At 70.3% G+C, this 110,261-nt stretch carries 88 protein-coding genes and 9 pseudogenes; 42 read left to right on the top strand and 55 right to left on the bottom strand.

Translation table 11 applies throughout. The annotated features are described in order from the left end of the window. Positions 1–159 precede the first annotated feature (159 nt). Entirely contained in the window at positions 160–1,629 is a 1,470-nt protein-coding gene (locus ACZ42A_RS28785; RefSeq protein ID WP_468530196.1) for a non-reducing end alpha-L-arabinofuranosidase family hydrolase, read from the bottom strand. Positions 1,630–2,394: 765 nt separating this feature from the next. Between ACZ42A_RS28785 and ACZ42A_RS28780 the strand changes: the two genes are divergently transcribed. Continuing rightward, positions 2,395–3,825, top strand: coding sequence for an endo-1,4-beta-xylanase (locus ACZ42A_RS28780; protein WP_468530195.1), 1,431 nt, complete (start codon positions 2,395–2,397; stop codon positions 3,823–3,825). Positions 3,826–3,856: 31 nt separating this feature from the next. Beyond that, positions 3,857–5,227: an RICIN domain-containing protein gene (locus ACZ42A_RS28775; protein WP_468530194.1), complete on the top strand. Its 1,371-nt coding sequence runs from the start codon at positions 3,857–3,859 to the stop codon at positions 5,225–5,227. Between the two features lie 309 nt (positions 5,228–5,536). Here ACZ42A_RS28775 and ACZ42A_RS28770 read toward each other — a convergent pair whose 3' ends face one another. Beyond that, the gene (locus tag ACZ42A_RS28770) at positions 5,537–5,878 is read right to left on the bottom strand and encodes an alpha-amylase family protein (protein ID WP_468530193.1); all 342 of its coding nucleotides are present in this window, start codon (positions 5,876–5,878) and stop codon (positions 5,537–5,539) included. A gap of 189 nt (positions 5,879–6,067) precedes the next feature. After that, positions 6,068–7,459, bottom strand: a complete 1,392-nt coding sequence (locus ACZ42A_RS28765) for a glycoside hydrolase family 43 protein (protein ID WP_468530192.1) — start codon at positions 7,457–7,459, stop codon at positions 6,068–6,070. Between the two features lie 437 nt (positions 7,460–7,896). On the opposite strand from ACZ42A_RS28765, the gene ACZ42A_RS28760 reads away from it, so the two are divergent. Both ACZ42A_RS28760 and ACZ42A_RS28755 read left to right on the top strand, forming a co-directional pair. Continuing rightward, positions 7,897–8,874, top strand: coding sequence for an intradiol ring-cleavage dioxygenase (locus ACZ42A_RS28760; protein WP_468530191.1), 978 nt, complete (start codon positions 7,897–7,899; stop codon positions 8,872–8,874). Between the two features lie 11 nt (positions 8,875–8,885). After that, positions 8,886–9,720: pseudogene (locus ACZ42A_RS28755) on the top strand (triphosphoribosyl-dephospho-CoA synthase). 207 nt (positions 9,721–9,927) lie between these two features. Here ACZ42A_RS28755 and ACZ42A_RS28750 read toward each other — a convergent pair. The 3 genes and pseudogenes from ACZ42A_RS28750 to ACZ42A_RS28740 all read right to left on the bottom strand — a co-directional run. Then, a pseudogene (locus ACZ42A_RS28750) lies at positions 9,928–10,594 on the bottom strand (non-reducing end alpha-L-arabinofuranosidase family hydrolase); the annotation flags it as partial. Between the two features lie 115 nt (positions 10,595–10,709). Beyond that, positions 10,710–10,907, bottom strand: a pseudogene (locus ACZ42A_RS28745) (hypothetical protein); the annotation flags it as partial. Then, positions 10,897–11,688, bottom strand: coding sequence for an AraC family transcriptional regulator (locus ACZ42A_RS28740; RefSeq protein WP_468530190.1), 792 nt, complete (start codon positions 11,686–11,688; stop codon positions 10,897–10,899). The gene ACZ42A_RS28740 and the pseudogene ACZ42A_RS28745, both read right to left, overlap by 11 nt. A 73-nt stretch (positions 11,689–11,761) precedes the next feature. On the opposite strand from ACZ42A_RS28740, the gene ACZ42A_RS28735 reads away from it, so the two are divergent. After that, positions 11,762–12,580, top strand: a complete 819-nt coding sequence (locus ACZ42A_RS28735; protein ID WP_468530189.1) for a phytanoyl-CoA dioxygenase family protein — start codon at positions 11,762–11,764, stop codon at positions 12,578–12,580. Next, on the top strand, positions 12,577–12,852 hold the full coding sequence (locus tag ACZ42A_RS28730; RefSeq protein ID WP_468530188.1) for a hypothetical protein: 276 nt from the start codon (positions 12,577–12,579) through the stop codon (positions 12,850–12,852). The genes ACZ42A_RS28735 and ACZ42A_RS28730 overlap by 4 nt, the downstream gene beginning before the upstream one ends. Before the next feature lie 53 nt (positions 12,853–12,905). Here the strand turns inward: ACZ42A_RS28730 and ACZ42A_RS28725 are convergent, their stop codons facing one another. Together ACZ42A_RS28725 and ACZ42A_RS28720 are read right to left on the bottom strand one after the other, a co-directional pair. After that, complete coding sequence (locus ACZ42A_RS28725; RefSeq protein ID WP_468530187.1) at positions 12,906–14,174, bottom strand: glycoside hydrolase family 6 protein; 1,269 nt, start codon at positions 14,172–14,174, stop codon at positions 12,906–12,908. Between the two features lie 152 nt (positions 14,175–14,326). Next, the gene (locus tag ACZ42A_RS28720) at positions 14,327–15,292 is read right to left on the bottom strand and encodes a glycoside hydrolase family 6 protein (protein WP_468530186.1); all 966 of its coding nucleotides are present in this window, start codon (positions 15,290–15,292) and stop codon (positions 14,327–14,329) included. A 332-nt stretch (positions 15,293–15,624) separates the two neighbouring features. On the opposite strand from ACZ42A_RS28720, the gene ACZ42A_RS28715 reads away from it, so the two are divergent. Beyond that, positions 15,625–16,638, top strand: a complete 1,014-nt coding sequence (locus ACZ42A_RS28715; RefSeq protein WP_468530185.1) for a LacI family DNA-binding transcriptional regulator — start codon at positions 15,625–15,627, stop codon at positions 16,636–16,638. 44 nt (positions 16,639–16,682) lie between these two features. Here ACZ42A_RS28715 and ACZ42A_RS28710 read toward each other — a convergent pair whose 3' ends face one another. Both ACZ42A_RS28710 and ACZ42A_RS28705 read right to left on the bottom strand, forming a co-directional pair. Then, the gene (locus tag ACZ42A_RS28710) at positions 16,683–18,692 is read right to left on the bottom strand and encodes a glycoside hydrolase (RefSeq protein ID WP_468530184.1); all 2,010 of its coding nucleotides are present in this window, start codon (positions 18,690–18,692) and stop codon (positions 16,683–16,685) included. Between the two features lie 50 nt (positions 18,693–18,742). Then, positions 18,743–20,356, bottom strand: coding sequence for a glycoside hydrolase family 43 protein (locus ACZ42A_RS28705; RefSeq protein ID WP_468530183.1), 1,614 nt, complete (start codon positions 20,354–20,356; stop codon positions 18,743–18,745). A 304-nt stretch (positions 20,357–20,660) separates the two neighbouring features. On the opposite strand from ACZ42A_RS28705, the gene ACZ42A_RS28700 reads away from it, so the two are divergent. Then, a complete protein-coding gene (locus ACZ42A_RS28700; protein ID WP_468530182.1) occupies positions 20,661–22,304 on the top strand; it encodes a glycoside hydrolase family 27 protein in 1,644 nt (547 codons plus the stop codon). 177 nt (positions 22,305–22,481) lie between these two features. On the opposite strand, the gene ACZ42A_RS28695 is transcribed toward ACZ42A_RS28700, so the two are convergent. From ACZ42A_RS28695 to ACZ42A_RS28685, 3 genes and pseudogenes are all read right to left on the bottom strand, one after another. Further along, positions 22,482–23,336, bottom strand: coding sequence for a X2-like carbohydrate binding domain-containing protein (locus ACZ42A_RS28695; RefSeq protein ID WP_468530181.1), 855 nt, complete (start codon positions 23,334–23,336; stop codon positions 22,482–22,484). A gap of 53 nt (positions 23,337–23,389) precedes the next feature. Further along, positions 23,390–23,689, bottom strand: a pseudogene (locus tag ACZ42A_RS28690) (acetylxylan esterase); the annotation flags it as partial. 80 nt (positions 23,690–23,769) lie between these two features. After that, the gene (locus tag ACZ42A_RS28685) at positions 23,770–24,162 is read right to left on the bottom strand and encodes an acetylxylan esterase (RefSeq protein WP_468530180.1); all 393 of its coding nucleotides are present in this window, start codon (positions 24,160–24,162) and stop codon (positions 23,770–23,772) included. A gap of 188 nt (positions 24,163–24,350) precedes the next feature. Between ACZ42A_RS28685 and ACZ42A_RS28680 the strand changes: the two genes are divergently transcribed. Continuing rightward, entirely contained in the window at positions 24,351–25,331 is a 981-nt protein-coding gene (locus ACZ42A_RS28680; protein ID WP_468530179.1) for a LacI family DNA-binding transcriptional regulator, read from the top strand. Between the two features lie 58 nt (positions 25,332–25,389). On the opposite strand, the gene ACZ42A_RS28675 is transcribed toward ACZ42A_RS28680, so the two are convergent. The 4 genes from ACZ42A_RS28675 to ACZ42A_RS28660 are packed head-to-tail and all read right to left on the bottom strand — an operon-like array spanning position 25,390 to position 30,937. Beyond that, positions 25,390–27,093, bottom strand: coding sequence for a cellulase family glycosylhydrolase (locus tag ACZ42A_RS28675; protein ID WP_468530178.1), 1,704 nt, complete (start codon positions 27,091–27,093; stop codon positions 25,390–25,392). A gap of 44 nt (positions 27,094–27,137) precedes the next feature. Next, complete coding sequence (locus ACZ42A_RS28670) at positions 27,138–28,685, bottom strand: glycoside hydrolase family 43 protein (protein WP_468530177.1); 1,548 nt, start codon at positions 28,683–28,685, stop codon at positions 27,138–27,140. Between the two features lie 41 nt (positions 28,686–28,726). Next, positions 28,727–28,915 carry a hypothetical protein gene (locus ACZ42A_RS28665; RefSeq protein WP_468530176.1) on the bottom strand — a complete coding sequence of 63 codons (189 nt, stop codon included), beginning with the start codon at positions 28,913–28,915 and terminating at the stop codon, positions 28,727–28,729. A 36-nt stretch (positions 28,916–28,951) separates the two neighbouring features. Beyond that, positions 28,952–30,937, bottom strand: a complete 1,986-nt coding sequence (locus ACZ42A_RS28660; RefSeq protein ID WP_468530175.1) for a beta-galactosidase — start codon at positions 30,935–30,937, stop codon at positions 28,952–28,954. A 467-nt stretch (positions 30,938–31,404) separates the two neighbouring features. Between ACZ42A_RS28660 and ACZ42A_RS28655 the strand changes: the two are divergent. After that, a pseudogene (locus ACZ42A_RS28655) lies at positions 31,405–31,737 on the top strand (family 1 glycosylhydrolase); the annotation flags it as partial. Between the two features lie 286 nt (positions 31,738–32,023). Then, a complete protein-coding gene (locus ACZ42A_RS28650; protein WP_468530174.1) occupies positions 32,024–33,577 on the top strand; it encodes an RICIN domain-containing protein in 1,554 nt (517 codons plus the stop codon). Between the two features lie 95 nt (positions 33,578–33,672). Here ACZ42A_RS28650 and ACZ42A_RS28645 read toward each other — a convergent pair whose 3' ends face one another. Then, entirely contained in the window at positions 33,673–34,590 is a 918-nt protein-coding gene (locus ACZ42A_RS28645) for an RNA polymerase sigma-70 factor (RefSeq protein ID WP_468530173.1), read from the bottom strand. Positions 34,591–34,784: 194 nt separating this feature from the next. Here ACZ42A_RS28645 and ACZ42A_RS28640 point away from each other — a divergent pair, with 194 nt between their 5' ends. Beyond that, on the top strand, positions 34,785–35,264 hold the full coding sequence (locus ACZ42A_RS28640) for a carboxymuconolactone decarboxylase family protein (RefSeq protein WP_468530172.1): 480 nt from the start codon (positions 34,785–34,787) through the stop codon (positions 35,262–35,264). A gap of 151 nt (positions 35,265–35,415) precedes the next feature. Here the strand turns inward: ACZ42A_RS28640 and ACZ42A_RS28635 are convergent, their stop codons facing one another. Next, a complete protein-coding gene (locus ACZ42A_RS28635; RefSeq protein ID WP_468530171.1) occupies positions 35,416–36,624 on the bottom strand; it encodes a lipase family protein in 1,209 nt (402 codons plus the stop codon). Positions 36,625–36,788: 164 nt separating this feature from the next. Here ACZ42A_RS28635 and ACZ42A_RS28630 point away from each other — a divergent pair, with 164 nt between their 5' ends. Further along, positions 36,789–37,982: a PucR family transcriptional regulator gene (locus ACZ42A_RS28630; RefSeq protein WP_468530170.1), complete on the top strand. Its 1,194-nt coding sequence runs from the start codon at positions 36,789–36,791 to the stop codon at positions 37,980–37,982. Positions 37,983–38,103: 121 nt separating this feature from the next. After that, positions 38,104–38,439, top strand: coding sequence for a hypothetical protein (locus ACZ42A_RS28625; protein ID WP_468530169.1), 336 nt, complete (start codon positions 38,104–38,106; stop codon positions 38,437–38,439). Positions 38,440–38,591: 152 nt separating this feature from the next. Here ACZ42A_RS28625 and ACZ42A_RS28620 read toward each other — a convergent pair whose 3' ends face one another. After that, positions 38,592–39,485: a helix-turn-helix transcriptional regulator gene (locus tag ACZ42A_RS28620; protein ID WP_468530168.1), complete on the bottom strand. Its 894-nt coding sequence runs from the start codon at positions 39,483–39,485 to the stop codon at positions 38,592–38,594. A 191-nt stretch (positions 39,486–39,676) separates the two neighbouring features. On the opposite strand from ACZ42A_RS28620, the pseudogene ACZ42A_RS28615 reads away from it, so the two are divergent. The 3 genes and pseudogenes from ACZ42A_RS28615 to ACZ42A_RS28605 form a co-directional block, all read left to right on the top strand. Continuing rightward, positions 39,677–40,113, top strand: a pseudogene (locus tag ACZ42A_RS28615) (MDR/zinc-dependent alcohol dehydrogenase-like family protein); the annotation flags it as partial. Between the two features lie 13 nt (positions 40,114–40,126). Continuing rightward, positions 40,127–40,243: pseudogene (locus ACZ42A_RS28610) on the top strand (SDR family NAD(P)-dependent oxidoreductase); the annotation flags it as partial. A gap of 241 nt (positions 40,244–40,484) precedes the next feature. Next, on the top strand, positions 40,485–40,832 hold the full coding sequence (locus ACZ42A_RS28605; protein WP_468530167.1) for a cyclophilin-like fold protein: 348 nt from the start codon (positions 40,485–40,487) through the stop codon (positions 40,830–40,832). Positions 40,833–41,099: 267 nt separating this feature from the next. Here the strand turns inward: ACZ42A_RS28605 and ACZ42A_RS28600 are convergent, their stop codons facing one another. The 8 genes and pseudogenes from ACZ42A_RS28600 to ACZ42A_RS28565 all read right to left on the bottom strand — a co-directional run bounded on the left by ACZ42A_RS28600 (position 41,100) and on the right by ACZ42A_RS28565 (position 49,045). Then, positions 41,100–41,384, bottom strand: a complete 285-nt coding sequence (locus ACZ42A_RS28600; RefSeq protein WP_468530166.1) for an alkaline phosphatase PhoX — start codon at positions 41,382–41,384, stop codon at positions 41,100–41,102. Positions 41,385–41,545: 161 nt separating this feature from the next. After that, positions 41,546–42,463 (bottom strand): annotated as a pseudogene (locus ACZ42A_RS28595) (alkaline phosphatase PhoX); the annotation flags it as partial. A 127-nt stretch (positions 42,464–42,590) separates the two neighbouring features. Next, a complete protein-coding gene (locus ACZ42A_RS28590) occupies positions 42,591–43,280 on the bottom strand; it encodes a response regulator transcription factor (protein ID WP_468530165.1) in 690 nt (229 codons plus the stop codon). Then, entirely contained in the window at positions 43,277–44,758 is a 1,482-nt protein-coding gene (locus ACZ42A_RS28585) for a sensor histidine kinase (RefSeq protein WP_468530164.1), read from the bottom strand. The genes ACZ42A_RS28590 and ACZ42A_RS28585 overlap by 4 nt, the downstream gene beginning before the upstream one ends. After that, positions 44,745–45,230, bottom strand: a complete 486-nt coding sequence (locus tag ACZ42A_RS28580) for a hypothetical protein (RefSeq protein WP_468530163.1) — start codon at positions 45,228–45,230, stop codon at positions 44,745–44,747. The genes ACZ42A_RS28585 and ACZ42A_RS28580 overlap by 14 nt, the downstream gene beginning before the upstream one ends. Positions 45,231–45,441: 211 nt before the next feature. Next, on the bottom strand, positions 45,442–46,896 hold the full coding sequence (locus tag ACZ42A_RS28575; protein WP_468530162.1) for a SulP family inorganic anion transporter: 1,455 nt from the start codon (positions 46,894–46,896) through the stop codon (positions 45,442–45,444). 8 nt (positions 46,897–46,904) lie between these two features. Next, positions 46,905–47,483 (bottom strand): carbonic anhydrase, encoded by a 579-nt coding sequence (locus ACZ42A_RS28570; protein WP_468530161.1) that lies wholly within the window; start codon positions 47,481–47,483, stop codon positions 46,905–46,907. A 122-nt stretch (positions 47,484–47,605) separates the two neighbouring features. Next, positions 47,606–49,045, bottom strand: coding sequence for an alkaline phosphatase PhoX (locus tag ACZ42A_RS28565; RefSeq protein WP_468530160.1), 1,440 nt, complete (start codon positions 49,043–49,045; stop codon positions 47,606–47,608). Positions 49,046–49,256: 211 nt separating this feature from the next. Here ACZ42A_RS28565 and ACZ42A_RS28560 point away from each other — a divergent pair, with 211 nt between their 5' ends. After that, positions 49,257–49,847 (top strand): TetR/AcrR family transcriptional regulator, encoded by a 591-nt coding sequence (locus tag ACZ42A_RS28560; RefSeq protein WP_468530159.1) that lies wholly within the window; start codon positions 49,257–49,259, stop codon positions 49,845–49,847. Positions 49,848–49,856: 9 nt separating this feature from the next. Here ACZ42A_RS28560 and ACZ42A_RS28555 read toward each other — a convergent pair whose 3' ends face one another. Beyond that, positions 49,857–50,882, bottom strand: a complete 1,026-nt coding sequence (locus ACZ42A_RS28555) for an SMP-30/gluconolactonase/LRE family protein (RefSeq protein ID WP_468530158.1) — start codon at positions 50,880–50,882, stop codon at positions 49,857–49,859. Positions 50,883–51,072: 190 nt separating this feature from the next. Here ACZ42A_RS28555 and ACZ42A_RS28550 point away from each other — a divergent pair, with 190 nt between their 5' ends. Next, complete coding sequence (locus ACZ42A_RS28550; protein WP_468530157.1) at positions 51,073–52,881, top strand: flavin-containing monooxygenase; 1,809 nt, start codon at positions 51,073–51,075, stop codon at positions 52,879–52,881. Positions 52,882–52,892: 11 nt separating this feature from the next. On the opposite strand, the gene ACZ42A_RS28545 is transcribed toward ACZ42A_RS28550, so the two are convergent. From ACZ42A_RS28545 to ACZ42A_RS28525, 5 genes are all read right to left on the bottom strand, one after another. Then, positions 52,893–54,599 carry a glycoside hydrolase family 13 protein gene (locus ACZ42A_RS28545; protein WP_468530156.1) on the bottom strand — a complete coding sequence of 569 codons (1,707 nt, stop codon included), beginning with the start codon at positions 54,597–54,599 and terminating at the stop codon, positions 52,893–52,895. After that, complete coding sequence (locus ACZ42A_RS28540; protein WP_468530155.1) at positions 54,596–55,456, bottom strand: carbohydrate ABC transporter permease; 861 nt, start codon at positions 55,454–55,456, stop codon at positions 54,596–54,598. Before ACZ42A_RS28540 ends, ACZ42A_RS28545 begins: the two co-directional genes overlap by 4 nt. Further along, positions 55,456–56,388: a carbohydrate ABC transporter permease gene (locus ACZ42A_RS28535; protein ID WP_468530154.1), complete on the bottom strand. Its 933-nt coding sequence runs from the start codon at positions 56,386–56,388 to the stop codon at positions 55,456–55,458. Before ACZ42A_RS28535 ends, ACZ42A_RS28540 begins: the two co-directional genes overlap by 1 nt. A gap of 23 nt (positions 56,389–56,411) precedes the next feature. Then, positions 56,412–57,656, bottom strand: coding sequence for an ABC transporter substrate-binding protein (locus ACZ42A_RS28530; protein WP_468530153.1), 1,245 nt, complete (start codon positions 57,654–57,656; stop codon positions 56,412–56,414). A 77-nt stretch (positions 57,657–57,733) separates the two neighbouring features. Then, entirely contained in the window at positions 57,734–59,893 is a 2,160-nt protein-coding gene (locus tag ACZ42A_RS28525; protein WP_468530152.1) for an alpha-galactosidase, read from the bottom strand. 288 nt (positions 59,894–60,181) lie between these two features. Here ACZ42A_RS28525 and ACZ42A_RS28520 point away from each other — a divergent pair, with 288 nt between their 5' ends. From ACZ42A_RS28520 to ACZ42A_RS28500, 5 genes are all read left to right on the top strand, one after another. Then, a complete protein-coding gene (locus tag ACZ42A_RS28520; protein WP_468530151.1) occupies positions 60,182–61,318 on the top strand; it encodes an ROK family transcriptional regulator in 1,137 nt (378 codons plus the stop codon). Positions 61,319–61,517: 199 nt separating this feature from the next. Continuing rightward, complete coding sequence (locus tag ACZ42A_RS28515) at positions 61,518–62,171, top strand: (2Fe-2S)-binding protein (RefSeq protein WP_468530150.1); 654 nt, start codon at positions 61,518–61,520, stop codon at positions 62,169–62,171. Between the two features lie 7 nt (positions 62,172–62,178). Next, positions 62,179–63,159, top strand: coding sequence for an FAD binding domain-containing protein (locus ACZ42A_RS28510; protein WP_468530149.1), 981 nt, complete (start codon positions 62,179–62,181; stop codon positions 63,157–63,159). Next, complete coding sequence (locus tag ACZ42A_RS28505; protein ID WP_468530148.1) at positions 63,156–65,348, top strand: xanthine dehydrogenase family protein molybdopterin-binding subunit; 2,193 nt, start codon at positions 63,156–63,158, stop codon at positions 65,346–65,348. Before ACZ42A_RS28510 ends, ACZ42A_RS28505 begins: the two co-directional genes overlap by 4 nt. Before the next feature lie 141 nt (positions 65,349–65,489). Continuing rightward, entirely contained in the window at positions 65,490–66,635 is a 1,146-nt protein-coding gene (locus ACZ42A_RS28500) for an XdhC family protein (RefSeq protein WP_468530147.1), read from the top strand. Between the two features lie 102 nt (positions 66,636–66,737). On the opposite strand, the gene ACZ42A_RS28495 is transcribed toward ACZ42A_RS28500, so the two are convergent. Both ACZ42A_RS28495 and ACZ42A_RS28490 read right to left on the bottom strand, forming a co-directional pair. Continuing rightward, positions 66,738–67,463 carry an SDR family NAD(P)-dependent oxidoreductase gene (locus tag ACZ42A_RS28495; RefSeq protein ID WP_468530146.1) on the bottom strand — a complete coding sequence of 242 codons (726 nt, stop codon included), beginning with the start codon at positions 67,461–67,463 and terminating at the stop codon, positions 66,738–66,740. A 53-nt stretch (positions 67,464–67,516) separates the two neighbouring features. Beyond that, positions 67,517–68,407 (bottom strand): helix-turn-helix transcriptional regulator, encoded by an 891-nt coding sequence (locus tag ACZ42A_RS28490; RefSeq protein WP_468530145.1) that lies wholly within the window; start codon positions 68,405–68,407, stop codon positions 67,517–67,519. A gap of 260 nt (positions 68,408–68,667) precedes the next feature. Here ACZ42A_RS28490 and ACZ42A_RS28485 point away from each other — a divergent pair, with 260 nt between their 5' ends. From ACZ42A_RS28485 to ACZ42A_RS28460, 6 genes are all read left to right on the top strand, one after another. After that, complete coding sequence (locus ACZ42A_RS28485; protein WP_468530144.1) at positions 68,668–69,684, top strand: zinc-dependent alcohol dehydrogenase family protein; 1,017 nt, start codon at positions 68,668–68,670, stop codon at positions 69,682–69,684. 104 nt (positions 69,685–69,788) lie between these two features. After that, positions 69,789–70,199 (top strand): (R)-mandelonitrile lyase, encoded by a 411-nt coding sequence (locus ACZ42A_RS28480; RefSeq protein ID WP_468530143.1) that lies wholly within the window; start codon positions 69,789–69,791, stop codon positions 70,197–70,199. A 46-nt stretch (positions 70,200–70,245) separates the two neighbouring features. Continuing rightward, complete coding sequence (locus ACZ42A_RS28475) at positions 70,246–71,286, top strand: NAD(P)-dependent alcohol dehydrogenase (RefSeq protein ID WP_468530142.1); 1,041 nt, start codon at positions 70,246–70,248, stop codon at positions 71,284–71,286. A gap of 267 nt (positions 71,287–71,553) precedes the next feature. After that, complete coding sequence (locus tag ACZ42A_RS28470; RefSeq protein ID WP_468530141.1) at positions 71,554–72,825, top strand: multidrug effflux MFS transporter; 1,272 nt, start codon at positions 71,554–71,556, stop codon at positions 72,823–72,825. A gap of 64 nt (positions 72,826–72,889) precedes the next feature. Continuing rightward, positions 72,890–73,522 carry an aldo/keto reductase gene (locus ACZ42A_RS28465; protein ID WP_468530140.1) on the top strand — a complete coding sequence of 211 codons (633 nt, stop codon included), beginning with the start codon at positions 72,890–72,892 and terminating at the stop codon, positions 73,520–73,522. A gap of 228 nt (positions 73,523–73,750) precedes the next feature. Continuing rightward, the gene (locus ACZ42A_RS28460) at positions 73,751–76,144 is read left to right on the top strand and encodes a collagenase (protein WP_468530139.1); all 2,394 of its coding nucleotides are present in this window, start codon (positions 73,751–73,753) and stop codon (positions 76,142–76,144) included. Between the two features lie 40 nt (positions 76,145–76,184). Here the strand turns inward: ACZ42A_RS28460 and ACZ42A_RS28455 are convergent, their stop codons facing one another. The 9 genes and pseudogenes from ACZ42A_RS28455 to ACZ42A_RS28415 form a co-directional block, all read right to left on the bottom strand. Then, positions 76,185–77,381 carry a M6 family metalloprotease domain-containing protein gene (locus ACZ42A_RS28455; RefSeq protein WP_468530138.1) on the bottom strand — a complete coding sequence of 399 codons (1,197 nt, stop codon included), beginning with the start codon at positions 77,379–77,381 and terminating at the stop codon, positions 76,185–76,187. Positions 77,382–77,404: 23 nt separating this feature from the next. Next, positions 77,405–77,581, bottom strand: a pseudogene (locus tag ACZ42A_RS28450) (alpha/beta fold hydrolase); the annotation flags it as partial. A gap of 16 nt (positions 77,582–77,597) precedes the next feature. Then, complete coding sequence (locus ACZ42A_RS28445; RefSeq protein WP_468530137.1) at positions 77,598–78,326, bottom strand: GntR family transcriptional regulator; 729 nt, start codon at positions 78,324–78,326, stop codon at positions 77,598–77,600. A gap of 113 nt (positions 78,327–78,439) precedes the next feature. Beyond that, the gene (locus ACZ42A_RS28440) at positions 78,440–79,444 is read right to left on the bottom strand and encodes a proline racemase family protein (RefSeq protein WP_468530136.1); all 1,005 of its coding nucleotides are present in this window, start codon (positions 79,442–79,444) and stop codon (positions 78,440–78,442) included. Positions 79,445–79,463: 19 nt separating this feature from the next. After that, complete coding sequence (locus ACZ42A_RS28435) at positions 79,464–80,372, bottom strand: dihydrodipicolinate synthase family protein (RefSeq protein ID WP_468530135.1); 909 nt, start codon at positions 80,370–80,372, stop codon at positions 79,464–79,466. After that, complete coding sequence (locus ACZ42A_RS28430) at positions 80,369–81,880, bottom strand: FAD-dependent oxidoreductase (protein ID WP_468530134.1); 1,512 nt, start codon at positions 81,878–81,880, stop codon at positions 80,369–80,371. Before ACZ42A_RS28430 ends, ACZ42A_RS28435 begins: the two co-directional genes overlap by 4 nt. Next, a complete protein-coding gene (locus ACZ42A_RS28425) occupies positions 81,861–82,175 on the bottom strand; it encodes a (2Fe-2S)-binding protein (RefSeq protein ID WP_468530133.1) in 315 nt (104 codons plus the stop codon). Before ACZ42A_RS28425 ends, ACZ42A_RS28430 begins: the two co-directional genes overlap by 20 nt. A gap of 55 nt (positions 82,176–82,230) precedes the next feature. After that, the gene (locus ACZ42A_RS28420; protein WP_468530132.1) at positions 82,231–83,379 is read right to left on the bottom strand and encodes an NAD(P)/FAD-dependent oxidoreductase; all 1,149 of its coding nucleotides are present in this window, start codon (positions 83,377–83,379) and stop codon (positions 82,231–82,233) included. A 119-nt stretch (positions 83,380–83,498) separates the two neighbouring features. Then, a complete protein-coding gene (locus ACZ42A_RS28415) occupies positions 83,499–84,863 on the bottom strand; it encodes an aminopeptidase P family protein (RefSeq protein ID WP_468530131.1) in 1,365 nt (454 codons plus the stop codon). 137 nt (positions 84,864–85,000) lie between these two features. Here ACZ42A_RS28415 and ACZ42A_RS28410 point away from each other — a divergent pair, with 137 nt between their 5' ends. Genes ACZ42A_RS28410 through ACZ42A_RS28390 form a run of 5 tightly spaced genes read left to right on the top strand, consistent with a single transcriptional unit; the run spans position 85,001 to position 90,678 of the window. Next, positions 85,001–86,737: an ABC transporter substrate-binding protein gene (locus ACZ42A_RS28410; protein WP_468530130.1), complete on the top strand. Its 1,737-nt coding sequence runs from the start codon at positions 85,001–85,003 to the stop codon at positions 86,735–86,737. A gap of 11 nt (positions 86,738–86,748) precedes the next feature. Continuing rightward, positions 86,749–87,693, top strand: a complete 945-nt coding sequence (locus ACZ42A_RS28405; protein ID WP_468530129.1) for an ABC transporter permease — start codon at positions 86,749–86,751, stop codon at positions 87,691–87,693. After that, positions 87,690–88,676: an ABC transporter permease gene (locus tag ACZ42A_RS28400; RefSeq protein ID WP_468530128.1), complete on the top strand. Its 987-nt coding sequence runs from the start codon at positions 87,690–87,692 to the stop codon at positions 88,674–88,676. The genes ACZ42A_RS28405 and ACZ42A_RS28400 overlap by 4 nt, the downstream gene beginning before the upstream one ends. Continuing rightward, the gene (locus ACZ42A_RS28395; RefSeq protein WP_468530127.1) at positions 88,676–89,704 is read left to right on the top strand and encodes an ABC transporter ATP-binding protein; all 1,029 of its coding nucleotides are present in this window, start codon (positions 88,676–88,678) and stop codon (positions 89,702–89,704) included. The genes ACZ42A_RS28400 and ACZ42A_RS28395 overlap by 1 nt, the downstream gene beginning before the upstream one ends. Further along, complete coding sequence (locus ACZ42A_RS28390; RefSeq protein ID WP_468530126.1) at positions 89,701–90,678, top strand: ABC transporter ATP-binding protein; 978 nt, start codon at positions 89,701–89,703, stop codon at positions 90,676–90,678. Before ACZ42A_RS28395 ends, ACZ42A_RS28390 begins: the two co-directional genes overlap by 4 nt. A gap of 83 nt (positions 90,679–90,761) precedes the next feature. On the opposite strand, the gene ACZ42A_RS28385 is transcribed toward ACZ42A_RS28390, so the two are convergent. Then, positions 90,762–91,148: a VOC family protein gene (locus ACZ42A_RS28385; RefSeq protein ID WP_468530125.1), complete on the bottom strand. Its 387-nt coding sequence runs from the start codon at positions 91,146–91,148 to the stop codon at positions 90,762–90,764. A 119-nt stretch (positions 91,149–91,267) separates the two neighbouring features. Between ACZ42A_RS28385 and ACZ42A_RS28380 the strand changes: the two genes are divergently transcribed. Beyond that, positions 91,268–92,038, top strand: coding sequence for a TetR/AcrR family transcriptional regulator (locus ACZ42A_RS28380; protein WP_468530124.1), 771 nt, complete (start codon positions 91,268–91,270; stop codon positions 92,036–92,038). A gap of 5 nt (positions 92,039–92,043) precedes the next feature. Here ACZ42A_RS28380 and ACZ42A_RS28375 read toward each other — a convergent pair whose 3' ends face one another. Continuing rightward, positions 92,044–93,189 carry an ROK family transcriptional regulator gene (locus ACZ42A_RS28375; protein ID WP_468530123.1) on the bottom strand — a complete coding sequence of 382 codons (1,146 nt, stop codon included), beginning with the start codon at positions 93,187–93,189 and terminating at the stop codon, positions 92,044–92,046. Between the two features lie 89 nt (positions 93,190–93,278). Between ACZ42A_RS28375 and ACZ42A_RS28370 the strand changes: the two genes are divergently transcribed. The 6 genes from ACZ42A_RS28370 (at position 93,279) to ACZ42A_RS28345 (ending at position 101,532) form a co-directional block, all read left to right on the top strand. Then, positions 93,279–94,574, top strand: coding sequence for a DUF1479 domain-containing protein (locus ACZ42A_RS28370; protein ID WP_468530122.1), 1,296 nt, complete (start codon positions 93,279–93,281; stop codon positions 94,572–94,574). Between the two features lie 113 nt (positions 94,575–94,687). Beyond that, positions 94,688–94,999, top strand: a complete 312-nt coding sequence (locus tag ACZ42A_RS28365; protein WP_468530121.1) for a DUF1490 family protein — start codon at positions 94,688–94,690, stop codon at positions 94,997–94,999. A gap of 2 nt (positions 95,000–95,001) precedes the next feature. Then, the gene (locus tag ACZ42A_RS28360) at positions 95,002–97,191 is read left to right on the top strand and encodes a heavy metal translocating P-type ATPase (protein ID WP_468530120.1); all 2,190 of its coding nucleotides are present in this window, start codon (positions 95,002–95,004) and stop codon (positions 97,189–97,191) included. Between the two features lie 156 nt (positions 97,192–97,347). Beyond that, positions 97,348–98,271, top strand: a complete 924-nt coding sequence (locus tag ACZ42A_RS28355) for a universal stress protein (protein WP_468530119.1) — start codon at positions 97,348–97,350, stop codon at positions 98,269–98,271. Between the two features lie 825 nt (positions 98,272–99,096). Next, positions 99,097–99,654, top strand: coding sequence for a hypothetical protein (locus ACZ42A_RS28350; RefSeq protein ID WP_468530118.1), 558 nt, complete (start codon positions 99,097–99,099; stop codon positions 99,652–99,654). Positions 99,655–99,783: 129 nt separating this feature from the next. Beyond that, a complete protein-coding gene (locus ACZ42A_RS28345) occupies positions 99,784–101,532 on the top strand; it encodes a serine/threonine-protein kinase (RefSeq protein WP_468530117.1) in 1,749 nt (582 codons plus the stop codon). A 59-nt stretch (positions 101,533–101,591) separates the two neighbouring features. Here the strand turns inward: ACZ42A_RS28345 and ACZ42A_RS28340 are convergent, their stop codons facing one another. The 8 genes from ACZ42A_RS28340 to ACZ42A_RS28305 form a co-directional block, all read right to left on the bottom strand. Next, a complete protein-coding gene (locus tag ACZ42A_RS28340; protein ID WP_468530116.1) occupies positions 101,592–102,326 on the bottom strand; it encodes a DJ-1/PfpI family protein in 735 nt (244 codons plus the stop codon). A 42-nt stretch (positions 102,327–102,368) separates the two neighbouring features. Continuing rightward, the gene (locus ACZ42A_RS28335; protein ID WP_468530115.1) at positions 102,369–103,016 is read right to left on the bottom strand and encodes a DJ-1/PfpI family protein; all 648 of its coding nucleotides are present in this window, start codon (positions 103,014–103,016) and stop codon (positions 102,369–102,371) included. Positions 103,017–103,167: 151 nt separating this feature from the next. Continuing rightward, the gene (locus ACZ42A_RS28330; RefSeq protein ID WP_468530114.1) at positions 103,168–104,112 is read right to left on the bottom strand and encodes a GlxA family transcriptional regulator; all 945 of its coding nucleotides are present in this window, start codon (positions 104,110–104,112) and stop codon (positions 103,168–103,170) included. Positions 104,113–104,251: 139 nt separating this feature from the next. Continuing rightward, the gene (locus ACZ42A_RS28325) at positions 104,252–104,629 is read right to left on the bottom strand and encodes a hypothetical protein (RefSeq protein ID WP_468530113.1); all 378 of its coding nucleotides are present in this window, start codon (positions 104,627–104,629) and stop codon (positions 104,252–104,254) included. 149 nt (positions 104,630–104,778) lie between these two features. Continuing rightward, positions 104,779–104,982, bottom strand: coding sequence for a cold-shock protein (locus ACZ42A_RS28320; RefSeq protein WP_007383480.1), 204 nt, complete (start codon positions 104,980–104,982; stop codon positions 104,779–104,781). 204 nt (positions 104,983–105,186) lie between these two features. Then, positions 105,187–105,525 carry a MerR family transcriptional regulator gene (locus ACZ42A_RS28315; RefSeq protein ID WP_468530112.1) on the bottom strand — a complete coding sequence of 113 codons (339 nt, stop codon included), beginning with the start codon at positions 105,523–105,525 and terminating at the stop codon, positions 105,187–105,189. Positions 105,526–105,650: 125 nt separating this feature from the next. Further along, a complete protein-coding gene (locus ACZ42A_RS28310) occupies positions 105,651–106,139 on the bottom strand; it encodes a hypothetical protein (RefSeq protein ID WP_468530111.1) in 489 nt (162 codons plus the stop codon). Continuing rightward, a partial coding sequence (locus ACZ42A_RS28305; protein WP_468530110.1) for a golvesin C-terminal-like domain-containing protein occupies positions 106,136–110,261 on the bottom strand: 4,126 nt, incomplete at its 5' end. The genes ACZ42A_RS28305 and ACZ42A_RS28310, both read right to left, overlap by 4 nt.

The raw sequence follows: 110,261 nt of genomic DNA, 5'->3' as shown, positions 1-110,261 counted from the left end.
GGGGTTGTTTGGACAGCGGTCTGGGTGGGAACCCCCCCCCCCCCCCTGGGAAACCTTTGGTGTTTTGTTTTGTGTGTTGGCGTGCTTGGGGGGTTTTTTTTTCCCCCCCCCCCCCCCCCAGGCCTGGCTCCATAGCGGAGCCGGACTCGTGTCACGCCGTCAGCGCTGCAGTGTCAGCAGACCCGGACGGTAGGGCAGGAGGCCGTAGTCGACGCCGTCGGAGTTGGGGCTGCGTCCCTGGTAGAGCAACTGCAGGTTGCAGGGATCGACGGTCATGGTCTGATCTGCGCTGGTGCGGAGCAGTTCGCCATGGCTGATGTCGTTGGTCCAGGTCGCGCCGCTGTTGGCCTTGCCGGCGAAGGGGTTGCTCTCGGTCGCGGCCTGGGGTGTCCACGAGCCGTTCAGACTGGTGGCCGTGAACGAGCGGAAGTAGCGGCCCTGCGAGCCGATCGCCTCGACGATCATGAGGTAGCGGTTCTGGCCCTGCAGCTTGTAGACCTGCGGGGCTTCGAACAGGTTGTTCCTCGTATCGCTCATGACCACTGTCGAGGTCGAGCCGAAACTGCCCGGGAAGTTACCGATCGGCATGCTGGCCCGGTAGATCTTGCCGTTGTCACCGGCGAAGAACAGGTACATGTTCGTCCCGTCACCAATGAGTGTCTGGTCGATGGGTCCTGTTCCGGAGTCGCCGATGCTTCCGGAGAAGAGCACCTGCTCCGATGACCAGCCGTTCGGGTTGGTGGGGTCGCTCGACGTCCGGTAGGAGAAGGCGGTCCTACCCCACTGGTAGGCGAGCACCCAGATGTTCTTCGGCGCGAAGTAGAAGAGCGTGGGCGCGACCGTGGATGTCGACATCGTGTTCTGGCTGGCCGAGGCCATCTCCGACCAGTTGGTGAACAGGCTGAAGTTCATCGAACCCCAACGCGTCCCCGTGTCGTGCGTCGTCGCGTAGACGAGCTGCTTGCCGTTGTAGGGGGCGACCGTGAAGTCCTTGAGCGAGACCCACCCCGGCTTGGGCTGCGCCAGCGCGCCCGTCGACGACCAGCGGTAGGTCGACGGAAGATTGCACGTGCCGGGGTTGCCGGCGCCGACCTGGACGAGCTGCCACTGCTGGTTGGTGCCGCCCCAGTCGTCGTACTGGACGATGTTCGCGTTGTCGGCGGTGGAGCCGCCCTGTACTTCGAGGGCCTTGTTGCTGTGGCGGGCGATCAGCCTCACGTAGCCACCCGAGCTGTCGGCCAGCCGCCACTGCTGGTTGGTGGCGTTCAGGTCGGTCCACTGGACGATCGGGCCGCCGTTGGCGGTGGACGCGTTCTGGACGTCCAGCACCTTGCCGGAGTGGCGGGACTTGATGCGGTAGTAGCCGCCGCCGGCGTCGACGAACTGCCACTGCTGCTGGCTCTGATCGTTCCTGGTCCACTGGGTGATGCGCGCGCCGTCGTTGGTCGCCAGGTTGTAGACGTCCAGGGCCTTGCCGCTGTTGCGGTTGACCAGCACATACGAGGCGTTGGGGTCTACGGTCGCCGCGCTGGCGGGCTGGGCGCCGAGGAAGGTAGCCACGAGCAGCACGGGCGCAAGGACGGCGAGTAAGCGTCTTAGACGGACTGGGGACGGGCGGCGAAACCACATCAGAGGGCCTCCTTTGGGGGCGGGGGCGGGGTGACCCGATGAACCGGCGAGCGGACGTGCCGGGGGACAGGGCAATCTCGAAACTTTCGAAGAATTCCCGAATGCTTCGACGCCACAAGCTAGGAATGCGGGGCCCTCTGGTCAAGGCCTGTCGCCGATCTGTCCATAAACGGCGCCTCCTCTTTGGGAGACAAGCTGTCGCGCCGACCGGAACCACTCCGGAGTTTGCGGATGCGGCTCGCCAGGCCAAGGCGTCCGCGCGGGGCTGAGAGGCCAGGCAAGCAGCGTCCGCACACTCGTCCTGGCCCGGCCCTACGGCATCCGCCGACGGCGGCGCCGCGGTTCGCCTGCCGACTCGCCAGGATTCCGGAAAGTTCCGGGCGAGGAGCCGAAACTTCTTCTGCGGGGAGTATTGACGACCCATCGTCAATACCTCAATCATTCCCGTCTGAGAGACCGGCCCTAGTTCGAAATATCGAACCGCGTCGGCCCTGAGCAATCTGTGCTGCACGGCAGATCCGCGCACAGCTGCACGACGGATCCGCGCACCACAGCACCTGCGCCACCCCGTTTCGTTCCGGTGAGGTTCGCGCCAGCGCATCCTGGCTCTTCGCGCAGTTGGAGAGGTACGCGGCGCCGCGTGGCGGTCCCCCGGCAGAGCCGCGATGGAGTACCCCCATGCCTGTGTCGAAACACCGCCGCCGCCCGCCACCCGCCGGACGTGCGCTTCAGTCCTTCCGTGATTTCTACCTTGGAGGCACAGTCATGGGCTCCTACGCCCTTCCCAGACCCGCTGTCCGCCGGAAGATCCGCGGCCTGCTGTTGGCGCTGATCGTCGGCGTCCTCGGTATGGCCACCGCACTCGTCGCGCCGCCGCCCGCACACGCCGCCGAAAGCACGCTCGGCGCCGCGGCGGCGCAGAGCGGCCGCTACTTCGGCACCGCCATCGCCTCGGGCAGGCTGGGCGACTCGGCGTACACGACGATCGCGAACCGTGAGTTCAACTCGGTGACGGCCGAGAACGAGATGAAGATCGACGCCACCCAGCCGCAGCGGGGCCAGTTCAACTTCACCGCCGGTGACCGCGTCTACAACTGGGCGGTGCAGAACGGCAAGCAGGTGCGCGGCCACACCCTGGCCTGGCACTCCCAGCAGCCCGGCTGGATGCAGAGCCTCAGCGGCAGCGCGCTGCGCCAGGCGATGATCGACCACATCAAGGGCGTGATGGCTCACTACAAGGGCAAGATCGCCCAGTGGGACGTCGTGAACGAGGCCTTCGCCGACGGCAGTTCGGGAGCCCGCCGCGACTCCAACCTGCAACGCACCGGCAACGACTGGATCGAGGTCGCCTTCCGCACCGCGCGCGCCGCCGACCCGGCCGCCAAGCTCTGCTACAACGACTACAACGTCGAGAACTGGACCTGGGCCAAGACCCAGGCCATGTACGCCATGGTCCGCGACTTCAAGCAGCGCGGCGTGCCGATCGACTGCGTCGGCTTCCAGTCGCACTTCAACAGCGGCAGCCCCTACAACAGCAACTTCCGCACCACCCTGCAGAACTTCGCCGCCCTCGGCGTCGACGTGGCCATCACCGAACTCGACATCCAGGGCGCCCCGGCCTCGACCTACGCCAACGTGGTCAACGACTGCCTGGCCGTCCCGCGCTGCCTCGGCATCACCGTCTGGGGTGTGCGCGACACCGACTCCTGGCGATCGGAGCAGACACCGCTGCTGTTCAACGGCGACGGCAGCAAGAAGCCCGCCTACACCGCCGTTCTCAACGCGCTCAACGGCGGCACCTCCACGCCTCCTTCGGGTTCCGGGCAGATCAAGGGCGTCGGTTCGGGCCGCTGCCTGGATGTGCCCAACGCCAGCACCACTGACGGGACTCAGATCCAGCTGTGGGACTGCCACAGCGGCACCAACCAGCAGTGGACGCACACCGCCGCCGGTGAGCTGAGGGTCTACGGCAACAAGTGCCTGGACGCCGCCGGCACCGGCAACGGCGCCAGAATCCAGATCTACAGCTGCTGGGGCGGCGACAACCAGAAGTGGCGTCTGAACTCGGACGGATCCATCGTCGGCGTCCAGTCCGGCCTCTGCCTCGACGCCGCCGCAGCCGGCACGGCCAACGGCACCCTGATCCAGCTCTACACCTGCTCGAACGGCAGCAACCAACGCTGGACCCGCACCTGATGGGACCTGCCACAGACGAAAGGGTGAATCGATGAAGACCTACGGTGCGGCTTCCCCCGCCCCTCCACGACGACATCGCTGGTGGTCCCGGGTCGCCGCCGTGGTGGCGGCGACCCTCGCGATCGGCATGCTCGCCGCGGTGAATCCGGCGCCCGCCGAGGCGGCGACGGTGGACACGAATGCCTGGTACGTCCTGGTCAATCGCAACAGCGGCAAGGCGCTGGACGTCTCCGGCGCGTCCACCGCCGACGGCGCGCGGGTCAGCCAGTGGACGCGCAACGACGGAGCCCATCAGCAGTGGCAGTTCGTGGACTCCGGCGGCGGCTTCTACCGCCTCAAGGCCCGGCATTCGGGCAAGGTTCTCGACGTGGCCGGCGCCTCGACCGCAGACGGTGCCGCGATCCAGCAGTGGGCCGACCACAACGGGGCCAACCAGCAGTTCCGCCTGGCCGACTCCGACGCGGGCCACGTCCGGCTGATCAACCGCACCAGCGGCAAGGCCGTGGAGGTGCAGGGCGCCTCCACCGCCGACGGCGGCAACGTCGTCCAGTACACCGACTGGGGCGGCGCCAACCAGCAATGGCAGATGGTCAAGCTGTCGTCCGGTGGCGGCGGCGGATGCGGCAGCGCCCCGACTCTGGCGAGCGGTACGCACACGATTCAGAGCGGTGGCAAGAGCCGCAGCTTCATCCTCAGGGTTCCCGCCAACTACGACAACAGCCACCCTTACCGGCTGATCTTCGCGTTCCACTGGCGGGGCGGCACCGCCGGCGACGTCGCCTCGGGCGGAACGAGCGGGAGCGCCTGGTCCTACTACGGCCAACAGGAACAGTCGAACAACAGCGCGATCCTCGTCGCCCCCCAGGGCCTCGGCAACGGCTGGGCCAATTCGGGCGGTGAGGACATCACCTTCGTCGACGACATGATCCGGCGCATCGAGGGCGGCCTCTGTGTCAACCCGGCACAGCGTTTTGCCACGGGATTCAGCTGGGGCGGCGGTATGAGCTACGCACTCGCATGCAGCCGGGCGAACGTCTTCAGGGCCGTCGCGGTCATCTCCGGCGCCCAGATCAGCGGGTGCAGCGGCGGCACACAGCCCATCGCCTACTTCGGAATCCACGGCATCAGCGACTCCGTCCTCAACATCGCGCAAGGACGGTCCCTGCGCGACAGATTCGTCAGCAACAACGGCTGCGCTGCCCAGAGCCCGCGCGAGCCCGCACCGGGCAGCCGCACGCACATCACCACCACCTACTCGGGCTGCCGTGCCGGATACCCGGTCCAATGGGCCGCGTTCGACGGAGGCCACATACCCGGTCCGGTCGACGGCTCCCCCAACGAAAGCGGCGTCGCCACCTGGACCAAAGCAGAGATCTGGAGGTTCTTCGCACAGTTCCAGTGACACGCCCGCACCACGGAGTGGAGCCAGGACAATCCCGGCTCCACTCCGTCGACGGCTGTCCCAGATCGAAGGACGGCGCGCAGACCAGGCGCAGCCACGAGTGGTCGGCCCTGCAGCTCAGGGTGCGGCCCTGCCGGCCCCACACGTCCGGTCCGGTCGCCGTCACCTTGAACGACTGGGCCTCGGCTGCGTGTGCGTGCCGCATTCGGCCCTTGTCGTCGCGGTTGGACGGCGGCACGAACACCACCGGGGTCGTGGACGTGGTGGTGTCCTCGTACGTCGTGCCGGATGCCTCGGTGCCGGAGACGGTTAGCAGGACGGCGTCACCCGCGGGGACGGTCGTGGTGTATCCGGTGCCGAAGGAGCCGGCATTGGTGCCCGTCCTTTCTTGCCGGCGTCGGTGTAGATGCCGGCCTTCAGGCCCTTGCTGTGGATGCAGTCGGCGACGGCTTTCATACCGCCCGGCCAGAGGGACTCGTCGACGGCGATGGTCCCGTCGGCGTTGCGGTCGCCCTGCCACCAGCCGTCATCGAGGTTGGCGTACTGGTATCCGGCGGTGGCCATACCGGAGGAGACCAGCGTGTCGGTCTGCTGCTTGATGACGTCGAAGTCGATGCTGCTGGCGAAGCTGTTCCAGGACGCCCAGCCCATCCGGGGGTGGGGTCACGCCGGTCTGGGTGGTGCTGACCGCGGTCGGCTCGGATGCCAGCGGTGCCGACGGCTCATGATCCTCCAGGGCTGCCAAGCCGGCCACGGCCAGAGCGAGGGCCAGGATGCGCACCGTGATGCGTCCGGCCCGTCTTCGGGTGAAGACCTACGACATGAGGGCGTCTCCCGTGGTCAGTAGCCGACGCGGAAGGTCGCGTCCTGCCGGTCCGTGGTCGTGGAGATCGGGTCGATGCGCAGGGCGTAGTTGGAGTGGCGGATGTAGCGGGTCGGGTTGTTGTACGAGCGGAAGGACGCCCAGCTCGCGTCCGCGAGGCCCGCCGTGCGGTAGAAGGTGGCGTCGCCGGCGAACGTCGACGTGCCGTCGTTCACGTCCAGTTGGAGCGCGTAGTTGTAGTGCCGCAGATAGCGGGTGGGGTAGTTGACCGACCGGAAAGAGACCCCGGAGCTGTCGGCCAGACCCGGGACGAGGGTCCACAGGGAGTCCTTGTAGGGCTCGATCGGGTACTCGTCGATACGGCCCGCGTAGTTGGAGTGGCGGACGTAACGCGCCGGGAAGTTGTACGACTTGAGCCGGTTCCAGGTAGGGGAGCCCCACTTGGCGAGCAGGTTGTTGTACTCGGCCGTGGTGATCGTCGCGATGCCGCAGTGCTTGGAGTTGACCGGCTGGGTGTAGGTCTTCTGGTCGAGGGCCATCCAGGTGCCGGAGGCCAGGCTGCTGGACTGCCAGGCGTAGAAGACGCCGTTCGGCGTGTACGTGTCGCCCCACAGGTACCAAAGGCTGCTTGAGGCCAGGGACTTGACCAGCGTCGGTGCCTCGGTGCCGCCGTGTGCCACTCCGGTGCTGAACTCGGTGAAGCTGCCGGGGTTCAAGGAGGTGGATCGGGCACCCACCAGGGTCTGATTCTTCTTGAAGTAGAGGTAGTTGTAGCCGTTCACGCCCACGGCCATGTTGCCGTCGATGACGTCGTAACCGGGGTCGAAGAAGACCTGCGGGGAGGAGGCGGTCACGAAGTCGGTCGTGTAGTTGACCATGATCACGTTGTGGCCGCTGTCGTTGACCGAGGAGTAGATGACCGCGTACTGGCCCCGGCCCGCGTCCCAGAACGCCTCGGGTGCCCAGCTGTGGGTGGTCATGTCGTGCAGCTTGAGGCGCCGGTAGCCGGTGAAGGTGCGCAAGTCGGCGGAATCCCAGACGTGGATGTACTGGCTGTTGTAGCTCCAGTCGGTGCCCTTGAGGTCGGTGGCGAGGACGACGAACATGCCGTCCTGCTTGCGCATGAGGAACGGGTCGCGCAGACCCAGCGCACCGGCGGTGGGGGTGGCCACGGGGTTGTTCTGGTTCAGCGGTGTCCAGTTCAGCCCGTCCGGGCTGACGGCCAGGTGCAGGCCGTACTCGGTGCCGTCGCCGAGGTTGGTCGACTCGGTGAAGTAGCACATCACGTACGCCGAGTCGGCGGCGTACGCGGTGCCCGCGCCGAGGCTCAGCGTGCCGGTCACGGCCAGGGGAGTGGCGGTGGCCAGGCCGAGGAAGTGGCGACGAGAGGGAAGGGGACGGGAGGTCATCAGTGCTCCAGGGGTGTGAGGGGACCCTCAGGGCGACGAACAGCGGGCACGGGCGTGGCAGTTGGCCGATATATCGAACGCAGTTCGGTTAATCGGTCAGAAAGTAAGGGTGAGGCGGTTGCAGGTCAATGGTTCTGTCGTCTCTCGTTGGATTCTGTGTGGCTGAATCAGCTGGAGGCGTCCCCGCGCGGTGGTGACGCAGGCGATCCGGCGGCCGGGTGGGGGTCGTGGGCCGTGGGCCGTGCGAGGGCGGCTGGCGGCCGTGCGGCGGATCCTGCTCAAGAGTTCAACTGCATCTCCGCGTGCGCCGGTTGGCGCTGGCAGCCGCCCACGTCGGGTGACCGAAGCCGGGGACCAGGGCTGCGACCGGACCGGCCCCAGCCACCCCACAGTGCTACCCCAGGCCTCTGACGGGTGGCGTCCCTAACGTCTCGGCCATGACGGGAAACCACAAGGACAAGTCGATCACCAGGCGCCGCGCGATCGCGGTGACCGGAGGCACGGTCGCGGCGGGCGGGCTCGCCGTGGCCGGTTACCAGGCGGCCTTCGCCGACACCGCCACGACCGCGGCCGACGCCGCGGTGACAGCCACCACGACCGCCTCGGAGAGCGGCGGCAACTGCATGACGCTGATGTCGAGTGTCACCGAAGGCCCGTACTACCTCGACAACGCCCTGGTGAGAAAGGACATCACCGAGGGCAAGAGCGGCGTCCCGCTGACGCTGCGCCTCACGGTCGTGGACGCCACCGACGGCTGCACCCCGGTCTCCGGCGCGGCCGTGGAGATCTGGCACTGCGACGCCTGGGGCTACTACTCCGGTTACACGACGGCCAACCCAGGCGGCTCCGCGCCCGCCGAGAGCGAGGACGGCTCGACCGCGAACGACAACACGTACCTGCGCGGCTACCAGATCGCGAACGCCAACGGGGTCGTCAAGTTCGAGACGAGCTTCCCGGGCTGGTACACCCCGCGCACCTGCCACATCCACCTCAAGGTCCACACGGGCGGCCAGAAGGAGGACGGCACCTACGAGGGCGGCAAGGTCAACCACACCGGCCAGCTCTTCTTCGACGACGAGATCGCCCAGGAGATCTTCACGCTGGAGCCCTACGCGCGGCACTCCGGCAGCTACACCACCCTCGACAACGACATGGTGTACGACGGCGGTGGCGCCTCGAGCGGCCTGCTGACCCTCGAGCCGGTGAAGAAGGCCGACCCGTCCAAGGGCTACAAGGGCTTCCTCACCATTGGTATCGACCCCGACGCCGAGAACACCGGCGCGGGCAGCGGTGGCGGTGGCGGTGGTGGCGAGGGCGGTACCCCGCCGAGCGACGCCCCGACGGGTACCCCGCCGAGCGGAGCCCCGACGGGCACCCCGCCCAGCGGCGCCCCGTCGACCTCGGCCTCCTCGTAGGGGGTACGGCCGTGAGCAGCCGCGAGGACGAAGCACTGGCGTACGCTGCCGTGGCCGCGCTGACCGGGCAGCTGGCCCTTGTCCCCAAGCCGGGCCTGCCCGACCCGCGCGACCTCGGTGCCCGCGTCCCCCGCCGGGACCACCGCATGCTGCGCTGGTCGGCCAAAGCCCTCACGCCGGGTCTCGCCGCGATGGCGGCCGCCGCCCGCCGTACGGGCGAGCCGACGCCCGCCCTCCGTACGGAACTGGGCGCGATCGCCAGGTGCACCGAGCACTCGGTGCACCTCGCGGGCGGCGGGCACCGGGGCGCGCTGTGGGCGCTCGGCCTGCTGGTCGCCGCGGCCGCGCTCGACCCCCGGGCCGGCGCGCGGGACGTCACCGCGACCGCCAAGCGCATCGCCGCCCACACCGACAAGCGCGCCCCGCGCAGGCCCTCCCGGGGGTCGTCGGTGTCCGCCAAGTACGGCGCCGCCGGGGCACGCGGCGAGGCCCGGGCCGGATTCCCGCACGTACGGCGGGCGTTGGACGCGCTCGCCACGGCACGCGCGCGTGGCGCCACGGAGGAGCAGGCCCGCCTGGATGCCCTGCTCACCGTGATGTCCACCCTCCAGGACATCGAACTCCGTCTACTCCGCGGGCCCCAGCGGACTGCGGCACGTCCAGGCGGGCGCCCGCGGCGTCCGGGCAGCGGGCGGTACGGCCACCGAGGCGGGCGCTGAGGCCCTGGCCGCCCTGGATGCCGACGTGCACGCGCGCGCGTGGAGCCCGCGGGGGAGTGCGGGGCTGCTCGCGGGGGCGCTGTTCCTGGACGCGCTGCCCGTCAGCGCACGAGCTGTGGCCGCCTGAGCTCACGCTGCACTCGGGTGCCGGCGGCCCATCACGGCGGAACTCGGCGTGCAGGAGGGAAAGCCCACTCTGGTCGACCTGGCACCGACGACGCCGACACCAAGCCCGCACCAGCCACTGCAAACAGCGCGCCATTCCCGCCGGGCGCGGGTACCCCGCCGGTGCACGTCCACCGGCGGGGCGCCTCGGTGAGGGGTCAGGCTGCCAGCAGGTCGAGTTGGTTTGGGTGAGCATGCCCATCCGCCAGGGCAGGCGGAGGTAGTCGCCGCCGGCGCTAGGGTCCATGCCCTGGTAGAGGTACTGGAGACGGCACGGGTTGATGCTCAGGGTCTGGTCGTTGCTCGCGCGGATCAGTTCGCCGTGGCTGATGTCCTGGGTCCAGGCGCCGCCGGGGAAGGTGACGTTGGCCAGGCTGGTCTGGGCGCGGTAGATGTGGCCGTTGTCGTCGCTGAAGAACAGGTGGCAGTTGGCCGTGTCGCAGATGACCCAGAAGTCGATCCAGGTGCCGTCGCCCTTGTTCTGGGTGACGATCGGCGGCTCCTGGGAGATGAACGTGCGCGGCGCGGACCAGGAGCGCGGGTCGGCGGGGTTGGTGCTGGTGGAGTAGGCGGGCGGACCCGTCTGATAGACCATGTACCACAGGTTCTGCGGCGCGAAGTAGAACACCTGCGGGGCGGCCCGGTAGCCGGGGCCGATGGCCGAGGCCGTGTCGAGGTAGGTGTGCGGTGCGGAGGCGGCCTGGGGACCAGTCGGCGAAGTTGAACTGGACCAGTCCCCAGCCGGCCAGCGCCTGGGGGTGCTGGGCGTCGGGCTTCGGACCGGCCAGGACGCCGCTGGAGGACCACCGGAACGTCGACGGCAGCGAGCCGCCGGAGCCGCTGCCCACGCGGACCAGTTGCCACTGCTGGTTTGGCACCGCCCCAGTCGGTGTACTGCACGACTTTGGCGCCGTCCGCGGTGGAGGCGCCCTGGACCTCGACGGCCTTGCCGCTGTTGCGGTTGATCAGCCGGACGTAACCGTCGGGGGAATCGGCAAGCCGGAACTGCTGGTTGGACGTCCAGGACCTTGCCGGAGTGCTGGGCCTTGAGCCGGTAGCCGCACCGTGGCCATCAACGGGTGGGACGGAGCTGCCCCGGGCGAAGTCCGGAGCTTCTGACCCTGCGCTGGCACCCCCGCTACGACGCACCGTGCCCGGCCGCCGCACGTACGTCACGAGGGCTCGCGCCCAGCTCACGTCGGCAGGCCTTGTTGAAGGCCTGGAGATCGGCGATGCCCACGGCCGCGGCGATGGCGGTGATGGACAGCGTGGAGGACAACAGGAGGTGGCGGGCGCGCTGGAGGCGTCGATGGCGGATGTACGACACGACCGTGAGGCCCGTCTCGGCGCGGAACACGCGCGTCAGGTGCGTGTGGGAGATGCCGACCGCGCGAGCGATGTCCGGTACGGAGATCGAGCCGGCGAGGTGTTCCTCGATGTAGGCCTGCGCGGCCGCCAGCAAGGGGTGGTGGCGCCCGGCTTCCTCGTCCCTGTCGTTCCCCGGCAACTCCGCGATGCGCCACAGAGCGGCCCAGACCTCGGCGGTGGCTCGCGAGGGAGAGGTCGGCATGGCCGTGACGGCGTGCCGGAGCAGCTCGCCGAGGCGTGTGCTCTGGTCCGCCGCGTCCTGCATCACCGGGACCGTCCGCGCGGTTCCGCCGCCGTGCAGCCGCAGATGGACGTAGAAATGCTCCGACCTGCCCCGGTAGTGGAAGTGCACCTCCGTGTTCGGCGGCACCAGGCTCACGTGCCCGGGGCGTATGGGGTGGACCGACTGTCCGAGGGACAGAGCACCCTCGTAGTTGTAGAGGTGCAGCTGCCACAGGTCGGGCAGCCGGAAGACGTCGTGCGCGGTGGACACGCCGTGCACGCCGATCCCGGCAGCGACCACTGCGGGCGGCTCGTCGAGCCGTAGCGTTGTGAGCTTCACGAGGTCGGAAAATTACCAGCAGTGGACGATTACAGCCCACGACCAGGCGGCAGGCGGCCCGTACGTTCGTCGTATGCCAACCAGCAAGCAACTCCTGACATCGGTCCAGGTGGCGCGCTTCGTCGCACAGGGATTTCTGCGTCTGGACGGGGTGGTGCCGCAGGAGACCAATGAACGGGCCGTCGCCACCCTCACCGAGGGCCTGCCGGACGTGCCCTACGGCACTCCGCTGCGCGAGGCGTTCGCGCAGGACACCTTCATCCACGAGCTGCTCGCCCTTCCGGTCGTCGCCGGCGCGGTGGAGAGCCTGGTCGGCCCCGACCCGACCGTCGACCACCATGCCGTGCATGTGCGCGAGCCGCACGAGGGACAGGCACAGCCCCTCCACGGAGACGCGATCATCGACGTACGGCCGGACGCGTTCGACATCCAGCTCATGTACTACCCGCACGAGGTGACCCCCGAGATGGGCGGCACGCTCAGTGTGCCCGGCAGCCACCTGCGCAGGGTCAACGAGACGGACATCGGCCGCGTCCAGAACCTGCGCGGGCAGACGCGTCTGACCTGCCCGGCGGGCACGGTCGTCCTCGTGCACCACGGCATCTGGCACGGTGGCCGGCGCAACGACACCGGGCGCCGTCGCTATATGTACAAACTCCGCCTCAACCCGACTGTGCCGCAAGTGCGCCTGTGGGACACCTCCGACCTGCACGAACCGGCCGTGACGGCGGAACTCGGCACCCACTTCCCCTGGTACGAGCAGGCCACCGGCCGACTGGAGATCTACAACCGGGTCCTGCTGTGGCGGGCCCTGACCGGTGACCACTCGTTCGACATCGAGCACTGGGTCACGCGCGTCACCAACCGGCCGGCCCTGAGGAGTCACGCATGAGGCAGCAGGTTCTGGTCCTCTATCTGTCCACATCGGCCCTCGACTCCCATGTGGTGGGCTGGTCCCGGTACGACGGGACCGGCCGAACCCGTCCGACGACGGGTGACAGCGACGAGCCGCCCTACCCGACCGGGCTCGCCGCACTGCAGGACGGATGGCGCCTGTTCCAGGCCTCCCAACTGCTTCCTCCGCAGTCCGGCCACGAGTACGACGTCTCCTTTCTCAAGCACGAGTTCTTCTTCGAGAAGCTGGAGGACATCGCCGGCTCGTGACCGTGAACGGCGGCTTGTGGGGCGCCGGCCATGTGTCGGGGGACCGGCACGGCTCAGCGGTTGAACGTCAGTCGCGGTGCCGCGTTGCGGGCCAGGGTGTGGGCCTGGTCGGGCCACCAGGTGCCGGCGGGCGGGTCGACGATGCCGTACTCGGGGTCGATCGTGCCGCCGGTGTTGCGCGTGCAGCTGCCGTCGGACTCACCGGGGATCTTGATCCAAAGGTAGGCGTCGACGAGCGGGACGCCGGTGTCGGCGGTGGGGCGCGGGCCGAGGCCGCGGCCGGGCGCGTTGCACCAGATCTCCGGATCCCCGGTGTACTTGCCCGGTTCCGGGGTCCAGGCGCCCAGTCCGTTGCGGCTGGTATCGATCACGAAGTGACGCAGTTCGTCGGCCGGCGGAGCGCCCACGTGCTGGTCGAACCAGGCGTCGGTCCACCGCCAGGTGGTGGGGTCGGCCGAGGAGACGGCGTTGCCGGGGACGCCGTCGTTGGGCGCGGCGGACGAGTAGTACTGGCCGGCGCATGAGTCGGCGTCACCGCCTGCCTCGGTCGCGTACCACATGCACTTGGCGATCCAGGTGCCGTACCGGGCGTTGTGGTCGGTGGGGTGGGTGTTGGACACGTTCAGGGCGAAGCCGTCGCTGTGGCGGACCCCGGCGTTCAGCAGCCGCTGCGCCATGTCGCCGACGGGGCGCCACTGGACGTTGCCCGCGTCCAGATAGACGGCGGTGCGCGGCTTGGCCTTGAGCGTCTGGACGGCGTACTCGATGTCGGCGAGGCGGGCGGCCGTGAGTTCGCCGGTCGGGTCGACCGTGGGCCCGCATTCCCTGGGCAGGAGGGCCAGGCCGTCGGGTTCGACCACGACGACCGCCCTGTTGGTGCCTATGCCGGCGGCGAAGGCGTCGATCCACTTCCGGTATGCGGCGGAGGACGCGGCTCCGCCGCTGGAGTACTGCGAGCAGTCCCGGCCCGGAGCGTTGTAGGCGACCAGGACAGGGGTCCGGTTGACGGCCCGGGCCCGCTGGACGAGCCGGTTCACCTTCGCGCGTACCTCGTCGGGCGTGCCTTCGGTGAACCACTCGGCCTGCGGCCAGCTCGCGAGCCTGGCCATGTTCGTGGCGTTCTCGATGTCACCGTTCCCGAAGTCCACGAGCGCCTGCTTCGCGGCCTTGCTGTGCGGCTCCACGTAGAACTTCGTGGCCGGGTTGACCACGTCGTGCGTGGGTGCGGCCTGCGCCTGCGCCTGCGTCGCGAGGAGGGCGGCGCAGGCGGTGAGTGCCGCGACGACCGCGCCCGCGCGGTGCCGTGGGCTGCGTGATGGCATGACTGCTCCTGGTCGATGGTGGGTGTGGGAATCCCGCGGGGCTGTCGGCAGCCCGGGCGGGAAGCGTGAGCGGGGACCTGCGGGGGTGGGGTGGATGATGCCCGTGGCCCGCCGGCGGGGCAGGGAAGAAGCGGGCCACGGGAGTCCGGGGGTCAGTAGCCGTAGATCATCTTGTAGGCGACCTCGGGGAGGAACTGTCCGGCCGAGGTGCCGGTTCCGACGCCGCAGTTGCCGTCGGACTCGCCCGGCGTCTTGATCCACAGGAGCATCTCCGCGCCTCCGCCCAGCCGGGTCGGCGTGCCGATGCGGCGGCCCGCGGGGTTGCACCACTGGCCGTTGGAGCCGTTGCCGTTGCGGCTGGTGTCCACGACGAACGGCTTGGTGTAGCCGTAGCGGGCGCTCAGCTCACCGTTGACGGCGTTGCCGAAGGCGGTGTTCTCGGCCGTGGTGAAGTAGTTGGAGATGTTGAGCGAGAAGCCGTGAGCCTGTCGCAGGCCTGCTTCGTGCAGCCGCTGGGCCATGGTCGCGGGACTCACCCAGCCCGGGTTGCCGGCGTCCATATAGACCCAGGTGTTGGGGGCCTGGCGGCTGAACTCGGCGAGGGCGCCGGTGAGCATGCTCTGGCGTTCGCGGATCTGAGCCTGCGTCATGCAGCCGTAGTCCGCGAGGGAGTCCGGTTCGAGGACGACGATGGCCGGGCGGTTGGCGATCCCGCCGGCGAACTGGGCGATCCAGCTCGCGTAGGCGGACGGCGAGGCGGCACCGCCCGCCGAGTGCCCGCCGCAATAGTCGCGGTTGTAGATGTTGTAGGCGACGAGGAGGGGCAGCTTGTCCCGGGAGTCCGCGGCGCCCACGTACGCACCCGTCGCGGTGCCGATGGTGCCGCTCCAGGAGCCGAACCAGCGCGCCATCGGGGTGTTGGCGATGGCGGAGTTGATCGCGGGCGCCCGGCCGTCGCCGGGGTTGGCGGTGACCCACCGCTTGGCGCTGGAGTCGGGATCCACGTAGAACCCGCTGGTCATGGTGGTCGGGTCGGCCGCGTGGGCGGACGGTGCGGCGGCGAGCGCCAGCGGCAGAGCGAAGAGCGCTGCCATGACGGTGCGGAGTCTGCGGCGCATGACGGTACCTCGGTTTCCTGGCAGGGATGTGTCGCGCGCTCGTCCCGAGCGTGCGACGCGCTGAAGGAAGTGCGGTGGCACGAGTGGATTGGGAGCGCTCCCACTGGAAGCGCTTCCAGTACCACTGGGAAGTCCTGGGGTGTGATCGGTATGGTGTGGCGCGGTAGTTGAGCTGTCAAGGGTTCTCGCGTGCAAGGATGAAGCGATGGGAGAGGCGTTGGACTGGAAGCGCTTCCGGTTTTCGGTTTTGTGAGTGGTCCGCGGCGGGTGGCAGCGGCATGGGCCGAGGTGAGACGCTTCCCGTCCGGTCGAGTGGGAAGGGTTCATGGTTCATGGCAGAGGATGCGCCGCGTCGGCAGCCGACGCTCGACGAGGTGGCCGAACTCGCGGGCGTCTCCCGCTCCGTGGCCTCCCGCGCCCTCAACAACGCCCCACACGTCAGCCGTGCCAAGCGAGAGGCGGTCGAACAGGCCGTTCGGCGCCTTGGTTACGTACCCAACCCGACCGCCCGGGCTCTGGCCACCCGGCAGACAGGAGCGGCCGCCCTGGTCGTCTCGGGCGAGGATCCGTCGATCTTCGCCGACCCGTTCTTCGCCCAGGTGATCGTCGGGGCGTCGGCCGCGCTGGAGGAGGCCGAACTGTACCTGATGCTGTGCCTGGCCGCTTCCGACCGGGGCCGCAAGCGGGTGGAGGAGCTCCTCCGGTCCAACGGAGCCGACGGCGTCATGCTGATGGCGCTGCGCGAGAACGATCCACTGGCCCGGATGGCCGAGGACGCGGCGATGCCCGTCGTGTTCGGCGGACGCCCGGTCGGTGCGGCTCCCCGGTGGTTCGTGGACGTCGACAACGTCGGTGGGGCGCGAGAGGCGACCGAGTACCTGATCTCGCGCGGCCGGACGCGTGTGGCCACGATCTGCGGGCGGCTGGACACCGAGGTGGGGCGCGCCCGTTATCGCGGCTACCGGGACGCCATGCTGGCGGCCGGCCTCGATCCGTTTCCGCCGCAGGAGGGGGACTTCACCGAGCGCAGTGGAGCCGCCGCCATGGCCGCGCTGCTGGCGGAACATCCCGGCCTGGACGGGGTGTTCGCCGCCAACGACAACATGGGGGCAGGAGCACTGCGCACGTTGCGCGGGGCCGGCCGTACGGTCCCCGCCGACGTCGCCGTGGTCGGCTTCGACGACCTGACCGTCGCCGAGGTCGCCGATCCGCCGCTCACCACCGTTCATCAGCCCATACAGGCCGTCGGGCGGGAGATGGCGCGCATGCTCGTCGCGCTCGTCAGCGGGGAGGATCCCACCCCGCTGATCCTGCCCACCCGCCTGGTCGTCCGTTCCAGCGCCTGACGGCTGCGGAGGGCCTCCGGTCGCAGCCGGGAGCCCGCCGTCGGTCAGCAGGTCGAGTTGGTCTGGGTGAGGAGGCCGAGCCGCCACGGCAGGAGGTTGTAGTCGCCGCCCGCGTTGGGGTTCATGCCCTGGTAGAGGTACTGGAACCGGCAGGCGGGAATGGTGAGTGTCTGGTCGTAACCGGCACGGATCATCTCGCCGTGGCTGATGTCCCGGGTCCAGGCGCCGGACGGGAAGCTGACGTTGTTGGCCCGTGCGAACGGGTTGCTCTCGGACGCGGCCAGAGGTGTCCAGGAGCCGGCCAGGCTGGTCGAGGTCCAGGAGCGGAAGTAGCGCCGGCCGTCCGATCCGATGGCCTCGACGAGGAGCAGGTACTGGTTACTGCCCTGCACCTTGTAGACGTTGCCGGCTTCGAACAGGGCGTACTTGTTGGAGTCCTGGGCCGCGATGACGGTGTTGGTGAAGCCGCCCGGGAATTGCCCGACCGTCGTCTGCGAGCGGTAGAGGTGTCCGTTGTCGTCGGAGGAGAACAGGTAGCAGTTGGCGTTGTCGCAGATCACCCACATGTCGACCCAGTGGCCCTTGCCGATGTTCTGCCGGATGATGTCGGGCATCGACGAGTAGAAGTTGCGCGGCGCGCTCCACCCGTTCGGGTTGCTGATGTCGGGATTGGTGGAGTACGAGGCGTTGCCGGTCTGGTACACGAGGTACCACAGACGTTGCGGCGCGTAGTAGAAGACCTGCGGGGCGGCCCGGTACCCGGACCCGATGGCGCTCCGGTCCAGATAGTGGTGCGTGGCCGAGCCGGCCTGGGACCAGTCGCTGAAGTTGAGGTACACCAGGTTGTAGCCGGAGCGACTGGCGACGCTCGCGAACACGTGGTACTTGCCGTTGTAGTGGACGACCGTCGGGTCCTTGATCCCGGCGATGTCGTGGGTGGCGTCCGGCTTCGGTGAGATCAGCGGGCCGCTGGAGCTCCAGGAGAAGCGGGACGGCAGCGCGGCGGCTTCGGGGGCGCGGCGGGTGGCGGCGGGCGTGCCGCCCAGCGTCGTCAGCACCGCGTTGTACGCCGGCTTCTTGTTGCCGTAGCGGTCGAACAGCAGGGGGTTCTCGCCGCTGCGCCAGGAGTCGCTGTCGCGGATGCCCCAGACGGTGATGCCGGTGCAGCGTGCGACATTCATGCAGGCCCTGACGGTGTTCGCGTACGCGGTCGGCGACGCCTGCGCGATGTCCAGCTCGGTGATCTGGACGTCCACCCCGAGGCCTGCGAAGTTCGACAGCGTGGTCTGGAAACTGGCGGGCGGGCCGCCGGTGCCGAAGTGGGCCTGGAGGCCGACGCAGTCGATGGGCACGCCGCGCGCCTTGAAGTCGCGCACCATGCGGTAGACGCCCTGGGTCTTGGCGGCGTTCCAGTCCTCGATGTTGTAGTCGTTGTAGCAGAGCTTGGCCGCCGGATCGGCTGTCCGCGCCGTGCGGAACGCCTGCTCGATGAAGCCGCTGCCCAGTACGTCCCGGAAGACGGAGCTGCGGAGCTGGCCGCTGGTGCCGTCGGCGAAGGCCTCGTTGACCACGTCCCAGGAGTGGATGCGGCCCTTGTAGTGGTTCATCACCGTGGTGATGTGGTTGTTCATCACGCCGCGCAGTGTGTTCGCGTCCCTGATGGAGCTGACCCAGCTGGGCAGTTGGGAGTGCCAGACCAGGGTGTGGCCGCGTACGCGCTGGCCGCGGGACGCCGCGCGGTTGACGATCTGGTCCGCGGGGCCGAAGGTGAACGAGCCGCGGGTCCGCTCGGTGGCGTCCCACTTCATCTCGTTCTCGGGTGTGACCGAGTTGAACTCGCGGTCCAGGATGGTGGTGTACGTGCCGTCGCCCAGCCTTCCGGCGGCCACGGCGGTGCCGAAGTATCGCCCGGACTGGGCGGCTTGGGCGCCCAGGGTGGAAGCGCGGACGCCGTCGGGTGAGCCGGTCGCGGTGCCCGGTGTCACCAGGAAGCTCGCGGCCAGCAGGCCTAAGACCGTAGCCCGGCGCATGCCGAGCCGCTTCAGCGGGTTCATCGTTCTCCTTGCAGGCATGGGGGGTTGGGTGGTGCGGTCGGTGGATCGGCTCAGGGCGTGGACAGCTCGAACCGCGTGACGCGGACCGCGCCGCCGAGTGCTCGGGTGGCATGGTTGAAGAGGGCGAACCGGTAGCCCATGAAGAACCGCCAGTCGTTGCCCAGGGAGAAGTCGGGCCCGAGGCGGGTGAAGGTGGTGCCGTCGGTGCTGTAGGAGAAGGTCGCCGGACGTGCCGCGCCGGGGCGGATGTCCGCGGTCGCGCGCAGCCAGATGCGGTTGCCCGGAGCGGCCGCGCTCGCGAGCTCGTAGCCCGTGCCCGTGGTGTTCCAGTTGCTGTCCATGGTCAGTCCGCTGACCATCACCACCCGCGTGACGCCGCCGTCGCGCTTGAGACCGATCCACGCGGAGGAGTCCCGCAGCAGCGCAAGACCGGCCCGGTCGCCGTCCCGCATCGCCGAGTGGTCGAGCTGGACCGTGGCGGTGGAGGTGGGGCCCTGGATGCGGTGCGTGAGGGTGTTGCGGGCCCAGTACAGGTCGCCGGTGACGGCCGCGGTGCTCAGGGTCAGGCCGTTGCCGACCGCCCACTTGGTGTTGTCCGGGTTGTGGTTCCACTCCCATCTCGGCTTGAGGGTCGTGCCGTCGAAGGTGTCGACGCCGGTCATGGGGGTGACCTGGCGGGGAGGAGGGGGCACGGCGGGGCTGGGATACGAGGTGCCCCATGCGCCGTTCACCAGTTGCACGACGGGCCAGCCGTCCGAGGTCCAGCTGATTGGTGCGAGTACGGGCATCCGGCCGCCTGGATAGGCGTCGACGAAGGCCAGGTAGTACCAGGCGCCGCTCTGTGTCTGTACCAGCCCGCCCTGGTGCGGGACACCGCCGCCGGGGATGGGTCCGCGCAGGTCGAGGAGCACCTGGCGCATCGTGTACGGGCCGAACGGGCCGCCCGACGACTTGAGGATGTACTGGCCGTTGGCGGGGCGGGTCAGAAAGATGTAGTACTGCCCGTTGATCTTGTAGAAGCGGGCGCCCTCAAGGGTGCCGACACTCGACGGGGTTGTGAACACCGGCTGCGCGCGGACCTGGGTACGGCCGTCGGGCGACAGCTGGGCCACGCTGATCGTGGTGTTGCCGTACGCCACGTACAGGGTGTCGTCGCTGTCGACCAGCAGCCCCGCGTCGTAGTAGGGGGTGCTGATGGTGGTGAGTCTGCTCCACGGCCCCTCGACAGCGGTGGCGGTGTAGACGTAGGTCCGGGCGAAGTCGATCTGGCCGAGCCAGTAGAAGGTCCTGTTGCTCGGACGGTAGGCCAGTGACGACGCCCAAATCCCTCTGACATAGCCACGGGCACCGTTCAGGTCGTACTTGGCGCCGAAGTCGAGGGAGGGCACCGAGTGGCCGGCGATCTCCCAGTTCACCAGGTCGTACGAGCGCAGGACGGGCGCACCCGGGGAGTAGTGCATCGTCGACGCCGAGGCGTAGAAGGTGTTGCCGACCCGGATGACGTCGATGTCCGCGAAGTCCTGCCAGATCACCGGATTCGCGTACTGCGCGGCGGCCGCGCGGGAGGTCGCGGCCAGAGGCAGGATCGCGCCGGTGGCCAGGCCGGCGGCGGCCGCCAGCGCGCGACGACGGGTCAGCTGATGATGAGGGCATGACAGATCCATGGGCGGCGTACTCCTTGCGGTGCGGCTCGCGGGTTCGGGATATCGAACATGGATCGATTTGCCGAGCAGTCTGGAGGATAGGGGGGTGGTCGGTGTCGTCAATCCCTCTCGCGGAATTCGCGGCCGTCAGCGAAAGTTTCGATGGCTTTATTCCTGAGTCGGTGCACGTCACAAGCTGAATCAGTGGATGGTGTTGACATCCGCGACCATCCGTCTACCATCCGTGACTGCGTAAGTTTCCGAATGCTGTCCGAAATTTCGGACGTATTTTCTGTGTGGCGCCCTCCCAGAAAAGGAGCCCTTGGTGCCCAGACGATCAGGCGGACTGCTCCGCCTCCTCGCGGCCGCCGCGCTGACGGTCACCGCGTCCATCACGGCCTCGCCCCACCCCACCGCCTCCGCCGCGCCGGGCAGCCCGGCGCTCACCCCACCGCTGGGGTGGAACAGCTGGAACAGCTTCGGATGCGGGATCACCGAGGCCCAGGTCCGCCAGGCCGCCGACGCGATGGTGTCCTCGGGGATGCGGGACGCCGGATACCGGTACGTGGTGGTCGACGACTGCTGGTTCGACCCGCAGCGTGACGCACAGGGCAATCTGCGGGCCAACCCGACGAAGTTCCCGAGCGGAATGAAGGCGCTCGGGGACTACATCCACAGCAAGGGTCTGAAGTTCGGCATCTACCAGGCGCCCAACGAGCGCACGTGCGCCCAGGGCGTGGGCACCTACCCCGGTTCCACCGGCAGCAAGGGGCACGAGGCCCAGGACGCCGCCACGTTCGCCTCATGGGGCGTCGACTACCTCAAGTACGACTGGTGCTCCTCCAGTGGCACTCGTGACGAGCAGGTCGCGCGGTTCACGGTCATGCGCGACGCCCTGCGCGCCACCGGACGGCCGATCGTCTACAGCATCAACCCCAACAGCTTCCACGCCCCCACCGGCGCCACGTACAACTGGGGCGAGGTCGCCGACCTGTGGCGGACGACCGAGGACCTGCTCGACATCTGGCAGAACGGCAACACCAACAGCTATCCGATGGGCGTCGGCAACGTCCTGGACGTCACCGCGCCGCTGGCGGCACAGTCGGGTCCCGGACACTGGAACGACCCCGACATGCTGGTCGTCGGCCGTCCCGGGCTGTCGCTGACCGAGTCCCGCTCCCATTTCGCCCTGTGGGCGCTGATGGGTGCCCCGCTCATGGCCGGCAACGACATCCGCACCATGTCCGCCGACGTCAGCGCCATCCTGCGCAACTCACGCCTGCTGGCCGTGAACCAGGACTCCTTGGGCGCGGGTGGACGCAGGGTGCGCGACGACGGAAGCACCGAGGTGTTCGCCAAGCCCCTCGCGGACGGTTCGGTCGCGGTGGGCCTGTTCAACCGGGGCGAAAGCGCGGCGACGGTCACCACGACGGCCGCGCAGGTCGGCCTGACCGGCGGCCCGTTCACCCTCACAGACCTGTGGACCGGCGGCACGTCGAGCACGTCCGGGCAGATCTCGGCGAGCGTCCCCGCCCACGGCGTCGCCGTCTTCCGGGTGAACGGGGGCAGCCCGCTGGCCGCCACCACCTCACGTCTGCGGGGCAGCGCCTCCGGCCGCTGCGTGGACGTCGACAACGCCTCCACCGCCGCCGGGGCGACGGTACTGATCTGGGACTGCCACACGGCCGCCAACCAGCTGTGGACCACCTGGGCGGGCGGTGAGATCCGCGTCTACGGTGACAAGTGCCTGGACGCCTACAACCAGGGCACCACCAACGGCACCCGTGTCATCACCTGGCCCTGCAACGGCCAGGACAACCAGAAGTGGACCGTCGGCTCCGACGGCTCGATCCGCAACGCGCGCTCCGGGCTCTGCCTCGACGCCCAAGGGGCCGCCACCGGCAACGGGACCCCGCTGGTGCTGTGGACATGCAACGGTCAGTCCAACCAGAAGTGGTCCCGCGCGTGAGCGACCGCGGTGGGAGAAGGGAAGTTTCAGCCGCGCTCCAGGAGCGTCGGTCGGCATCGGCTTCCAGGCAACACACCGGCAGCAGTAGCCCGCCGAGCTCGTACGCCCTGAACGGCACCGCCTGCGGCTGAGCGCCGCGCCCGCCCGGGAGGCCCCCGGGCGGGCAGCGGTCTCGGCTCAGGACGTCGTGCCGGTCACCGTGCTGCCCGACTTGGTGATGTGGTACGTCGTCGTGGCGCCGCTCCAGAAATGGAAGGTGAGCTTCACGCGCGCGTTGTCCTTGACCGCGTCGAGGAAGGCGGGTGTCAGACGGATGGCCTTCTTGGCGTGGTCCGGCGCGAAGGCGGTGTTGAACTGCTGGTAGGGGGTCCAGCTGGTCGGGCCCGCGTTGCCGCCGTCGGCGTAGGTGGCCTCCATGGTCGCCAGCCTGTCACCCTTGAACTGCGTGGGGATGCGGAAGGACTCGGCCGTCCCGGTCGTGTCCGACTGCACCGGCGCGTCGTGAGTGATCACCTGGATCCGCCAGGGGACTCCCCGGGAGAACGTGGCCTCGAGTGTCGCGTTGACCCCGTAGGCGCGGTCGCCGACGAGCCGGGTGAGTGCGGCCGCCTTCAGCGTGAGGCGGTTGCCGGAGAGGGCGTAGTCCCTGCCCTTGACCAGCTTGGTGGCGCCCTGCTTCAGGGCCGTGAGGGTGGCGCCGTTCGGGTTCAGGGTGAGCGTACGGTCCTTCACGGGGCCGGACTTCGGCACGAAGACGCTGTCCGACGAGGCCGTCGCCGAGGGTGTCGTCCAGCTCGAACTGATCTGGCGGAACAGTCCCACGTCCTTCCACCGGAGCTTGCTCCGGTCGTAGAAGGAACCGTTGCTCCACAGGACGGCGGTGACCTTGTTGGTGCGGGCGGCGTGGCAGAGCGCCTCAAAGTACTTGAGCATCTCACCGCGCTGCACGGCGCCGGGACCGTGGTCGTAGCCGAGCAGCCCGTACTCTCCGAGCACGACGGGAATGTTCCGGGCGACGAAGGTGTCGCGCATCCGCTTTCCATGAGGCCGACGCTGAACAGTGCCGGGGCCGTCGCGCGGCGAGCGAAGTGGACACCGTCGAAGTAGTCGAGAGTGGCGAAGGCCGTCTCGAAGCGGTGCGGACTGTGCCAGCGCAGGTACTTGACGAGTTCCAGATACGGGCCCTCCCCGCTGGCCCGCGCCGCCTGCCGGAAATGGCACAGAAACGGAAGGTCCACCATCGCCGCCGCGACCCGGTCCGGGACGAGACCGGCGACCGCGAGGGCCAGTCCGCCGCCCTGGCTGCCGCCCGCCACGACGACCCGGCCGGCATCCAGTCCGGGCAGGTGCGCGATCGCGTCCACGGCGCGCACACAGTCCGTCATGAGGCGGCGGTAGTTAGTAGGTGTCGGGTGAGTCGATGCCGCGGGTCATCAAGCCTTCGGCCCATTGCGTGCCGTCGCCCTCATCGCGGTCCGGCGTGTCGTGGGCCCTGCCCACTGCTGTCGACGACGAGTTGGGCGTAACCGGCCGCGGACCACAGCAGGTGGTCGGTGGGCAGCCCGCGGCCGCCGCTGTAGCCGAGACAGGTGACGACGACCGGCAGTGGCGCTGCGGCCCCATGCGGGCGCAGCAGCCAGGCGGCCACCGGTTCGCCCCTCCATCCGGGGAAGCGCACGTCGTCCACGTCGACCATGCTCAACAGGTACTGCCCGGTGACCCGCTCGGCCTTCACCGCGCCGCCTCGGGCGCGGGCTTCGGCCAGGGTCTGCTGCCAGAAGGCGTCGAAGTCCTCCGGCACGGACACCTCAGGCCGGTACGCGAGGAGTTCGTCGGAATGTGGGCCGGACACAGTCATGGTCGTGCTTCGGATGGGGGCGGGACGCAGGGCCTCACAGAGGGGCCGTTGATCCACGCCTCTTGATTCACGGTGTCAGAATGGCGGCGGCAGCAGTCGAGGGATGGGGAAGGGCGACCGTGCCGGACAACCGATCGGGAACACCTTCGGCGGACGAACACCGTGAGCGGGGCGCGGGACCCGCATCGGTGACGATCGCGTACATCGCCGAGTCCGCGGGAGTCTCCGTTCCGACCGTGTCGAAGGTGCTCAACGGCCGTTCCGGGGTCTCGGACGAGACCCGCGCCCGCGTCGAGCAGTTGATCAACCAGTACGGTTACCGCAAGCCTCCCAAGAGCCGCAGCAATCTGGTCGAGCTCGTGTTCCGCGAGCTGGAGCACATGTGGTCCGTGGAGATCATCCGCGGTGTCGAGCGCGTGGCGCGGAAGAACCGTATAGGGGTGCTGGTGTCGGAGTTCGGACTTCCTGACGCCGAGAGCACCACCATCGACGACACGCTGGGGCGGCGGCCCCAGGCCGTCCTGTCGGTGGCCCAGCTCTCCGAGGCGGAGCGGGAGCAGTTGACTGCCAAAGGCATCCCCTTCGTCGTCTTCGACCCGATCGACGAACTGCCCGACGGCGTGCCCTTCGTGGGGGCCACGAACTGGAGAGGCGGTCAGGCGGCGACCCGGCACCTGGTCGATCTCGGCCACCGGCGGATCGCCATGATCAGCGGACCGGACCACGGCTTCTGCCGAGCGCGGCTGTCCGGTTATGTCTCCGCTCTGGTGGAGGCCGGCCTGCCGATGGATCACGATCTGGTGGTGAAGACGCAGCTCTCACGCGAGCACGGGTACGAGGCGGCGCGGGAGCTGCTGTCCCGCCCCGACCGTCCGACCGCCGTGTTCACCGCCAACGACATGCAGGCGCTCGGTGTCTACCAGGCGGCGCGCGAGCTGAACCTGCGGATCCCGTACGACCTGAGCGTGGTGGGCTTCGACGACGTACCCGCCGTGGCCTGGATGGACCCGCCCCTGACCACGGTCCATCAGCCGCTGGCCGAGATGGCGACGGCCGCCACCGAACTGGCCTTGGCGCTCGGCCGGGGTGAGGCGGTGCCGCAGGTGGGTCTGGAGATCGCGACCACCCTCGCCCTCCGCGAGAGCACGGCTCGGCCGAAGGAGGAGTGAGCCGGGGGGACCTGCCCCGGCCGCCCGGGGGAGCGAGCGGCCGGAGCCAGGGGGTACGTCAGGAGACGGTGCCGGTGACCGTGCTGCCGGACTTGGTGACCTGGTAGGTGACGGTGGCGCCGCTGTAGAAGTGGAAGGTCAGCGTCGCCGGTTCCCCGTCGCGCAGAGCGTTCAGGAATTCCGGGGTCAGCTTGATCGCTCCGTTCGGGTAGTCGGGCGAGAACGCCTTGTTGAACTCCTGGTACGGGGTCCAGCTGGTCTGTCCGGCGTTGCTGCCGTCGGCGTACGTGGCGTGCATGGTCGCCAGTACGTCACCCCGGTACTGGGCGGGGACGGTGAACGAGTCGGTCGTCCCAGTGGAGTTCGCCAGGACCGGCCTGTCGTGGGTGACCACGTCGATCTGCCACGGCTGTCCGCTGGAGAACCGCGCCTGGAGCGTGGCGTTGACGCCGTAGGCACGGTCCCCGGTGAGCCGGGTCAGGGCCGTGGCGGTGAGGGTGAGCCGGTCACCGGAGACGGTGTAGTCGCGCCCTGCGACCAGCCTGGTGCCGCCGTGCCACAGGCCGCGGAAGCTGGTGCCGTTGCGGTACAGGGTGAGCGACTTCGCAGTGATGGGGCTCGACTTGGGCACGAAGATCTTGTCGAAGGACATGGTTCCCGAGCGGGTGGTCCAGCTCGACTTGATCCACGCGTACAGGGCGGGGTCCCGCCACTGCAGGGTGGCGCGGTTGAGGTAGGCGAAGGGGTCCCACAGGGCGGTCGTGACGCCGGCGACGCGGGCCTTGTACCCGAGGTGCTCGAAGTACTTCAGCGCCTCGCCGCGCTCGACGCGGTCGGGATGATGGTGGTCCGGCCAGCTGAGCAGGCCGTACTCGCCGAGGTAGACGGGGATGCCCTTGGCGACGAACGTGTCGTGCATGCGGGAGAAGGCGTCGTCCAGGTCCTTCTGCGCGGCGGCGTCGTAATGGGTGCCGCCCGCGATGTTCACGCTGAACGGGTACCAGCTGTAGTAGTGCACGGTGGCGATCAGGTTGCTGTCGTCGAGCGCGTCGATCGTCCCGGCCAGGTTGTCCATGAGGGGCTGGGAAGGCGTGCAGTACTCCGTGGGCAGGACCAGCAGACGGTCCGCGTTGCCGCCGCCCGAGGAGCGGACGATGGAGTGGAAGGAGGTGTTCAGCTCGTTCAGGAACTGCTTCTTCTGCGCGTCCGTGGCGTTGTCGAACTGAGGCTCGTTGACGCTCTCGAAGAGCAGGGTGCGTGGCGCGTCCCGGAACCTGTCGGCGATCTGGGTCCACAGGGCGTTGTAGCGGGCGAGCACCTGGTCGTGGTCGGTGCTCATCTTGCTGATCCACTGCCAGGAGTCGTGGTGGATGTTGATGACGACGTACAGCCCCTCGGCGAGTGCCCAGTCGACTATCTGCTCGACCCGGTCCATCCACGCGGCGTCGATGGTGTAGGGGGCGGTGGCCGAGTGGTGGTCGGTCCAGGTCACCGGGATGCGGACGCTGCGGAAACCCTGCGCGCGGACGTGGGCGAGCAGTTCCCTGGTGGTCAGCGGGTTGCCCCAGGACGTCTCGTCCGGAATGGCGTCCAGGGTGTTGCCCAGGTTCCAGCTGGGCTGCATCGCCGCGACCGCGTCCATGGCGGAGGCCGGAACGGTGACCGCCGACGGTGACGCTTCCCTCGCGCCGTCGGACGCGGCCAGAGCGGTGCCGCCGGTCAGCCCCAGCAGGACGGCCAGCGTCAGCAGGAGGGCGGCCATGCGTCCTGGGCCGCGGCCGCGGTGACTTCGGCGTGGTGTGGCTTTCACGTGCTGTTCCCCTCTCGGTCGGTCGTGCGGGCGGGGCCGGCCGGTTCGTAGTCGAACCAGTCGAAGTGGACGGAGCCTTCCGCGGCGTACATCCCGATGACACGGCCGGTGAAGCCGCCGGCGACCTCCGTCGACAGATAGCGGCCGTCGAGTGCCGCCAGCTCGGTGCAGGCGCCGTCGGGCTGCTCGATGCCGAAGGAGACGAGGTCCGGTCCGGTGCACGGGCCATGCGCGGGCGGCGGATCGGTGATCGTGACGGCGAGGACCAGCGGCCCGGCGGGCACGGGTCGTTCGGCGACGACGCCGCGCAGGTCACCGACGCGCGCGATCACCCGCACGTGCGTGCCGGTCGCCTCGATCGCGTAGTGGTGCCGCTCGTCGAGCCGGACGGCAAGGCCGCCGCGCCCCTCGGAGGGGTCGACGAGCGTGCGTGCCCGGCAGGCGAGGTGCTGCTGGCGGCGGCCGGTGAACACCACGTCGGGCTCGTCCAGGGAGCCGCCCCGCGCGCGGAGCGTCAGCCATCCGGGGCGTTCCTTGGTGGTGCAGTGCTCGGCGGGACGGTCGCGCACCGAGATCCAGCACGGTCGCAGTTCGGTGAGGTCGAAGTCGTCCCGTTGTTCCTGGGCGGGGCCGGGGGAGAGGGGCCAGGGCAGCGCGGACGGGTCCGGGGCGACCTCGCCGACGACCGGCCAGCCGTCCACCCAGGTCACGGGTGCCAGGAAGGTCTCCCGGCCGAGCACGTGCCAGCCGGGCGTGCCGCCGCGCGGCCGTACCCCGAGCAGGACCATCCACCAGGAGCCGTCGGGACCCTGGACCAGGTCGGCGTGCCCGGTGTTCTGTACGGGGTGGTCCGTACCACGGTGGGTGAGGACAGGGTTGGCGGGGCACGGCTCGAACGGGCCGTTCGGGGTGGATGCGCGGGCGATCGACACGGCGTGGCCGCGTTCGGTGCCGCCCTCGGCGATGAGCAGGTACCAGTGGTCGCCGATCCGGTACAGGTGCGGCGCCTCCGGAGCCTTGGCGCCGGGCGCTCCGGACCAGAGCGGCCGCGGGGTCCCGTACGTCTGTCCGGTGGACGGGTCGATACGCAGCTGTGAGACTCCGGCGACGGTGCACCAGCAGATTCCGTTCTCGTCCCAGGCCAGGTCGGGATCGATGCCGGGCACGCCGGGCGCCGGGATCGGATCCGACCAGGGTCCGGCCGGGTCGGTCGCCGTGACGATCAGGTTGCCGCCGCCCTCGCTGGCGTTGGTGACGATCAGCCAGAAGCGTCCCTCGTGATACCGCAGGGTGGGGGCGTAGATGCCGCCGGAGGACGGCATGCCGGCCGGCAGCCGCAGCTGCTCCGGCCGGTCCAGGACGTTGCCGATCTGCGTCCAGTGCACCAGGTCGCGGCTGTGGAAGAGGGGTACGCCCGGGAAGTACTCGAAGCTGGAGCAGGCGAGGTAGTAGTCGTCGCCGACGCGGCAGATGCTCGGGTCGGGGTGGAAGCCGGGGATGGCGGGGTCGGCGGACGTGCTGTCCGCCTGGTGCTGGTGGGGCACCCTCGGGTGTCCTTTCGTCGGGTGAGCAGCCGGGGACGCGATCAGGGAGCGTCCCGCTGCGCGCGGGTGATGCGGAGCGGCGCCGCGGAGGGCGCGGTGGGCAGGGTCACGCCGGGGTGTGCAGGGCGAGGGCGGTCCACGGTCGCCTCGTGGACCAGCGCTCGAGCCTCGGGCCGCAGCTGCGGCAGGTGGCCGGAGAGGTGGACGCGGCCGAGGAGGGCGCTCGCCATGGTGAAGGCGACCTCGTCGAGGGCGGCGTCTGGTGGTCACGCCCTGGCCAGGACCGCACAGCCGCCGGGCGGCAGTTCGCTCGTCGTCGCGCCGGTGAGCAGGTCGTGGGCGGGCTCGGGCAGGGGCACGGTGTCCGTGGTGTGGTTGATGAGGACGTCCCAGCGGCGGCCGTCGGCGGCGTGCCGGGTGACGGCCTCGACACCGGAGGGCAGGCCGGGTACGTCCCGTTCGACACCGGCTTCCCTCAGCAGGCGGCCGACGAGGGCACCGTAGTCGGCGTCGTCCAGGCGGGTGGAGAGATACCAGCCCTGCCCGGCGCCGAAGCGGTGCCGGGTGAGCGCGGGGCAGTCCGAGAGCATGCCGTGGGTGTAGGCGGCGACGGTCTCCGCACCCTCGGTGCGCAGGGACTCGCTCCAGACCGTGGCCCGCGATCCGTCCGACAGGGCGATCCGTTCATCCGTCCGCAACGGCCGGTGCTCCTCGACGCGGATGCCCAGCGCCTCGCGCAGCGGTGCTGCCGGGTAGCCGCCGAGCCGGGCGTGCATGCGGTCGTCGACGTATCCGGTGGCGTGCTGGACGAGCAGCGTCCCGCCGCCCTCGACGTAACGGCGCAGGTTCCGCGCGCCCTTGTCGGACAGCAGGAACAGGGATGGGGCGATGACCAGCCGGTAGCGGCTCAACTCGTGCTCCGGGTGGGCGAAGTCGACCGTCACCCCCGCGTCCCACAGCGCGCGGTGCGCCTCGGCGAGCGGTCCGTGGTAGCCGAGGCGGGCGGAGGGCAGGCCGTCCGCTTCGAGCGCCCACATGGCGTCCGGGTCGTCGAGTACGGCCACCGCCGCGGTCACCGTGGACCCCGCCAGCTCGCCGAGCCGGGCGACCGCCTCGCCGGTGTACGTGACCTCGCGGAAGATGCGGCTGTCGGGACCGGCGTGCGGGAGCATCGCCGAGTGCCAGGTCTCGGCGCCGGCCCGGGACTGCCGCCACTGGAAGAAGAGGGCCCCTTCCGAACCGCGGGCGATGTGGCCGATGGTGTGGCGCAGGATCTCGCCGGGCTCCTTGCCGATCACCTGCTCGCCGTCGTAGACGGTGCTGGTGCCCTGCTCCATCAGCAGCCACGGGCGGCCGCCGGCCAGGGAGCGGGAGCGGTCGGCGTAGAAGGCGACGTGGGCCGCGGAGGCCAGGCCGGGCTCGGACGGATACTGGTCGGAGGTGACGACGTCGAGTTCGCGGGCGAAGGCCCACAGGTTCAGCCGCAGGTAGTAGGGCAGCATCAGGTTCGTCGTCACCGGGCGGTCGCTGTGCTCACGGATCGCGTCGCGCTGCTCGCAGTACGCGGCGATGATCTCGTCACCCCAGAAGCGGTGGAAGTCCAGAGTCTGGCCGGGGTTCTTGTGGTACTGCGTCGCGCGAGGCGGCAGCACCTGCTCCCAGGAGGTGTAGCGCTGGCTCCAGAACGCCGTTCCCCAGGCCTCGTTGAGGGCGTCCAGTGAGCCATGGCGGGCGCGCAGCCACACCCGGAACGCGGCGGCCGCCTGGTCGCACCAGCAGAGCGTGCCGTACTCGTTGTGCACATGCCACAACGTCACGGCGGGGTGGTCGCCGTACCGTTCGGCCAGCGCGGACGCGATACGGCGGGCCGCGCGGCGGTAGGCGGGCGAGGCGAGGCAGTAGGTGTCGCGGCTGCCGTGGGTGAGGCGGGTGCCGTCGGGCAGGACCGCCAGCGCGTCGGGATGGGCGAGGGTGAACCACGGGGGAGGGGAGGCGGTCGGGGTGGCGAGGTCGACGGCCACACCGTTCGCGTGGAGGCGGTCGATGTGCGCGTCCAGCCAAGCGAAGTCATAGCGCCCCTCCTCAGGTTCGAGCAGGGCCCAGGAGAACACGCCTACCGTGGCCAGGTTGACCCTGGCCCGGCGCATGAGGTCGTCGTCCTCCTTCCAGACCGGCTCGTCCCACTGCTCGGGGTTGTAGTCCCCGCCGAAGGCGAGGCCGCCCAGGCGGGTGGTGATGCGTTCTGCGGTCATGACGCTCCTAGCCCTTGATCGCGCCGGTGAGCACACGGCCATCTGCAGCCGCCCTTGCCCGGGGGGCCGGAGACCGTGGCGATCTGCTCGGTGGGGTAGCGCAGGAACCCGGGATCGGTGACCGCGCCGGCGCTGCCCGCGACCGGGGCGATGTCCGGCTCAACGGTGCCAGTGCGGCCGCCTCCGCGACCGTGGCTGCTGTGCTGACGAAGCTGCTGCGGTTCAACCCGTGTGTCATGGCGGCCCTTCTCGGAGAGGTATCGAAGCGCTTCACACAGCTGGGAAGCTAACGGACGTATTTCGTGCGAAACAAGGGCCTGAATGCAAGGAAAGTTTCCTCAGAAGGGGCCATTGACAGCCCGTCAGGGAAAATGGCAGCGTCGATGCGCTTCGACAAATCTGCGCTCGACCGTCGTCACATCTCTGCTCGACCGTCCCCCACGTCCGCCTGCAGAGGGATCCCTTTCGTGGCCTCTTCGTTCCCTTCCGCGCCCTTCCCCCGGCTGCCCAGCGGCTTCCGCTTCGGCGTGGCCACCTCCGCCTACCGGATCGAGGGCGCCCACGACGAGGACGGCCGGGGCCCGTCCATCTGGGACACCTTCAGCCACACTCCCGGCCGCACGTATGCGGGTGCCACCGGCGACACGGCCGCGGACCACTACCACCGCCACCGCGAGGACGTCGCGCTGCTGCGTGAACTGGGTGTCTACAGTTACCGCTTCCCGATCGCCTGGCCCCGCCTGCTGCCGAGGGGCGTCGGCCCGGTCAACAGCAAGGGGCTGGACTTCTACGACCGCCTCGCCGCATACGCGGCCCTCGCCGCCGACGGGTACGGCGACCGGGTGGAACGTCATCTCGTGCACGGACGGCCCGGGCGAGGTGGCCCGCTTCGACGTCCGCCGCGAGGGAGACCGCCTCCGTGTCACGACCGACAGCCCCTACCCATGGCGGCTGCGGATGGGGGCCCAGGCGGCACCGAGCACACCAACACCGCGGGGCAGGCGACGACCGACTTCCCCTACGAGGACTGAGCCCGCAGGGGCGTGGCCGCACTCACCGAAGGAGACCGGGATGAAGGGCTTGTTCATGGCATTCAGGACGTCGTGGCGGAGCCGGGGAAGGCGACCAGCGGTGCTCATCGCGGTGACCCTGTTACTGGCTGCGCTCCTGAGCGCGCTGGGGACCGCGGGGACGGCTCAGGCGGCCACCGTGGACACCAACGCCTGGTACGTACTGGTCAACCGCGCCAGCGGCAAGGCGCTCGACGTGTCCGGCGCGGACACGGCCAACGGCGCGGCCGTACAGCAGTACACCCGCCACGACGGAGCCAACCAGCGGTTCCAGTTCGTGGACTCGGGCGGCGGCTACTACCGGCTCAAGGCGCAGCACTCCGGCAAGGTTCTGGACGTCCACAACTACTCCACCGCCGACGGGGCCGACCTCGTGCAGTGGAGCGACCTCAACGGCACCAACCAGCAGTTCCGGCTTGCCGATTCACCGGACGGTTACGTCCGGCTGATCAACCGCAACAGCGGAAAGGCCGTCGAGGTCCAGGGCGCCTCCACCGCGGACGGCGCCAAAGTCGTGCAGTACACCGACTGGGGCGGTGCCAACCAGCAGTGGCGACTGGTCCGTGCCACGGGCGTGCCGGCACAGGTGCATACCGCGGGGCGGGTCAAGGACGCCGGAGACACGGTGCAGTACAGCTGGCCGGGCGTGTACTTCGAGGGCGTCGTCAGGGGCACCGGCGTGGGCATCGTGCTCGACGACTCGGCCGCCGACTACGACGTCCAGATCGACGGAGTCACCGTCACCACGCTCGTCACGCCCGGCGACACCACGCACTGGATCAACGGCCTGCAGGACCGTGAGCACACCGTCCGGCTCGTCAAGCGCAATGACAGCCCAGGGGACACCAGCACGTTCGGAGGCTTCGTGGCCGCGCCCGGCGGAGCCGTACTGGGCAAACCGAGGGCCCGCGACCGCCAGATCGAGTTCATCGGAGACTCCCTCACCGTGGGCTACGGCAACCTCTCGACCTCCCGCGACTGCACCTGGGAGCAGGTCAGGCGGACCACCAACACCGACGTGAGCTACGGCGCCCTCACCGCCCGGCGACTGAACGCCGACTACCAGATCAACGGCTACTCGGGCCTCGGCATGGTGCGCAACTACAACGGAGGCTCGCCGGATGTCACGTACCGCACCTACTACGACCGCGCCCTGCTGAACGTAGCCGGCGACGTCTGGCAGAACCCGGGCACCTGGCGCCCTCAGCTCGTGGTGGTCAACCTCGGCACCAACGACTTCTCGACCGCCGTCAATCCTGGCGAGCCGTGGACGCCCGACAGCCTCGCGGCCGCCTACCGCACCGCCTACGGCGACTTCCTCCAGAAGCTGCGCACGCGCTACGGGGCCACGACCACCATCGTGGCAGTCGGCGCCGGTCCGTACGCCGCCCATGTCCAGCAGGTGGTCAAGGCCCGCAACGACACCGGCGACAGCCGGGTCCGCTACTGGTTCCTCGACGACTCCGGGCTGGACTTCCAGGGCTGCCACTGGCACTACTCGGCGCACGACGACCGACTCATCGCCGACCGGCTCACATCGTTCATCGCAGGCCTGCCGATGGGCTGGTGAGACAGGGGTCCTGGCTCCGGGCCGGGGTGCGACGAACGGGCCGGCCACCCCGGCCCCACCTCATCGGGTGGACGCCTGGCGGAGCGGTCGACGACTCAGCGGCTTACAGGGGTCTCGCGGTCGATGCGTGACAGCTTCTCGGGGTTGCGCACGGCGTAGAGCCCAGTGATGAGGCCGTCGTCGATGCGCACCGCCAGGACGGTGTCGACCTTGCCGCCCAGCCGGAGAGTGAGCGCCGGGTAGCCATTGACCTGTGTCGGTTGCAGCAAGACCGCGGCGTCGATCCTGCCCAGCACGTGGGCCACCTTGTCGGCGCCCACGACTGGCGCCGGCGCGGCCTGTGCGATTCCGCCACCGTCAGTCAGCAAGACGACATCTGGCGCGATCATGTCGAGCAGGCGCTGCAGATCGCCCGTCTCGATTGCCCGTTGGAACGCCTCGAGCGCCCCGCGGGTCTCGGCCGGGGAAACGACCTCGCGCGGCCGGCGCTCAGCGACGTGTGCTCGCGCCCGGTGCGCGATCTGGCGGACCGCGGCCGGGCTCTTGTCGACGGCCTCCGCGATCTCGTCGTATCCCAGATCGAACACCTCGCGCAGCACGAACACTGCCCGCTCGACCGGGGCGAGCGTCTCCAGGACCAGCAGCATCGCCATCGAGACGCTGTCGGCCAGCTCGACATCCTCGGCCACGTCGGGCGCGGTCAGCAGCGGTTCGGGCAGCCAGGGGCCGACGTAGGACTCCTTGCGCCGGCGGAGCGTGCGCAGTCGGCTCAGCGCCTGTCGAGTGGTCATCTTGACCAGGTAGGCACGCTGATCCCGCACCGTGCGGAGGTCGACGCCCGCCCAGCGCAGCCACGTCTCCTGGAGGACGTCCTCGGCGTCGGCGGCGGAGCCGAGCATCTCGTAGGCGACGGTGAACAGCAGGTTGCGATGGGCGACGAACGCCTCGGTAGCGGAGTCCGTGTGGCCGTCCCGAGCGGGTGTCCCGGCTGTGTTCCCTGTCCGTCCGCTCATAGCCCGCTCCCGCTGTTCGCTCTCGACCGTGTCACGCACAAGACGCCGGCCCCAGCCGCTCTGTGACACCCACGATCGGTGGCCTACGTCACATCACCGCGCTGTCACAAGGATCGACCGGATGGCATCTCGTGTTCGTCAGGACGCCGCGAACGATCCGCGCGGCGAGCAACTCGACGAGTGAGGACGACATCATGGAACCCCGTTTCAACCTGTTCGACAGCCCGACCGCCGCCAAGGTCGCCAAGCGGTTCTACAACGCCTCGTTGCCCTTGGAACAGTCGACGCTGCCGAAGACCCTGAGGGAACTGGTGGAGCTGCGGGTCGGCCAGATCAACGGCTGCGGCTTCTGTGTTGACATCCATACCAAGGAGGCCGCGGCCGCCGGTGAGACCGCGCTTCGGCTCAACCTGGTCGCCGCCTGGCGCCATTCCACCGTGTTCACCGAGGCCGAGCGGGCCGCGCTGGCGCTCGCCGAGGAGGGCACCCGGCTCGGCGAGCACGGCGTGTCGGACGAGACCTGGGCCGAGGTACGCAAGCACTACGACGACGACCAGGTCGGCGCGCTGGTCTGCCTGGTCGCCCTGATCAACGCGGCCACCCGGATGAACGTGATCGTGCACAACCTGGGGGGTTCGTACGAGCCCGGCATGTTCGCCAGTATGTCGAGCTGATCGGCAGGCGAAACGCGGCCCGACCCAGGCTCGTTCGTTCCGGGTCGGGCCCGCGCATGTCCGGCTTGCAAGAGGCGCCCGGTCCAGCTCGCCGGCGCCGCCGGTCGGGGGTGGGTCCGGGGCGACCGGGATTTTGCACAGGTGGTCGAGGTCAGCAGTCGTTCCCCGCCGGCCGGCCCTCGATGCGGTCCGCCAGCCAGTCGACCGTCGCCGGGGCGGCGGCGTAGAAGGTGGCGATGTGGGTGGGCACCACGTAGGTGTCCCAGTCGACGGACGTGCCGAGTCCGCACAGCCGGTCCTTGAGCTCGGTGCCCGCCCGGTACGGGATCACGTCGTCCAGGCGCGAGTGGTAGAGCCGCACCGGCACCGCCGGACGGTGCTGCCCGGCCTGCTGCTCGGTGAGCCGGCCGCGCCAGTCGGCCCGCGCGAACGGGTCCTCGGTGGTCAACCGGTCCCAGCTGTGCATCCCGTACTTGGCGGCGATCTCCAGGGTGCAGTCATCGGAGATGTCGGCCAGGAGTTCGCGGCCGTGGTCGGTGAACAGCTCCTCCAGCGGGAGTTCGGGGTACGCGTGCTTCAGACCCACGGCGGCGGTCAGGCCGAAGCCGAAGGCCGGACTGCCGTCCACTCCCTGCGCGACCACCAGCAGGTCCGCGGCCGGCGCCCCGACCGAGGCGCCGCGCAGGTGCAACTCCGGTGCGTACTCGGGCTGGAGCTCGGCTGCCCAGCCGGCCGCCTGGCCCCCCTGCGAGTAGCCGGCGATGACGACCGGGGCGTCGGGCGTGATGCCCGTCTCGGGCAGCCGCTGGGCGGCGCGCACCGAGTCGAGCACGGCCTGGCCCTCGGCCCGTCCGTTGACGTAGCTGTGCCCGCCGGGGGTGCCGAGCCCCTGGTAGTCGGTGACGACCACGGCCCAGCCGCGGTCGAGCATCGACTTGATCACGACGCTCTCGTACTGGGTGCCGTCGGCCAGCGCCCGCGAGGGGGCGCATCTGTCGCCCAGACCGTGGGTGCCGATGGCGTGCGCGACCACCGGGCGTGGGCCCGGCCCCTTGTACGGCGCCTCGGGGACGAGCACGGTGCCGGAGACGGCGATCCGGCGGCCGTCGGCGTCTGCGGAGCCGTAGAGCAACTGCCAGGAGCGGACGTGCTGATCGATCAGGCCGGTCGGCTCGACCTGGAAATCGGCGGATCGGTACCGGATCACCTCGCCCGGCCCGATGGTGAGTTCACCGGGTGGTGGGGTGTAGAAGGCGTCGTGGAGGTCACCGCTGTCCACGCCGGCGGCGGGCGTGGCCGTCGCGATCACGGTGGCCAGCAGTGCGGCGAACGCGGGCATGACGGTGCGCAGGAATCTCATGGGTGTCCCTGGGTGGGTGAGGGCGACGAGGTCGTGCACCGATGATCGACCGCATGTACGCATGGGGTGATGGGGCGTCGGACAGAATGTGAAGCCCCATCGTGTGATCCACGACAATGACAAATGATGTTCGGCAATGTCGTAAGAATGGCTAGGATGCGGCTATGCCCGATAGCCCCGTCATCGCCTCCTCGACGGATCGACGAATCGGCTTACTGGCCACCGCGCTCAACGCGCGGCTGACCGAACTGAGCGAACGCGCCGTCGAACGGATCCTCGCGCCTTCCGGCACCATCGCCTACCACCAGCTGGTCCCGATCGAGGAGCTGCGCGGCTCCTGCCGTGCCCACCTGACCTTCACTCTGCGCACTCTGACAGGCCGCCACGGCGCCGCCCCGGCGACGGCCACCGCACTCCGCCGGGCCGGCCAGGGCGTCCCGCTGCCCGCCGTGATCGCCGCCTACCACGCGGGCGGCCGGATGCTGCTCGAGGAGCTCACCGCCGAAGCGCGCAACGCGGGCCACGGCGGACTGGAGGCGCTGCCCGACGGCGCGACCCGCCTGCTGGGGCTGATCGAGACAGGCACCCACGAGATCACCACCGCCTACCAGCACGCGCCGTCGGCCGTCGCCGGCCCGGCGGGCTCCCCGGCCCTCACCGCACTCTTCGACGGCACCGCCCACACCACAGAGGCGCTCTGGCAGGCCGCGGACGCCCTGCGCCTGCCGTACGACGGCCTGTTCGTGGTGCTGGTCGCCGATCCGCGGCCCGGACCGGCGCCGGAGATCGGCAACCGGCTCGCCGCCCACGGCATCGCCTCCGCCTGGAGTCACACCGCCGGCCTGCTGGCCGGGCTGGTCTCGGTCCGTGATCAGCGCACCCTGGGGCAGCTGCTGGTCGTGCTTCAGCGGTCGGCCACGCTTCGTTACGGGATGAGCCCGGCCTTCACCAACCTCGCCGACTGCGCCACCGGCCTGCGGCTGGCGCGGCTCGCCCTGGCCACCGCCGACCCGGCAGGCCCGCCCGTCGCCGGCTTCGACGACGGCCCGCTCGCCGGGCTCGTGGTGCACTCCCCGGACGTCGCCGCCCGGATGGCCCGCTCGGTCCTCGGCCCGCTCCTCGATCTCCCGGCCGAGCAGCGCACTGTCCTGATCGGCACGCTCGACGCCTGGTACGCGGCCTCCGGCTCCACGGAGGAGGCCGCGCAGGCCCTGCACTGCCACGCCAACACCGTCCGCCAACGGCTACGCCGAATCCGGCAGCTCACCGGGCGCGACGTCACCGACCCGGTCAGCACGGCCGAGTTGTACGCCGCGCTCCAGGCTCTCCGGGTGCTGCCGAGCTCAGTCCTGCGCTGACCGGCGCGTTCCTGACCCGGTGCGTGCGGACGAGTGGTCATGGGTCTTAGTGCTTTCTGCCGAGGCGTATTGCGCCAAGAGACCGATTCCCGCCCGCCCGGGCGCCCATAGCGTGAGCCGCATGAGCGACCCAGCGCACAAGACCACCCGCGAACGCGCGATGGACGTCGTCCGGGGCTACACGGACCGCGACCCCATCGCCGTTCGGGAGGCGTTGGCCAGTCTGGACGTACGCGGCTGGATAGAGGTGTACGCCGTCCTGAGTGGTCTGTTGCGCTCCACCATCAGCATCATGGAGCTGACCGGCAAGCAGTGGTCGGGAGTCGTGCACATGACGGCCGTGGGCGTCGTCGTTCTGGGCCTGGCGCTGTGGGGCAGGACCGGACTTCTCGATGTTCTCAAGGAGTTCCTCGCGACCGTCACCGCGCTCGTGAAGGATCGGCCTTCCGGCGTCTGACACGCTTACCGTGGCGTACGGGGATCAGACTCTCGCCGGCTTCGTCGTCGATGCCACCTGCCTGCGAAGCCGGCGAGACCACCAAGTCCCTTCGTCGACCGGGAGCGCATCGACGGACCGCGCTGAGCCCCCGCAGCGCGCCGATCGGCTTGCTATGTGCCGGGCTCGCTGAGGGAAGGGGAAGCCGACAGGTGCTGGTCGGCGGCCCACGAGGCGAGGATGCGCAGCCGCTCGTGGGTGGGGGAGCCCGGGGCGGCGGTCCAGACGGTCAGGTGCTGGTCGGGGTCGGTGTTGGCGGTGTAGGTGTCCCAGTCCAGGACGAGTTCGCCGACGACCGGGTGGTTGAGGGTCTTGGTGCCCACAGTGCGGGCGGCGACCTTGTGGTCGCCCCACCACTTGGCGAACTGCTTGTCCCGCGTGGACAGCTCACCGACCAGCTCGATCAGCCGGGGGTCATCGGGATATTTCGCGGCCTCCATCCGCAGCTGCGCCACGGCGATCTGCGCGGAGGCCTCCCAGTCGGCGTACAGGCTGCGCATCGCCGGATCGGTGAAGATGATCCGCGGGTAGTTGCGGTGCTTCTCCGGCAGGTGGGAGAAGTCGGTGACCAGCGCGGCAGCCAGCGCGTTCCAGGCCAGGACGTCCCCGCGGCGGCCCTGCACGATGGCCGGGGTGGCGGTGAGGTCGTCCAGGACGCGCTGCAGCTGCGGCTGGACCTTCTGCCTGCCGCGCCGCCGCGTGCGGGGCGTGGTCTTGCCCGCGAGCTGGAAGAGATAGCCGCGCTCGTCGTCGTCCAGATGGAGGACGCGAGCGAGTGTGTCCAGCACGGGAGCGGAGGCCTGAAGGCGGCCCTGTTCGAGCCGGGTGTAGTAGTCGGTGCTGATCGAGGCGAGCTGGGCGACCTCCTCGCGGCGCAGCCCTGCGACCCTGCGGGGCCCGCCCGTATCCGGCAGCCCGACCGTGCGCGGGCTCAGTTCGGAACGGCGTTTCTTGAGGAATTCTCCCAGCTCATTGAGGGGGATGCTGCTGGTCATGTTCCCCAGCATGGCATCGATCGCGCTCCGGGAAAGGGGGAGAGTTTCCTCCCAGGATGTTTCCTTCCGGGGATGGATCTCTCCGCTTTTCACGCCTGTGCCCGGGTGTGAGCCTCGTTGTCGAGCAGCCCGGAGCGCACCGCATTGCGCACTCGTGTTCGGGGCTGTCCTCCAGAACCGCACGCACCCAAGGAAGCGACCTCATGCGTGGAGCAGTGATTCATGCCTCCGGCGATATCCGTTTCGAGGAGCGTGACGATCCGAAGATCGTCCAGCCGACGGATGCGATCATCCGGACCGTGGTGACGTGTGTGTGCGGTTCGGACCTGTGGGCCTACCGCGGCACGGACCCGGTGGCCCCGCGCGGGCTATCAGTCGTCGTGTGTGAACCGCGAGTTCATGAGTACCTGCCAGGCCGAGTACGCGCGCATTCCCAACGCCCAGGGCGGAGTTCCTGCCCAGCCTGCTGGCGCTGTCCGACGTGATGGGCACCGGCTGGTACGCGGCCAGGGCCGCCGAGGTCAGGCCCGGTTCCACCGCCGTGGTCGTCGGTGACGGCGCGGTCGGCCTGTGCGGCGTGATCGCGGCCAGGGAGCTGGGCGCGGAGCGGATCATCGCGATGAGCCGGGACGAGAGCCGGTTCTGCCCGGCATGCCCTCGGCCGCGGCACCGTGCTGTTCGTCAACGGCGGCAACGCCGTACGCCCTCACCCTGAGCGGGCCGGCACCTCGATCGCCTTCGCCGGTGAGAGCGCCTACGCCCAGATGCTTACGGCTTCCGCCACTACGCCGAGCCCCTGCCCGAGTGACCCCCAGGGGGAGATCCTTGATTCCGGCCGCCATACCCGGTCTCGTCCGTGCCGTCCCGGCCGCCGCGCTGTTGCTGGCTGTGGCCGCGTGCACGCATGAGTCGCCGTCGTCCTCCGCCATGCCTCCGGCCACCTCCGTTCCCTCATCGCAGGGAACGTCATCAGTCCCGTCACCGACCACGACTTCTGGCAGGACAACCGCCATGAACATCCGCCTCACCGTCGACGGCCACCCCGTTTCGGCCACCCTGAATGACAGCGCCGCAGCCCGCGACTTCGCCGCTCTCCTCCCGCTCACGCTGAATCTGAGCGACTTCCACGAGACGGAGAGGATCGCCGACCTGCCCCGTCGGCTGTCCACCTCAGGTGCCCCGGACGGAGCCGAACCGAAGGCCGGTGACCTGGCCTACTACGCACCCTGGGGCAACCTGGCCATCTTCTACCGTGACTTCCCCTATTCCGAGGGACTGATCATCCTCGGCCACGTGACCGACGACGGCACCGACCGCCTTGCCAACGCCGACAAGATCACCATCGAAGCCGCCTCCTGACCGAGCCCGCCGCGCACTCGTCCGATCGAGGAGAGAACACGCGCGCCATGGGAGTCATGATCGGCGGGCTGGTCCTCGCGTGTGCGCCCGGCCTCGACCTGGTCACCGGCGTCGCGACCATCGGGCTCCTCCTGAATTCGGTCCCCGTGCTGCGCCTCCGGCGAGCTGAACTCCCGGGAGCGCGTCGAGGCCGCTGACACCTCGTACCTGGTGATGCAGGGCTGGGCGTACCGAGTCCTCGACGCGTCCCTCGTTCTCGGTCGAAGGCTAGAGGGCGCCCCGAGACCAGGGCCCGGTGATCGCGAAGGTGATGCCGGGGGTCTGGACGTTCACGAACAGCCAGTTGCCGTTCTTCGGTTCGAAGACCGAGCCGGCCCACTCCGAGCCCCGGTGGTCGGCCGCCGGGACGTTCTTGCCCGCGGTGCCGCCGCGCAGATCCACGCTGTTGGCGGCGAAGCGGAAGATCTCGCCCTGCGGGGTGAGGCCGTGGACGTACTCCGTGCCTCCGCCGTCCTCACAGAGCACCAGGCCGCCGCGCGGGCTGACACACATGTTGTCCGGCGCGTTGAGGACCTCGGCGCCGGGCGAGGCGAAGAGCACCCGGAACTCGTCGGTGGCCGGGTCGAGTTCGAAGACCTGGCCCTGGCGGGCGGGACCGCCGTCGGGGTGATGACGTAGATGCGGTCGTTGCCGTACCAGGCACCCTCCAGGCGGCTGAACACCGCGGCACCGTTCGCCTGCGCCTGGAGGCGCACCGTGTCCGTCAATGGGTCCACGTCCTCCACCGGCACCCAGGAGACGGTGCCGTAGGCCTTCTCGCCGTCGAGGCGGGTGTCGTACGACGCGCTGCCGATGCGCAGGGCCACCAGTCGGCCGCCCTTGGACAGGTCGCCCGGGACCGCGGGGATGAAGCGGTACAGCGAGGCGTCACCGCGGTCCTCGGTCTCGTAGACATAGCCCGTCGCCGGGTCGACGGCGATCGCCTCGTGGTTGAACCGGCCCATGGCCGTGTACGGCTCGGGGTTGCCCTTGCCCTCGGACGCCACCTCGAAGATGTAGCCGTGGCGCTTGCCGGCGGTCGTGGAGAAGGTTTCCTCGCAGGTCAGCCAGGTGTTCCATGGGGTGGGACCGCCGGCGCAGTTGCGGATGGTGCCACCGAGGCTGCCGTAGGACTCCAGCCACTGGCCGGCGTCGGGGTCGAAGACCAGGGTGGTGGTGCCGCCGCCGGCCTCCGGGTTGTAGGCGGGGGCGGTGAAGGCGGGCCCGGCGCCGCGCTCGTGGTTGCGGACGAGGTGGACCTTGTCGCCGTAGCGGAAGGCCGCCATGCCGTCGTGCGAACCCGGGGTGCGCACCCCGTCGTCCATGAGGTCGTTCGTCCACCCGTAGGAGATGTACTCGAACCCGCGCGGCAGCTGGAGCAGTTCCAGGCCGGTCGCCTGGTCCTTCACGGGGCTCAACGGGCCGTATCCGGCGTCGAATTCCAGCTTGACCGGTTCTTCAGCCGCCGCCGTGCGCGCGGCGAGTGCCTGGAAGGGGACGGACGCGGCCGCGGCCACCGCTGCTCCGCGCAGGAGGGTACGTCGTTCGAAACCAGGACCCGTGGTCGGTCTGCCGGAGGTCGTGCCTGTCATGGGAGTCCTCTCGATGCGGCGAACGGGAAGAACGGGGGGCGGCCGCCGTCACCCTAGGAGCGAATCCCTCGTCCGATGCCCAACGGGAAGTGAGCGTTGGGAGAACCTCTCGCAGCCTTGCCCGGCGTCACGCGAGTTCGTCGCCGCCCAGCCGGTAGCCCTGCCCCCGCACCGTGGTGATCCTGGAGGCGCCCAGCTTGCGGCGGAGGTAACGGACGTACACGTCGACGACGTTGGAACCCTCGGACGCCTCGTACCCCCAGACGTCGGAGAGCAGGTCCTCCCGGCTGAGCACACTGCCGGCGTTGCGCATGAGGTGTTCCAGCAGAGCGGCCTCCCGGGCACTGAGCTGGAGGATCCGGCCGTCGACATAGGCCTGGCGGGTGCGGGTCTCCAGGGCGATTCCGGCACGGCGCAGGACGGAGCTGTCGGTCTCGCGCAGGCGCAGACGCAGCCGGACCCGGGCGAGGAGTTCCTCGAAGCTGAAGGGTTTGGTCATGTAGTCGTCGGCGCCGCCCTCCAGGCCGTACACCGTGTCGGCGACGGTGTCCCGAGCCGTGAGGATGATGACGGGGAGGGCACTGGACGCCGCGCGGAGGCGGGTGACGACGGTGAAGCCGTCCTCGCCGGGGAGTCCGATGTCGAGGATCATGAGGTCGTATCGGCCGGACATGGCCGCGCGGCGGGCCGTCTCGCCGTGGGTGACGACGGTGGTGCGGAACCCGTGGGCGGTGAAGCGTTCCGAGAGGTAGGAGGCTATGTGGGCCTCGTCCTCGGCGATGAGTATGTGGCGGCGGCGCTGGTTGCTCTGGCTCATGGTCTCTGACGGCCGCCGTTCAGGGCGTGCGTGACGTACGGGATGCGCAGGGTGAAGGTCGCGCCCCGGCCCGGAGCGCTGTCCACCCGAACCTCGCCGTGGTGCGCCTCGGCTATGGCCTTGACGATGGCGAGTCCGAGGCCCGCTCCGGTCCGGCCCCGGCTCTCCTCGGCACGCGCGAAACGCTCGAAGATGCGTTGCTGGTCCGCGAGCCGGATGCCGGGGCCGGTGTCCTTGACCCACAGTTCGACCCTGTCGGACCCGGGCCGTCCGCCGATCCAGATCCGGCCGTGTTCCTCGGTGTGCTGAGCGGCGTTCTGGGCGAGTTGGATCATGGCCTGGGTGAGGAGCTGGCGGTCGGCGTGGAGGGTGTCGAGATGCGGGTACTCCACGAAGTCGAGAAGCCAGCGGCGTTCGGCGAGCGCGGCGGCTTTCACGTACACCTCCTCGATCAGTTCGGACAGCGAGATGTCCTCGGGGCGCAGCGCGTCCGGGCGGCGGGCCTTGGCCAGCATCAGCAGCTCCTCTGCCATGCGGTGCATGCGGTGCAGTTCGTCGGTGATCACCGCCACCGTCTGGGAGCGGTCCGCCGGGTCGTCGGGGAGGGTTTCCAACTGGCTGAGCACGATGGTGATCGGGGTGCGCAGTTCGTGGCCCACGTCGTTCATGAACTGACGCTTGGTGGTGAAAGCGTCGTCAAGGCGCTCGAGCATGTCGTTGAAGGTGCTCGCCAGTTGGCCGATCTCGTCCCTGTCGTGCACGGGGATGCGGCGGGTGATGTCCGACTCGTGGATCGAGCGGGCGGTGTCCCGCAGGACCCGCAGCGGAGCGACGATACGGCTGGCGAAGATCCAGCCGACGCAGGCGGAGAGCAGCAGGGCGCCCAGGCCGAGATAGATCTGGGTGCGGATCGACTCGTTGATGTGGTCGCGTTCCTGCTGCGTGAAGGTGGCGATGACGAGGACGCCCCGCGCGGAGTCGCCCGCCACCGTGACGGGCACGGCCACGAACCGCACGGAACCCGCCGCGCTCCTCGCGTCCCCGTAGGAGGGCGAGCGGACCGCGGCGGCCCTGCTCATCAGCCCATGGTCGGTGTCCAGGCGGGCCGGCGGCTCTTCGGCGGAGCGGCGGTACGGATCTCCGTCGACCAGGGTGATCAGCGTCTGGCCGTGCTCCGGTATATGAGCCCCCAGGTAGGAGACGAAGAGTGCACGGACTCCGCCGGGGGCCGGACCCGAACCGCCCGCGGTCTCGGTCGCGAAAGAGCGGAATGCCTCGAGGTCGTGGGCGAGTTCGCGGTCGACGCGTTCGTTCAGGCGAGCCGTGAGGATGAACGATTCCGCACCCGTGAGGCTCGCCAGAGTCAGCCCGACGAGCACCAGCATCCGCCCCAGCAGACGCACACGGATCGACCGGAGCGGGTGGCGCCCGGGCATGCCGACGGCCTGCTTCGGCGGTGCGGGCTCAGCCGTCCTCACCGGTGTCATCGTCGCTTCCGTCGTCGTCACCGTCATCGCCTGCCGGTGTGCTCGGGGCCGCCGGGGTGGCCGAGGCGGCGGGGCTGGGGGTGGGTGCCGGATCGTCGTCGGGCGTCGCCCCGGCGGGGACGGGGGGCTTCGGTGCCACGGGCTGCGCTTCGTCCGTCGTCTCGGGGGCCCTGTCCTCCGGCTGCTCCGCACCGGTGGGGGCGATGGCGTCCCTTTCGCCGTACTCGTCGGGAGTCCGTGTCGTCGCCCGGGGAGACGGTGGCCGGGTCCGCGTCCGTTCCGTCGCCCGGCTGTCCGCTGACGGTACGGAACCGGAACCGCGCGTGGGTCCGGGTCCGGTGCGGCCGACGACCACGGGCTCACCGAGATCCGGCGGCGGCGCCTGATGAGCACCGGTCACGGGGATTCCGACGAGCAGAATCGCGCCGGCGGCGAGAGCGGCGAGACGCTGGCTGCGGGTCACGCGGGTACGACCTCCTCGGTGTCCTGGGGTGAGGGCCTTCCGGCTTCGGACCCGGACTGAAGAGGTACCAGCGGAGTCCGGCGGCGGCCTGCTGGGCGCATGACCTGCGCCTGAACTTTGGGTGTGAGCGATGCGGCGACTGTGTGCGCGGGGGCGGCACCCGTACGGCACCGCCCCCGCGCCCCGCGCAGAGGACCGTTCAGACGGCCACTCAGACGGCCATGATGACCTTGGCCGACGCGGTGTCGGTCGTTCCGTGCCGCTCCGCCCAGTTCTCCAGGGCGGTACGGCAGGCGTGGTCGAGGTGGTGGACCCGGGAGAGGTCCAGCTCGACGGGGCGGTCCTGCGGGATCGCTTCCAGGGCGTCGAGGATCTTGGGCAGCCGCAGGAACGTCGCGTTGCCGCTCAGGTGGGCCTGCACGGGTCCCGCGCCCTTGTCGACGATCTCCAGCTTGACGTGGGACGCCTCCCAGGCCGTCTTGACCACAGCGAGCGCGAGGCCGATCAGTACGCCCTCGAACATGCTGATCGCGACGATCGACACCGCGGTGACGACGAGGATCACGGCCTCGCCGCGGTGCCCGCGCCAGAGGGCGGCGAGGCCCTTGACGGGGATCAGCTTGAAACCGGAGTGGACCAGGACGGCCGCGAGCGCCGGGATCGGGATGACACCCAGCGCGGCCGGGAGCAGGGCGGCGAACAACAGCAGCCAGGCGCCGTGCATCACCCGGGACGCCTTGGTCCGGGCACCCGCCTGGACGTTGGCCGCGCTGCGCACGATCACCGCGGTCATCGGCAGGGCGCCGAGCAGGCCGCAGACCGTGTTGCCCACGCCCTGGGCCATCAGCTCCTTGTCGTAGTGCGTGCGCGGACCGTCGTGCAGCCGGTCCACGGCCGCCGCGCTGAACAGGCTTTCCGCCGAGGCGATCAGCGTGAACGCCAGGATCGTGCTCACCACGCCGATGTCCGCCAGTTCCCCGAAGGCGGAGGGTGCGGGCGGCTGGATCACCGAGACGAGACCTTCCACCGTGACCTTGGTGACGGGGAGGCCGAGGCTCAGGGAGGCGAGGGTGGCGAGCGCGACGGCCGCGAGCGGTCCGGGCACGAGGCGGACCTTCTTCGGCAGCCTCGGCCACAGCAGCAGTACGGCGATCGTGCCCGCGCCCAGCAGCAGCGACGCGACGGCCGGGGCGGAGTCCAGCGAACCGGCGAGCATCCCCGGCAGCCCGGCGATCTTGTCGATGCCGGAGGACGGTGCCTTGCTGTGGGTCATCGCGTACAGCTGGCCGGCGATGAGCACCAGGCCGATCCCGGCGAGCATGCCCTCGACCACGGCGACGGAGATGGCCCGGAACCAGCGGCCCCACCGCAGCGCGCCCATGCCGAGCTGCAACAGGCCCGTGGCCAGCACGATCACACCGAGCGTGGCGAGCCCGTGCGCGTGCACGGCCTCGAAGACCAGCACGGTCAGCCCGGCGGCCGGGCCCGACACCTGGAGGCTGCTGCCCGGCAGCATGCCCGTGACGAGACCACCGACGATGCCGGTGACGATGCCGAGTTCGGCCGGCACTCCGGAGGCGACCGCCACGCCGACGCACAGCGGCAGGGCGACGAGGAACACGACGATGGAGGAGGCGAAGTCCTGCTTGAGGTAAGCGGTGTTCATCGGATGCCTCACAGCGTCTCGAAGGAGTCGGACTCGGTCCGGTACGCCAGCACGGCGCCGGTGTGGACCTCGTAGAACCAGGCGTGGACCCGCAGTCGCTCGTCGCGCAGGCGGGCCTCGACGCACGGGTACGACATCAGCCGGAGCATCTGCCCCAGCACGTGGTGCTGGACCGCCTCGGCGACCGCGGGGTCGTCCTGTGAGCCGGTCGGCTGCCGGGCGGCGTGGCCGAGCCAGTCGCGCACCGCCGGCACGGCCGACAGGTCGTCGCCGCGTACCAGCGCACCGACCGCGCCGCAGTGGGAGTGCCCGCACACCACGATGTCGCGGACCCCGAGCACCTCGACGGCGTACTCGATCGTCGCGGCCTCGGAGGTGGGGCCCGCGTCGTACGGCGGCACGATGTTCCCCGCCGTCCGCAGTTCGAAGAGCTCACCCGGGCGGGCACCGGTGATGAGCGAGGGGATGACGCGGGAGTCGGAGCAGGTGATGAAGAGGGCGTACGGCGACTGCCCTGCGGCGAGCCGGCCGAGGTCGGCGCCCTGGGTGCCGGCGAAGGTGCGTGCGTGAGCGATGAAGGGTTGCATGGAGGTCCCTCGTGAGGAGAGGTGGCGCTGGCAAGGGGGCGGCAGCGGCGCGGCGTTGAGCCACTGCCGTCGAACCGGTCGAGCCGTGGGGGGAGTCGTAGGGGCGAGAGGAACCGGCGGAACTAGTCGTCGCCGTCGTCGCCCGACCACGGGCCGGTGATGGCGAGGAGGATGCCGGGGTCCTGGATGTTGGCGAACAGCGTCCTGCCGTCGGCGGAGAAGGTGACGCCGGCGAACTCGCTGTACTCCGGGGCCTCCGGGGTGCCGACGTTCAGCTCGTTGCGGGCGATGGGGTAGGTCTGGCCGTCGGCGGTGGCGCCGAAGAGGTGGGAGACACCCTCGCCGTCCTCGGCGATCACCAGGCCGCCGAACGGGGAGACGGTGATGTTGTCGGGGCCGTCGTAGGGGCCCTCCTGGGAGGTGTCGGTGTTGACGGCCAGCAGCACCTTGAGGGTGATCGTGCCGCTGCGCGGGTCGTAGAACCACACCTGGCCGTCGTGCGGGGTGCCGGGACTCTCGGTGCGGGCGTAGCTGGAGACGAAGTACGCGCCGCCGTCGCCCCACCACATGCCCTCGAGCTTGCGGGAGCGGGTGATCTCACCGGCCAGGAACTGCTTGCGCACGGAGGTGGTACGGGCGTCCCGGTCAGGCACCTTCACCCAGTCCACGCGGTAGACGGTGCCGACCCGCGTGGCGCGGGAGAGGTCGTCGACGTACTGGCCCGCGGAGTCGAAGCACTTGAGTGCCTCCAGCACGCCCGCGTTGTCGGCCAGGGCCCGCAGCTTGCCGGGGCCGTGGGTGAAGCCGACCGGCGGGGTCCATCGGTAGAGCAGGCCGTTGGGCTTGGAGGCGTCCTCGGTGAGGTACAGGTGGCCGCGGTAGGGGTCGACCACGACCGCCTCGTGGGCGTAGCGGCCGAGGGCCTTGATGGGCTTGGGGTCGAGGTTGGCCGCGCTGCCGTGCCGGGGGTCGACCTCGAAGACGTAGCCGTGGTCCTTGGTCATGCCGTTGATGCCGGCCTTGTCCTCGGTCTCCTCGCAGGTGAGCCAGGTGCCCCAGGGGGTGACGCCGCCGGCGCAGTTGGTGGACGTACCGGCGATGGCGACCCATTCGCGCACCGAGTCGCCGGACACCTCGACGACCGTGCAGCCGCCGGCCGCCGCCGGGTCGTAGACCAGGCCGTCCAGATGCGGAACGGGGTGCTCGGCCACGCCCAGCGGGTCGTCGATCTCGTGGTTGTTCACCAGCACGGTCACGGCGTCGTCGTCATCGTCGTCGCCGGCCGCGAAGGCGCCGGTGCCGTCGTGGTTGCTCGGGGTGGTCTGGCCGGACTCCAGGGTCGTGACGCCGGTGCGGGTCAGGATCCGGTAGGAGAAGCCCTCGGGCAGGGCGAGGATGCCCTTGGGGTCCGGGACGAGCGGGCCATAGCCGACGCCGCCCGTCGCGGCCGTGTCGGCGACGGCTCCGGGCGCCGTGAGCAGCGCCTCCACACTGCCGATGAGCATGACCCCGGCACCGGCCAGCGCCGATCGGCTCAGCAATTCCCTGCGGTTCAGCGGCATCTCGTCTCCCGAGCGGAGTGGTGAGCGGAAGGCGGCCGCCCGTGGAGGACGGCGCTCCGCCATGCTGACCAGCCGGGACGAACCTCAGCGGAAGTCAAGGAGAAGTCATGAATGTGCGGTTCTCATGTTTCTCATCCGCGAGAGATACGTCCGCCTCCGCGTGACGCTCGCTCGCCGCCCCCTGGTCGTGGGGGCCGGATATCCTCCCGGGGTGACGCAGCAATCTCCGCCCGGTGAACGACGGTCCGCGAATGAGGGACCCAAGGCCGCCGCCCGCAACCGGGCCGCCCTCGTCGCCGCCGCCCGGGAGATCTACGCGGAGTCCGGCCTGCAGGCTCCGCTGTCCGCCGTCGCGCGGCGCGCCGGGGTCGGACAGGGTGTGTTGTACCGGCATTTCCCCGACCGGGCGGCCATGGCGATCGCCGTACTGGAGGAGAACGTCCGGCAGATCGAGCAGGCGGCTGCCGCGGACGACGCGGACGTCGCGCGGGTCCTCGGGGTGCTGACGTGGCACCAGACGGAGTCGGCTGCCTTCGTCGGTGTTCTGCACGCCGAGGGAGCGGGCGGCTCCGGCACCCCCGCCTATGCCCTGGCCCTGTCTCGGCGGGTTGAGCGAGCCCTGCGCCGGCATCTGCCGGACGGTCATCCGCTGGCTGCTCGGCCCGGGGATCTGATGCTCGCCGTCGCGATGGTGTCCGGTGCCGTCACCGGTTCCACCCGGGAGCAGCGGGAACGCCGTGCGCTGGCGGCCTGGCGGCTGCTCGGTGTCGAGGTGGGAACGGTTCGGCCCTTCGAGGGGTGAACGGCAGCGTCAGCCGCCGTTGGACTGGCGGATTCCCTCCGCCAGTGCGTCGAAGGCATACAGGTAGCCTCCGGCGGGGCCGCTGACGGTCATATAGGCCCTGGTCCCTCCGGGTGTGATGGCCACGTTGGTCGCCGATTCGAGGCCCTCGGCAGCGCGGGCGGGGACCTCGACGGTCGCCAGGCGTTCACCGTTCCTGCTGTACACGGCCATCGCCGGCCTGCCGTGCAGCCCCTGGTAGAGGTTGCCGTCGGCGTCCACGGCGATCGAGTCGGTCTGGGCGATCCCGCCGTCGACCCGGATCGCGGTATGCCGCGAGGCCACGCGGCCCTTGTCGTCCAGCAGCAGGTAGGAGATGCGGTTCTGGGTGAGCTCGCTGAGCCACAGCCCGCGGTAGTCCGCGTCGAAGGAGATGCCGTTGGACGCCGCCAGGCCGTCCGCCAGGACGGTGGCCTTCCGCCCGTCACGGTCGACGCGCACCACACGGCCGGTCGCCTTCCCTTCGGACAGGCCGCGTGAGTCGCTGATGTACAGGTTGCCGTCCTGGTCGAAGGCGAGGTCGTCGGGATTCATCGGCGCTCCCTCGATCTCGCCCGAGAAGAAGGTCCGCGGGTCGCTGCCGTCCGGGGCCAGGCTCATGATGTCGCCGTGGGCGAAGTCGGTCAGGTACAGGCGTCCGTCGTACGGGCTGAACTGGGCCGAGGTGTAAGCGCCGCGATCGTCGGTATGCAGCCGGCGCCAGGTCTTCTCGCGGACGTCGACGCGAAGCACCTTCGGTTCGCCGGCGGGTGCGGTGACGTCGACGACGAGCAGCTTGCCGTCCTCGTCGAACGTCGGCCCCTCCAGCAGGGTCATCCCGGTCTTCTCGTGCACCTCCGTCAGCCGCAGCACCTTCTGCGCGCGGATGGTCCTCTCGCCGCGGGCGTCGGCCGCCGTGTCCGCGGGGGAACCGGCCGCCTGCGTACCGCACCCGGTGAGGGCCAGCACGCCGATCGCGGCGAGCCCGGAGAGGGGCCGGATCGGGAGTCGTCGCATGACATCACTCTTCCTGTCCGAGGGGCCGAGGGTCCGAGGGTGTGCGGACGCAACCTCCGCCACCAACCGGACAGTATTGTCCGGTCCTTGTTACCGTAGTGCACGGCTGCTCAAGTCCGCTGATTTCCCGCGCAGTTCGCGGACGAGATGGCCCTACGGCAGCGAACCGGAAGGAACGAGGTCCCCCCACATGGCGAATTCGCACCAGTTGTCGGCCAAGGCGCTCGCCGACCTGCGGGAGCGTTACCGGATGGAACGGGAGCGGCGGGTACGGCCCGACGGCACCCGGCACTATCTCGGCGCCGCCGCCGAGTTCGGCTACTACGCCGAGGATCCGTACGCGGGGGAGCTGGCCGAGCGGGAGCCGCTGCGGGACCGGGTGGACGTCGCGGTTGTCGGGGGCGGCTTCGGCGGCATTCTCGCCGGGGCGCGGCTGCGCCGGCGGGGCGTCGAGCGCATCCGCGTCATCGAGACGGGAGGTGACTTCGGAGGGACCTGGTACTGGAACCGGTACCCGGGCATCCACTGCGACATCGAGGCGCACGTGTACCTGCCGCTGCTCGACGAGACGGGCTACATCCCGGAGTGGAAATACGCGCCCGGTGAGGAGATCCGCCGCCACGCGGTGCGGATCGCGGAGAAGTTCGACCTCTGTACCGACGCTCTGTTCTCCACCTCGGTCACGTCGTTGACCTGGGACGACACAACCGAGACGTGGGTCGTCACGACCGACCGGGGCGATGAGTTCCGGGCCACGTACGTCGTCACGGCCACCGGCACCTTGTCCGAGCTGAAGCTTCCCGGCATCCCAGGCATCGAGACTTTTCGGGGCCACACCTTCCACACGTCACGCTGGGACTACGGATGCACCGGCGGCACCCCGGACGGCGGCCTCTCCGGCCTGGCGGACAAACGGGTGGGCGTCGTGGGCACCGGCGCCACCGGCGTCCAGGTCGTGCCGAAGCTGGCCGAGGACGCCCGGCACCTCTACGTCTTCCAGCGCACTCCCTCCACAGTGGACGTGCGCGCCAACCGGCGCACCACCGCGCAGGACGTCGGCGCCGACCACGACGGCTGGGCGCGTGAGCGCCGCGACAACTTCCTGCGCATCGTCTCCGGCGAGACCGTGGAGGAGGACCTCGTGGCGGACCAGTGGACCGCCTCGGCGGGCCTGCTGGAGAAGCTCCTGCCGAGCTTCCGCCGCCACGGCGACCGGGCGGCCTTCGAAGCGGCCTACGAGGCCGCGGACGCCGCCAAGATGAACGAGATCCGCGACCGCGTCGAGCAGATCGTCGCCGACCCGGAGACGGCGGAGAAGCTCAAGCCCTGGTACCGGTACGCCTGCAAGCGCCCCACCTTCTCCGATCTGTACCTCCAGACGTTCAACCGCGACAACGTCACCCTGGTCGACACCGCGGACACCCACGGCATCGAGCGGATGACCGAGCGCGGCGTCGTGGTCGGCGGCACCGAGTACGAACTCGACTGCCTGATCTTCGCCACCGGCTTCTCCGTGGGCGTGTCCGGCATCTCCTCGGGCAGGCTGCCTGTCCGCGGCCGGGACGGCGTCCTGCTCCAGGACGCCTGGCGGAAACAGGGGCCGCGCACCCTGCACGGCTTCACCAGCAACGGCTTCCCCAACCTCATCCAGCTGGGCGGGGCGCAGAGCGCCGCCAGTGTCAACTTCACGCATGTGCTGGACGAACACGCCGTCCACGCGGCGGCCCTCATCGCCGCCGCCGAGGCCGAGGACGCCCTGATCGAACCGTCCCGCGCGGCCGAGGACGCCTGGATCACCGCTCTGGCCGAGGGCGCCGCCGACCACGAGTGGTTCCACGCGGAGTGCACCCCCGGCTACTACAACGCCGAAGGGCGCGGCCGGCCGAACGGCCCCATCGCCTACCCCCACGGTGCCTTCGCCTTCCACAACCTGCTCCGACGCTGGCGGACGGAGTCCCTGGGCGAGGTCCTGCGCACCAGAACCGTCGCCCGGAACTAGAGCGAGGCTGCTCACCCGTCGCGGCGGTGTACGCGGGCCTCCCAGGGGGCCAGCGTCAGCGTCGCCTCCAGGGGTGCGGCGTCCTGGACGTTGCCGATGACGAGGTCGGCGTGCTCCCAGTCGGCGGGGAGGCGGACCGGTGCCGGCTCGCTCGTGAAGTTGCCGAGGACGAGGAGCCGGGTGTCCTCGTAGCGCCGGGTGAAGGCGTACACGCGCTCGTCGTCCGGCAGCAGGGGGGTGAAGTCGCCGTGGGCCACGGCCGGTTCGGTGTGCCGTAGGGCGATCAGGCGGCGGTAGTAGTGGTACACGGATGTGCTGTCCGTGGTGGCCAGCCGGGCATTGATCTCCTTGTGGTTGGGGTGGACGGGGATCCAGGGCTCGCCGGTGGTGAAGCCGGCGTGGGGGGAGGCGTCCCACTGCATGGGGGTGCGGGCGTTGTCGCGGCTCATGGCGTGCAGCGCTTCGAGGACGCGTTCCGGGTCCTCGCCGTTCGCGACGGCGTGGGCGTAGTGGTTGAGTGACTCGATGTCCCGGTAGTCGTCGATCGAGGTGAACGCGACGTTGGTCATGCCGAGTTCCTCGCCCTGGTAGATGTAGGGCGTTCCGCGGTGCAGGTGCAGGACGGTCGCCAGCATGGTGGCCGACCGCACCCGGTGCCGCGGGCTGTCGTCGCCGAAGCGGGAGACGACGCGGGGCTGGTCGTGGTTGTTCCAGTAGAGGCTGTTCCAGCCGGTGCTGTTGAGACCTGCCTGCCAGCGACCGAGCGACGCCTTGAGGTCGCGCAGGCGCAGCGGCCGGACGTCGAACTTGCCGTTTCCCTGGTCGAGACCGACGTGTTCGAACTGGAAGACCATGTCGACCTCCGCGCGGGCGGGGTCGGTGAAGAGCCTGGCCTCCTCGACCGTCACCCCGGGCATCTCGCCGACGGTGAGGAGACGGTCCTCGTGGTCGGCGAAGACCTCGCGGTGCATCTCCTGGAGGAACTCGTGGATGCGGGGCCCGCAGACGAAGGACGGAGAGCCGTCGCCGTAGAGGCTGCCCTCGGGCACATGGCCGTCCGGCAGGGCGGGGTCCTTGGAGATGAAGTTGATGACGTCCATACGGAAGCCGTCGACGCCGCGGGCGAGCCACCAGCGCATCATGGCGTACACCGCCTGACGGACCTCGGGGTTCTCCCAGTTCAGGTCCGGCTGCTTGCGGGAGAAGAGGTGGAGGTAGTACTCGCCGCTGCGGGGGTCGTACTCCCACGCCGGTCCGGAGAAGGCGGAGCCCCAGTTGTTCGGTTCGGCTCCGGGGGTGCCGGGTTCCATGCCGGGGCGGGCGGGCCGCCACCAGTACCAGTCGCGCTTCGGGCTGTCGGGGCCGCTGCGGGCTTCGGCGAACCAGGGGTGCTCGTCGGAGGTGTGGTTGACCACCAGGTCCATGACCAGCTTCATGCCGCGGTCGTGGACAGCGGCCAGGAGTTCGTCGAAGTCCTTCAGCGTGCCGAAGACCGGGTCGATGTCCTGGTAGTCGCTGATGTCGTAGCCATTGTCGTCCTGCGGTGACGGGTGGACGGGGGACAGCCACAGGACGTCGACGCCGAGGTCGGCGAGGTAGTCCAGGCGGCCGGTGATGCCGGGCAGGTCACCGATGCCGTCACCGTTGCTGTCGGCGAAACTGCGGGGGTAGATCTGGTAGACGACGGCCGATGTCCACCAGGGGCGCGTCTCGGTCACTTGACGGAACCTCGCATCACTCCGGAGATCACCCAGCGCTGGGCGAAGACATACACGAGGAGAACCGGTGCCAGCGCCATCAGGTACGAGGCGAAGGCCACGGTGTAGTTGGTGTTGAACTGGCCTTGGAAGACGTACTGCGCGAGGGGCAGCGTCTGCGCGCCGGGGTCGGAGAGGACGACCAGCGGCAGCAGGAAGTCGTTCCAGGCCCACAGGCAGGTGAGGATGCCGACGGTGGCGTTCATCGGCATGAGCAGGGGGAAGATGATCCGCCAGAAGATCGTCCAGGTGCCGGCGCCGTCGGTGCGGGCCGCTTCCTCGATCTCGGTGGGTACCGACCGCAGGAAGCTGACGTACAGGAAGATGTTGAAGGCCAGCCCGTAGACGACGTACAGCAGGATCAGTCCGGCCTGGTTGTCCAGGCCCAGCAGAGCGGTCTGCTTGACGACCGGGAGCATGATGATCGGGAACGGGACGAACAGGGCCGACACGAAGTAGTAGTACAGCCCCTTGAAGAACCTGCGGTGCATGTTGCGGGCGATGGCGTAGGCGACCAGGGAGTTGGTCAGCAGCGTGAGCACCACCGCGCCCACCGTGATCAGGGCGCTGTTCATCAGCGCCGAAGGGAAGTTCGTCAGCTTCCAGGCGTCGGAGAAGTTGCTCCAGCGGATCTCCGTGGGCAGGCCGAACCCGGAGCCGCCCAGCTGGTCGGGGGTCTTCAGAGCGGTGACGACCGTGAAGTAGAGCGGAACGAGGACCGTCAGGGACAGTACGGCCATCAGGGCCGTCAGCCACCAGTTGACGCGCGGTCTGCTCGGCCGCGGGACGGACACGGTGCGGGGGACGGTGGCGGACATCAAAGGCTCCCCTCGCGGCGCTGGAGCACGCGCAGCTGGAAGATCGAGATCGCGATGATGCAGAGGAAGAAGACCACGGCGTTGGCCGTCTGGTAGGCGTACTCGCCGCCGTTGAGACCGCCGTTGTAGATGAGATACGCGACGGACGTCGTCGACGTTCCGGGACCGCCCTTGGTCAGGGCGGCGATGTGGTCGAAGACCTGGAGGAAGTTGCGCAGCGCCAGGACCATGTTGATGGTCACGAACGGTCCGATGAGCGGGAGGGTGACGGACCGGAACCGCTGCCAGGCGCCGGCGCCGTCCAGGGTGGCGGCCTCGTACAGTTCCTCGGGAACGGTCTGCAGCCCGGCCAGGAAGATGATGACGTTGAACGCCACGGCCTGCCACACGGCCAGTGTCACCACGCCCACCCAGGCCAGATCGGGGTCGGCGAGGATGCTGGTGCTCAGTGCCTCGACGCCCAGTCTGTCGGCGATGTAGGGCAGGGAGTCGGAGAAGAGGTAGTTGAAGACGTAGCCGACGATGAGGATCGCCAGCACGTTGGGGACGAAGAACACTCCGCGCAGGGTGTTGCGGAAGCGGATCCTGCCGTTGAGGCCCAGGGCGATGGCCAGCGCGATGAGGTTGGTCAGCACGGTGGCGACGACGGCGAACCGGAACGTGAAGACGTAGCTGTCCCAGATACGGCTGTCCTGGAAGAGGTTGAGGTAGTTCTTCAGCCCCACGAAGTCGTGGCGGCCGTAGCCCGCGTAGTCGGTGAGGCTGTAGTACATGCCCTGCAGCACCGGGAAGGTATGGAAGACCAGGAACAGGGCGAGCGCGGGGAGCACCATCAGGTAGTAGGCCCGGCCCGTGGACCGACGGGGGCCGGAGCGCGCCGGTTCGCCGGGCTCCGCGGGTGCGGGGCGCGGGGGAGCGGTGACCGCTGCCATTGTCTTTCCTCCTTCTGCGGCGGTCAGGACCGGCGCTCGATGACCTTCGTGTACTCGCTGTCGAGGGTCCGCAGGAACGCGTCCTGTCTGCCGTCGATGAGGAACTGCTGGGCTATCGCCTCGAGGTTGACGGCCCGCGGTATCCGGTGATCGACGAAGCCGGTGATCCGGCCGTCGGTGAGGTACGGCCGCAGCGGCCTGAGCGCGGGGTCGGAGGGCGCCGTGCCCTTCAGTGTGGGAATGGCGCTCTGCTCCTCGGCGTACGCGCTCACCACTTCGGGCCGCATCAGGTAGTTGATGAACGCCAGCGACTCCTCGCGGTGCCGGGGATCGCGGCCCATGGTGAGCGCCACGTCCACACCCGACACCAGGCGGGTCGCCGCGGGGTCGTCCCCGGCGGGGAGAGGGAACAACCCGATGTCGAACTCCGGCTTGAACGACTTGACGGGCGGCAGGGCGTAACTGCCCTGGATGTACATGGCCGCCTCGCCCCTGGCGAAGGCCTGGTTCGCGGCGTTGTAGTCGCGGGAGAACGTGTCCTTCTGGGTGTGGCGGTAGATCTCCGTGAGCTTCCGGGCGACCTCGGGGTACTCCTCGCTGAAGCTGGTACGGCCCTGGACGCGGGCGTCCCAGAAGTCGTCGGACGGGACGGCGTTGGCGGCGAGCTGGTTGAACGGCGGCATCGAGGTCCAGGCGTCCTTCAGGGCCCCGTAGAAGGGAGTGACTCCGGCCTCCTCGAAGGTCTTCGCCGCGTCGATGAACTCGTCCCAGGTGCCGGGGACCTCGACCCCGTGCTCGGCGAACAGGTCCTTGTTGTAGAGGACGCCGCTGGCGTTCGAGGCGAAGGGCAGCCCGTTGACCTCGCCCTCGCCCGCGGTGCCGAGGTCGTTCAGCACCTCCTTCACGCCGGGCAGGATCCCGTCCGCCACCTTCTCCCGGGAGAAGTCGTGGAACACCCCGGCCGAGGCCAGTTCGCCGAAGGTGCTGTTGCCGTTGAGGGTGATGACGTCGGGAACGTTGTCCTTCACCAGCCGGGCGCGGATGGCGGTGTCCGGTTCGGGGACGTGGTGCTGCTCCACCCGGATGCCCGGGTGCTCGGCCTCGAAGCCGGCGATGAGCCTGTCGAACGTCGCCACGGCCTCGGGCTTGAACTGGAAGAAGTCCAAGGTCACCGGTTCGTCCCCGGACGGGAACGGGGAGCCGCAGGCGCCGAGCAGCAGGGCGGCCAGGCAGGCGGACAGGGCGGCCCTGCCTCTTGCACGGATCATGGTTCTCTCCTGGTGGCGGAGCGGGTGCCGGGCGCGATGGCGGAACACCGGGCGCTCGCTCGCGATGACGGGTGGCCTCAGACGAGGACGGCCTCGATGAGGACCAGGCGCTCCGGGTACTGCGCGGGGGCCTGGATGCCGACGCTCCCCAGGACCCGGCCGGCCAGCTCCACCTTGTCGCCCTGCCACCAGGGCAGCGCATAGCCGGTAGGCCCTTCGGGGCGGTCACCGGGCGCCAGCGGCGACAGGCGGTACACCGCGTCGGGGTCGAGACCGGGCAGGCGCACGCGCCCGGGCGGGGACTGCACGCTGGTGGCCGTCTGCACCACCGCGTAGACGGCACGGGACCGGTCGGACGCGACGACACCGTGCAGCCACAGGGCCGGATCGTGGTGGTCGGCGCGTACGACGGTGCCCGAGTGCAGCAGGGGCCGCAGCCGCTTGTACGCCGCCACCCACTCCGCGAGGCGGGCGCGCTCCTCTGCGGAGGCGAGGGTGAGGTCCCACTCGATGCCGAAGTGGCCGAACAGGGCCGTTCCCGCACGGAAGTCGAGGATGTGGGCACGGCCGGTGGTGTGGGCGACCGGGGCGGAGACGTGCGAACCGAGAAGCTCGGGCGGGAGCAGCAGGCCGGTCCAGCGCTGGATCTGCTGGCGTTCCAGGGCGTCGATGCAGTCGCTGGCCCATACCCGGTCGGTGCGCTCCAGGATGCCCAGGTCCACGCGTCCGCCGCCGGAGGAGCAGGACTCGATCTCCAGGCCGGGGTGGCGGGCGCGCAGTTCGTCGATGAGCCGGTACACGGCGGCCGTCTGCACATGGACCCCGGCCGTCCCGCGCGGGCTGTGCCCGGCCTCGACCAGGTCCCGGTTGTGGTCCCACTTGATGTAGTCGATGCGGTACTCGGTGACCAGGGCGTCCAGGCGCTCCAGCAGGTACGCGTACGCCTCCGGGTGACCGAGGTCGAGGATCTGCTGATGACGGGCGGCCGGCGGGGTGCGCCCGCCCGTGGCCATGATCCACTCGGGATGGGCGCGGGCGAGGTCGGAGTCGGGGTTGACCATCTCCGGCTCGAACCAGAGACCGAACTGCATGCCCAGCGCGCGCACATGGTCCACCAGCGGATGCAGCCCGTCGGGCCAGACATCCTTGTCGACGTACCAGTCGCCGAGCCCGGCGGTGTCGTCCCGGCGGCCCCGGAACCACCCGTCGTCGAGGACGAAACGTTCCGCGCCCACCTCGGCCGCCGCGTCGGCGAGGGCCTTCAGCTTGTCCGCGTCGTGCCGGAAGTAGACGGCTTCCCAGGTGTTCAGGGTGACGGGCCGCGGCGACCGGGGGTGGTGCGCGCGGTCCCGCAGATAGCCGTGGAAGCGCCCGGCCAGCTCGTCGAGTCCCTGTCCGTACGACCCGTAGATCCACGGGGACGTGTAGGACTCGCCGCCGGCGAGCCGGACCTCGCCGGGCAGCAGGCTCTCGCCCCCGCCGATGAGGCCGACGCCTGCCGGGGTGCGCTCGGCCAGTGAGCGATGGTTGCCGCTCCACGCGACGTGCAGTCCCCACACCTCACCGGTGCGGAATCCGAAGCCGCTCTCGCCCGCCACGTGCACGAGCGTCGCGTCGATCCCGGTACGGCCGCGCCAGTTCTCCCGCAGATGGGTGCCGAGCGTGAACGCGTGCCGCTGCGGGGAACGTTCGCGCAGATGCCGGCCGGTGAGGTCGAGCAGCTCGGTGGCCTGGCCGGGCACGGGCAGGGTCAGGAGCAGGCCGTCCACGGTGTAGGGGCGTGCGCCGTCGTTGGTGAGGGTGGCCCGCTGGCGTACGAGACCCGACCGGGTGACCTCGATCTCCAGTGCCAGCGCGAGTTCCGCCTGGGTGTCGACGGCGTCCACGGCCAGGCGGTGCGCCACCGGGCCTTCGCCGGCGCCCGGTCGCACGGACCGGACGGTGAAGGCGGTGGAGAAGTCCTCCCCGTCCCGGTGCCCGGTGAGCCCGGCGGTGCCGAGCCACCCGGCGGACTGCTGCGGGAGCACGCTGACCGGCACCGGCTCGTCCAGCGAGCACGACATGACCTGCGCCGCGTCCGCCGTGCGGGCCAGGCCGGCCAGGGCATCGCCGGTGAGGTCACCGAGGTCCGCGCCCCAGTGGATGACCCGGGGGAGCAGTCCGCCGGAGCAGTCCAGGACGAGGCTCATGCCGACGGCGCGGAAGTGAAGGTGGTCGTCGTGAAGACGCTCGGCCATACGGGATTCCTTGAGAGGAGTGGGGACGCCCCGGCACCCGTCGGACGGGCGGGGAGGTCGGCGGGGAGGTGAGCCGTTCGACTCGCCATGAACTTTCGACGCGGAAGCATCGCCCCGTCAACCCCTCGGAAACACTCTCTTTTTTCGGGCGAAACGATGGAGGGCTTGCATCTGTCATTTCCATCTTGGAAGTAACGAGGGTGTGTGGAATGCTGAAGCCCACCTGGTGACAGTCACTACCCCGCGGAGGGCCACCCGGTGGATGCCACGTCAGCGCCGTCTCATCCGATGACCGGCGCCAGCCGCGCCGTCGCCCTGGAAGTGCTGCTGCGCGGGCCGGTCTCCCGCAGCGAGATTGCCCGCCGCCTGGACATGTCCGCCGGCAGCCTCACCCGCCTCGCCAAGCCGCTCGTCGACAACGGCCTGCTCGTCGAGGTGGACGCCGGTCCCGGTCACGATTCCGGGACGGTGCGCCGGACCCGGCCCCTGGACATCAATCCGGCCGCCCACCACTTCATCGGCGCCAAGGTGACCGGCGACGACGTCCACGCGGTCCTCACGACGATGCGTGCCGAGGTCGTCGCCTCCGCGCGCAGGTCTCTCCCCGGCCGTGACCCGGCTTCCGTCGTGGCGGCCGTCCGTGAACTGACCAGGGAGCTCACCGCCGGGGGACCGCCGATCAGCAGGGTCGGAGTCAGCCTCGGCGGGCGCGTCACACACCAGACGACCGTCACGGACGCGCCGTTCCTGGGGTGGTCCGAGGACGTCCCCCTCGGCGGCCTCCTCGCAGACGCCCTCGGTATCCCCGTCACCGTCGACAACGACCTGCTGGCGCTGACCCGGGCCGAGCACTGGTTCGGGGCCGCCCGAGGTCACGACCGCTTCGCGGTCATCACCATCGGCGCCGGCGTCGGCTACGGCCTGGTCATGCACGACACCGTCGTCGACAGTCCGGACGTCGGCGTCGGACTGCTGGGGCACTGCCCCCTCGACCCCATGGGCCCGCTCTGCCCCAGCGGGCACCGGGGCTGTGCCACGGCCATGCTGTCCGAGCCCTCCATCTGCGCCGCCGTCTCCGTCGGACTGCGCCGTGCGGTGACCTACGACGAGTGCCTGGACCTCGCCGCGGCCGGTGACCCGGTCGCCACACCCGTCATCACCGCGGCCGGACATGCCCTCGGCCGCCTCCTCGCGGCGGTCGCCAACTTCACGCTGGTGCGGAAGATCGTGCTCACGGGGGAAGGTGTGCGCCTGGCCGAAGTGGCCCGCACCGCTGTGGACGAGGGCGTACGAACCGACCGTGCCCCGAGCGCTGTCCCGGTCGAAGTGGACGTCCGGCACAGCGACTTCACCTACTGGGCCCGCGGCGCGGCGGCCACCGCCATCCAGGCCTACGTGCTCGGCGACATGCCGGCGACGGGCTGAGGCTTGCCTACCCCTTACTCAAGGCTGACACCACCAAGGGGAGGATAAAAGTCTCCCTCCCACAGGCAATGACCGCGGTGCAAGACTTCGCACGTGGACGGCCGCGGCAGTCAAGAACGCGGTCGACCAGGCCTGGGGCGACGACGCTCCCGCCGTGCCGCTCTGTACGGCCGATCCGTCCGTGATGCGAAGGCGACGTATGTCCACTGATCTCCCTGAATCCGCTGTCCCGCCATCCCCCGCCGGGTCCGGCGAGTCCCCCTCGGCGCCCACACGACGAACCTTCATCGCCACCAGTACCGCGGTCGGCGCTGCGGTCATCGCCGGCGGCGTGATCGGAGGTACGTACCTCTCCGGCTCGGAGGAGGCCTCCGCCGCGGAGAAGCCGCCGTCCAGTCGAGTCTCGCTGACGGTCAACGGCACCCGGCGGACGGTGACGGTCGACAACCGCACCTCGCTGCTGGACCTGCTGCGCGAGCACTTGGATCTCACCGGCTCCAAGAAGGGCTGCAACGCCGGGGCCTGCGGCGCGTGCACGGTGCTGGTCGACGGGCAGCGGGTGAACTCGTGCCTGACGCTGGCCGTGCGCCTGGACGGGGCCGAGGTCACCACCATCGAGGGGCTGGCCGACGGCGACCGGTTGCACCCGCTGCAGCAGGCGTTCATCGACGAGGACGCCTTCCAGTGCGGTTACTGCACCCCGGGCCAGATCATGTCCGGTGTGGGCTGCATCCAGGAGGGTCACACCGGTTCGCCGGAGGAGATCCGGGAGTGGATGAGCGGCAACATCTGCCGCTGCGGCTGCTACCCGAAGATCGTGCGCGCGGTCGAGCAGACCGCGGGCCGGAAGTGAGGGCCCGATGTACCCCTTCTCCTTCACCAAGGCGTCGGACACGCGTGAGGCCGTCTCCGCGGGCCGGCGCGGTGGCCGCTACATCGCCGGGGGCACCACGCTGGTCGACCTGATGCGGGAGACCGTCGAACGCCCCGAGACCCTGGTCGACATCTCCGACCTGCCGCTGCGCGAGGTCACCGTCACCGAGCGCGGCGGGCTGCGCATCGGCGCCCTGGTGCGCATGTCGGAGGCCGCCGCCCACCCCAAGGTGCGCACCCTCTACCCGGTCGTCTCCGAGGCACTGGAGCTCAGCGCCTCCGCCCAGTTGCGGAACATGGCCACCATCGGCGGCAACATCATGCAGCGCACCCGGTGCACGTACTTCCGTGACGTGACCGCGGACTGTAACAAGCGGGAGCCGGGCTCCGGTTGTGCGGCGCTCCAGGGCTTCAACCGCATGCACGCGATCCTCGGCACCTCCGACGCCTGCGTGGCCACCCACCCTTCGGATGTCGCCGTGGCGTTCGCGGCGCTGGAGGCGACGGTGCACCTGCTGGGCCCGGACGGTGAGCGTCGCGTGCCCTTCGCCGACTTCCTGCTGCGGCCCGGCAGCACCCCCGACCGTGAACAGGCCGTCTGGCAAGGCGAGTTGATCACGGCGGTGGAGATTCCCGCGCTTCCGCGTCCGCTCCGGTCCGGCTATCTGAAGGTGCGGGACCGTCAGTCGTACGAGTTCGCCCTGGGGTCGGCGGCCGTGGCACTGCACGTGCGCGGCGGGGTCATCCAGGAAGCGAAGGTCGCCGCAGGCGGTGTGGGCACGGTGCCGTGGAAGCTTCCCGCGGTCGAGAGGCACCTGATCGGGGAGCGCCCGTCGGAGGCGTTGTGGGCAGCCGCCGCCGAACGCGCGGCGGACGGTGCCCGTCCGCTGTCCCACAACCGCTTCAAGGTCGAGTTGCTGAAACGGACCGTCGAGCGTCAGCTGCGCATCGTAGGAGGTACGAAGTGAGTCCCCAGCCGCAGGCCGCCGTGGGTGCGCCGCTGTCGAGGGTGGACGGGCGGCTGAAGGTCACCGGTCAGGCGCTGTACGCCGCCGAGCACGACGTCAAGGGTGTCCTGCACGCGGTCATCGTCGACGCTTCCGTCGGCCGCGGTCGTATCACGTCCATCGACACTCGTGCGGCCGAAGCCCACGCGGGAGTGCTGACGGTGATCAGTCACCGTAACGCGCCGAGGCTGCCGTACCGCGACAACAGCGGGTCGAACAACCCGGCCGGCCGCAGGTTGAGAGTGTTCCAGGACGACCGGGTGCTCTTCCACGGTCAGCCGGTCGCCGTCGTCGTGGCCACCACCCTGGAGGCCGCGCAGCACGGCGCGAGCCTGGTCAAGGTCGAGTACGACGCCGAGCGGCCCTCGACCGACCTGTCCGAGGCCGAGCCGGGCGAGCCGACGAACTACGCGCGCGGCGATGTCGAGGCGGGGCTGCGTAACGCGGCTGTGCGGCTGGACCTGACCTACCACCTGGCGCGCAACCACCACAACCCGATGGAGCCGCACGCCACCATCGCCCGCTGGGACGGCAACCGGCTCACCGTGTGGGACAAGACCCAGTGGGTGATGGGCACGCGGGACGAACTCGCCGCGGTGTTCGATCTGCCCGCTGACTCGGTGCACGTGATGTCGCCGTTCGTCGGCGGCGGCTTCGGCAGCGGGCTGCGCTGCTGGCCGCACACGGTCGCCGCCGCCGTGGCCGCCCGCGAGACGGGTCGTCCGGTCAAGCTGGTGCTGAGCCGTAAGCAGATGTACTTCAGTGTCGGCTTCCGGCCCGCGTACGAGTACCGCCTGCGGCTGGGCAGCGACCGGCGGGGGCGCCTTTCCGCCATGGACCACGAGATGGACCACGAGACCTCGGCGTACGAGACGTTCCTCGAGGGCATCATGGATCCGGGCCGGATGCTGTACAGCATGCCCCACGTCCGCCAGGCGTACCGCACGGTGCCGCTGGATGTCAGCACCCCCATCTGGATGCGCGGCCCGGGCCCCGCGACGGCGTCGTACGTGATCGAGTCGGCGCTGGACGAACTCGCCGACCGGCTCGGTATCGATCCGATTGAGCTGCGCCGGCGCAACGAGCCGGAAGAGGACGAGTCGTCCGGCCTGCCGTGGTCCACCCGGCGGCTGCGTGAGTGCTACACCGTCGGTGCCCGTGAGTTCGGCTGGGACCGGCGGCCCAGCAGGCCGCGTTCGAGGCGGGAGGGCGACTGGCTGATCGGTATGGGTATGGCCGCGGGCGTCTACCACACCGCGCGTGCCGCTGCCGAAGCCCGGGTGCGACTGGACGCCGACGGCACGGCCGTGGTCGAGAGCGCCACCAGCGACATGGGGCCGGGTACCTACACCTCCCAGAGCCAGGTCGCCGCCGACGCGCTCGGGCTGACCATGCGCGCGGTGACGTTCCGGCTCGGTGACTCGCTCTACCCGCAGACCCCGCCGCACGGCGGCTCGATGACCATGGCGAGTGTCGGCTCGGCCGTCCTCGACGGATGCGATCGGGTCCGCCGACAGGCGATCGAGCTGGCGGTCGAGGACGAGGAGTCGCCGCTGTACGGCGTGGCCGCCGAGGACGTCGTGGTGCGCGGCGGCCGGCTGCACGTACGGAACAACACGGCTCGGGGCGAGACGTACCAGCGGCTGCTGACCCGCAACAATCGCACCCATATCCAGGCGCGGGGTTCCTACGCGCCGCCGTCGTCCGAGCGGCACTCCGCCCACGCCTACAACGCGACCTTCGCCGAGGTGGCCGTCGACGCGACGCTGGGCCTGGTGCGGGTGCGGCGGATCCTGGGCGTGTACGACGCGGGCCGCATCATCAGCCCCAAGCTCGCCGAGAGCCAGGCCCTCGGCGGCATGGTGGGCGGCATCGGCCAGGCGCTGCTGGAGCACACGGTCACCGACCACCGCGACGGGCGGATCGTGAACGCCGGCTTCGCCGACTACCTCGTGCCCGTCAACGCCGACGTCCCCGACCTCAAGGCCATCTACCTCGACGGCGAGGACCGGGAAGCCGACCCGCTCGGCGTCAAGGGCCTCGGCGAGGTCGTCATGGTCGGCGTGGCGCCGGCGATCGCCAACGCGGTCTTCAACGCCACCGGCCGCCGGGTGCGTGAACTGCCCATCACCGCCGAGGCACTGCTCTGACCGGTGCACCCCATACGGTCCGGCAGGCCGGCCGGCTACGCCTGTCTGCCGGACTCCCAGGGCCGCCGCCGCAACCGCCCCCCGTCGGCGCGGCGGCGGCCCGCCACCCCATTCCGACCACCAGGTCGCTCTGGAGACCTCATGCTGAACATCGCGGACACGCTGCACCGTTGGTGCCGCGAGGCACGTCCGTTCGCCCTGGCCACGGTCGTCGACGTCCGCGGCAGCGCCCCTCTGCCGGTCGGTACGTCGGTCGCGGTGGACGAGGACGGCAACGCGGTCGGCAGCATTTCCGGCGGCTGCGTCGAGGGCGCGGTCTACGAACTGTGCCGGCAAGTGCTCCAGGACCAGGGCGCGCCCCAGCGGGCGTGGTTCGGATACTCGGACGACGACGCCTTCGCCGTGGGCCTGACCTGTGGCGGAGAACTCGACGTCCTGGTGCAGCGCATCGACCCCGCGGCACAGCCGCACTGTGCCGAGGCCCTTGCCGAGGCGGTCAGTGGCCGGGCTGCTGCCGTGGCACAGGTCGTGGACGGCCCCGAGGAACTCCTTGGCCGGCTCGTCAGCGTTCTCGGTGACGGCCGAGTCGCCGGCGCGGATCCGGGCGGAGACGCGGGCCGCACCGTGGCGGACCAGACCAGGGCGCTACTGCGGGCCGGACGCACGACCCGCGTCACTCTCGGCGGGGATGCGGACACCTGCCCCGAGCGGCTGTCCGTCCTGGTCCACGTCGCCGCCACGCGCCCTCGCATGCTGATCTTCGGCGCCGTCGACTTCGCGGCCGCCCTCAGCGAGGCGGGCCGCTTCCTGGGCTACCGGGTCACCGTGTGCGACGCCCGGTCCGTGTTCGCCACGCCCGCACGCTTCCCGTACGCGGACGAGGTCGTCGTCGACTGGCCCCACCGCTACCTCGAAGGCACCGAGGTGGACGCCCGCACGGCCGTCTGCGTCCTCACCCACGACGCCAAGTTCGACATCCCCCTGCTGCGCCAAGCACTCGACCTGCCCGTCGGCTACGTCGGCGCGATGGGCTCCCGCCGCACCCACGAGGAACGCCTGCGCCTTCTGCGCGAGGCGGGCGTCACGGAAGAACAGCTGGCCCGGCTGCGCTCGCCGATCGGTCTCGACCTCGGTGCCCGCACCGCCGAGGAGACGGCCATCTCCATCACCGCGGAAATCATCGCCCACACCAACCACGCCAGTGGACACCCACTGTCCCGGACCACCGGCCCCATCCACCGGCCGACCGGACGCGTGGCCCTCACCGCGAATCGCGGTGGCCAGTAAGTCAGATGGCCGGCGACATCTACGTCGGCCATGGCTCCCTCACCGGCGACTGGCTCGCACCGCAGGCTCCGCCGACTCATCGACCTGGTCGCACCGCTCCGTTCACAGCTCAGTGCCGGTCTCCTCGGCCAGGGTCTCGAGGAGGCGGTTCTGGAAGGCCTCGTCGTGGACGGCGCGGTGCGGCTGCCTGCGCTGTCGGTGGTACCAGTAGCCGCCGGTGGTCAGGGCCTCCGGCTCGTCGCTGGTGGCGAGCCACTCCTGCGTCCGATGCCCGAGTTCCAGATCGTCCGGTGCGCCCGGACCGCCCATCTTGGTCGGCACCCAGCCCGGATCGACCGCGTTGCTCAGCACGCCGGGACGCAGGCGGGCCACCGCGGCGGTGAGCGTCGTGACGAACAGTTTGCTGTCCGCGTAGGAGCCGGGGCTCTCGCCGAGCCAGTCGACCCCCTGCACCGTCGGGCGCCCGCCGAAATGGGAACCGCTGCTCAGGTACACCAGTCGGCGCGGTGCCGGCAGCAGGGCCGTGAGCAGGTACGGGGCGATGATGTTGACCGGCATGACGGCTCGCCCGCTCCATACGCCGGCGTTGTGGATGACCGCGTCGAGCGGGTCGGCGTCGTTCAGTTCGGCGGCGATACGCCGTACGGCGTCACGCTCGCGGAAGTCACCGATGACGGCGTCCGCTCCGCGGTCGAGCAGCGGCCGCAGCACGGTCGCCCGCTGAGGGTTGCGGGCGTGCACCACGACCTGGTGTCCGGCGGACAGCAGTGCCTCCGCCGCGGCCCGGCCCAGGCCGTCCGTGGAACCGGTGACCAGAATGCGGCTCACCAGCGCACCGCCCCGTACCTCTGCTCGGCTGCTGTCCGCACGGCGGTCTCCTTTCAGGCGGTGGGGTGCCGCGCTGCCGGGCCGGCGTCTTCGGTGGCGGCCAGGGAGGCGAGCAGGCGCAGTCCCTCTTCTGAGGGGGAGCCGGGTTCGGCGGTGTAGATGGTCATGTGGAGTCCGGGTTCGGCGGCCAGGTCCAGGGACTCGTAGGCGAGGGTGAGGTCACCGACCGCGGGGTGGCGGAACCGCTTGGTTCCGGTCCCGTGGCGGCGCACGTTGTGGGCGCCCCAGCGGGCGCGGAACTCCTCGCTGCGGGTGGAAAGCTCCCCGATGAGGTCGTGCAGGTTCTTGTCGTGGGGATCGCGGCCGGCCTCGCGGCGCAGGTTGGCCACCGCCATGTCCCCGAAGAGCTCCCAGTCGGGGTAGAACCGGCGGGAGGCCGGGTCGAGGAAGTTGAAGCGGGCCAGGTTCCGCTGGTTGTCCGCGTTGGCGAACAGGTCGGTGTAGAAGGCGCGGGCGAGGGGGTTGGCGGCCAGGATGTCCAGGCGGCCGTTGCACACGACCGCCGGCCCCCTTGTGATCGCGTCGAGGGTCCATTGCAGGCTGCGGTGCGGGGTCCACTGCCGGGTGGTGGTGCGGCGCCGGGGGCGGGTGAGGGCGTCGGAGCCGTCGGCGACCTGGGCCAGGTCCAGGAGGTGGGCGCGTTCGGCGTCGTCCAGCCGCAGGGCGCGGGCGACGGCTTCGAGGACGGCCGGGGAGGCGCCGGCCAGGTTGCCGCGCTCCAGTTTCGCGTAGTACTCGACGCTCATGTCGGCCAGCGCGGCGACCTCGCTCCTGCGCAGCCCGGGCACGCGCCGCCGGGACCCGGCAGGCAGGCCGGCCTGCTCCGGGGTGATCTTCGCTCGCCGCGAGGTCAGGAACTCGCGGACCTCCTCGCGGTTGTCCATATCTCCGACCGTACGGCCTGCCGGCCGCGGAAGGGGTGTACTGCCAGTACACCTATCGCCGGTAACTCGCCGGCCGCCGGGATGTGCGGTTACCTGGAGCAGAGGCAGCCCTCGGGGCGGCGCCGCCGCCCCGAGGGGCCCCGGCCGGCAGCGTGCGAAGACAGCGGCACTCTGACGCCTCCCCGATGCGTGCCCGCAGCGGCCACGGCGCCCCGCGGGCCCCCAGGCCCCGCCTCTTCAACGAACGTGAGGATTTCCCCATGCGCGGAGCAGTGATCCACGCCCCCGGCGATGTGCGCTTCGAGACCCTGGACGACCCGAAGATCCTGAAGTCGACGGATGCGATCATCCGCACGGCCGTCACCTGTGTGTGCGGCTCCGACCTGTGGCCCTGGCGTGGCCTGGACGTGACCGACGAGGCGCACCCGATGGGGCACGAGTACGTCGGCTTCGTGGAGGAGGTCGGGCCTGAGGTCACCTCGGTCAAGCCCGGGCAGTTCGTCGTCGGCTCGTTCGCGACCTCGGACAACACCTGCGCCAACTGCCGCAACGGATGGCAGTCCAACTGCTTGAACCGCGAGTTCATGAGCACCTGCCAGGCCGAGTACGTGCGCATCCCGAACGCCCAGGGCACCCTGGTCGCCACCGAGGAGGTGCCGGACGAGGAGTTCTGGCCCGGCCTGCTCGCCGTCTCCGACGTCATGGGCACCGGCTGGTACGCCGCCGACGCCGCCGAGGTCGGGCCCGGCTCCACCGCCGTGGTCGTCGGTGACGGGGCGGTCGGCCTGTGCGCGGTGATCGCCGCGAAGGAGTTGGGCGCGGAGCGGATCATCGTCATGAGCCGCCACGAGACCCGCCAGCGGCTCGCCCGTGAGTTCGGCGCCACCGACATCGTCACCGAGCGCGGCGACGAGGGCGTCGCCCGGATCAAGGAGATGACCGGCGGCATCGGCGCCGACTCCGTCCTGGAGTGCGTCGGCACCGCCCAGGCCATGCGGCAGGCCCTGCACTCCACGCGCCCCGGCGGCAACGTCGGCTTCGTCGGCGTCCCCCACGAGGTGGCGATCGACGGCCAGGAGCTGTTCTACTCCCACGTCGGCCTGCGCGGCGGCCCCGCACCCGTGCGCCGCTACCTGCCCGACCTGATGGACCGCGTCCTGACCGGCCGTATCAACCCCGGCAAGGTCTTCGACCTCACCCTGCCCCTGGAGCAGGTCGCCGAGGGCTACCAGGCCATGGACGAACGCCGCGCCATCAAGACCCTCCTCAAGCCCTGATCCGGCGCCACGGTTCGTCCGGGACACGCCGCCGCCTCACGATCCCGGGGCCGAGCGCCCGGCCGTGCCACCAACCCTCGACGATCAGAGAGAAAGAAACGGCCTTGCAGATCACCCGAAGCTCGATCAACACCGTCAAGGGTCCCGCCGACTGGTTCACCGGCGACGTCTACATCGACGCGGTCGCCGCCGCGCCCGAGCCGTCCCGGGTCAGCGCCGCTCTGGTGCACTTCATGCCCGGTGCGCGCACCCACTGGCACCGCCACCCGCTCGGCCAGACCGTCTTCGTTACCGAGGGGATCGGTCTGTGCCGGCGCCGGGGCGGGCCGATCGAGGTCATCCGGCCCGGTGACCGGGTGTTGTTCGAGGCCGGCGAGGAGCACTGGCACGGCGCCGCGCCGAACCGGCTGATGGTCCACCTGGCCATCAACGAGAGCGACGCCGACCACGATGTCGTGCACTGGCTGAACCCCGTCACCGACGAGGAGTACGCCCTGGCCCCGGCCACCGACTGACGCCCGACCCGAACCAGCCACCCCCCTGAACGAGGAGCACCCGCGCATGCGCGTCAACGCTTACGCCGCCCCCGCCGCCGGCCGGCCCCTGGCGCCCACCACCATCGAGCGCCGTGACGTCGGCCCGAACGACGTCCTCATCGCCATCCAGTACGTCGGCATCTGCCACTCCGACATCCACACCGTCAACGGCGACTGGGGCCCCCAGCCCTTCCCCCTCGTCCCCGGCCACGAGATCGTCGGCACCGTCACCGAGGCCGGCGCCGATGTCACCAGGTACCGGGCCGGTGACCGCGTCGGCGTCGGCTGCATGGTCAACTCCTGCGGCGAGTGCGCCCACTGCCGAAACGGTGACGAGCAGTACTGCCTCAACGGCACGGTCTTCACCTACGCGAGCCCCGACCGCGACGGCACCACCACGCAGGGCGGCTACTCCACCCACGTCGTCGTGGACGCCGACTACGTCCTCTCCGTCCCCGCGAACCTCGATGCGGCCGCAGCCGCGCCGCTGCTGTGCGCGGGCATCACCACCTACGCCCCGCTGCGCAAGTGGGGCGCGGGGCCCGGCAAGAAGGTCGGGGTCGTCGGCCTCGGCGGCCTCGGTCACATGGCGGTCAAGATCGCCCACGCCATGGGCGCCGAGGTCACGGTGCTGTCGCAGTCGCTGAAGAAGAGGGAGGACGGGCTGCGGCTCGGCGCCGACCACTACCACGCGACCTCGGACCCGGACACCTTCACCGAACTCGCCGGACGGTTCGACCTCATCATCAACACCGTCAGCGCCGACATCGACACCAATGCCCACCTCGGCCTGCTGACCGTCGACGGCGCCCTGGTGAACGTCGGCGCCGCCCCTGGGCCGCTGAGCGTCAACGGGTTCCTGCTGGGCAGCGCGCGGCGCGTTCTCACCGGTTCGATGATCGGTGGCATCGCCCTGACCCAGGAGATGCTCGACTTCTGTGGCGAGCACGGCATCGGCGCCGACGTCGAGGTGATCTCCGCCGACCGGATCAACGAGGCCTACGAGCGCGTCCTGGCCTCCGACGTCCGGTACCGCTTCGTCATCGACACCGCCACTCTCGCCTGACCTCCTCAGCAGATCGTGTCGTGAGCCCGCCGTATGCCATGAGGCGCGCGGCGGGCTCACGGCGTTCACGAAGGCGCATGGGGTCCCAAGGCCGCGTGCCCGCTGCGGCGGCCAGCACGCGCCAGGCATGCACTGCCGGTACACCCCTCCACAGAAACTCCCTGACCGCCGCCGAACGCGGTTGTGTTGAGGACGGTCGAGGTCCCGCGGTGCCCACGTGCCGCTGGTGAACCCGTCTTCTCCCCTCCCCTGTTCGATTGGAGCTGTGTGACCACCCCCGTGATCCCGAGCGTGCCACGCGAGCGGACGGTCGGCCGCGCCCTGGCCGTCGTTCTCGCACTGCTGACCGTCTTCGGGCCCATCTCGATGGACCTGTACCTGCCGGTGCTGCCCGCGCTGACCGATGAGCTGCACGCGTCGACATCGGCCGCGCAGCTGACGGTCACCGCCTGTCTGCTCGGCCTGGCGTTCGGGCAGGTGGTCGCCGGGCCGCTGTCGGACCGGTTCGGCCGCCGCCGCCCCCTGCTGGCCGGCGCCGTCGCCTACATCGCCACCTCGGTGCTGTGCGCGTTCAGCCCGAGCGTCGAGTCGCTGGTCGCCGCCCGCTTCGTGCAGGGTCTGGCCGGAGCGGTGGGCATTGTGATCGCCCAGGCCGCCGGCCGTGACCTGTACTCCGGGGGCAGGCTGGTCCGCTACTACGGCCGTCTGACCGTGATCGGCGGGCTGGCCGCGATCATCGGGCCGGTCCTGGGTGGCCAGCTCGCCGCCTTCACCGACTGGCGCGGCATCTTCCTCTTCCTCGCGCTGCTCGGCGCGGTGATCCTCCTGGCGTGTCTCACCGTCTTCCGCGAGACTCTGCCGCCGCAGGAGCGCACCGGCGGCGGGCCGGCCCAGAGCGGACGTGACTTCCGCCGGCTGCTGTCCGACCGGCTCTTCCTCGGCGCCGTCCTGATCACCGGCTTCGTCAACGCGGCCCTGTTCGCCTACCTCAGCGGCGCCACCTACGTGCTGCAGGGCATCTACGGGCTCTCCCCGCAGGGCTACTCCTTCGCGTTCGGACTGAACTCCGCCGGTTTCATGGTGTTCGGCTTCGTCGCGGGACGGCTGTCGGAGCGGTGGTCGGAGAAGGGCACTCTCGTCCTGGGCCTGGCCATGACCCTGCTCGGTGCCGGCGGGGTCCTGGTCACCGCGGCGCTGCACCTGCCGTTGGCCGCGATGGTGCTGTCCCTGCTCACCATGGTCAGCGGCGTGGCCGCCACCACCCCGCCCTCCACCTCGCTCGCTCTCGCGCACTACCCCGAGATCGCGGGCACCGCCTCCTCGCTGCTCGGCATGGCGCGCTTCGCGTTCGGCGGGCTGGCGGCCCCTCTCGTCGGACTCGGCGGCGCCGGCACCGCCCTCCCGCTCGGCCTGGTCACCCTCGCCTGCGCCGCCCTCGCGGTGCTCGTCCACGCCCTCGCCGTCCGCCCCCACACCCGGGCGGCGCAGCACACCGTCGCCCGCGGGCGGATCGTCGACCGGGCGACGGCCACTTCCTGACCCGCCGGTCATCCGCGGTACGGCTGCGCATTCCTGCCGCGCCGCAAAGGAAAGGACACACAGCATGCAGTACGCACACCTGGGCCGCAGCGGTCTGAGTGCGCCGACGGCGTGCTGGCTCGCCCAGGGCGGCGGCCGACGGGAACGGATCGTGCTGGCGACCAAGGTCTACCAGCCGATGGGCACAGGCCCGAACGACAAGTACCTGTCCGCGTACAAGATCCGCAGGGCCGCGGAGGAGAGTCTGCGGCGGCTGCGGACCGACCACATCGACCTGTACCAGATGCACCACGTCGACCGGTCGACTCCGTGGGAGGAGATCTGGCAGGCGATGGAGCAGCTGGTGCGCGAGGGCAAGGCCACCTACATCGGCAGCAGCAACTTCGCCGGCTGGCAGATCGCGACCGCGCAGAACGCCGCCACCGCGCGCGACTTCATGGGCCTGGTCTCCGAGCAGAGCCTGTACAACCTCACCGCGCGCACCATCGAACTCGAGGTGATCCCGGCACTGCGCCACTACGGCATCGGGCTGATCCCGTGGAGCCCGCTGGGCGGCGGTCGCCGCATGACCCAGCAGGTGCAGCAGACCATCGAGCGGCACCGCCCCCAGCTGGAGGTGTCCGAGGACACGCTCCGCAAGCTGGACGAGATCTGGCCCGGCCCCGGCGGCGAGGCCCCGGAGGCCTACGGCTGGTAAAGGGGCAGCTTGCCCCCGTCGCCCTCGGGCGACCAAAACTCAGCGATCGACGTACGGGCCGGGCGCGCAGCGCGCCCGGGCCGTAACGCGTGTGAAGAACGCCGCCTGACCTGACCCCAGGTGAATCGGGGACGTCGAGGGTATTGGCAGTGCAATATCACACTACTACGTTACACATCACATGGCGCAGCTTCCCCAAGTGCCCCTGCGGCGGGGGAAGTTGTCGCCATGCCGCACCGCAGCTCTGCACGTCAGGTTCAACTCCCCACACCACAGGAGCACTCGGTGGCCACCCTCAGAGCCCTGCGCAGCCCTTTACTCGCCGTTCTGACAGCCCTCGCGTTGAGCGGCCCGGCGGCGCAGACCAGTCACGCGACCGCGTCCCCGCCCGCCTCTCCGGCGACGGGCCGGAACGCTGACGCCCCCTCGGTGTCGAACCCCCTGGACAGGGTCGACCGCCTCGCCGAGGCGCCCCGCACCCGCAGCCGGGCCGCTGCCGCACCCGGCGGCCTGTCGCACGGCCGCATTCCCGGGCCGCGTTCGACCAGCAAGCCGAAGGCCACGGCGCCTCCCGGCGGCACGGTCGGCGGCGCGTACGTGCCCTGCACGCTCGACGGCGTCACCGGACTGAGTCCCCGGCAGTTCACCGACTTCCTCGCCGATCCGGCCGTCACCGCCGATGGCTGCCTGCGCTCGCTCATCTGGACGTGGGACCGGCGCCTGGCCCCGGTCATGTCGGACGCACACGTCCAGACCGTCTCCCGTCGCATCAGCACGCTCGCCGCCGCACACGACGGCACCAACGGCAGTCATCTGCTCGAGATGTTCACCTACCTCCACGCCGTCGCCTACCACGACTTCTCGCGCGAGGAGATCGACATCACCGACCCGCCGACCGTGGACGCCGTGCGCCGCGCGGTCGACGCCTTCGGGTCCGCCGCCCACACCTTCGACGTGACCCGCACCAACGCGGAGTCCCTCCGCGAAGCGCTCTACGCGGCCAGTGCCCCCGGCCTGCGTCAGCACCAACTTCCGCTCGTGAAAAGGGTGCTGACGACCATGGACGCCGCGCACCCGGCCACCGCCAAGGACCCGTCCTGGGGCGGAAGCGCGCTCGCCGCGCTCTCCCTCAACTACCTGGGTGTCTATCCGGGCAACCAGGACACCGCCTTCCGTACCGCCGTCACCCGTGACGCCTCCTACCGGGCCGCCTTCAAAGCCTTCGCCGGCCACACCCACCTGAAGGAGACGGCCAACGCCTGGGTGGTGCGTGACGCCCTCGGCGAATACGGCCGATTCGGCCAGATCGACCCTCTGAAACGAGAGATCGTGGCGGATCTCGGTGTTCTGCTGCAGACCACCGTCCGGAACTTCGGCGACGGCAGCCAGCCCTGGGCCAAGGTGGTCACCTGGCTCATCGAGTTCGACGCCTGCAAGCCGTACGGGGTGTGCAGGGAGGACATCGAGCGGCGCATCTTCCCGCGTGCCTACTCCTACGACAGTGGCGCGCTGAAGGTCCGCACCGCCCTCGACAGGGCCACCGTCGACCAGCTCTACTACGCCAGCAAGCAGGTCAAGGCACAGTTCCACCGCGTGCTCGGCACCGACCAGCCGCTGGCCGGCGACCCCAACACCACACTGAACACTGTGCTGTACGCCTCCCGCGCCGACTACGAGACGTACCACCCGCTGCTCACCGGCATGGCCACCAACAACGGCGGCATCTACATCGAGAAGGGCGCGACCTTCTACACGTACCAGCGGCGGGTTCCCCAGGACTCCACGCTGACGCTGGAGGAACTGTTCCGGCACGAGTACACCCACTACCTCAACGGCAGATGGGCGGTGCCCGGGTTCTTCGGTGAAGGCCCCTGGTACGAGGGCGACCGGACCACGGCCATGGACGAGGGCACCGCCGAGTTCTTCGACGGCGCCACCCGCGACGACGGCGTCAAGGTCCGCAAGTCCCTGGTGCGCGGCATCATCGGGGACACGGCGGGCGGGCGACCGCGCATGACCGTGGACCAGCTGCTGCACGCCACCTACGACGGAGACGGCTTCCGCTTCTACAGCTACGCCGGCACCTTCTTCGAGTTCCTGTGGTCCGAACGCCCGTCCCTGATCAGGGAGATGTACGGCTACCTGCGGGCGGACGACCCCGAGGGCTTCGACGCCTGGCGCGACCGGCTGAGCGGCGACGCCGCACTGCAACGCGCCTACGACGCCTTCCTCGACGTCCAGATCGCCCACGTCGACGACCTGTTCGTGCCCGACACCCGCTACACGCCGGTCGGGGAGCTGGACGAGGCCTCGGCCGATGGTGTGCGGGCCTCCTTCGCCGCCACGACGTGGCTGACCCCCGTGTGCCGCTCCACCGACGCGCCGGAACGGCCCAGGTTCGTCTGCACGGGCCGTATCACCGCGAACCTGAGCCGCCCGGGCGACGCCGACCAGGTCTTCAAGGACATGAGCGAGAGCGTCGACTACTTCATCCTCGACCGGGCGAAGAAGGGCATCGACAACCTGGCCGACATGAACTGCTCCTTCGGCCCTGTGGACATCTGGCCCGGCCAGCCGGCGGGAACGGCGGACTACCGCTGTGAAGGCCCGCTGCGCGGCTGACCCCACCGGTTCGCCGGCACGGCCGCCCCGGGGGCACGGCTCATGACCTCGTCACGGTCACCGTGTCCCCGGAGCGGCCCGCCGCACGGACCTCGATGCGGACGCCGGTGGCCGGGTCGGTGAAGCTCTGGCCCGGACGGTGTGCGGCCATGTCCAGGGCGTGGCAACCGGACGGGGGAGGGGCGGCCGGGGTGGCGGGCATGACGCGGACCGGGCCCTCTCCGGTCCGGGTGGCCGAGTCGACCCGGTAGATCAGGACGCCCGTCGAGCAGGGCTCGGGGTCGTCGGCCCGGGCGCGGCGGGACTCGGCCACGTACGCCGTGGTCTCGCCGGTGCGGACCACCGCGATCTTGGTGCCGCCCGGCCGCTCAACGGGGGTCAGCCGAACGGTCCGTCGGCCCGGTGCGGCCAGGCAGTCGACCTGGCGGTCCCGGATCCAGCCGAGCTTCCAGGAGTGCCAGCCGAGGTACTGCGGGGCGTGGCCCGCGATGTTCCCCATGACGTCCCATCCGCCCACGTAGCGGTGGGTCTCACCGGTGAAGGCATACAGGTCGGGCAGCCCGAAGGTGTGAGCCGTCTCGTGAGCGACGACCTTGTGGCCCCAACGCCACATGTCCTGGCCGAAGGTGACGGCCCACTTCAGGCGGGTGCCATCGGCGGTGACGCCCGCCGTGTGCGGGTCATGGAGGTAGGTGGGCGAGAAGGAGATCGCCCGCGCGGCCTTCGCCGCGACGACATGGATCATGTCATAGCCGGAGAAGTCGGCGTACGGGTCGGCGGCCATGACCGCGTCACGCAGGTACCGCTCGTGGGCCTCGAAGGTCAGACCGCGTTCGAAGCCATAGGAGGTGGACGCCTCCGGCATGCGGATCCAGCGGGCCAGCGTGGTGATGTCCAGCCGGGCTCGGCCGTAGGAGGCCCTGCGCATCCAGTCGGCGGCGGGCGCGAGGTGGGCGGCGTACGGCTCGGTGGAGTCGGTGGCCTGGGCGTCGGGGAAATCCACGAACAGCGTGAGGACGCGCAGTCTGCCGGTGGACCGCTGGAACTGGACCCGGTCGGTGTCCAGGCCCTCGTCGGTCCAGCCCGTTCTGCCGGGGAGGGCGCAGTCGGCGGCGCGGGACGCCGGCTCGGGTGGAGAGCCGGGCTGTGCCCGCGCCGTGGTGGCGGGGGCGGAGAGACACATGGTCAGGGCGAGGGCCGCGGTGAGCGGCCGTAAGGCTGCCGGGAGGTTGGGCATGTCATCCCTTCCAGGTCAGGGGATCAGGCGTGGCCCTGGGGCATGTCCATCAGGCGGGCCGGCACCCGGTCGCCGGAGGCGGTGATGCCGTCGTGTTCCCACTCGTCGGTGACAGAGGTGCGCAGGGAGCCGACGTCCCGCGCGGTGCGCAGGGAGAGTCCGGCGTCCACGTACATGTCGTCGTGATGGACCGCAGCCGCAGGCCGACGGCCGGGCTCAGCGGGTCGTGCTTGGCTTCCGCCGGGCGACGGTGCTCGGCTTGCGTCCCGGCTGCTCCTCGTCCTTGCCCTCCGCCCACAGCGAGCGGACATGGCTGAGGTGGCGCTTCATGCACTTCTCGGCGCCCTTGGTGTCGCCCGCCAGCATCAGGTCGAGGAGTTCGAGGTGCTCCTCCGCCGACGGGATCAGCTGGTCACGCTCGTCCAGGGTGGTCAGTCCGTACAGGCGGGAGCGCTTGCGCAGATCGCCGACCGTCTCGACGAGGCGGTCGTTGCCGGAGAGCGCGAGCAGGGAGAGATGGAACTGGCGGTCGGCTTCCAGGTAACCGATCAGGTCGTGTTCGCGGGCGGCGCGCACGATCTCCTCGGCCGTGGGGCGCAGGGCCTCGAGGTCCTCCCGGGCAGCGGTGCGGGTGATCAGCCCGATGGTCGGGACCTCGATCAGGGTGCGGATCTCGGTGTACTGGTCGAGGTCGCGCTCGTTGACCTCGGTGACCCGGAAGCCCTTGTTGCGGACGGGCTCGACCAGACCCTCGCGGGCGAGGTCGAGCATCGCCTCGCGCACCGGGGTGGCGGAAATGCCGAAGTCCTCCGCGAGCCCGGGTGCGGAGTAGACCTCGCCGGGACGGAGTTCACCGGAGATCAGGGCCGCCCGGAGGGCATGGGCGACCTGGTCGCGCAGCCGCTCCCTGGTGGTGATGAGGTTGCGGTGCTTCAGGTGCCCCATGGTGTTCCCTGTCCCCTTGTCCTGCATACCCGGCTGGGTCCACAGAGTACAATGTCACGTTGTTTGTGCAGGTGCCAGGGTGTAAGTGCGTGCACGGAGGGACGGCGCCGCGGTCACAGCAGGAAGCCTCCTGGGAACGGGTCCTCCGGGTCGAGGAAGTACTGTGCGGTGCCGGTGACCCAGGCGCGGCCGGTGAAGGTCGGAACCACGGCCGGCACCCCGCCGACCTCCGTCTTGCCGATCAGACGGCCCGTGAACCGGGTACCGATGAAGGACTCGTTGACGAAGTCGCGGCCCAGCGGCAGCTCGCCGCGGGCGTAGAGCTGTGCCATGCGGGCCGAGGTGCCGGTTCCGCACGGCGAGCGGTCGAACCAGCCCGGATGGATCGCCATGGCGTGGCGCGAGTGGCGCGCGTTCGAACCCGGGGCGGCGAGATAGACGTGCTTGACACCGCCGATCTCCGGATGGTCCGGGTGGACGGGTCGGCCGGGGGAGTCGTTGACGGCCTTCATGATGGCGAGCCCCGCGGCGAGGAGGTCGGCCTTGCGGGAGCGGTCGAACGGCAGCCCGAGAGCGTCGAGTTCGACAAAGGCGTAGAAGTTCCCGCCGAAGGCGAGGTCGTAGGTCACCGTCCCGTACCCCGGCACCGACACCTTGCGGTCGAGTCCGACGCAGAACGCGGGCACGTTGGTGAGTGTGACGGCCTTCGCCGCACCGTCCTCGACCTGGACGTCGACACAGACCAGGCCGGCCGGGGTGTCGAGGCGGACCGTGGTGACGGGCTCGACGGCCGGCACCATACCCGTCTCGACGAGGACGGTGGCCACACCGATGGTGCCGTGCCCGCACATCGGAAGGCAGCCGGACACCTCGATGTAGAGCACGCCGTAGTCGGCGTCGGGGCGGGTCGGCGGCTGGAGGATCGCTCCGCTCATGGCGCCGTGGCCGCGCGGCTCGTACATCAGCAGCGTACGGAGGTGGTCCATGTGCTCGATGAAGTGCAGTCGGCGCTCGGCCATGGTGGTGCCGGGGATCACCCCGACGCCGCCGGTGATGACGCGGGTGGGCATGCCCTCGGTGTGCGAGTCGACGGCATGGAAGACATGACGAGTGCGCACGGAAAGCCCCTTTCGGTGGTCAGCGGTGCCCGTCGGCGACGGCCTTCTCGGTGGCGGCCCGCACCGCGGCCTCGGCGGCACCGGTGAGCGGCAGCCGCGGCGGTCGGGTGGGCCCGCCGTGGTGACCGACGATGTCCATGGAGACCTTGATCGCCTGCACGAACTCGGTCCTGGAGTCCCAGCGCAGCAACCCGTGCAGCGACCGGTAGAGGGGCAGCGCCCGCTCCAGGTCCCCGTCGACAGCGGCACGGTAGAGCTCGGCGCAGCTCGCGGGGAAGGCGTTCGGGTACCCGGCGATCCAGCCGACCGCCCCGGCGACGGCCAGTTCCAGGAGAACGTCGTCCGCCCCGATCAGCAGATCGAGCTCCGGAGCCAGTTCGGCGATCTCGTACGCCCTGCGCACATCGCCCGTGAACTCCTTGACCGCGACCACATGCCCCTCGGCGTGCAGCTCGGCGAGCAGCGCCGGCGTCAGGTCGACCTTGGTGTCGATCGGGTTGTTGTACGCGACGACGGGCACGCCGGCCTTCGCCACCTCGGCGTAGTGGGCGTGCACGGCGGCCGGGTCGGCACGGTAGGCGTTCGGCGGCAGCAGCAGCACGGAGCCGCAGCCGGCCTCGCCGGCCTGCTCGGCCCAGCGCAGCGCCTCGCCGCTGCCGTACGCGGAGACCCCGGGCATCACGCGCGCCCCGTCGCCCGCGGCCTCGACCGCCGTGCGGACCACGCGGGCCCGCTCCTCGGCGGTGAGGGTCTGGTACTCGCCCAGGGAGCCGTTCGGTACGACGCCGTCGCAGCCGTTGTCGATGAGCCACCGGACGTGCTCGGCGTAGGCGTCGTAGTCGACGGAGAGATCCTCGCGCAGGGGCAGCGCGGTGGCGACCATGATGCCGCGCCAGGGGCGGTCGGTGTCCCAGGTGATGGCGGTCATGCTGTCTCATCCTTCTGTGATGGGTGACATCTTTCGTCTGCGCCGTCCGATCCCGTGGGCGTCGGCGGCACGTCGAGCGAGGCCAGCACCCCGAGCGGCACGGGCACCGCGAGCGGTCGGCGTTCCTGGGACGGCGGTACGGACGCGCCGTCCCCGCCCGCCGCGAGGCAGGCCACCGCCGTACCGCACATCCGGCCCTGGCACCAGCCCATGCCCGCCCTGGTGAGCAGCTTGACGGTGCGGGCGTCGCGGGCGCCGTAGCCGGCGACCGCCTCACGGACGCGCCTCGCGGTGACCTCCTCGCAGCGGCAGACCTCGGTGTCGCCGTCGAGCCAGTCCGTCCAGCCGGGGCCGGGAGCATGGGCGGCGGCCATGGCGTCCGCGAAGGCGCGCAGCCGGTCCCGGCGCAGCCGAAGCTGCCGGGCGCGCGTGCTGCCGAGCAGCACGGGCCGGTCGTGCAGCCGCGCCGCCACCGCGAGGCCCGCCATCTCGCCTTCGACCCGCGCGAGGTGCGCGCCGCCGATCCCTCCGGTCTCCCCGGCCGCCCAGATGCCGGGCACCGAGGTCTCCTGGGAGGCGTCCAGGGCGAGGGCGCGCGTTCCGTCGGGTGCTGTACGGGTCGTACAGCCGAGCCCTGTCGCCAGCTCGATCTGCGGCACCAGTCCATGGCCCACGGCCAGGGCGTCGCAGGCGATCCGGCGGCCCGTCCCCGGGATGGGCCGCCAGTCCCGGTCGAGCCGGGAGACGGTCACCGCCCTCACCCGGTCGGTGCCGTGCACCTGGGTCACCGCGCTGCGCGGACGCAGCGGTACGCGATGGCGCAGCAGGGACGAGCCGTACACCAGCGCCTCGGCCAGCTTGCCCGGGTTGGCGGCGAGGGCGCGTGCCTGGCGGGCGTACCGGAGATAGCCGGACGCCTCGACCACCGCCGGCACCCGGGCCCCGGCCGCGGCGAGGGAGGCGGCGACCGCGAGCAGCAGGGGTCCGCTGCCGGCGACGACGATCCGTCTGCCGGGCAGCACCAGCCCGGACTTGAGCATGGCCTGGGCACCTCCGGCACCCACCACCCCGGGCAGGGCCCACCCGGGGAAGGGGAGCTGCCGCTCGTAGGCGCCGGTCGCCAGCAGTACGGCCCGAGCCCGGACAAGGACCGGGCGTGGTGTGTCGCCGTCGGCTCCGGCGAGGGCGTGTACGGCGAACAGGCCGTCGCTCTCGCGCGTCACCGTCCAGACGTGGTGCCCGCCCCGGTGATCGATGTCGCTCAGCTGCCGGCGCTCCCGCAGTTCGGCGAAGGAGGCCCAGTCGTGGTGCAGGGCCTCCGGCCGCGTGGCTCGCAGGCCCGGGGCCGGATGGCGGTAGAACTGTCCGCCGAACTGCTCGGAAGCATCCAGCAGCGTAACCGACAGCCCGTGGCGTGCCGCCGTGACGGCACCCGCGAGACCGGCGCAGCCGGCACCGATCACCGCGAGGTCGCAGGGGGTATGAGGGTCAGACGCCGAGCCCGGCATGGCCGTCTCCCTCCTGGGTCGTGATCACGTCGCCGGGGCGGGCGGGGACCAGACACGCCCGCCTGTTGGGCTTCCCGTTCACGGTGGCGAGGCAGTCGTAGCACTGTCCGATGCCGCAGAAGGCGCCGCGCGGGCGACCGCCGACGCGCGTGGTACGCCAGGCCAGGATGCCGGCGTTCCACAGCGCGGCGGCGATCGACTGCCCGTCCAGGGCGGTCACCGTCCGGCCGTCGAAGGTGATCTCGAACGGCGGGGCGGGCTGCGCCCCGACCAGTGCGGCGGGGGTACGGGCCACTGCGGGCCTCCTTTCGTGGAGGGCTGACGACAAGCGCCGGAGCGGGGGTGGTCGGTCAGGCCGCGGACGGGAAGCGGCCGGGGGCGAACGGTGTGACGTCCAGGGGTGGTTCAGCGCCCGTCAGAAAGCGGGCGATCAGCAGGCCCGTGGCCGGGGCGAGCCCGATGCCCGCGCCTTCGTGACCACAGGCGTGCAGCAGTCCTGGGACCCGGGGATCGGGACCGATCGCCGGAAGGTGGTCCGGCAGATACGGCCGGAACCCCGCGTACGTGCGGATCGCCCGCACCCGGGCCAGCACCGGGAAGAGCGCCGTGGCCTGGGCGGCAAGACGCCGGAGCGCCTCCGTCGACAGGGTGCGGTCGAAGCCGACCCGCTCCCGGCTGGCGCCGATCAGTACCGGGCCCGCCGGGGTGCCCTCGACCACGGCCGAGGTCTGGAGCGCCGCGGAGTCGCTCGCCACATCGGCGACGTAGTCCGCCGCGTACACCTTGTGGTGCACGACGCGCGGCAGCGGCTCGGTGACCAGGACGAAGCCGCGGCGGGGGAGGACGGGCAGGTCCACCCCCGCGAGCCGGGCCAGTTCACCGCCCCACGTCCCGGTCGCGTTCACCACATACGGCGCGTGGAGATCCCCGGCCGTGGTCCGTACGCCGCGCACCTCGCCGTGGGCGCCGGTGAGGATGCCGGTGACCTCCTCGCCCAGCCGGAGGCGCGCGCCCGAGGCACGCAGCAGATGGGCGGCGGCCAGGGCGGGCTGGACCTGGGCGTCCTGGGGATAGTGGAAGCCGCCTGCCAGGCCCGGAGCGAGGTGCGGCTCCAGGTCGTTCAAACGGTCGGCCGGGATCTCGTGCGCCGTGACGCCTGCCAGACGTTGCGCCGCGGCGAAGGTGCGCAGAGCGGGCATGCCCGCCGCGTCCGAGGCGACGACCAGGCCGCCCTTCGCCTCGTACTCGACCTGGGGCGGCAGCAGTTCGGCCAGCTTCTGCCACAACTGCGTGGACAGCAGGGCGAGTTCCAGCTCGGGGCCCGGCTCCTTGTCGGAGACCAGGAGATTTCCCTCGCCGGCCCCCGTGGTCCCGCCCGCGACGGGGCCGCGGTCGATCACGGTGACGGAGAGGCCGCAGCCCGCGGCGTAGTAGGCGCAGGCGGCACCGACCACTCCGGCGCCGACCACGACGAGATCCGGGGAGTTTCTCGTGGGCACGCAAGTAATATTTCACATTGCACTGCCCTTGCCAAGATCTCTCCGTGGCCGGCTTCCACCCGGACCTCGTGGCCGGCTTCCACCCAAGGCCTCGCGGCCGGCTTTCGCGCGGACCTCGCTCAGCCGTCGAGCAGTGCGCCCATCCACGCCTCGACCGCGTCGGGGGTGCGCGGCAGCGCGTGCGACATCAGTCGCGCCCCCTGCGCCGTGATCAGCAGATCGTCCTCGATCCGTACGCCGATGCCGCGCAGTTCGGGCGGCAGGGTCTCGTCATCGGGCTGGAGATAGAGCCCCGGCTCGACGGTGAGCACCTGCCCTTCCTCCAGTACGCCGTCCAGGTACGCCTCGGCGCGCGCCCGCGCGCAGTCGTGCACGTCCAGGCCGAGCATGTGCCCGCTGCTGCACAGGGTGTAGCGACGATGGAGGTCGCCCTCGGCACTCTTCAGTACGCCCCACTCGGCCAGCCCTTCCGCGATCACCCGCATGGCCGCCCGGTGGAAGTCGCGGAAGCTCGCGCCGGGCCTGAGCGCGGCGATGCCTGCCTCCTGAGCGGCGAGGACGAGTTCGTAGACCTGTCGCTGGACGGCGGAGAAGCGGCCGGAGAGGGGGAGTGTCCGGGTGATGTCGGCGGTGTAGAGGGTGTCGGTCTCCACGCCCGCGTCCAGCAGGAGCAGTTCGTCCGGGTTCAGCGGTCCGTCGTTGCGGATCCAGTGCAGGACGCAGGCGTGCGCTCCGGATGCCGCGATGGTCTCGTAGCCGGTGCCGTTGCCCTCCGCGCGGGCGCGCAACTGGAAGACGCCCTCGATCCATCGCTCACCCCGCGGGTGCGCGAGCGCGCGCGGCAGCGTCCGTACGACGTCCTCGAACCCCAAGGTGGTGTGGTCCACGGCCAGTTGCAGCTGGGTGATCTCCCAGGCGTCCTTCACCAGGCGCAACTCGCTCAGGACGGAAGCCAGTTCGCAGTCGTCCGACGCGTCGCGGCCCGGCGGCAGCTGTCCGTAGGCGTCCAGGTGTGCGCAGCGTATGCCGGTCATCCGCTCGGCCTCGTCCAGCTCGGGGCGCCGGCCCACCCAGAACTCCCCGTAGCGCCGGTCCCGGTAGAACTCCGTGCCGCTGCGCGGTGAGCGGGGCCGGATGTACAGCACCGCCTCGTGCCGGTGCGGACCGTCCGGCTCCAGCACCAGTACGTGGCCGGCCTGGTCCTCGCCGGTCAGGCCGGTGAGCCAGGCGTAGGCGCTGTGCGGACGGAAGCGGTAGTCGCAGTCGTTGGAGCGGACCTTGAGCTCTCCCGCCGGGATGATCAGCCGTTCGCCGGGGAAGCGTGCGGACAGTCTGGCCCGGTGCGTGGCCGCGGGGTCCGCCGCGGGCAGCCGGATGCCGGAGGGCAGGGGAGTGGCCGACCAGTCACCGGCCATGAAGCGTTCGAACTCCGGTGACACCGGCAGATCGTGACTCACGGTGCCGGGCGCTGCTGGGTCCTTCATCGGGCCTCCTCGGGCACAGGTGGATAACGCGGGTGCACACATCTTGCGCAGTACAATTTCACATTACTATTTTACCGGTCACATTTCAGCTGCATGCCGAGCCGTCTGCGGCTGCCCGACCGTGCGTGGAGTCACCCATGAAGATGCGCAGTTGCACCGCCCTCGCGCTCGTCGCGAGCCTGGCCATCGGAGCGGCCGGATGTTCCGGCGACCGGCCGTCGCGGTCCGACTCCGGCAAAAACCCCGCCGCCGAACTCGAGGGCCGGGTGATCGGCGGTACCCCCAAGAAGGGCGGCACCCTGACGGTTCTGTCCAACCAGGACTTCAGCCACCTCGATCCGGCCCGCAACTGGGTCATGAGCGACATGCTGTTCGGGACCCGGCTGCTCTACCGCACCCTCGTGACCTACAAGGCGTCCCCCGGCGCGGCGGGCGGCGAGCTCGTCCCCGACCTCGCCACCGACCTCGGCACTCCGTCCAACGGCGCCAGGACCTGGACCTTCACGCTGCGGCAGGGGATCACGTACGAGGACGGCACACCGGTGACCGCCCAGGACATCAAGTACAACGTCGAGCGCTCCTTCTCGCCCGACCTCCCCGGCGGCGCCGACTACGCCGCCCGCTACCTGGCCGGCGCCGAAGGGTACAAAGGCCCCGCCCACGGTCGGCACCTCGACTCCATCAAGACCCCGGACGACCGCACGATCGTCTTCGAACTGCGCAAGCCCTTCGCCGAGTTCCCCTACGCCACCGCTCTGCCGACGTTCGCACCCGTGCCGAAGTCCAGGGACACGGGCCCGAGGTACGACAACCGGCCGTTCTCCTCGGGCCCTTACAAGATCGCGCTCTACGCCCGCGGCAAGAAGCTCGTCCTGGTCCGCAACACCCACTGGTCCCCGGAGACCGACGCCGTGCGCAAGGCGTACCCGGACAAGCTGGTCGTGGTGATGGGCCTGAAGCCCAACCAGATCGACGACCGCATGATCGCCGCCCAGGGCGCCGACGCCTCCGCCGTCCCCTGGCAGGCGCTGCGCCCGGAGAGCGCGGCCAAGGTGCTGCCCAGGGCCGAGGTGAAGGAGCGGTTGCTCGCGGAGTCCACCAACTGCACCGACATGGTCCAGATGCACACGGGCCGCGCCCCGTTCGACAACGTGAAGGTCCGTCAGGCGGTGCAGTACGCCCTGGACAAGGAGTCGGTGCTCATCGCCTCGGGCGGCCCCGCCTTCAACGACCTGTCCACCGCGTACATGCCCGCCACCCTCTTCGGCGGCAAGCAGCCCGACATCCTGAAGGTCCCGGCCACCGGCGACGTGGACAAGGCCAAGGAGCTGCTGAAGCAAGCGGGCAAGCCGGGCGGCTTCTCCACCAGGATCACGGTGAGCGTCGGCGACAAGGGACGTGCCGAGGCGATCCAGCAGGCGCTGAGCCGTGTGGGCATCAAGGTCACCATCGAGACGGTCGACCCGTCCGCGTTCTACGCCACCATCGGCGACACCACGAACCGCACCGACCTGGTCTACACGGGCTGGTGCCCGGACTACCCCTCCGGCTCCACCTTCCTGCCGTTCGTCTTCGACGGCCGCTACATCAAGGAGAAGGGCAACTCCGGCAACCACTCCCTCTTCCGCGACGAGGCGACGATGCGGCGGATGGACGAGATCGCCGCGATGACCGACGTCGAACAGGCGGACAAGGCGTGGCGGCAGCTCGACGGGGAGATCCTGCGGAAGGCCCCGGCCGTCCCGGTGCTGATGCGCCGCTGGCCCCTGGTGCTCGGCACCAACATCGCGGGCGCGTACGGCCAGACTTCCTTCGGCGGACAGCTCGACTACGCCACGGTCGGGCTCAAGGACCCGGCCAGGAGCCAGAGCTGAGGCCCCGCCCCATGACCTCCCACAGCCTCGCAGCCCCGCAGGCGGTCGCCGCCCCTGTGGGCAGCAGTCCCTGGCAGCTCGCCCGCGAGGAGCTGCGCCGCCGCGCCTCCGTGAAGATCTCCCTCGGCATCGTCGCGGTCTTCCTCCTGATGGCGGCGGGCGCCCCGCTGCTGAGCGCGCTCGGCGGCTGGTCGCCCGAGGAGTTCGACCAGTCCGCCGTCGACCCCTACCTCGGTGGTCAGCCGATCGGTCCGCTCGGCGGCATCTCCGCCGACCACTGGCTGGGCGTCGAACCGGTCACCGGCCGCGATCTGTTCGCCCGCGTCGTGCACGGCGCCCAGGTGTCCCTGCTCATCGCCTTCGCCGCCACCGCGATCGTCGTCATCGCCGGCACGGCGGCCGGAATCGCGGCCGGCTACTTCGGCGGCCGCACCGACGCCGTGCTGTCCCGGCTGATGGACCTCACCATGTCCTTCCCCTCCCTGATCTTCATGATCGCGATGATGTCGGTGGCGAAGGACGTCAACCGGATCCTGCTGATGACCGCCGTCATCGGCCTGTTCGGCTGGCCCGGGGTCGCCCGCGTCGTCCGGGGCCAGACCCTCTCGCTCAAACACCGCGGGTACGTCGACGCCGCGCGCGTCGGCGGCTCCGGCCCCTGGCGGATCCTCAGCCGCGACATCCTCCCTGGTGTCCTGGGGCCGGTCATCGCCTACACCACGCTGATCATCCCCGGGATGATCGCCACCGAGGCGGCGCTGAGCTATCTCGGCGTCGGCGTCCGTCCGCCCACCCCCTCCTGGGGCCAGATGATCGCCGAGAGCGTCGCCTTCTACGACACGGACCCCATGTACTTCGTCATCCCCAGCACCTGCCTCTTCCTCACGGTGCTCGCGTTCACGCTGCTCGGCGACGCGCTGCGCGACATCCTCGACCCGAGAGGAAGCCGCACATGACCCTCTACCTCGGCCGCAGGCTGCTCGGCGTCGTCGGCGTCCTGATCGCCATCGCCGCCGTCACCTTCACCATCTTCTACGTCCTGCCCTCCGACCCCGCCGCCGCGGCCTGCGGCAAGTCCTGCAGCACCGAACGCCTGGCGGCGATCCGCACCCACATGGGGCTCGACCAGCCGCTGTGGCGGCAGTTCGCCGGCTTCGTCACCGGCATCTTCACCGGGCGCACCATGGGCAGCGGTCAGTACGCCCTGTACTGCGACTTCCCCTGCTTCGGCTACTCGTACGAGAACAGCGAGGCCGTATGGGACCTGCTGATGGACCGCCTGCCGGTCTCCGCCTCCCTCGCGCTCGGCGCCGCCGTCCTGTGGCTGCTGCTGGGCCTGAGCGCCGGCGTCGCCGCGGCCCTGCGCAAGGACACCCTCACCGACCGCGTTCTGATGGTCGGCGCCGTCGCCGCCGCCTCGCTGCCGGTGTACTTCACCTCGATGATGCTGATCTACGGCCTGATCCGGGTCGCGGGCCTGCTCCCGTACCCGCAGTACGTGCCCTTCGCCGACGACCCCGCCCACTGGGCGTCCAACCTGCTGCTGCCCTGGCTCGCGCTGGCCATCCTCTACGCCGCCATGTACGCGCGTCAGAGCCGCAGTTCGATGATCGAGACCATGGCGGAGCCGTACATCCGCACCGCCCGCGCCAAGGGCCTGCCACGCCGCACCGTCGTCGTCAAACACGGGCTGCGGGCCGGCATGACCCCTATCCTCACCATCTTCGGCATGGACCTGGGCGGGCTGCTCGCGGGCGCCGTCATCACCGAGTCCATCTTCGGACTGCCCGGAGTCGGCCGGCTCTTCTACGGCGCGCTCTCCACCGGTGACCAGCCGGTCATCCTCGGCGTCACCCTCCTGGCCGCCACCTTCATCGTCGTCGCCAACCTGGCCGTCGACCTGCTGTACGCCGTCGTCGACCCGCGAGTGAGGTTCTGATGACCGGTCCACAACCACTCCTGGACGTAACGGACCTGACGGTCACCTTCCGCACCGCACGCGGTCCGGTACGGGCCGTCGACTCGCTCGGCTTCACCGTGCGCCGCGGACAGACCCTCGGCATCGTCGGCGAGTCCGGCTCCGGCAAGTCCGTCACCTCCCTCGCCGTCATGGGCCTGCACCAGGGCGCCGAGGTCACCGGATCCATCGAGCTCGACGGAGAACAGCTGATCGGGCTCGGCGAGCGCGAGCTGGGCAGACTGCGCGGACGCCGGATGGCGATGATCTTCCAGGACCCGCTCTCCAGCCTCCACCCGTACTACACGGTCGGCGAGCAGATCGCCGAACACCACCGCGTCCACTTCGGCTCCGGCCGCTCCGCCGCCCGCAGACGCGCCGTGGACATGCTCGGCGAGGTCGGCATCCCGGAACCCGCCCGCCGGGCCGGCGAGTACCCGCACCAGTTCTCCGGCGGCATGCGGCAACGCGTGATGATCGCCATGGCCCTCGCCTGCGAGCCCGACCTGCTCATCGCCGACGAACCGACCACCGCCCTCGACGTCACCGTGCAGGCCCAGATCCTGGAACTGATCGCCCGTCTCCAGGCCGAACGGGGCCTCGCCGTCATCATGATCACGCACGATCTGGGCGTGGTCGCCCGCATCGCGCACGAGGTGCTGGTGATGTACGGAGGCCGCGCGGCCGAACACGCCCCGGTGGACGACCTGTTCGCCGCCCCGGCCCACCCCTACACCCAGGGCCTGCTCGACTCCCTGCCCCGCCTCGACGACAGCGACGAGGAACCTCTCCGGGCGATCCCCGGCAGCCCGCCCTCCCTCCTCACCCCCGCACCGGGATGCGCCTTCGCGCCGCGCTGCTCCCGCGTGGCAGCCGCGTCCGCGGACGCGCGCCGGCGCTGCGACGACGTCCGGCCCGGGCTCACCGCCGAGAGCGGCCACGCGGTGGCCTGCCACCTTCCCCTGCGACCGGCCACCACCGAGAACCAGCCCCGCGGAGACACACCATGACCACCCGCCAGCCCCTGCTCTCCGTACGGAACCTGACGATGACCTTCCCCGGCCGTCGCAGACACGCCGCGCCCGTACGGGCCGTCGACGACATCAGCCTGCACGTGTCGGCCGGTGAGACCCTCGGCCTGGTCGGGGAGTCCGGCTGCGGCAAGTCCACCACCGGCCGCGTGATCGTACGGCTGCTGGAGCCCACGGCCGGGTCCATCACCTTTGACGGCCACGACATCAGTCACCTGGGCCGGCGCGACCTGATGCCCCTGCGGCGGGACCTCCAGATGGTCTTCCAGGACCCGCACTCCTCGCTCAACCCGCGTCAGACGGTGGCCCGCATCATCTCCGAACCCCTGCTGGTGCGGGGCAGTTCGACCGTGGAGGCCCGCAAGCGGGCCGTGGAGCTGATGGAGCTCGTCGGGCTCATCCCCGAGCACGTCGACCGCTATCCGCACGAGTTCTCCGGCGGGCAGGCACAGCGCATCGGCATCGCCCGCGCCCTGGCGACCAGTCCCCGTCTGATCGTCGCCGACGAACCGGTCTCCGCGCTCGACGTCTCCGTACAGGCCCAGATCGTCAATCTGATGCAACGGCTGCAACGGGAGCTGTCGCTCGCCTACCTCTTCATCGCCCACGATCTGTCCGTGGTGAAGCGGGCCTGCGACCGGGTCGCGGTGATGTACCTGGGCCGCATCGTCGAAGTCGGGCCCAAGGAGCGGGTGTACGGCGCACCCGCCCACCCCTACACCCGGGCCCTGCTCTCCGCCGTGCCCCTGCCGGATCCCGCCGCCGAGCGCACCCGCGAGCGCATCACCCTCCTCGGCGACCCGCCGAGCCCTGCGGCACCGCCACCCGGCTGCACCTTCCACCCTCGCTGCCCCAAGGCCCAGCAGCTCTGCCGGACCGAGGCACCCCTGCTGCGGATCGCCGCGCCGGGAGAGACGCGGGAGGTGGCCTGCCACTTCCCGGAGACGCCTTGAGGAGACCCCGTCCTCATCCGGGGCCGGCGTCCATCACCCGGACCGCACGGAGCTGCAGACCGGCGCGGCGTCCGCGATGACCGTCAGTGGTTGTCGGGTATGGCCCAGGCGACGAGCTGGACGATCACACCGTTCGGGTCGGTGACCTGGAAGAGGCGCTCGCCCCACGGCTCTTCGCGCAGCGGCATGGTGATGGAGACGCCCTCGCGCTGCAGTCGCTCGTATTCGGCGTCCAGGTCGGCGACGGTGAACGCGAGGATCACACCCGCGGCGTGCTGGTCCCTGAAGCCCTCGGGCAGGACCTCGATGCCGCGCTGGAGAAAGATCACGTTGGCGGCGTCCTCTCGGGCCAGGGAGGCGAAGCCTTCGGCGGCCATGGCCTCCTGGAAACCGAAGTGCCTGGTCAGGAAGGCGGCGGAGGCGGGGACGTCGTCGACGGTGAGGGAGACGGCGGTGGAAGTGATCTTCATGGCTTCTCCTGGAGCTCGGGATCAAGCGATCTCTATACACTGTACTCTATACGACGTACAAAGTAGATGGGTTCACGGAGCAAAAAAACTCCCGGGCGAGAGGCGAGAGGATGGAGCGCATGGCCAAAGAACGAAGCGGGGCAGGCGACCCGGCCCGCACCCTGGAGCTGCTGTGGCGCGAGCCCGGACAGGGTGGCCCCCGGCGCGGCCCCAAGCAGGGCCTGACGGTCGACGCCGTTGTCCAGGCTGCTGTCGAGCTCGCGGACTCCGGTGGACTGGACGCCCTGACCATGCGCAGCGTCGCCCAGCGGCTGGGCGTCACGCCGATGACGCTCTACACATACGTCCCGGGCAAGGCGGAGCTGCTCGACCTCATGCTGGACGCCGTCTATCTCCAGATGCCGCGTACCGATCACACAGCCGCCCCGTGGCGTTCAAGGGTGGAGGCCGTCGCGCGCGAGAACCGCGACCTGTACAGGCGCCACCCCTGGGTGGCGACCCTGCCCACCACGCGCCCACCGCTCGGTCCCGGCCTCATGGCCAAGTACGAACACGAACTGGCCGCCTTCGACGGCCTCGGACTCGACGATGTCGAGATGGACGCGGCCCTCACCTTCCTGCTGGGCTTCGTCCAGTCCGTCGCCCGCGCCGACCTCGACACCCAGGCCGCCGCCCGCGACAGCGCCATGTCCGACGAGCAGTGGTGGGCGGCCAACGCGCCACTCCTGGCCAGGGTCTTCGATCCCGCCCGGTTCCCCCTCGCGGCCCGGGTCGGCAGCGCCGCGGGTGCGGCTCACCAGGGCGTGTACAACCCCGATCACGCCTTCGACTTCGGGCTGCGGCGCATCCTGGACGGCCTGGCCCACCTCATCGGGAGCCGGTCCCGATAGCAACCTCAGTCACTGCTCCGGTGCCGGGCGGCCGACTGGACGATGAGTGAGCGGAGTTCCTCCACGGCTCGGACGCGGGCCGCGGTCAGTTCGGGGGAGGACAGCACGGCGCTGGTGACGGGGACGGGGCGTGGCGTACGGCTGAAGTGCTCGTCGACGGCGGCGAGCAGGGCGGGGTGCCGGCCCCACTCGCCACCGATGACGATCAGCTGAGGGTCGGCGAGAGACACGGCCGCGGACAGGACGCCGACGACGGCCCGGGCCAGTGCGGCGCGGGTCCGCTTCGCCTGTTCGTCGTGACGGGCGAGAAGATCCTGAAGCGCCGGCACGTCGATGGCGGTGGAGGAGGGCCGTCGCAGGCCGAGGGCGGCGAAGACCTCGGTGAAGGCCATGGCCGAGCCGTCCGGGCCCGCCGTGCAGAGGTGTGCGATCTCGCCGACGAGACCCCGGTGCCCGCGCCGGACGCTGCCGTCGCCTACCACGGCGCAGCCGAGGCCCTCACCGAGGTGGAGATAGACGAAATCGTCGACGCCTTGCGCACACCCGGACCGGCGCTCCGCGCGGGCGGCCCAGTTGACGTCGTTGTCCACCAGGACGGGGCCGGTCACGCGGGACGCCAGGACGCCGGGAGGGTCGAGGTCGCCGACGAGGAAGGGGGCGTCCGGCAGATGGACGAGCCGACCGGTCTCGCGGTCCACCGGGTCGGCGGCGCTGATCACCGCGAGGCGTAGCGGGCCGGGGATCCGCTCGGCCAGTCGCCCCGCGGCCGAGGTCAGGGCCGTGGCGGCCACCTGGGGTCCCGCGCTCGCCTCCAGCGCGGTGCGGACCTCCCCGTGGACGCGGCCGAGGGCGTCGACCGCTTCGGCCACGACTCCGTGCGGGGTGATGCTCGCCACCAGTGCGGCGCCGAGCTGCGGTGCGAGGGCGTAGTACGAGCCGACGCGTCCGCGTCCGGTGGTGCGTTCGCCGGTGTCGACGACCAGACCGGCCTGGCCGAGGCGCTGCACGCTGTCGGAGATCGTCGGCTTGGAGATCCCGGTGTGCGCGGAGATCTCCGCCCTGGTCAGGCGCGGATGGGCCATGAGCGCGCGCAGCACGTTCTCGTCGGTCAGGGCGCGCAGCATCTCCAGCGACGGCTTCGGCGGGGTCATGCGGGCATTCTAGTAAGGACTCTTGCCTAAATCTGCCGTCCCTGCGTACCGTCGTTCTAGTAAGGAGTCCTCACCAAAGGAGCCGGGCGATGACGCTCGCAGCGGAAACCCACCACCTCCCCGCCCTGCCGCACTGGGAGCGGACCCCGTCCGATCTCACGGCCGCCATCCGTGAGATCAAGCCCGCGCTGCGCGCCCGTATCGAAGCCTCCGGCCGCACCGTCGAGGAGGTGTTCGCGGCCGTCGAGCAGCGCGTCGAGGCCCGTATCGCCGAGATCGAGGCCGACCGGGAGCGCGGCGAGGAGGTGTGGCCCGTCCTGGAGTACGACGCGATCGCCGGCGGAAGCGTGACGCCGGCCCAGATGGCCAAGCTCAAGAAGCGCGGCTGTCTCGTCGTACGCGGCCACTTCCCGCGCGAGCAGGCGCTGGCCTGGGACGCCGGCATCGTCGACTACGTCGAGCGCAACAGGTTCTTCGAGACGTACGCCGGACCCGGCGACGACTTCTTCGGCAGCGTCGGCTCCAAGCCCGAGATCTACCCCGTGTACTGGTCCCAGGCACAGATGCGGGCCCGCCAGTCCGAGCGCATGGCCACCGTCCAGTCCTTCCTCAACTCGTTCTGGAAGCACACCTCCGACGACGGCACCCGGTGGTTCGATCCCGACCGCGACGCGCTGTACCCCGACCGCATCCGCCGCCGCCCGCCGGGCACCGACTCCTCGGGCCTGGGCACCCACTGCGACCCCGGCACGCTGGACCTGTGGATGACCCGGGAGTACCAGCAGGCCTTCCGCCACCTCTTCGACGGCACCGCCGAGCAGTACGACCCCTGGGACGCCGCCCACCGCACCACCGGCCCCCAGTACCCCGGCTCCACCATGTGCTCCGCCTTCCGCACCTTCCAGGGCTGGACCGCGCTGTCGGACATGGACGCCGACCAGGGCGTGCTGCACACCGTGCCGATCCCGGAGATCATGGCCTACCTGCTGCTGCGCCCGCTGCTGCCGGACGTGCCCGAGGGCTCGATGTGCGGAGTGACCGTCAACCAGGTCTTCCCGGTCACCAAGCGCTGGCATCCGGCGCTCTACCGCGCCCTCACGCCGATCCCCGACGTGCGCGCGGGCGACTCGGTGTGGTGGCACTGCGACATGATCCACAGCGTCGCCCCGGTCACCGACCAGAAAGGCTGGGGCAACGTCATGTACATCCCGACAGCCCCGTGGTGCGCCCGCAACGAGCGCTACGCCACCGAGGTCCGCGAGGCGTTCGTCACCGGCTCCAGCCCGGGCGACTTCCCCGAGGAACACTACGAGCGTTCCTGGAGCGGCCGGTTCACGACCGACCAGCTCAACGACATCGGCCGCCGAGGCCTGGGTCTCGACTGAATGTCGTCCCGGAATGCCGTTGCCCAGGCAACAAATGCGACGCCATTGCCTGGAGGGGCACAATTGACGTAGCCGTACGTGCCGTCTCACGGCCTGGACCCGCGGAGGTCCTCATGCATCCCGCAGCTTTCGCCGGTGCCGCCTTCGGTCGTCTCGCGCACCACGCCGTCTCGGGGCTGGTCGGTGTGGCCCTGGTGCGGTCCGCCGGCAAGGCGGCTCCCAAGGCCAAACCGGCGACGCGCAAAGCGCTGGTCAGCGGTCTCGCCGGGGGGATCGTGGCCGCCCGGTGGCTCGGCTCCGCGGCGGAGGAGGCCCGGCTCAAGGCGGGGGACATGCTGGCCGAGGCCCGCTCCTCGCTCGGTGAGGAAGCGCCGCCTCCGTCGGCGGTCGACATCGGCGGCCACGACCACGACCACGAGCACTGATCATGGCCGATGTCCTGGTCCGCTCCGTAGCCGCGGGCCGCGCGCGGCTGATCGTGCCGTGGCTGAAGGCGCGGCCGGGCTGCGCGGGACTGGTCGACGAGCGGCTCGCCGAGCTGCCCGGCTTCCGCGCGCTGCGGATCTTCCCGCGCACGGGCAGCGTCGTCATCTGGGTGCAGCCCGACCGGCTGGACGTCGACCGGCTGGTCGACGCGCTCGAAGAGGCCCCTCCTCCCTCCGTACCGGAGAAGCGCAGCCGGTCCGTGCCCGACTCCTCCACCGGCGAGCTGGCCCGGCTGGTCGTGGGCGGGGTCGTACTCGCGGTGGTGGCCGTGCACCGGCTGGTGCTGCGCCGTTCACCATGGGTGACCGGCGGCCGGTCCGGCTTCCTCGGCGCCGTCACCCTCTTCAGCGGGCTCCCGTTCTTCCGGGGCGCGCTCCGCACGATGACGGGTCGTCAGCATCCGGGCACCGACACCCTCGTCACCGCCGCCACGGTCATCTCCCTGCTGCTGCGCGAGAACGTGGTCGCCCTGACCGTCCTGTGGCTGCTCAACATCGGCGAGTTCCTCCAGACGATCACCCTGCGCCGCACCCGCCGCGCCATCGAGGAACTGCTCAGCATCGGCGAGGAGCGGATCTGGCTGGTCCGTGAGGGCGTCGAGGTGGAGGTCGCGCTGGACGAGGTCGGACCCGACGACGTGGTGGCGGTCTACGAGCACCACAAGATCCCGGTCGACGGGACGGTCGTCTCCGGCGAGGCGCTGGTCGACCAGGCCGCGATCACCGGCGAGGCCCTGCCCGTCTACACCCGGGAAGGCGCGGAGGTGTACGCCGGCACCCTCGTCACCTCCGGTTCCCTCACCGTCCGCGCCACCTCGGTCGGCGGCGACACCACCGTCGGGCGGATCATCAGCCGGGTCGAGGAGGCCCAGGCCGACCGGGCCCCGATCCAGACCGTCGCCACCCGCTTCACCCGCCGCTTCGTCCCCGTGTCCCTGGCGCTCGCGACCGGGACGTACGCGCTCACCCGGGACGCCCGCCGGGCGATGACCATGCTGCTGGTCGCCTGCCCGTGCGCGGCCGGCCTGGCCACGCCCACCGCGATCAGCGCCGCCATCGGCAACGGCGCCCGCCACGGGACGCTCATCAAGGGCGGTACGCATCTGGAGGGCGTGGGCCGGGTCACCGCCGTCGTCTTCGACAAGACCGGCACCCTCACCTTCGGCCGCCCGCTCGTCACCAGTGTCGTCGCGTTCCACGAGCACTACACCGCGGACGACGTCCTCAGGCTCGCCGCCTCCGGCGAACTGCACGCCGTCCACCCGCTGGCCCAGGCCATCGTCACCCGCACCGAGGAACAGCATCTGCACATCCCCATCCACCAGGCGTGCGAGGTCGTCCTCGGCATGGGCATGCGCGCCGAACTCGACGGCACCCGCCTCCTCGTCGGCAGCCCCGCCCTGCTGCGCCGCCACGGACTCGAACTCACCCCGGTCGCCCAGGAGTGGGCCGCGCAGCTGCGCCGGCAGGGCGAGACCGTCATCTGCCTCGCCCACGACGAGGCTCTCATCGGCATGCTCGGCGTGTCCGACGCGGTACGCGCCGGAGCCGGCACGGTCGTCCAGCAGCTGCGCGACCTCGGTGTCCAGCGCATCATCCTGCTGACCGGCGACGCACCGGAGACCGCCCAGGCCGTCGCCGACGCCCTCGACATCGCCGAGGTGCACGCCCACGCGCTGCCCGAGGCCAAGCTCCAGCTGATCCGCGACCTCCAGGAGGAGGGCCACATGGTGGCCATGGTCGGCGACGGCACCAACGACGCCCCCGCTCTCGCGCTGGCCGACGTCGGCATCGCCATGGGCGAGCACTCCTCCCATGTCGCCCTGGAGACCGCCGACATCGCCCTCGCCGGCAACGACCTCCGCCAGGTCGCCGCCGTCGTCGAACTCAGCCGCCACACCCTGCGCGTCGTACGCCAGAACTACGGCCTCGCCATCGGCGTCAACCTCGCCGGCCTCCTCGCCGGCGCGGGCGGCTCCCTCAACCCCGTCGCCGCCGCCCTCCTGCACAACACCAGCAGCATCGCCGTCGTCGGCAACTCCGCCCGCCTGGTCAGCCACACCCCCCACCTGCCCAGCGAGCCCGCACAGAGGCTGCGCGTGGCTCCGCTGGAAGAGACCCGGCTGCGCTGACGTCCGTGCTGGCCTCCTGGGCAGCGGACCGGGATCACACGACGAGCGGCACTCAGCGCTCCAGCGTGAGGTAGGTGTCGGCGCCGGCGTCACCGAGAAGGCGTTCGAGCCGACCGCGACATGACCGTCACCCGGAAGGAAAATGAATGTGCCGGCGTGGTGAAGGCGGTGGGAACCGTGGTGCTGCCTCTGGTCGTGGGCGTCGATGGCTCCGAGGCCGGCCTCCGAGCGGTTGACTGGGCCGTGGATGAGGCGGTCCGTCATGGTCTGCCGCTGCGGATCGTCCATGCCTCGGTGTGGGAACGGTATGAGGGGGCCGCCCTCGCGGACACGCCAGGGGCTGATTCCGACCTGGTCACCGAGCATGCGCTCGCCGAGGGCGTCGTCGCTCGTGCGTCCGAGCGGGCCCGGAAACGCGGCCCGAGGCTCACCATCAGCACCGAGGTGGTGCCGGAGGAACCCGCTGCTGCCCTGCTGCGCGAGTCGCGCGCCGCCGCCGCCGTCGTGACGGGGGTACGGGGCAGGGGACCGATCCGGGAGCTGCTGCTGGGCTCGGTCAGCCTCGCCGTGGCGGCCCACGCCCACTGCCCGGTCGTCGTCGTACGCGGCAGCCCGCAGAACAGGGAGACGGCGAACGGCCGGATCGTCCTGGGCGTCGGGGGTCCCGCCACGGGCCCCGCCGCGGTCCGGTTCGCGGCCCGGGAGGCCGCGGTGCGCGGCTGCCTGCTGGAGGCCGTACGGGTCTGGCGCCGCCCGGCTCACAAGCCGGTCGCGCATCCACTGCTGGCCGGAGAACCCGCGCATCACCTGGAGGAGCAGGCTTCCGCCGTCCTCGACGACGTCCTGGCCACCGCGAGGGCCTTCACGGACGGGGACGGAGACTCCCGTCCCGTCGTCCACCGCGTGATCGTGGAGGGCTCCGTACGCCAGGAGCTCCTCGCCCGTTCGGCGGCGGCTGACCTCCTGGTCATCGGAGCCCACTCGCGCCACGGGCATCTCGGACCGCAGATCGGCCGGGTGGGACACGCGCTCCTGCACCACGCCCACTGCCCGGTCGCGGTGGTGCCACAGCGCGACTGATACGTCCCCCGGGCACGCCGGCGGGCCCTGGCCGGTCGTGCTCCGCGGCCGCAGGACAGGGAGGCAGACGGAGTGGTTGTCGGATGAGATTCCGGCTCCGAATGGGGGATAGGTTCACCCGACCCGGTGGGTGCCCCGAGACCTGCGTAGCGCGGGCGCGCACGCTCGCGTTGCCCGGGCATGGACAGCACTGAGGCAGCGGTGCAGCGCGTTCCCGGAGACGCTGCCGCGCCGCGGACATCCGCCGAAGGGCCCGGTGCCTACCGCGGCCATCCGCCGATCTACGCCCAACTGGTCGCGGAATGGAAGGCGCGAGGCCGCGCAGTCCCGGGGTACCGTGGCGCGCCCTGGGTCTTCGTCACCGTCGCCCCTCAGGGGAGTGGAACATGGCCCGTCCTCTCGTGGACGAGCGGGCATGTTCGGCTCGCGGAGGGCGCAGAGGACGCAGAGGGCGAGCCGCCGCAGGGGCGGCGTTATGGGGAGCCGGGAGCTGGGGCTGCCGTTCCCGTTCCGTGCGGCCTTCCTATTCGGTGACCTCTACGGCGGCCTTGGCTCGAGAAGGGCACAGGAAGCCCGGGTCACGTTCGCTGGTGCACGCGCTCGTCGGGGGGCGTGTGCCTGCATATTTCTGCCCCGCCGGTGCGCGGGCGCTCGCCCCAAACGGGGAATTGAGCCCCCACCATATGGCCGTTGCCCGCGGCAGCCGCTGGACTGGGCCATCCACCGATCATCCACGACCGTAAGGCGCGACAACAGCACACAGGTCATGCAGCTCAAGCGCCGAACGCGCAACCACTGAGCATCGGCACCCACAAGGAGGCTTTGATGGCACTGGCGCAATGGAAGAGGTCGATGGAGTGGCTGGCCGCTGCGTCGGACGACCCCCGCGCCTGCAAGGAGGAGTGGCAGAACGGCTGCACGGGAGTCACCCTGCTGGCCGCCGGCCGGTTCTGGGACGTCCTGGTCGTTCCCGAGGAGCTGGGGCTGCGTGTCGCCGGCATCCTGGACGACCTGCCGCTGATCCAGCCGGGTCCCTGCCTGCTGGACTCCCGCAATCACCACGTCGGCTTCTTCCTGCCGCCCGATCCGGCGGCGGTGTGGGTCGGCGCGGGGATGCGCTACCTCGGCAAGGGATCGTGGGTCGCGGCTCCCGCACCGCACTGCCGCTGGGGCTCCCTGCGCTGGCTCACCCCGCCGGACGGCACCGGCACCCTGACCATGCCCGAGATCCTGGAGCTCGCCCTCGAGCGTTCCGTGACCGAGCTGTCCCACATCCAGGGCCACCTGCCACCCAGGGCATACGGTCACGCGGCCGAACACCCGCGGCAGGGGGACGATGCGCATGAAGCCCTGACCCGGGCAGGCGCGGGGCAGAAGTTCTGACCGAGCCGAAGGCACTGAGCCGTCAATTTCCGCGTATCGGATGTACCGCTTCGGCCGTTGCGCCATGATCGCGGTGCGCTGGTTCGCCGGCGGGAGGGCAGACGTGACCCGACGCGGGGAGGCACGGCAGTGCGGGATGAGCTCCTGGGAGGCCGCTACCGGTTGGTGCGGCAGCTCGGCGAGGGCGGTATGGGGCAGGTGTGGGAGGCGCAGGACGAGGCGCTGGGCCGGCGCGTCGCGGTCAAGGTGATATCGCTGCTCGGCGGCGGTGGGAGCCACGGCACCGAGGCGCGCGCCAGGTTCCTTCGCGAGGCACGGATCACCGCCCGCCTGCAGCACCCCAACATCGTGACCATCCACGACGTCGGCGAGACGGGCACCGGGGACAGCAGGGTCCCCTTCCTGGTGATGGAGCTGGTCCGCGGCGAGGGCCTGGACGTGAAGCTGGGCCAGGGTGCCGTCGCCTTGCGGGACGCGGCCCGGTGGGGGGCGCAGATATGCGACGCGCTGGGAGAGGCCCACGACGCCGGGGTCATGCACCGGGACATCAAGCCCTCCAACGTCCTCATCACGCCGTCCGGATTCGTGAAGGTGCTGGATTTCGGTGTCGCGCGCGCAGCCGACCCCTACGTGACCGCGGACCGCCTCACCCAGACCGGCTTCATCGTGGGCACACCTCCGTACATGGCCCCCGAACAAGCACGTGGTTTCCCCGAACCGCGCAGCGATCTGTACGCGCTAGGCTGCCTGCTCTTCGAACTGCTCACGGGCCGGCTGCCGTTCCAGGCCCCCGACACCGTGGGCTACCTCTCGGCACACCTCACCCAGGACCCGCCCGCCCCCAGCTCCGTGTCCCCGGGCATCCCACCCGCCTGGGACGACCTCGTGCTGACCCTGCTGCACAAGGACCCCGACAAACGGTACGGCGACGCGGCCGACCTCGCCCGTGACCTGCGCCAACTCGACCAGGAACCAGGGCATACGCCACGGGGAGGCGGCCCCACCCCGCCCCCGACGACTCCGCTCCCGCCGATGGATCCCACCTCCGAGGCACGCAGCGCCGCGACCGCCGCCATCACCCTGGCGCTGCTGTGTCTGCCGGGGCTGCTGTCCATGATCGCCAGGACCGTCCAGTACGTCCTGGACCCCTCCGCGCCGACCGGGTTGATCGCGGTGAACATGGCGGTGGGCGTCGCGGAGGCGGTCGTGCTCGGCACGGGAGCGCTGCTCTTGTACAGGCAGAGGATGGCCGGCCGCTGGATGATCACGGCAGGCGCCGGCATAACGGCTCTGCACTGTCTGAGCGCCGGCGTGCAGTATCAGCTGGTGGGAGGGCCGCCGGCCGTCGAGATGATCGCCTACGTCGTCGGTCCTCTGACGGCCGCTTCGGCGATCGCCGCCGTGGCCATGGCCGTACGTCCGTCCACAGGCCGCTGGTGCCAAGGCGCACCGGAGGCAGGCCGGGGCGCGAGTCCAATCCTCCCCGCCCAACGGCCCTCCGCCAGAACCGCGACCGCCGTGGCGGCGCTGGTCTGCCTCATCACGGTTCCGGTCATCCCCGTCGCGACGGACCAGGCCTTCACCGCCGGCTCGCTCTCGGGCGACTCGCGAACAGTGCAGATGACATTGTTCGGCGTACAGACGGCCGTGCTCGCCATCGGCACGCTGCTTCTGCTCATGCGGAACACGGCCGGACGTTGGCTGATCGCGACGGGCGGCGTCGGCCTGGCCCTGCAAGCGGTGGACACCATGATCTTCTCCGACAGTGTGGGCTCCGCCCTGCGCGGGATCCTCCCTCTGGCCGCCGTCGTAGCCGCCCTCTCGGCCGCCCTGGCCGTGCTCCCGTCCGCCGACAGCCGACGTCGACAGCCACGCTAGGGGGCCCAGGCAACCGTGAGTGCACCAGCTGAATGACCACGGCGCGGTCACAATTCCTGTCAGGTTCGACCCGCAGCCTGTCGGTGGACCGTGCCGCGGGCCTCGTACTCCAGCATGCTCTCCAGGCCGAGCGCGGCGTCGACGCCCAGCTCGCGGCGCACCAGCCACAGGGCGAGGTCCAGGCCGGAGGTGACGCCTCCGGCGGTGACCAGGTCGCCGTCGTCGACGACCCGGGCGTTCTTCAGGAGCCCGCCCTGCTCTTCGAGGTCGTGTCGTGCCCGGTGGTGGGTGGTGCAGGGCCGGCCGCGGGTCAGGCCGGCGGCGGAGAGGAGCATCACCCCCGTGCACAGGCCGCTGATGGTGAGCCCGGGGCGCCGGGCCCCCGCCAGCGCCTGGGGGAGCGTCCCTCGCCGGATCTCGGCCCAGACCCCGGGATCCTCGCGGCGGGCGTACCCACCGCCGGGGACGACGAGGAGGTCGGCCTGCTCGGGTGCCCAGGCCTGGTCGACGCGGAGGGTGGTGCCGTAGGCGGCGGTGACGGTGCGGGGGCCGTCGAGGGCGACGTAACGCACGTCGACGGAGCGGTCGGTGAAGTGGTCGGAGGCGGCGAACACCTCGTAAGGGGCGGCAAAGTCGAGTTCCTCCACGCCGTCGAAGAGCACGACGTGCACGCGGAGGGCATCGTCGTCGCCTTGGCGGGAAGGGGGCGCGGCCGCGCTGTTCGTGGACATGCCGGCCGTGAGACCGGCGGCTCCGAGCGCGGTCCCGGTGCGCAGAAGGGTGCGTCGTTTCACAGGTCGTCTCCTTCTTCGAAGAGTCGGCGGGAGCGAGAGGAGTCAGAGGGTGTTGACCGTGCCGCGGCGTTCGTACTCCAGGACCTCCTCGGCGAGGACGGCCAGGTCAGGGCCGAAGAACCGCTCCAGGAGCCAGATGCCGAGGTCGATGCCGGAGGTGACGCCGCCACAGGTGACGAGGTCGCCGTCGTCGACGACCCGGCCGCCGACCACGCGTCCGCCCTCCCGGCGCAGCTCGTCCTGGGCGATGTGGTGGGTGGTGCAGCGCCGCCCGGCCGTCAGCCCGGCGGCGGAGAGCAGCATGGTGCCTGTGCACACCGCGCCGAGCACGAGGCCCTTCCTGGGGGCTGCCTTCAGGGCGCGGGGCAGAACGCCGCGCTGGATCTCCCGCTGAAGCGCGGATCCCTCGCCGTACCCCGCCCCGGGAACGATGATCACATCGGCCGAGCGGGGCGACCAGGCGTCCCGGCACAGGATCTCCATGCCGGCGGCCGTCCTCACCCGCCGGTCCTCGACGTGGACGAAGGACTGGACGACGAGTTCCTCCCCGGCGATGCCGAGCACCTCCACGTGACCGGCGAAGTCCTGCTCCTCGACACCGTCGTAGAGCACGGTGTGGACGCGCAGCGGGCGTCGGGCCCGGGCGGCGGTGGCTGTGGTCGGGGCGGCGCTCGCGAGTTGGGCGGGCATGAGGCTCTCCGTGTGGACGTGGCCGCGCGGTGTGCGGCGGCCGGCGGAAGCGAGAACGCGTTCAGTCTTCCGACGGCCGGTGATCGACGACACCGGCGCGCGTGCCCATGGTGCGCAAGATACGGCCAGCCCCTGAGGCCCAACCCACGGCTCACATACGGAAGGTGGCCCGGTAGGCGGACGGCGTGGTGCCGACCTGCCGTGTGAAGTGGTGACGAAGCGCCTCGACGGAGCCGAACCCGGTCTCGTCGGCCACCCGCGTCAGCGGCAGCGCCGTCGTCTCCAGCAGCTCCCTGGCACGCTGGACGCGCTGGGCGAGCAGCCAGCGCAGCGGTGTGGTGCCGGTCTGCGCCCGGAAGTGCCGGGACAGGCTGCGGCGGCTCATCATCGCGTGGGCGGCGATGTCGGCCAGGCTCAGCGGCTCGTTCAGCTTGCCGCGCATCCACTGCAAGGTGTCACCGAGGTCGGCGGCATCGCCGTCGGGCGACCGGTATTCGATGAACTGGGCCTGACCGCCGGTCCGTTGGGGCGGCATCACCAGCATGCGCGCGACCTCCGCGGCCACCGCCGCGCCGTGGTCGCGGCGGACGATGTGCAGGCACAGATCGAGGCCTGCGGCGATCCCGGCCGAGGTGAGCACCTGCCCCTCGTCGACGTAGAGCACCGACGGGTCCACGCGCGTACCGGGAAAGCGCTCGGCCAGCAGGTCGGCGAACCGCCAGTGGGTGGTCGCACGACGCCCCTCCAGCAGTCCGGCGTGGCCGAGGGCGAAGGCGCCGGTGCAGATCGAGGCGATACGGGCTCCGCGGGCCGCGGCCTCCTGTAACAGCCGGACGGCACGCGGATGCGGGACGCGGTCATGCGGGATGCCCGGCACGATGACGGTGGTCGCGTCCAGGGCGTCGTCCCAGCGGTACGGGGTGGAGATCCGGAACGGTTCCGCCGGACCGGCTGTCGCCGACAGCGCCCGGTCGGCGCAGACCCGCACCTCGTAGGCGGGTGCCCCGTCGAGGGCTGCGAGAGCGAACACCTGGCAGGGGATGGCCAGATCGAAGGCCGACACCCCGTCGAGCGCGAGAACCGCGATCACCTGCATACGGCCGGAGCCTACGCCACGCACTCTTACGACGTAGAGGCCGGGCAGCATCGGCTGGAGCCCTCGGTCATTCCCAGTCGCCGGGCCGTTCAGTGCCGGTCTCTCCTATGTGCGGTCGGTCTTCGACCGGCCAGGCGGCTCACTGGTCCGAATAGCGGATGTCCCCGATGGTCCACGCACTCACATCCTCCAGGGCGACGCGGTACATGCCCCCGGTGTCCGGGATACCGACGCTGCCCTGGAGGATCCGGGCGAGGTGGAAGTGGAGGTGGGTCGGACGGCCGGCGGACGGCGGCGAGTCGTCGCCGGTGCCGGGTGCGGTGAACACGCCCGAGAAATGCTGTAGGTCCGCCGAGTCCCGTAGCACCTCCGCCACGCGCTGCTTCCACAGGGCTTCGGGGGCGAGCCGTCCGGTGATGACGGCTCCGGGGACCACGACGGTCAGGGACATCCGACTGCTGTGCTGCGACTCCACCGCCTCGGCGATGCCGAGCAGCAGATCGTCAGGGTGCGACATGGCTGAGCAGCCTAACTCAGCGAGGCGCGCTCCGCGCCCCGCGGACCGCCGACGAGGGGAAAATCGGCCGTTCGGTCACGCATGCGGAACGAGCCGGGGCCCGCACTCCAAGAGTGCGGGCCCCGGCCATGTTCGGGTTCGCGTCAGCGTCAGGCGGGAACGATGTTCTCGGCCTGCGGGCCCTTCTGGCCCTGCGTGACGTCGAAGGTCACCTTCTGGCCCTCCTGAAGCTCGCGGAAGCCCGAGGTGGCGATGTTCGAGTAGTGGGCGAACACGTCAGCGCCGCCGCCGTCCTGCTCGATGAAGCCGAAGCCCTTTTCCGCGTTGAACCACTTCACGGTGCCAGATGCCATATTGAATCTCCCTTGGGGGGCAGTACCGGAATCCGCACCTTGCGAACTCCGGGTCGCTGCGATGATCACCCCTCCGGAGAGTTTTCGGTAACCAAAACTGCAACGGCTTTAACGTTAACACAGGTCACGCGGACAGGTCACGCGGAAAACCCACGTCTGAGAAATTCTCGTCCGACCCCGACCGATAATTCTGCAACGGCGGAACTAGATTTCCGCGCCGCCGCCCTCCAGCTTTCGCCGCATTTCCTCGTTCCGGCGGAGGGCGTCCTCGAGCTGGTCCTCCAGGGTGATGATGCGGCAGGCGGCCTCGACGGGAGTCCCCTGGCCGACGAGTTCACGGGCGCGGGCGGCGACGCGCAGTTGGCGGCGGGAGTAACGCCGGTGGCCGCCCTCCGACCGCAGGGGAGTGATCAGGCCGGCCTCGCCGACCGCCCGCAGGAAGGCGGGGGTGACACCGAGGATGTCGGCGGCTCGCCCCATGGTGTATGCCGGGTAGTCGTCATCGTCGAGGTTTCCGGCTGCGGGGGAGTTCTCGGCGGGCATGCGGCAACCCTAGCGTCCGGACGCGGACATCTGGTGCGGCGGGTACAGATTTCGGCGCGGCACGGCAGTGGCCTCCGGTCGGCACCAGGCCGGCCGGAGGCCACTGTTCCAGGAGGCGGTCAGCCTCAGACGTAGGGCATGAAGGTGGCTACGAACAGGTCCTCGTCGCGGCCTTCCGCCGCTTTCTCGAAGTCCTCACAGACCTCGGGTCGGTCGAGGCAGCCGAAATTCCCGTAGCTCTGCACCGTCACCCCGTATTTCGGCCGGTCTGCGGGCGTGTCCCCGGACAGGAGCAGCGGACCGGTACCGCCCGCACGGGTGCTCCAGCCCGCGGACCGAAGGGCCTCCTCGATGTCCTCGACGGGATCGCCGTCCGAGGAACCGTCCGAGGAAACGGAGAGGAGGGCGTAGGAGTCCTCCCAGTCGTTTCCGGGACTCGAAGCGTGCCCCTCGGCCACGATGCGCACCGGTCCGGAGGCGGCGGACCGCACCACGTCGGCCGGTACACCGGGCAGCTCCAGCCACGCGCGGACGACCATCCACGCGGTCACCAGCACGGCGGCGATGGCTGCCGCTCCGGCCAGGCGGAGCGCCCTTGTCCGTTGACGAATCATCCACAGTCCCTTGCGATGCTTGAGCAGAAACCGCCCGGATCCCCGAACTGGGCGGTCGGCAGCGACGAGATCCCGAACAGCTCGGACATAGACTGCCCGGTCCCGGACAGATATGCCATGTTCGCGTCGAACCGCGCCGACCTCCTCGACAGGATGGGGCTGGCCTGCACCAGAGGGTCACCCGGCACGCGCAGGCGGGCCGCCTGGTCGTCGCTGAGCGAGTATCCGATGTACGCCTGCTTGCTGTCGCTGCCCGAGCTGATGTCCAGCTTCAGCTTCAGCACGGCCACGGAGACGGCGAACTCCTCGTTCACGGACAGCGCCTGACGGATGGCGTCGAGCGAGGTGTCCTTGAAGTCGTCGTATCCGGCGTCCACCAGAATCTGCCGGGCGGTGGCCGACTTCATCTGCACGGGCCCGACACTCGGGTCCTTGCCGAAGAGACGCTCGGTCCATATGCCCAGAGCGGAGACCCCCGTCTTCGCCAGGTCCCCCGTCGCGCCCGGCCACGTCGTGTAGAACGGCTGCTCCTGCATGAGCAGGGCGACGACCAGCTTCTCGTCGACACCGTACTTCCGGGCGTAGGCGATGCCGTAGGCGACGGTCTGGCTGTTCAGCTTGTCCGCGTCCGCCTCGCTTCCGCCGTAACTGGGTGTGCCGGCGGCCGGGTCGAGATCGGCGGTGGACTTGACGTAGTCGACGTCCCAGCCTCCCGCGCTGTTCATCCGGCAGGTGTAGCCGGACTCGTTGCACTCGATCGGACGGTGCCCGTCGTACTCGACGAACGTGGACGGGTTGCCGCCGCCGAACGCGTAGCGGTTTCCGGTGAACGGGTCGGTGCCGAGGCCCATGTCGGCGAGGGCGCCGTTGTACATGTCCCGGGTGGTGAAGCGGTTCAGGCCCGGGTTGTAGTCGCGGAAGCCCATGTCGTAGGTGCCGGCCTGGGCGTCCCAGCGCTTGGAGTTGTAGCGGTACGGGTTGTAGGCCTCCTTGGTCGGGTCGGCCGCGTCCGGCTTGTCGATGCCCGTGAACTCCGTGTCGTCGTCGGAGCCGTAGGCGGTGTAGCCGTACGTCGCCTTGGTGTCGCCGTTCTTGTCCGTGAGGGTCTCGACGTCGGTGTGGCTGTTGTAGCCGTAGTAGCCGTCCTCGGTCGTGCCGTCGCTGTTGTGCTTGACCTGCGACAGCCGCTCGCCCCACGGGCTGTACTGGTAGGACTTGGTCAGCTCGCCGGCCACCTTCTCGTCCAGGACCTCACGGGACAGGCCCAGGTAGGCGAAGTCGGTGGTCTTGCCGTCCGTGGTCTTCGACGTGGTGCGGTCGAGCGGGTCGAAGGTGTACTTCGTCGTCTTCAGCGCCCCGTTGTCGTCCATCTTCTGGGACTCGATGACGTGGTCGAAGCCGTCGTACACGCTCCGCTCGACGATCTCGCCGCCCGATGTCACCGATTCCTGGCGGCCGAACGGGTCGTAGTTGTAGTTCGCCGTGACCCCGGACGTCGTGGCGGTCAGCAGCCGGTTGCGGTCGTAGCCGTACTCGGTGGTCCGGTTCTTGACCGTCTGCCGGATGACGTTGGCGTTGTCGTCGTGGACGTAGGTCTCCGTCCCGGCGCCGTTGCCGGTCTTCACCGCCTCCCGCAGCCGGTCGGCCGGGTCGTAGGTGTAGTTGGTGGTCGATTCGAGGTACGCCGCGTGGTTGTCGGCGTTCATCTTCTTCGCCACGTCCTGCGCCTTGTTGCCGTTGGGGTCGTAGGCGTAGGTGTGGGAGGAGACGAGGGTGCCGTTGGGCTTCTTCTCGGTCGTCGACTTCACGGCCGCGTCGAGGTAGTAGGTGTAGTCGACGGTGTTGCCGTTGGCCTTGGTCTCCTTCAGCTTCAGGCCGCGGTCGGTGTAGGTGTACGACGTCACCTTCGGCGAGGCGTCCGTGGCCGTCTTGCCGACCGAGACCGTCTTCACCAGTTCGCGCAGGTCGTAGGTGTACTTGGAGAACTGGTCGGGGTGGCTGATCGTCTCCGGCTGTCCGTTGGCGTCGTAGGTGTACGACGTGGACTTCTTCTCCTGGCCCGCGAGCGTCTCGGTGACCTTCTGGACCTGGTTGAGGCCGGTGTAGGCGACCGTGTAGGCGTCGATCTTCGCGGTCGACGAGGTGTCGTCGATCTTGGTCAGGTTGCCGTTGAGGTCGTACGTGTAGGCGAAGTCGTTCTTCTCCGTGTCGGCGGGGTCGCCTCCGGTGTCACGGACGAGCTTGACGCCGTCGGCGACGACCACTCCGCCGCTGTTCTGGAACAGCTGGAGCTTGGCCGCGTTGCCCTGCTTGAAGGCGTAGGCGCCGAGCGAGACCCAGGTGCCCTGGTTGGCGGTGGCGTTCTGGTCGATCGTCTTGTCGGCCGTGCCCGTGGAGTGGGTCACGGTGTACTTCGCCGCGGTCGCGGCGCCGGTCACCTTCGGGAACTTCACATACGCGGTGTACGTGCCGTCCTTGGGGATGTTCAGCGTCCAGGTGAAGGCGTCCGTGCCGGTGCCCGCCGCGTGGGTGCGGTGGTCGTAGCCGTGCTGGCCGGCGAGGGTCCCCTTCGTCCAGGTGCCGGTGGCGGAGGTGTTCTGGGTGTCGGAGTTGTCGACCAGGACGACCGACTTCCCGACCGGGACACCGTCGTCCGAACGGGCCTTGAGGGATCCATCCGGGTAGTACGACCACGTCATCGTGCGGTTCGAGGAGCCGCCCGCCGAGGTCAGGGTGCGCTTGGTCTGCTGCCCGAGCTGGTTGTAGTCGTAGGTGGTGGCGATGTCCCACGGGTCGGTGGAGGACTCGACCCAGCCGTTGTCGAAGTAGCTGTAGACGGTGTCGTTGCGGACCGTCTCACCCTCCGACGGCGGCAGCGAGGTCTTCGCCACCCGGCCGACCTTGTCGTACACGGTCTCCGTGTAGACGTTCGGGTCGTTGTGACGGGAGTCCGCCGGGTCGTACGGCTGGTACTGCTTGACCGGCCGGTTCAGCGCGTCGTACTCGGTACGGGCGGTGAACGCCGTGGTCGTGCCGGCCGCGACCGCGCGCGGGCTGATCACCTTGGTGACGTTGCCGACCTGGTCGTACTCGTACTTCGTCGACCGGGTCGTGGTGCCCTCGTAGGGGACCTTGATCTCGGTCCGCTTGCCGCGCTCGTCGTAGGTGACGGTCGTGGTGTTGTTCTCCGCGTCCGTCATCGACGTGATCAGCGAGTCCTTGTCGTAGCCCCGCTTGGTGGTCTTGCCGGCGGCGTCCGTGACGACGGTGACCCGGTGGTTCAGGTCGTAGGCCGTCTTGGTGGTGTAGTCGGTGGTGTCGGCGGTTGCGTTCTTCTTCGGGTCGATGACCGTGACGACGTTGCCGACCTCGTCGTACTCGTAACTGATCTTGTCGCCGGTCGCGTTGACCACCGAGACCAGCTCATAGATCTCGTTGTAGTGATGGGTGGTGACGTAGTCGGTCGTGTCCGTCGTCGTCGCCGTGCCCTTGGGCTCCGTCGTCGTCTTCAGGTTGCCGACCTTGTCGTAGGTGTACGTCGAGGTGCGCGGGTCGGTGAGGTTGTTCGCCGGCGCCGTCGCCGACGTGACCTGGTCCGCGTCGTCGTACACCGCCGTGGAGACCGCGCCGTTGGGCGCCGTCGCCTTGGTGATGTTGTCGTTGGCGTCGTACTCCGGCGCGGTCGTCGTGATCAGGGCACCCGAGTCCTGCTTCTTCGGCACCGTCTTGACCAGGGGACGCCCGTACACGTCGTACGTCTGGGTGGTCTTCTTGCCGTACGCGTCGATGACCTCGGTGACCTGGCCGCGCTCGTCGTAGACGAAATCGGTCGTGAAGGTCTTGGCGTCCGTGATCTTGGCGGGGTAGCCGGTGGGCCCGAAGGCGGAGAAGGTCGTCGGGTTGCCGTTGGCGTCGGTCGCCTTCGTCAGCCGGCCGTACGCGTCGTACTCGTACGACGTCGTGTAGTCGCCCGCGGTCGTGGTGGCCACGCCCTTGGGGTCGGTGACCGTCTTGAGATTGCCGTAGGTGTCGTAGCCGAACTGCCAGGCGCGGCCCTCCGGGGAGGTCTTGCGGAACAGGTCGGCGGAGTAGCCGTCGGCGCGGGTCTGGTACTCGTACTTC

The organism is Streptomyces sp. NPDC030838 (assembly GCF_055572035.1).
The sequence above is the reverse complement of the archived record's forward strand: the minus strand, read 5'-3'. Positions and strand labels throughout refer to the sequence as shown.

Excerpts from the sequence above, each read along its gene's own strand:
- ACZ42A_RS28785 (WP_468530196.1), bottom strand. The coding sequence starts at position 1,629 with ATGTGGTTTCGCCGCCCGTCCCCAGTCCGTCTAAGACGCTTACTCGCC.
- ACZ42A_RS28780 (WP_468530195.1), top strand. The coding sequence starts at position 2,395 with ATGGGCTCCTACGCCCTTCCCAGACCCGCTGTCCGCCGGAAGATCCGC.
- ACZ42A_RS28775 (WP_468530194.1), top strand. The coding sequence starts at position 3,857 with ATGAAGACCTACGGTGCGGCTTCCCCCGCCCCTCCACGACGACATCGC.
- ACZ42A_RS28770 (WP_468530193.1), bottom strand. The coding sequence starts at position 5,878 with ATGGGCTGGGCGTCCTGGAACAGCTTCGCCAGCAGCATCGACTTCGAC.
- ACZ42A_RS28765 (WP_468530192.1), bottom strand. The coding sequence starts at position 7,459 with ATGACCTCCCGTCCCCTTCCCTCTCGTCGCCACTTCCTCGGCCTGGCC.
- ACZ42A_RS28760 (WP_468530191.1), top strand. The coding sequence starts at position 7,897 with ATGACGGGAAACCACAAGGACAAGTCGATCACCAGGCGCCGCGCGATC.
- ACZ42A_RS28735 (WP_468530189.1), top strand. The coding sequence starts at position 11,762 with ATGCCAACCAGCAAGCAACTCCTGACATCGGTCCAGGTGGCGCGCTTC.
- ACZ42A_RS28730 (WP_468530188.1), top strand. The coding sequence starts at position 12,577 with ATGAGGCAGCAGGTTCTGGTCCTCTATCTGTCCACATCGGCCCTCGAC.
- ACZ42A_RS28725 (WP_468530187.1), bottom strand. The coding sequence starts at position 14,174 with ATGCCATCACGCAGCCCACGGCACCGCGCGGGCGCGGTCGTCGCGGCA.
- ACZ42A_RS28720 (WP_468530186.1), bottom strand. The coding sequence starts at position 15,292 with ATGCGCCGCAGACTCCGCACCGTCATGGCAGCGCTCTTCGCTCTGCCG.
- ACZ42A_RS28715 (WP_468530185.1), top strand. The coding sequence starts at position 15,625 with ATGGCAGAGGATGCGCCGCGTCGGCAGCCGACGCTCGACGAGGTGGCC.
- ACZ42A_RS28710 (WP_468530184.1), bottom strand. The coding sequence starts at position 18,692 with ATGAACCCGCTGAAGCGGCTCGGCATGCGCCGGGCTACGGTCTTAGGC.
- ACZ42A_RS28705 (WP_468530183.1), bottom strand. The coding sequence starts at position 20,356 with ATGGATCTGTCATGCCCTCATCATCAGCTGACCCGTCGTCGCGCGCTG.
- ACZ42A_RS28695 (WP_468530181.1), bottom strand. The coding sequence starts at position 23,336 with ATGCGCGACACCTTCGTCGCCCGGAACATTCCCGTCGTGCTCGGAGAG.
- ACZ42A_RS28685 (WP_468530180.1), bottom strand. The coding sequence starts at position 24,162 with ATGACTGTGTCCGGCCCACATTCCGACGAACTCCTCGCGTACCGGCCT.
- ACZ42A_RS28675 (WP_468530178.1), bottom strand. The coding sequence starts at position 27,093 with ATGGCCGCCCTCCTGCTGACGCTGGCCGTCCTGCTGGGGCTGACCGGC.
- ACZ42A_RS28665 (WP_468530176.1), bottom strand. The coding sequence starts at position 28,915 with ATGGCGAGCGCCCTCCTCGGCCGCGTCCACCTCTCCGGCCACCTGCCG.
- ACZ42A_RS28660 (WP_468530175.1), bottom strand. The coding sequence starts at position 30,937 with ATGACCGCAGAACGCATCACCACCCGCCTGGGCGGCCTCGCCTTCGGC.
- ACZ42A_RS28650 (WP_468530174.1), top strand. The coding sequence starts at position 32,024 with ATGGCATTCAGGACGTCGTGGCGGAGCCGGGGAAGGCGACCAGCGGTG.
- ACZ42A_RS28645 (WP_468530173.1), bottom strand. The coding sequence starts at position 34,590 with ATGAGCGGACGGACAGGGAACACAGCCGGGACACCCGCTCGGGACGGC.
- ACZ42A_RS28640 (WP_468530172.1), top strand. The coding sequence starts at position 34,785 with ATGGAACCCCGTTTCAACCTGTTCGACAGCCCGACCGCCGCCAAGGTC.
- ACZ42A_RS28635 (WP_468530171.1), bottom strand. The coding sequence starts at position 36,624 with ATGAGATTCCTGCGCACCGTCATGCCCGCGTTCGCCGCACTGCTGGCC.
- ACZ42A_RS28630 (WP_468530170.1), top strand. The coding sequence starts at position 36,789 with ATGCCCGATAGCCCCGTCATCGCCTCCTCGACGGATCGACGAATCGGC.
- ACZ42A_RS28625 (WP_468530169.1), top strand. The coding sequence starts at position 38,104 with ATGAGCGACCCAGCGCACAAGACCACCCGCGAACGCGCGATGGACGTC.
- ACZ42A_RS28620 (WP_468530168.1), bottom strand. The coding sequence starts at position 39,485 with ATGCTGGGGAACATGACCAGCAGCATCCCCCTCAATGAGCTGGGAGAA.
- ACZ42A_RS28605 (WP_468530167.1), top strand. The coding sequence starts at position 40,485 with ATGAACATCCGCCTCACCGTCGACGGCCACCCCGTTTCGGCCACCCTG.
- ACZ42A_RS28600 (WP_468530166.1), bottom strand. The coding sequence starts at position 41,384 with ATGTGTGTCAGCCCGCGCGGCGGCCTGGTGCTCTGTGAGGACGGCGGA.
- ACZ42A_RS28590 (WP_468530165.1), bottom strand. The coding sequence starts at position 43,280 with ATGAGCCAGAGCAACCAGCGCCGCCGCCACATACTCATCGCCGAGGAC.
- ACZ42A_RS28575 (WP_468530162.1), bottom strand. The coding sequence starts at position 46,896 with ATGAACACCGCTTACCTCAAGCAGGACTTCGCCTCCTCCATCGTCGTG.
- ACZ42A_RS28570 (WP_468530161.1), bottom strand. The coding sequence starts at position 47,483 with ATGCAACCCTTCATCGCTCACGCACGCACCTTCGCCGGCACCCAGGGC.
- ACZ42A_RS28565 (WP_468530160.1), bottom strand. The coding sequence starts at position 49,045 with ATGCCGCTGAACCGCAGGGAATTGCTGAGCCGATCGGCGCTGGCCGGT.
- ACZ42A_RS28555 (WP_468530158.1), bottom strand. The coding sequence starts at position 50,882 with ATGCGACGACTCCCGATCCGGCCCCTCTCCGGGCTCGCCGCGATCGGC.
- ACZ42A_RS28550 (WP_468530157.1), top strand. The coding sequence starts at position 51,073 with ATGGCGAATTCGCACCAGTTGTCGGCCAAGGCGCTCGCCGACCTGCGG.
- ACZ42A_RS28540 (WP_468530155.1), bottom strand. The coding sequence starts at position 55,456 with ATGTCCGCCACCGTCCCCCGCACCGTGTCCGTCCCGCGGCCGAGCAGA.
- ACZ42A_RS28535 (WP_468530154.1), bottom strand. The coding sequence starts at position 56,388 with ATGGCAGCGGTCACCGCTCCCCCGCGCCCCGCACCCGCGGAGCCCGGC.
- ACZ42A_RS28530 (WP_468530153.1), bottom strand. The coding sequence starts at position 57,656 with ATGATCCGTGCAAGAGGCAGGGCCGCCCTGTCCGCCTGCCTGGCCGCC.
- ACZ42A_RS28525 (WP_468530152.1), bottom strand. The coding sequence starts at position 59,893 with ATGGCCGAGCGTCTTCACGACGACCACCTTCACTTCCGCGCCGTCGGC.
- ACZ42A_RS28520 (WP_468530151.1), top strand. The coding sequence starts at position 60,182 with ATGACCGGCGCCAGCCGCGCCGTCGCCCTGGAAGTGCTGCTGCGCGGG.
- ACZ42A_RS28515 (WP_468530150.1), top strand. The coding sequence starts at position 61,518 with ATGTCCACTGATCTCCCTGAATCCGCTGTCCCGCCATCCCCCGCCGGG.
- ACZ42A_RS28510 (WP_468530149.1), top strand. The coding sequence starts at position 62,179 with ATGTACCCCTTCTCCTTCACCAAGGCGTCGGACACGCGTGAGGCCGTC.
- ACZ42A_RS28500 (WP_468530147.1), top strand. The coding sequence starts at position 65,490 with ATGCTGAACATCGCGGACACGCTGCACCGTTGGTGCCGCGAGGCACGT.
- ACZ42A_RS28490 (WP_468530145.1), bottom strand. The coding sequence starts at position 68,407 with ATGGACAACCGCGAGGAGGTCCGCGAGTTCCTGACCTCGCGGCGAGCG.
- ACZ42A_RS28485 (WP_468530144.1), top strand. The coding sequence starts at position 68,668 with ATGCGCGGAGCAGTGATCCACGCCCCCGGCGATGTGCGCTTCGAGACC.
- ACZ42A_RS28475 (WP_468530142.1), top strand. The coding sequence starts at position 70,246 with ATGCGCGTCAACGCTTACGCCGCCCCCGCCGCCGGCCGGCCCCTGGCG.
- ACZ42A_RS28465 (WP_468530140.1), top strand. The coding sequence starts at position 72,890 with ATGCAGTACGCACACCTGGGCCGCAGCGGTCTGAGTGCGCCGACGGCG.
- ACZ42A_RS28460 (WP_468530139.1), top strand. The coding sequence starts at position 73,751 with ATGCCGCACCGCAGCTCTGCACGTCAGGTTCAACTCCCCACACCACAG.
- ACZ42A_RS28455 (WP_468530138.1), bottom strand. The coding sequence starts at position 77,381 with ATGCCCAACCTCCCGGCAGCCTTACGGCCGCTCACCGCGGCCCTCGCC.
- ACZ42A_RS28445 (WP_468530137.1), bottom strand. The coding sequence starts at position 78,326 with ATGGGGCACCTGAAGCACCGCAACCTCATCACCACCAGGGAGCGGCTG.
- ACZ42A_RS28435 (WP_468530135.1), bottom strand. The coding sequence starts at position 80,372 with ATGACCGCCATCACCTGGGACACCGACCGCCCCTGGCGCGGCATCATG.
- ACZ42A_RS28430 (WP_468530134.1), bottom strand. The coding sequence starts at position 81,880 with ATGCCGGGCTCGGCGTCTGACCCTCATACCCCCTGCGACCTCGCGGTG.
- ACZ42A_RS28415 (WP_468530131.1), bottom strand. The coding sequence starts at position 84,863 with ATGAAGGACCCAGCAGCGCCCGGCACCGTGAGTCACGATCTGCCGGTG.
- ACZ42A_RS28410 (WP_468530130.1), top strand. The coding sequence starts at position 85,001 with ATGAAGATGCGCAGTTGCACCGCCCTCGCGCTCGTCGCGAGCCTGGCC.
- ACZ42A_RS28405 (WP_468530129.1), top strand. The coding sequence starts at position 86,749 with ATGACCTCCCACAGCCTCGCAGCCCCGCAGGCGGTCGCCGCCCCTGTG.
- ACZ42A_RS28400 (WP_468530128.1), top strand. The coding sequence starts at position 87,690 with ATGACCCTCTACCTCGGCCGCAGGCTGCTCGGCGTCGTCGGCGTCCTG.
- ACZ42A_RS28395 (WP_468530127.1), top strand. The coding sequence starts at position 88,676 with ATGACCGGTCCACAACCACTCCTGGACGTAACGGACCTGACGGTCACC.
- ACZ42A_RS28390 (WP_468530126.1), top strand. The coding sequence starts at position 89,701 with ATGACCACCCGCCAGCCCCTGCTCTCCGTACGGAACCTGACGATGACC.
- ACZ42A_RS28385 (WP_468530125.1), bottom strand. The coding sequence starts at position 91,148 with ATGAAGATCACTTCCACCGCCGTCTCCCTCACCGTCGACGACGTCCCC.
- ACZ42A_RS28380 (WP_468530124.1), top strand. The coding sequence starts at position 91,268 with ATGGCCAAAGAACGAAGCGGGGCAGGCGACCCGGCCCGCACCCTGGAG.
- ACZ42A_RS28375 (WP_468530123.1), bottom strand. The coding sequence starts at position 93,189 with ATGACCCCGCCGAAGCCGTCGCTGGAGATGCTGCGCGCCCTGACCGAC.
- ACZ42A_RS28370 (WP_468530122.1), top strand. The coding sequence starts at position 93,279 with ATGACGCTCGCAGCGGAAACCCACCACCTCCCCGCCCTGCCGCACTGG.
- ACZ42A_RS28365 (WP_468530121.1), top strand. The coding sequence starts at position 94,688 with ATGCATCCCGCAGCTTTCGCCGGTGCCGCCTTCGGTCGTCTCGCGCAC.
- ACZ42A_RS28360 (WP_468530120.1), top strand. The coding sequence starts at position 95,002 with ATGGCCGATGTCCTGGTCCGCTCCGTAGCCGCGGGCCGCGCGCGGCTG.
- ACZ42A_RS28350 (WP_468530118.1), top strand. The coding sequence starts at position 99,097 with ATGGCACTGGCGCAATGGAAGAGGTCGATGGAGTGGCTGGCCGCTGCG.
- ACZ42A_RS28335 (WP_468530115.1), bottom strand. The coding sequence starts at position 103,016 with ATGCCCGCCCAACTCGCGAGCGCCGCCCCGACCACAGCCACCGCCGCC.
- ACZ42A_RS28330 (WP_468530114.1), bottom strand. The coding sequence starts at position 104,112 with ATGCAGGTGATCGCGGTTCTCGCGCTCGACGGGGTGTCGGCCTTCGAT.
- ACZ42A_RS28325 (WP_468530113.1), bottom strand. The coding sequence starts at position 104,629 with ATGTCGCACCCTGACGATCTGCTGCTCGGCATCGCCGAGGCGGTGGAG.
- ACZ42A_RS28320 (WP_007383480.1), bottom strand. The coding sequence starts at position 104,982 with ATGGCATCTGGCACCGTGAAGTGGTTCAACGCGGAAAAGGGCTTCGGC.
- ACZ42A_RS28315 (WP_468530112.1), bottom strand. The coding sequence starts at position 105,525 with ATGCCCGCCGAGAACTCCCCCGCAGCCGGAAACCTCGACGATGACGAC.
- ACZ42A_RS28310 (WP_468530111.1), bottom strand. The coding sequence starts at position 106,139 with ATGATTCGTCAACGGACAAGGGCGCTCCGCCTGGCCGGAGCGGCAGCC.